General features: G+C 47.3%; 102 protein-coding genes, 1 tRNA gene and 1 other RNA gene (1 of these 104 running past the window's edge). 18 read left to right on the top strand and 86 right to left on the bottom strand.

The genetic code is table 11. From position 1 onward, the window contains the following. Positions 1–13 precede the first annotated feature (13 nt). The 20 genes from T456_RS0108905 to T456_RS0109025 form a co-directional block, all read right to left on the bottom strand. Positions 14–268 carry a hypothetical protein gene (locus T456_RS0108905; RefSeq protein ID WP_024865840.1) on the bottom strand — a complete coding sequence of 85 codons (255 nt, stop codon included), beginning with the start codon at positions 266–268 and terminating at the stop codon, positions 14–16. A 180-nt stretch (positions 269–448) separates the two neighbouring features. Beyond that, on the bottom strand, positions 449–751 hold the full coding sequence (locus T456_RS21260) for a hypothetical protein (protein ID WP_024865841.1): 303 nt from the start codon (positions 749–751) through the stop codon (positions 449–451). After that, positions 720–983 carry a FlgK family flagellar hook-associated protein gene (locus T456_RS21265; RefSeq protein ID WP_024865842.1) on the bottom strand — a complete coding sequence of 88 codons (264 nt, stop codon included), beginning with the start codon at positions 981–983 and terminating at the stop codon, positions 720–722. The genes T456_RS21260 and T456_RS21265 overlap by 32 nt, the downstream gene beginning before the upstream one ends. Before the next feature lie 343 nt (positions 984–1,326). Beyond that, positions 1,327–1,509: a flagellar basal body protein gene (locus T456_RS21270; protein ID WP_024865843.1), complete on the bottom strand. Its 183-nt coding sequence runs from the start codon at positions 1,507–1,509 to the stop codon at positions 1,327–1,329. Positions 1,510–2,287: 778 nt separating this feature from the next. Then, positions 2,288–2,419, bottom strand: coding sequence for a flagellar biosynthesis anti-sigma factor FlgM (locus T456_RS24305; protein ID WP_081749044.1), 132 nt, complete (start codon positions 2,417–2,419; stop codon positions 2,288–2,290). A 3,643-nt stretch (positions 2,420–6,062) separates the two neighbouring features. Next, a complete protein-coding gene (locus T456_RS23060; protein ID WP_242835902.1) occupies positions 6,063–6,665 on the bottom strand; it encodes a PfkB family carbohydrate kinase in 603 nt (200 codons plus the stop codon). A 450-nt stretch (positions 6,666–7,115) separates the two neighbouring features. Next, the gene (locus T456_RS0108975; protein WP_024865845.1) at positions 7,116–7,673 is read right to left on the bottom strand and encodes a DUF6465 family protein; all 558 of its coding nucleotides are present in this window, start codon (positions 7,671–7,673) and stop codon (positions 7,116–7,118) included. 326 nt (positions 7,674–7,999) lie between these two features. Next, entirely contained in the window at positions 8,000–9,148 is a 1,149-nt protein-coding gene (locus T456_RS19655) for an ISLre2 family transposase (RefSeq protein ID WP_051465006.1), read from the bottom strand. Position 9,149: 1 nt separating this feature from the next. Further along, entirely contained in the window at positions 9,150–9,281 is a 132-nt protein-coding gene (locus tag T456_RS23065) for a UPF0236 family protein (protein ID WP_242835904.1), read from the bottom strand. A gap of 40 nt (positions 9,282–9,321) precedes the next feature. Beyond that, positions 9,322–9,474: a hypothetical protein gene (locus tag T456_RS22430; RefSeq protein ID WP_155838058.1), complete on the bottom strand. Its 153-nt coding sequence runs from the start codon at positions 9,472–9,474 to the stop codon at positions 9,322–9,324. An 83-nt stretch (positions 9,475–9,557) separates the two neighbouring features. After that, a complete protein-coding gene (locus tag T456_RS0108985) occupies positions 9,558–10,244 on the bottom strand; it encodes a phosphatase PAP2 family protein (RefSeq protein ID WP_024865846.1) in 687 nt (228 codons plus the stop codon). Between the two features lie 127 nt (positions 10,245–10,371). Then, entirely contained in the window at positions 10,372–11,013 is a 642-nt protein-coding gene (locus T456_RS24310; RefSeq protein ID WP_330369716.1) for an aminotransferase class I/II-fold pyridoxal phosphate-dependent enzyme, read from the bottom strand. After that, positions 10,964–11,563 (bottom strand): aminotransferase class I/II-fold pyridoxal phosphate-dependent enzyme, encoded by a 600-nt coding sequence (locus T456_RS24315; protein ID WP_330369717.1) that lies wholly within the window; start codon positions 11,561–11,563, stop codon positions 10,964–10,966. The genes T456_RS24310 and T456_RS24315 overlap by 50 nt, the downstream gene beginning before the upstream one ends. 245 nt (positions 11,564–11,808) lie before the next feature. After that, complete coding sequence (locus T456_RS22435; RefSeq protein ID WP_155838059.1) at positions 11,809–12,246, bottom strand: hypothetical protein; 438 nt, start codon at positions 12,244–12,246, stop codon at positions 11,809–11,811. Then, positions 12,200–12,604 carry a hypothetical protein gene (locus tag T456_RS0109000; protein ID WP_024865848.1) on the bottom strand — a complete coding sequence of 135 codons (405 nt, stop codon included), beginning with the start codon at positions 12,602–12,604 and terminating at the stop codon, positions 12,200–12,202. The genes T456_RS22435 and T456_RS0109000 overlap by 47 nt, the downstream gene beginning before the upstream one ends. 621 nt (positions 12,605–13,225) lie before the next feature. Then, the gene (gene mfd, locus T456_RS0109005) at positions 13,226–16,870 is read right to left on the bottom strand and encodes a transcription-repair coupling factor (protein WP_024865849.1); all 3,645 of its coding nucleotides are present in this window, start codon (positions 16,868–16,870) and stop codon (positions 13,226–13,228) included. 131 nt (positions 16,871–17,001) lie between these two features. Further along, positions 17,002–17,628 carry an aminoacyl-tRNA hydrolase gene (gene pth / locus T456_RS19665; protein ID WP_278246918.1) on the bottom strand — a complete coding sequence of 209 codons (627 nt, stop codon included), beginning with the start codon at positions 17,626–17,628 and terminating at the stop codon, positions 17,002–17,004. Positions 17,629–17,861: 233 nt separating this feature from the next. After that, the gene (gene spoVG / locus T456_RS0109015) at positions 17,862–18,182 is read right to left on the bottom strand and encodes a septation regulator SpoVG (protein WP_024865850.1); all 321 of its coding nucleotides are present in this window, start codon (positions 18,180–18,182) and stop codon (positions 17,862–17,864) included. Between the two features lie 29 nt (positions 18,183–18,211). Then, complete coding sequence (gene glgD, locus T456_RS0109020) at positions 18,212–19,330, bottom strand: glucose-1-phosphate adenylyltransferase subunit GlgD (RefSeq protein ID WP_024865851.1); 1,119 nt, start codon at positions 19,328–19,330, stop codon at positions 18,212–18,214. A gap of 2 nt (positions 19,331–19,332) precedes the next feature. Continuing rightward, positions 19,333–20,601, bottom strand: coding sequence for a glucose-1-phosphate adenylyltransferase (locus tag T456_RS0109025; protein WP_024865852.1), 1,269 nt, complete (start codon positions 20,599–20,601; stop codon positions 19,333–19,335). A 207-nt stretch (positions 20,602–20,808) separates the two neighbouring features. On the opposite strand from T456_RS0109025, the gene murC reads away from it, so the two are divergent. From murC to T456_RS0109045, 4 genes are all read left to right on the top strand, one after another. After that, the gene (gene murC, locus T456_RS0109030; RefSeq protein WP_024865853.1) at positions 20,809–22,203 is read left to right on the top strand and encodes a UDP-N-acetylmuramate--L-alanine ligase; all 1,395 of its coding nucleotides are present in this window, start codon (positions 20,809–20,811) and stop codon (positions 22,201–22,203) included. 295 nt (positions 22,204–22,498) lie between these two features. Further along, positions 22,499–23,662, top strand: a complete 1,164-nt coding sequence (locus T456_RS0109035) for a DnaD domain protein (RefSeq protein WP_051465008.1) — start codon at positions 22,499–22,501, stop codon at positions 23,660–23,662. Positions 23,663–23,839: 177 nt separating this feature from the next. Next, positions 23,840–24,823, top strand: coding sequence for an ATP-binding protein (locus tag T456_RS0109040; RefSeq protein WP_024865855.1), 984 nt, complete (start codon positions 23,840–23,842; stop codon positions 24,821–24,823). After that, positions 24,823–26,037: a ribose-phosphate pyrophosphokinase gene (locus tag T456_RS0109045; RefSeq protein ID WP_024865856.1), complete on the top strand. Its 1,215-nt coding sequence runs from the start codon at positions 24,823–24,825 to the stop codon at positions 26,035–26,037. Before T456_RS0109040 ends, T456_RS0109045 begins: the two co-directional genes overlap by 1 nt. A gap of 106 nt (positions 26,038–26,143) precedes the next feature. On the opposite strand, the gene T456_RS0109050 is transcribed toward T456_RS0109045, so the two are convergent. From T456_RS0109050 to T456_RS0109070, 5 genes are all read right to left on the bottom strand, one after another. Then, the gene (locus T456_RS0109050; RefSeq protein ID WP_035801730.1) at positions 26,144–26,818 is read right to left on the bottom strand and encodes an HAD family hydrolase; all 675 of its coding nucleotides are present in this window, start codon (positions 26,816–26,818) and stop codon (positions 26,144–26,146) included. A 46-nt stretch (positions 26,819–26,864) separates the two neighbouring features. Beyond that, the gene (locus T456_RS0109055) at positions 26,865–27,494 is read right to left on the bottom strand and encodes a lactate utilization protein (protein ID WP_024865858.1); all 630 of its coding nucleotides are present in this window, start codon (positions 27,492–27,494) and stop codon (positions 26,865–26,867) included. 184 nt (positions 27,495–27,678) lie between these two features. Beyond that, complete coding sequence (locus T456_RS23070; RefSeq protein WP_024865859.1) at positions 27,679–29,691, bottom strand: S1C family serine protease; 2,013 nt, start codon at positions 29,689–29,691, stop codon at positions 27,679–27,681. A 177-nt stretch (positions 29,692–29,868) separates the two neighbouring features. Then, positions 29,869–30,885 (bottom strand): UDP-glucose 4-epimerase GalE, encoded by a 1,017-nt coding sequence (gene galE, locus T456_RS0109065; RefSeq protein ID WP_024865860.1) that lies wholly within the window; start codon positions 30,883–30,885, stop codon positions 29,869–29,871. A gap of 141 nt (positions 30,886–31,026) precedes the next feature. After that, complete coding sequence (locus T456_RS0109070; RefSeq protein ID WP_024865861.1) at positions 31,027–32,256, bottom strand: UTP--glucose-1-phosphate uridylyltransferase; 1,230 nt, start codon at positions 32,254–32,256, stop codon at positions 31,027–31,029. A 151-nt stretch (positions 32,257–32,407) separates the two neighbouring features. On the opposite strand from T456_RS0109070, the gene T456_RS0109075 reads away from it, so the two are divergent. Continuing rightward, positions 32,408–32,496: transfer RNA gene (locus T456_RS0109075), tRNA-Ser, on the top strand. A 115-nt stretch (positions 32,497–32,611) separates the two neighbouring features. Here the strand turns inward: T456_RS0109075 and T456_RS0109080 are convergent. The 8 genes from T456_RS0109080 to T456_RS0109120 all read right to left on the bottom strand — a co-directional run bounded on the left by T456_RS0109080 (position 32,612) and on the right by T456_RS0109120 (position 41,944). Continuing rightward, on the bottom strand, positions 32,612–32,821 hold the full coding sequence (locus T456_RS0109080) for a hypothetical protein (protein ID WP_024865862.1): 210 nt from the start codon (positions 32,819–32,821) through the stop codon (positions 32,612–32,614). Between the two features lie 120 nt (positions 32,822–32,941). Next, positions 32,942–33,712 carry a response regulator gene (locus T456_RS0109085; RefSeq protein WP_024865863.1) on the bottom strand — a complete coding sequence of 257 codons (771 nt, stop codon included), beginning with the start codon at positions 33,710–33,712 and terminating at the stop codon, positions 32,942–32,944. Positions 33,713–33,778: 66 nt separating this feature from the next. Then, complete coding sequence (locus T456_RS0109090; RefSeq protein WP_024865864.1) at positions 33,779–36,832, bottom strand: hybrid sensor histidine kinase/response regulator; 3,054 nt, start codon at positions 36,830–36,832, stop codon at positions 33,779–33,781. A gap of 31 nt (positions 36,833–36,863) precedes the next feature. Beyond that, the gene (locus tag T456_RS0109095) at positions 36,864–37,565 is read right to left on the bottom strand and encodes a LytR/AlgR family response regulator transcription factor (RefSeq protein ID WP_024865865.1); all 702 of its coding nucleotides are present in this window, start codon (positions 37,563–37,565) and stop codon (positions 36,864–36,866) included. 79 nt (positions 37,566–37,644) lie between these two features. Beyond that, positions 37,645–38,421, bottom strand: a complete 777-nt coding sequence (locus T456_RS0109100) for a DUF6033 family protein (protein WP_024865866.1) — start codon at positions 38,419–38,421, stop codon at positions 37,645–37,647. A gap of 289 nt (positions 38,422–38,710) precedes the next feature. Then, the gene (locus T456_RS0109110) at positions 38,711–39,373 is read right to left on the bottom strand and encodes an NUDIX hydrolase (RefSeq protein ID WP_024865867.1); all 663 of its coding nucleotides are present in this window, start codon (positions 39,371–39,373) and stop codon (positions 38,711–38,713) included. 109 nt (positions 39,374–39,482) lie between these two features. Further along, complete coding sequence (locus T456_RS22790; protein ID WP_197026874.1) at positions 39,483–39,650, bottom strand: DUF6472 family protein; 168 nt, start codon at positions 39,648–39,650, stop codon at positions 39,483–39,485. A 509-nt stretch (positions 39,651–40,159) separates the two neighbouring features. Continuing rightward, complete coding sequence (locus tag T456_RS0109120) at positions 40,160–41,944, bottom strand: ASKHA domain-containing protein (RefSeq protein ID WP_024865868.1); 1,785 nt, start codon at positions 41,942–41,944, stop codon at positions 40,160–40,162. Between the two features lie 219 nt (positions 41,945–42,163). On the opposite strand from T456_RS0109120, the gene T456_RS0109125 reads away from it, so the two are divergent. The 5 genes from T456_RS0109125 to T456_RS0109145 are packed head-to-tail and all read left to right on the top strand — an operon-like array spanning position 42,164 to position 48,864. After that, positions 42,164–43,348: an SPFH domain-containing protein gene (locus T456_RS0109125; RefSeq protein ID WP_024865869.1), complete on the top strand. Its 1,185-nt coding sequence runs from the start codon at positions 42,164–42,166 to the stop codon at positions 43,346–43,348. Positions 43,349–43,361: 13 nt separating this feature from the next. Further along, positions 43,362–44,429: a hypothetical protein gene (locus tag T456_RS0109130; RefSeq protein WP_024865870.1), complete on the top strand. Its 1,068-nt coding sequence runs from the start codon at positions 43,362–43,364 to the stop codon at positions 44,427–44,429. Positions 44,430–44,468: 39 nt separating this feature from the next. After that, entirely contained in the window at positions 44,469–45,344 is an 876-nt protein-coding gene (locus tag T456_RS0109135) for a TPM domain-containing protein (RefSeq protein WP_024865871.1), read from the top strand. A 54-nt stretch (positions 45,345–45,398) separates the two neighbouring features. Beyond that, positions 45,399–47,174: a GGDEF domain-containing protein gene (locus T456_RS0109140; RefSeq protein WP_024865872.1), complete on the top strand. Its 1,776-nt coding sequence runs from the start codon at positions 45,399–45,401 to the stop codon at positions 47,172–47,174. Next, the gene (locus T456_RS0109145) at positions 47,161–48,864 is read left to right on the top strand and encodes a GGDEF domain-containing protein (RefSeq protein ID WP_024865873.1); all 1,704 of its coding nucleotides are present in this window, start codon (positions 47,161–47,163) and stop codon (positions 48,862–48,864) included. The genes T456_RS0109140 and T456_RS0109145 overlap by 14 nt, the downstream gene beginning before the upstream one ends. 67 nt (positions 48,865–48,931) lie before the next feature. Here the strand turns inward: T456_RS0109145 and T456_RS0109150 are convergent, their stop codons facing one another. The 9 genes from T456_RS0109150 to T456_RS0109190 all read right to left on the bottom strand — a co-directional run bounded on the left by T456_RS0109150 (position 48,932) and on the right by T456_RS0109190 (position 58,049). Further along, complete coding sequence (locus T456_RS0109150; protein ID WP_330369715.1) at positions 48,932–49,786, bottom strand: IS3 family transposase; 855 nt, start codon at positions 49,784–49,786, stop codon at positions 48,932–48,934. Continuing rightward, positions 49,750–50,319, bottom strand: a complete 570-nt coding sequence (locus T456_RS0109155) for a helix-turn-helix domain-containing protein (RefSeq protein ID WP_024865598.1) — start codon at positions 50,317–50,319, stop codon at positions 49,750–49,752. Before T456_RS0109155 ends, T456_RS0109150 begins: the two co-directional genes overlap by 37 nt. Before the next feature lie 94 nt (positions 50,320–50,413). Next, on the bottom strand, positions 50,414–52,477 hold the full coding sequence (locus T456_RS0109160; protein ID WP_024865874.1) for an oxidoreductase: 2,064 nt from the start codon (positions 52,475–52,477) through the stop codon (positions 50,414–50,416). 2 nt (positions 52,478–52,479) lie between these two features. After that, positions 52,480–53,205 carry a hypothetical protein gene (locus T456_RS0109165; protein WP_024865875.1) on the bottom strand — a complete coding sequence of 242 codons (726 nt, stop codon included), beginning with the start codon at positions 53,203–53,205 and terminating at the stop codon, positions 52,480–52,482. A 16-nt stretch (positions 53,206–53,221) separates the two neighbouring features. After that, positions 53,222–53,389, bottom strand: a complete 168-nt coding sequence (locus tag T456_RS22445; RefSeq protein WP_155838060.1) for a hypothetical protein — start codon at positions 53,387–53,389, stop codon at positions 53,222–53,224. Positions 53,390–53,415: 26 nt separating this feature from the next. Next, positions 53,416–54,210 (bottom strand): acyl-CoA dehydratase activase, encoded by a 795-nt coding sequence (locus tag T456_RS0109175; RefSeq protein WP_024865876.1) that lies wholly within the window; start codon positions 54,208–54,210, stop codon positions 53,416–53,418. A gap of 90 nt (positions 54,211–54,300) precedes the next feature. Then, on the bottom strand, positions 54,301–56,076 hold the full coding sequence (locus tag T456_RS0109180) for a 2-hydroxyacyl-CoA dehydratase family protein (RefSeq protein WP_242835906.1): 1,776 nt from the start codon (positions 56,074–56,076) through the stop codon (positions 54,301–54,303). Beyond that, complete coding sequence (locus T456_RS0109185) at positions 56,073–57,266, bottom strand: 2-hydroxyacyl-CoA dehydratase family protein (protein ID WP_024865878.1); 1,194 nt, start codon at positions 57,264–57,266, stop codon at positions 56,073–56,075. Before T456_RS0109185 ends, T456_RS0109180 begins: the two co-directional genes overlap by 4 nt. Before the next feature lie 21 nt (positions 57,267–57,287). Further along, positions 57,288–58,049 (bottom strand): ATP-binding protein, encoded by a 762-nt coding sequence (locus tag T456_RS0109190; protein ID WP_024865879.1) that lies wholly within the window; start codon positions 58,047–58,049, stop codon positions 57,288–57,290. A 205-nt stretch (positions 58,050–58,254) separates the two neighbouring features. Between T456_RS0109190 and T456_RS0109195 the strand changes: the two genes are divergently transcribed. The 3 genes from T456_RS0109195 to T456_RS0109205 are packed head-to-tail and all read left to right on the top strand — an operon-like array spanning position 58,255 to position 61,372. After that, positions 58,255–59,448 (top strand): 2-hydroxyacyl-CoA dehydratase family protein, encoded by a 1,194-nt coding sequence (locus tag T456_RS0109195; protein ID WP_024865880.1) that lies wholly within the window; start codon positions 58,255–58,257, stop codon positions 59,446–59,448. Then, positions 59,448–61,139 carry a 2-hydroxyacyl-CoA dehydratase family protein gene (locus T456_RS0109200; RefSeq protein WP_024865881.1) on the top strand — a complete coding sequence of 564 codons (1,692 nt, stop codon included), beginning with the start codon at positions 59,448–59,450 and terminating at the stop codon, positions 61,137–61,139. Before T456_RS0109195 ends, T456_RS0109200 begins: the two co-directional genes overlap by 1 nt. 14 nt (positions 61,140–61,153) lie before the next feature. Then, positions 61,154–61,372, top strand: a complete 219-nt coding sequence (locus T456_RS0109205; protein WP_024865882.1) for a hypothetical protein — start codon at positions 61,154–61,156, stop codon at positions 61,370–61,372. 56 nt (positions 61,373–61,428) lie between these two features. On the opposite strand, the gene T456_RS0109210 is transcribed toward T456_RS0109205, so the two are convergent. From T456_RS0109210 to T456_RS19680, 13 genes are all read right to left on the bottom strand, one after another. After that, positions 61,429–61,611, bottom strand: coding sequence for a CooT family nickel-binding protein (locus T456_RS0109210; RefSeq protein WP_024865883.1), 183 nt, complete (start codon positions 61,609–61,611; stop codon positions 61,429–61,431). Between the two features lie 12 nt (positions 61,612–61,623). Continuing rightward, positions 61,624–61,962, bottom strand: a complete 339-nt coding sequence (locus T456_RS0109215) for a hypothetical protein (RefSeq protein ID WP_024865884.1) — start codon at positions 61,960–61,962, stop codon at positions 61,624–61,626. Beyond that, entirely contained in the window at positions 61,962–62,378 is a 417-nt protein-coding gene (locus T456_RS21280) for a hypothetical protein (RefSeq protein ID WP_024865885.1), read from the bottom strand. The genes T456_RS0109215 and T456_RS21280 overlap by 1 nt, the downstream gene beginning before the upstream one ends. 25 nt (positions 62,379–62,403) lie before the next feature. After that, positions 62,404–64,098, bottom strand: coding sequence for a phospho-sugar mutase (locus T456_RS0109225; RefSeq protein WP_024865886.1), 1,695 nt, complete (start codon positions 64,096–64,098; stop codon positions 62,404–62,406). Between the two features lie 125 nt (positions 64,099–64,223). Next, positions 64,224–65,162: a radical SAM protein gene (locus tag T456_RS0109230; RefSeq protein WP_024865887.1), complete on the bottom strand. Its 939-nt coding sequence runs from the start codon at positions 65,160–65,162 to the stop codon at positions 64,224–64,226. Next, a complete protein-coding gene (locus tag T456_RS0109235; RefSeq protein ID WP_081749047.1) occupies positions 65,159–66,517 on the bottom strand; it encodes a GGDEF domain-containing protein in 1,359 nt (452 codons plus the stop codon). The genes T456_RS0109230 and T456_RS0109235 overlap by 4 nt, the downstream gene beginning before the upstream one ends. 74 nt (positions 66,518–66,591) lie before the next feature. Then, on the bottom strand, positions 66,592–68,370 hold the full coding sequence (locus T456_RS0109240; RefSeq protein ID WP_024865889.1) for an MATE family efflux transporter: 1,779 nt from the start codon (positions 68,368–68,370) through the stop codon (positions 66,592–66,594). A 78-nt stretch (positions 68,371–68,448) separates the two neighbouring features. Beyond that, positions 68,449–69,384, bottom strand: a complete 936-nt coding sequence (locus T456_RS0109245; RefSeq protein WP_024865890.1) for a DUF1848 domain-containing protein — start codon at positions 69,382–69,384, stop codon at positions 68,449–68,451. 134 nt (positions 69,385–69,518) lie between these two features. Beyond that, the gene (locus T456_RS0109250; protein WP_024865891.1) at positions 69,519–71,303 is read right to left on the bottom strand and encodes an ABC transporter ATP-binding protein; all 1,785 of its coding nucleotides are present in this window, start codon (positions 71,301–71,303) and stop codon (positions 69,519–69,521) included. Between the two features lie 12 nt (positions 71,304–71,315). After that, positions 71,316–73,049: an ABC transporter ATP-binding protein gene (locus tag T456_RS0109255; protein WP_024865892.1), complete on the bottom strand. Its 1,734-nt coding sequence runs from the start codon at positions 73,047–73,049 to the stop codon at positions 71,316–71,318. 295 nt (positions 73,050–73,344) lie between these two features. Next, positions 73,345–73,977, bottom strand: coding sequence for an HD domain-containing protein (locus T456_RS0109260; RefSeq protein WP_024865893.1), 633 nt, complete (start codon positions 73,975–73,977; stop codon positions 73,345–73,347). A 142-nt stretch (positions 73,978–74,119) separates the two neighbouring features. Further along, a complete protein-coding gene (locus T456_RS0109265) occupies positions 74,120–74,764 on the bottom strand; it encodes a hypothetical protein (RefSeq protein WP_024865894.1) in 645 nt (214 codons plus the stop codon). A 17-nt stretch (positions 74,765–74,781) separates the two neighbouring features. Then, on the bottom strand, positions 74,782–75,648 hold the full coding sequence (locus tag T456_RS19680; protein ID WP_035801735.1) for a BRO family protein: 867 nt from the start codon (positions 75,646–75,648) through the stop codon (positions 74,782–74,784). A gap of 140 nt (positions 75,649–75,788) precedes the next feature. Here T456_RS19680 and T456_RS0109275 point away from each other — a divergent pair, with 140 nt between their 5' ends. Next, positions 75,789–76,136: a helix-turn-helix domain-containing protein gene (locus T456_RS0109275; RefSeq protein ID WP_024865895.1), complete on the top strand. Its 348-nt coding sequence runs from the start codon at positions 75,789–75,791 to the stop codon at positions 76,134–76,136. Between the two features lie 175 nt (positions 76,137–76,311). Here the strand turns inward: T456_RS0109275 and guaA are convergent, their stop codons facing one another. From guaA to tig, 4 genes are all read right to left on the bottom strand, one after another. Next, positions 76,312–77,862: a glutamine-hydrolyzing GMP synthase gene (gene guaA, locus T456_RS0109280; protein ID WP_024865896.1), complete on the bottom strand. Its 1,551-nt coding sequence runs from the start codon at positions 77,860–77,862 to the stop codon at positions 76,312–76,314. A 60-nt stretch (positions 77,863–77,922) separates the two neighbouring features. Beyond that, on the bottom strand, positions 77,923–79,239 hold the full coding sequence (locus T456_RS0109285; protein ID WP_024865897.1) for a C40 family peptidase: 1,317 nt from the start codon (positions 79,237–79,239) through the stop codon (positions 77,923–77,925). A gap of 76 nt (positions 79,240–79,315) precedes the next feature. Next, positions 79,316–80,707 carry an asparagine--tRNA ligase gene (gene asnS, locus T456_RS0109290; RefSeq protein ID WP_024865898.1) on the bottom strand — a complete coding sequence of 464 codons (1,392 nt, stop codon included), beginning with the start codon at positions 80,705–80,707 and terminating at the stop codon, positions 79,316–79,318. 22 nt (positions 80,708–80,729) lie between these two features. Then, on the bottom strand, positions 80,730–81,935 hold the full coding sequence (gene tig, locus T456_RS0109295) for a trigger factor (RefSeq protein WP_024865899.1): 1,206 nt from the start codon (positions 81,933–81,935) through the stop codon (positions 80,730–80,732). Positions 81,936–82,082: 147 nt separating this feature from the next. Here tig and T456_RS0109300 point away from each other — a divergent pair, with 147 nt between their 5' ends. Further along, positions 82,083–82,556 carry a hypothetical protein gene (locus T456_RS0109300; protein ID WP_024865900.1) on the top strand — a complete coding sequence of 158 codons (474 nt, stop codon included), beginning with the start codon at positions 82,083–82,085 and terminating at the stop codon, positions 82,554–82,556. Between the two features lie 28 nt (positions 82,557–82,584). Here T456_RS0109300 and T456_RS0109305 read toward each other — a convergent pair whose 3' ends face one another. Together T456_RS0109305 and ispE are read right to left on the bottom strand one after the other, a co-directional pair. After that, positions 82,585–83,037: a DUF1934 domain-containing protein gene (locus T456_RS0109305; RefSeq protein ID WP_024865901.1), complete on the bottom strand. Its 453-nt coding sequence runs from the start codon at positions 83,035–83,037 to the stop codon at positions 82,585–82,587. 13 nt (positions 83,038–83,050) lie between these two features. Then, entirely contained in the window at positions 83,051–83,962 is a 912-nt protein-coding gene (gene ispE / locus T456_RS0109310) for a 4-(cytidine 5'-diphospho)-2-C-methyl-D-erythritol kinase (RefSeq protein WP_242835908.1), read from the bottom strand. Positions 83,963–84,134: 172 nt separating this feature from the next. Here ispE and T456_RS0109315 point away from each other — a divergent pair, with 172 nt between their 5' ends. After that, positions 84,135–84,755 carry a hypothetical protein gene (locus T456_RS0109315; protein ID WP_024865903.1) on the top strand — a complete coding sequence of 207 codons (621 nt, stop codon included), beginning with the start codon at positions 84,135–84,137 and terminating at the stop codon, positions 84,753–84,755. Positions 84,756–84,850: 95 nt separating this feature from the next. Here the strand turns inward: T456_RS0109315 and T456_RS0109320 are convergent, their stop codons facing one another. The 3 genes from T456_RS0109320 to T456_RS0109330 all read right to left on the bottom strand — a co-directional run bounded on the left by T456_RS0109320 (position 84,851) and on the right by T456_RS0109330 (position 87,919). Continuing rightward, a complete protein-coding gene (locus T456_RS0109320) occupies positions 84,851–85,750 on the bottom strand; it encodes a dihydroorotate dehydrogenase (RefSeq protein WP_024865904.1) in 900 nt (299 codons plus the stop codon). A gap of 27 nt (positions 85,751–85,777) precedes the next feature. Beyond that, a complete protein-coding gene (locus T456_RS0109325; RefSeq protein ID WP_024865905.1) occupies positions 85,778–86,572 on the bottom strand; it encodes a dihydroorotate dehydrogenase electron transfer subunit in 795 nt (264 codons plus the stop codon). Positions 86,573–86,638: 66 nt separating this feature from the next. Next, positions 86,639–87,919, bottom strand: coding sequence for a dihydroorotase (locus T456_RS0109330; protein WP_024865906.1), 1,281 nt, complete (start codon positions 87,917–87,919; stop codon positions 86,639–86,641). 117 nt (positions 87,920–88,036) lie between these two features. On the opposite strand from T456_RS0109330, the gene T456_RS0109335 reads away from it, so the two are divergent. Next, entirely contained in the window at positions 88,037–88,774 is a 738-nt protein-coding gene (locus tag T456_RS0109335; RefSeq protein WP_024865907.1) for a lysophospholipid acyltransferase family protein, read from the top strand. 66 nt (positions 88,775–88,840) lie between these two features. Here the strand turns inward: T456_RS0109335 and T456_RS0109340 are convergent, their stop codons facing one another. The 6 genes from T456_RS0109340 to tadA all read right to left on the bottom strand — a co-directional run bounded on the left by T456_RS0109340 (position 88,841) and on the right by tadA (position 96,201). Next, the gene (locus tag T456_RS0109340; protein ID WP_024865908.1) at positions 88,841–90,046 is read right to left on the bottom strand and encodes a D-alanine--D-alanine ligase family protein; all 1,206 of its coding nucleotides are present in this window, start codon (positions 90,044–90,046) and stop codon (positions 88,841–88,843) included. 21 nt (positions 90,047–90,067) lie between these two features. Then, positions 90,068–91,708 carry a Mur ligase family protein gene (locus tag T456_RS0109345; RefSeq protein ID WP_024865909.1) on the bottom strand — a complete coding sequence of 547 codons (1,641 nt, stop codon included), beginning with the start codon at positions 91,706–91,708 and terminating at the stop codon, positions 90,068–90,070. Positions 91,709–91,719: 11 nt separating this feature from the next. Next, on the bottom strand, positions 91,720–92,514 hold the full coding sequence (locus tag T456_RS0109350; RefSeq protein ID WP_024865910.1) for an alpha/beta fold hydrolase: 795 nt from the start codon (positions 92,512–92,514) through the stop codon (positions 91,720–91,722). 75 nt (positions 92,515–92,589) lie between these two features. Continuing rightward, the gene (locus T456_RS0109355) at positions 92,590–94,125 is read right to left on the bottom strand and encodes a glycoside hydrolase family 9 protein (RefSeq protein WP_197026875.1); all 1,536 of its coding nucleotides are present in this window, start codon (positions 94,123–94,125) and stop codon (positions 92,590–92,592) included. Positions 94,126–94,169: 44 nt separating this feature from the next. Beyond that, a complete protein-coding gene (locus T456_RS0109360; protein WP_024865912.1) occupies positions 94,170–95,720 on the bottom strand; it encodes a DUF3502 domain-containing protein in 1,551 nt (516 codons plus the stop codon). Beyond that, positions 95,713–96,201: a tRNA adenosine(34) deaminase TadA gene (gene tadA, locus T456_RS0109365; protein ID WP_024865913.1), complete on the bottom strand. Its 489-nt coding sequence runs from the start codon at positions 96,199–96,201 to the stop codon at positions 95,713–95,715. The genes T456_RS0109360 and tadA overlap by 8 nt, the downstream gene beginning before the upstream one ends. 138 nt (positions 96,202–96,339) lie before the next feature. On the opposite strand from tadA, the gene ffs reads away from it, so the two are divergent. Continuing rightward, positions 96,340–96,439, top strand: an RNA gene (ffs, locus tag T456_RS22000) — signal recognition particle sRNA small type. 46 nt (positions 96,440–96,485) lie between these two features. On the opposite strand, the gene T456_RS0109370 is transcribed toward ffs, so the two are convergent. The 16 genes from T456_RS0109370 to T456_RS0109445 form a co-directional block, all read right to left on the bottom strand. Then, on the bottom strand, positions 96,486–97,574 hold the full coding sequence (locus T456_RS0109370) for a PucR family transcriptional regulator (protein WP_024865914.1): 1,089 nt from the start codon (positions 97,572–97,574) through the stop codon (positions 96,486–96,488). Between the two features lie 185 nt (positions 97,575–97,759). After that, positions 97,760–98,869, bottom strand: a complete 1,110-nt coding sequence (locus T456_RS0109375; RefSeq protein ID WP_024865915.1) for an ABC transporter ATP-binding protein — start codon at positions 98,867–98,869, stop codon at positions 97,760–97,762. A 211-nt stretch (positions 98,870–99,080) separates the two neighbouring features. After that, positions 99,081–100,481 (bottom strand): diguanylate cyclase domain-containing protein, encoded by a 1,401-nt coding sequence (locus T456_RS0109380; protein ID WP_024865916.1) that lies wholly within the window; start codon positions 100,479–100,481, stop codon positions 99,081–99,083. Positions 100,482–100,521: 40 nt separating this feature from the next. Continuing rightward, positions 100,522–101,295, bottom strand: coding sequence for a YesL family protein (locus T456_RS19685; RefSeq protein ID WP_024865917.1), 774 nt, complete (start codon positions 101,293–101,295; stop codon positions 100,522–100,524). A gap of 21 nt (positions 101,296–101,316) precedes the next feature. After that, positions 101,317–101,742: a GNAT family N-acetyltransferase gene (locus tag T456_RS0109390; protein WP_035801820.1), complete on the bottom strand. Its 426-nt coding sequence runs from the start codon at positions 101,740–101,742 to the stop codon at positions 101,317–101,319. A 52-nt stretch (positions 101,743–101,794) separates the two neighbouring features. After that, positions 101,795–102,745 (bottom strand): alpha/beta fold hydrolase, encoded by a 951-nt coding sequence (locus tag T456_RS0109395; protein WP_024865919.1) that lies wholly within the window; start codon positions 102,743–102,745, stop codon positions 101,795–101,797. Between the two features lie 74 nt (positions 102,746–102,819). Then, positions 102,820–104,862, bottom strand: a complete 2,043-nt coding sequence (metG, locus tag T456_RS0109400) for a methionine--tRNA ligase (RefSeq protein ID WP_024865920.1) — start codon at positions 104,860–104,862, stop codon at positions 102,820–102,822. Positions 104,863–104,894: 32 nt separating this feature from the next. Beyond that, positions 104,895–105,770, bottom strand: a complete 876-nt coding sequence (locus tag T456_RS0109405; protein ID WP_024865921.1) for a methionyl aminopeptidase — start codon at positions 105,768–105,770, stop codon at positions 104,895–104,897. Between the two features lie 103 nt (positions 105,771–105,873). Then, positions 105,874–107,406, bottom strand: coding sequence for a bifunctional metallophosphatase/5'-nucleotidase (locus T456_RS0109410; protein WP_024865922.1), 1,533 nt, complete (start codon positions 107,404–107,406; stop codon positions 105,874–105,876). A 4-nt stretch (positions 107,407–107,410) separates the two neighbouring features. Then, positions 107,411–108,220: a phosphonate ABC transporter, permease protein PhnE gene (gene phnE, locus T456_RS0109415; protein ID WP_024865923.1), complete on the bottom strand. Its 810-nt coding sequence runs from the start codon at positions 108,218–108,220 to the stop codon at positions 107,411–107,413. A gap of 13 nt (positions 108,221–108,233) precedes the next feature. After that, positions 108,234–109,061, bottom strand: coding sequence for a phosphonate ABC transporter, permease protein PhnE (gene phnE, locus T456_RS0109420; protein WP_035801822.1), 828 nt, complete (start codon positions 109,059–109,061; stop codon positions 108,234–108,236). A gap of 5 nt (positions 109,062–109,066) precedes the next feature. Continuing rightward, positions 109,067–109,837: a phosphonate ABC transporter ATP-binding protein gene (gene phnC, locus T456_RS0109425; RefSeq protein ID WP_024865925.1), complete on the bottom strand. Its 771-nt coding sequence runs from the start codon at positions 109,835–109,837 to the stop codon at positions 109,067–109,069. Positions 109,838–110,037: 200 nt separating this feature from the next. Beyond that, positions 110,038–111,141 carry a phosphate/phosphite/phosphonate ABC transporter substrate-binding protein gene (locus T456_RS0109430; protein ID WP_024865926.1) on the bottom strand — a complete coding sequence of 368 codons (1,104 nt, stop codon included), beginning with the start codon at positions 111,139–111,141 and terminating at the stop codon, positions 110,038–110,040. A 169-nt stretch (positions 111,142–111,310) separates the two neighbouring features. Further along, a complete protein-coding gene (locus tag T456_RS0109435) occupies positions 111,311–112,651 on the bottom strand; it encodes a glycoside hydrolase family 30 protein (protein WP_024865927.1) in 1,341 nt (446 codons plus the stop codon). A gap of 1 nt (position 112,652) precedes the next feature. After that, entirely contained in the window at positions 112,653–113,660 is a 1,008-nt protein-coding gene (locus T456_RS0109440) for a LacI family DNA-binding transcriptional regulator (protein WP_035801824.1), read from the bottom strand. A 119-nt stretch (positions 113,661–113,779) separates the two neighbouring features. Beyond that, on the bottom strand, positions 113,780–115,343 hold the 3' portion of the coding sequence (locus T456_RS0109445) for a DUF3502 domain-containing protein (protein ID WP_024865929.1). Its footprint extends 86 nt past the window's final position; only the last 1,564 of its 1,650 coding nucleotides appear in the window; its start codon lies off the right edge, out of view — the gene reads right to left on this strand; its stop codon occupies positions 113,780–113,782.

A 115,343-nucleotide genomic window follows, 5' to 3' on the forward strand; every position in this document is an offset into this window, starting at 1 on the left:
TCACCGGAGTTGGCTACCTGTGGAAACCAGGCTGTTGTAATAGGTAATGAAGCTGTTCTTGGTGGTGGACGTTGGGGTTGAGCACATATGTCTCTTTTGTAAAAGCTTCTTTGATCTTAGTGGTTGTTGCGTTGTCTTCGCTTCCGTCTATTGTTCTGAAGGTGAAGAGAGTAGGCTCCTGGATCATCAGCGGGTTCACCTGGGAGTTCTTGATGGTGAAGCCTGTGGGGATCTCACCTGCCGGATACTTAACATTGCCCGCCCTCATCCTTACCTATGTTGTAGATAAGTCTGTCTGTGGGGTTGGCGCAAACAAAGAGGGTAAAATCGGAAAGCGGCGCCCTTTGTGGGATCCAGTGTTGCGGGATTACTCTCTTGCCATGGTCATGATGTCGTTGATGGCCTGTCATCATGTTGTGTACCATGTTGTCAAACTCGGCCTGAATATTCATGATGACTGACTGGGAAATCCTATCGCTGTAGTGCTGAGGATCCTCCATGATGTCATGGTAGGTTGCCTGGTGATCACCTCTTGCAAGGAGCGCACTGATTTAAGCTTGCCGATGTCGGTGTTGGTAACTGTTGACACAGGCTGTGACAGGTCAAAAAACATGCGCACCCTTGATAGAAAAACAACTTCTTTTGTTCCGTTGGGCTTGATCTCTGTAACTGCTGCGTATTCCCAGTAAGGTGTTGCATAACCGGCAGCTGTTCCGCCGTCATCTTCCGATAAAGTTGTATCTATTGCCATATGGTTGACATGATCGGAAGTTACAAATGATGATCCTTTCAAAAAGAACCAGCACATTTCCGAAAGTGTCTTCCTGATAATCTATTCTTCCGTATTCAGCCAGCTTATCAAGAAGGAGGTTTCTCTCATCTCGAAGGTCGTTGGCCTTTTCCTGTTTGCCGGACTCAATGTCAACAATGTCATGATTGAGCTGCTGTATTCTGTCGCCGTACTTGTTGATGTTATCCACCATATCCTTTTACCGTGGAATCAAGGTTCTCCTGGTAATCGGTAAGTCCGTCGTATACGCTCTTAGCTCTTGTCAAAAACTCGTTTGCTCTTTGTTACGAAGGAACTCTGTGTAACGGCTGAGCACGGATCTTTTGCCAGCTCCTGAACGGAAACCCAGAGGTTATTCATGGACTGGGCGAATTCCGATCCGTTAAGCTCCTGCAGCTGATCCTCAATCTCCTCAATGGCCTTCAGGGAAACATCATAAAAGGCACCTCTTCCGGTCTCTGTCCTGTAGGAGAGATCCAGGAAGGTGCTTCTTACCTGCTTACAATTATTGTAGTTAACGCCCGGTTCCTATCTGCTTAAGGGCGATGGTGTTGTATTTTTCTTTCTATGGTCTGATATGCCCTGGTTCCCTGGGAAACCTGCTGCCTTGTATAACCTGTGGTATCAAGGTTCGCCATGTTGTGGGCCGTGGTGTTCAGGGCGTTCTGGGAAACCGTCAGTCCTGAAGCTCCCACATATAAGTTGGCCATGAGTGACATGTTGATGGTTCCTCCTATATATAAAGTGCGCGATGCGGATTGCTCCGCTGCGCTCCCGCTAAAAATGGGTATAAAAAAAAGACACTACCGCGATTCTACGGTATTCACCCGGGTGGATTATCTACATGCATCCGTACCACTTTGAAAGTGGTACGTTACTGCTTTGCATCAAACCCGCCCGATGTGTAACCTAAACATTCGCCTGTAGTGCCTGCAGCTCTTGAGTAATTCGCCGTCTGTGGAGCCATTTTTAGCCGCCTGGATGATGTTCATTTCGAACTGAACCATCTCTAAGGAACTTTCCAGTAACTGCTGGTTCTGTCCGTTTACACGTCTGACATTGTCCGCAACGCCAACGAGCCTATCGCGTTGGAATGCCAGTTTCTTCTGATCCACAGGTCTTTTGTTCCAATATCTGGATCAGCTCGGTCAGTTTCAATGAATTAACATCCTTGTTAAGTACATTCGCAATATCCTTCATGGCTGTTTCGCGCTGTTTCTCAGCCCCTGGATACCGCCGATTATGCACTGCTCCTCATTCCGTGATTTTCTTGCAAGTGCCTCAAGGATCACCTTTTGATGATAATGGTTGTCTTTGCGGCTCGATAATCCCAGTAATTTCTCGTATTAATGTGCATTCCTGGTCAAGTATTCAACCAGGATTCTCGACTAAACTAGGCCACTGAGATCGATCCTCCTGTATTTAAATTGATGCTGCTTTAGAAAAGCTCGTCGTTTTTGCCAGTAATCTTTATCAGCAAAAGCCTCTCCACTCACATCATAAGCTACCATTTTTAATAGCAGCTTTTAACGATGCAACCTTATCTTCCCTGATGTCGGGTGCATTGTTCACAGCCTGTTTGGCAAACCTGGATATCTTTTCCAATCGAAGAGAACGATACTGTATCATGTTACATCCACCGGTTCTTCTTTGCTGCCTTGTGGTTTGCTTATTTTGCTGTTTGAGTAAATCTGCTGAACCTGACTGTATGCTTCTATTCGCATTATCTTTTTCCTCCTTCCCTGGAAGATTTTTGTTTTTCTACTACATTTATCGGTAGATGTCTTCATTACTTTAGCTTTTTCCGAAAAGTTTTCCCCAAAACCTTCGGGCCTTAAATAATGATCAAAAAAACTTTCAGGGCGTATATTAAAATGTTATCAGTTACGCTTGTTTCCTTACAATTCCGGGCTTTTTCATTCTGCCCATTCGTTCCGTCGTTAAATATATCGACCCTTTCTTGAAAAACTTTAGAGCATTTTTTATTTTTTTTTAAGATTTTGTGGCTTCGCGTTTTCGAGTCTTGGCTCTGAACATCCGGATTAAAATGTCAGAATATTTAGTCTTTTCATTTTGATGTCATGAGGAAAAAGAGCTGTGCCGATATATATTCTGACAGCTAGGGAAAGCATGGATCTTCATGGATGAGAAATCTTCATCATACGTGAAGGTTCATTTTTTTGTGCCATGGACCTTCGCAGAAAGATAAGGAGGTACCATGAAAATTGCACAAAGTAACGTAAATCTGCGGTCTCCAACCGGACCTACTATGAGGAGAAACACCGTGACCATCCAAAGCGAGTGGCTGACCGGGCGGTTCCCTTTATGGACAGTTCTGATAGACCAGGAAAAAAAGCTGGATTCTGTCGATATCACAGAAACCGGCCGGGGTGATCTGCCCCTTAGCAGTTGAAAGCTACCACGTCGCTGAAACCCTCAAAGTCCGATTACCTCTTCCTCCCGTGGAATCGCTTTGGGAGGAACAGATCGCCAATCTTCGGGCAACGCTCCTGGAGCGGATCCTGAGGCGCTTGCAGTTCCTTGACGGAAGGCAGGAGCAAACGAGGCTATCAGGCGGTACCCTGGGAAACCACACCGCTAATATGCTGAGTGCGGCTCCTTTGTCCGTACTACCACCGATAACTGCGGTCCACATTGGAGGAGAGTCCACCACCCTTTTCAGGAAGCGGCACTGCCCTCACTGAAGACGGGCGGGTCATTGACTTCGGGGTCAGTTCTCAATGTCCAGGCGCCTGTGCGAATATGGCCGGCATTAGCATGAGCTCTGCGGTTAACCTCATCGATCCCACTGGTGATCAATGTTGATTCAGGGGTGACCCACATCAGCGACCAGTCCTTCTACTTTGACCTGGACTGCGACGGCGTTGATGAGAAAGTCTCAAACCTTGGCGCCGGCAGCGGATTCCTTGCTTATGACCGAAACGGCGACGGCAGGATCGGGACGGATCGGAGCTCTTTGGAACAAAGAGCGGGCAACGGCTTCGAGGACCTTCGCGGTACGATGGCGACGGTAACGGCTGGATCGATGAAGCGACGAAATCACGATCAGCTCCGTGTCTGGCTCCGGGGCGAAGGACGGCCACCGATACACTGCTTAGCCTCAAGGAAGCCGACGTAGGCGCCATCTATCTTGCAGCGCCGAAAACGCAGTTTAGTCACTTCGGCGGATTGGCGGCGTTAATGCGCCTTGGCGGATTCGACGGAATCAGGTCTTGCGACGCAGGCGCAGGTGGTCTTATCGCGCAGGGGCTGCTGATTTCAGAGTCACCGGCGTGACCCGCTCCTCCGGCATCTTCCTGAAGAGAGCGGTGGCGTTGGCACCGTCCAGCAGGTAGACCTTGCCGCACTGTAAACCGATGTGTCATTATCTTCAACCATATGCTTATTTACACGGATTTCTTAATTAAAAAAACGCCCTATTTACAAAAGTGTTTCTATTGTACAAATGAGAATTGTTTTTTTCTGTGGTTGGAAGTGATTAGGCGCTGTATGCCGAGGATATGTGAATTGAGTCCTCTCCGACGCAAAGCATTCTACAAGCTGATTGAGTCGGTAAAATATCCCAAAAACTTGACGCTATATCGACAAATAGCCTGTTTGAGCACTTGATTATCCGTGATAGCGTTGTGTTTCGTGAATCTTTACATTATTTCGCAAATATCACCGACGCAAAACTCCATAACAGACAAATGCGTCGGAAGTGCCGTTGCCGGAAATCATCGAAATCTTGTAAGTCCTCAGCATATATCCAATTACGCAAATCTGAGAATCAGTCTATACCAGCCATAATTATCATCAACACAAAATGTAAAAGGAATTTAAAAACACTCCCCACCATTCAAGCCTTAATATCATGAGTGGTGGGGAGTGTTATGTCTTTTCCAAATAAAACTAATTATAAATTGCAACTAATATATTCCTGTTACTTCGTTACCGCATTGCTGACAAAAGGGAATTTAATCACCAGGTCCTTATCCATTTCCATCATCATTAAAAACGACTGGCAATTCCCGAAGGCTTATTTGTCCCGGCTCCCAGGCCTCGACAGTTTTGCATGACACGCCAAAGGTAACTGGCAAATATCTTCTGGACATTCCCGTAGTATTTCGTATGCGTTTTACATCATCAGCTGCATATGTCTTAATTGGTTCCACAAACTACTTTATGGCGCTTCAGAATAGGCTTTCGCTTACAGAATCCTCAATTGCTTCATTGAGTCCCGTCATTATACTTGCATAAACACTCTTCTTATTCATCCTCGTTTACCTCCCAGATTTCTCCAATGCTCAATCATCTTTTGATATCACGCCTTTCCTGCATAGAAAGATTATCTTTTTCATTCTTCCCATATACAGTTATCATAAATATAACCGTTTCTGCAATTAGAAAAATCAACATAGCATACTCGCGCACTTTTACTTTTTCCTCTGTTATTCATAGCTATCCGAGCTTTCCTAAGGCTACCGGTGCCTTTAATAACAGGATACTTTTCGGATCCTCATTATTCATTCTCTAAACCAGCGTAGATCCTCATCATCAAACCCAAGCCTGTCCCAATTATTTGAAAACTCATTGGTCTGTATAAATGTTCTTGTCATATTCCTCCTGGTATCATTATTGTAATGCCCCATTCAATAGGGTGGTGTCAATCTTTGGTTGGTGATTCCGCAAGTGGGATTGGCAGCGGTTGCTCCGATCGGAGCAGACTTAAACAGAATAACAGACAAATCTTAAGATTTTACCGTCAATAATTTCTTAAGATTTCTAAAGAATTATTGCACAAAAGCGGCAGCTGCGAGTATAAATCGCAGCTGCCGCTTTTATAGCTATTAACCTACCTGTTTAGTTTCACTAACCGGTCCCGTAGCCTTGTGGTTTCTGATAATACCCGTCGATCTCATTCAGGTCGCTGGCGGAAGATCTCCCGGATCGTGTTCTTCCACACTGGATGTGGCATTGCGTATTCCAGAGCTCTCAACATCATTTGTATTTAAGAAGTCCGTATAAACGCGGAAACATAGGCATCCCCGGAGCCAATCCTGTCGATGACATCGATGTCTTTGTAGGGCTCCTCAGTGAAAAGCTTATCCTGCGCGGCATCGTAGATGGGTTGACGTAAAGTTGTGCTTCCTGGGACTTATGACCTCACGCTGAGTCGTGCAAACCACCTTGATGGGATACTCGGTGGTGTAGCCTCTTCATGATGTCCGCCAGAGTTTCCTCCTTCTGCATCATGCGCCTCGAAGTCTCCTCAGACACAAAGAGAACGTCCACGTACGGCAGAATTTTCTTTATGGCTGCCCTGGCCTCTTCTTCGCTCCAGAGTTCGCCCTGTAGTTGCAGTCAAAGAAACAGTGGCTCCCCCCTCCTTGAACCGTCTTATCATCTCAGTGGTCACTTCGCAGGTGTTCCTGTTAAGGGCCAGGGTTATTCCGCTGGTGTGGAACATCCTCGTGGAAGTGAACATGCTCTGTGGCAGTTCATCCAGGGAGATCCTGGTGATGGATGAGTTTTTTCTGTCATAGACAATTGAAGGCTTTCTTGGTGCCGCACCGTTTTCATAATAGTAGATGCCAAGCCTTGCATCATCGGAATCATCATATATAAGGTAGTCGTCGGATACTCCCTCGAACCTGATCCTGTTCTTGATGAAAGTCCCCAGAGCGTTCCGGGGAATCCTTGAGATCACGCCGGTTCTCAGTCCCAGAAGTGCAACGCCCGAAGCAACATTAAACTCGGAGCCGCCGGCTCTTTTGTCAAAAATATCTCCTCTGGTCATGCGCTCATAATTGGGCGGAGAAAGTCTGAGCATGATCTCTCCAAAGGTCAGCAGATCGAATTTACTCTCACACATGGCAGGTCCCCCTTTATTCCGGTGAAAAAATACTGTGGCTTCCATCGACACATTGTCGAAAGTCTTTTGTACTCTCATCTTATAATATAGGATATTCATGTGTAAGAGCTTACATTTGCTTCATTGTGGAATATCTTGAACACACTCATTCAGTTTACCCAGGGTCTTTCTATCAGGTTTTGCTTTCCTGAAAGTTTCCAGATACTTTTTAATGATCGCTATGAACGGTCTTGGCATCATATTTTCCGGTCTTGTGCAATCGAGTAGGCTGACTCCTACTCGATTCTGCACACAGACATTCCGCACTTCGTGCTCCATGTCCTTACGACCGGCAAATGAATTTGTATGCAAGCATCCATTCGCTTGCCGGTCTTGTGCAACAAAAAACAGGCGCGACCGAGTGGCCACGCCTGTCTGATATACGTTTGAGCAATTATATTATTTGAAAGATCAAAGACCGATTCTGCCCTGTACCTTGTCGTTCACAACATAGTATGCAGCGTCTTCCTCAGGCTTTACATAGATGCTGAGCTTTGTGATCTCATCTACGTTTCCACCCATCTCATACTGGTAGTTGTTCTTAGCGTTCTGAACAAGCTCGTCATAAGAGATGTGCTTGTATGAATACTGAAGCTCGATGTTAGCTGTAACTGCTGCTTCCTTGGGAGCTGCTGCCTTCTTAGCAGGTGCTGCCTTCTTAGCGGGAGCTTTCTTAGCTGCTGTAGCCTTCTTAGCTGCAGGCTTCTTAGCCTCTGCCTTTTTAACTTCTTCCTTTTTAACTTCTTCCTTCTTAGGCTCTGCCTTCTTAGCGGGAGCTGCCTTCTTAGCAGGTGCTGCCTTCTTGGCGGGAGCTTTCTTAGCTGCTGTAGCCTTCTTAGCCTCTGCCTTAACCTCAGCCTTCTTCTCTTCTGCCTTTACTACGGGTGCTGCAGCCTTAGCTTCTGCAGCAACGGGGGTCTTAATAGTTGCAACAGGCTTAGCTACCTCTGTCTTTTTAATCTCAGCCATTTCTTGTTTTCCTCCTCAAAATCACATTGGATTTATGTAACTCGTTAAAACAATAAAGTGATTACGGAATAGAGTTTACACTCATTAACTTCCCTTGTCAACGCATTCTCTGAGCCGAGACGGCGTAAATTTACTGTAGGATTCGAAAGGGTAGATTGCCCCTGTGATCAGTTCAGATGTTCAAACCTTACTCATTATAGCGCCTGGTTGGAGGACAGTTCAAGGCTGTCATTCTAATCCTTGGTCTGTAGTCAAGCAGATCAAGGATAGGTGTGCGCTCTGGCGCACTTTATTCAAAGGCAGAGGCGTCAGCCTCTGGCTTCCTTTTAGAACAGTTTCCAGATGTAGTTATGCATTCCGATGCTCATCCACTTCTTCAGCTCTGAACTAAGCTCTACCTGTATGCTATCGACATACTTTCCCCACGCCGGATGGGAATACTGTTTTTCTCTTACATGCGCTACTACAGTCTCTACTTCTTCTGCCCCAGCAGCCTTAGGCATTACTGTCTTCTGGTAACGCACAAGTTCCAGCATATCCCTTTTGTTCCATGTATAGGCACTGAGTCTTGCCATCTTATCAGCGCCTTTTCGACTCCAGCCCATTGGAGTCATGCTCATTCTTTTTGACAGGACATGACTGACATGACCTTCAGTACTACATCCAGGAATCCTCCTGTATCTAAGCCTTGTCTTGGCTGCAGACCAGTTATCAAGTATATAATCAGCGCCTTCTTGCACACGTTTCATTTCCTTGTCGTTTGAGGCATGATATTCAAGCATATCTACCACAGACAGGAAATCTTCCTTACTTCCATCCTTGATCATTTCACAGAGAAGCTTTCTGGCATCATCAGCACTATCCATCAAATGGTTTGTCATCTTTATCAGGTATTTTTTGAGGTGGAACTCGTCCATCACATATGTGATGCCACTTATCCTTTTTCCCCCAGCCTTAATCCAGGCTCCACCATCTGCTCCTAGGTATATCCTCTTTATGCTGCTTATGTCATAGTTGTTGTCAATATATGTGTAGACTTCATCCCAGAGTTCACTGTTTGCTTTGCCTTCATAAGAACCACAGAAGAAATGGGCATTAACAAGGTGATGTCTTGTACTCTTGGGAGCATCCTTTTCAATGCCCTCATGAACATAGATAAGCTTGTTTATCATTCCATTGAGTTTTCTTCCATACTGGTTGACCTGGAGATCCCCCTTTTCCTTCTGGAACTGAAGCGACACATGATCTTCATCAGCCTCTATATACAGATACTCAACCTTGCGTTTTCTGCCTCTTCTTTTCTGTTCCTTGGGGAACTCGAGAGCATGTATCTTATCCTTTACAGTCTCTTTGCTGACCTCATCAAGGATGCTTGCTGCTTGTCCACCTTTACGATAAGAGGTCTGAACGCTCTCTGATAAGAGCTGTGCTATGGCATCTTCTGACATCCTTTCATGAGGGTCAAATGAAAGCATGTCATCCCAGTAGATATCTGCGTTCTCCAGTCACCTTGTTCTTAAACAGTGTCTTGGAAAACATAACCTTTCCAATTGAGGTGATAAGAGACTTCTCGTCAGTCCTTACCACTTCCCATCTTTCCTTTCTCACAGGACTGTCTTTTAATATCTGGTTGCAGGTTGTAAGGGTTTCAGAAAATGTAATCCAACGCCATCTGAAGCGCTTCATTCCTGACCTTGTATATGAAACCTGCAAAGTCTCTCGGATCCTCTGAAAAATCTTTTGATGCCTTCTGAAGATTTGGTACTCCATTCTCAATAAAATGCTGTATACTATTTAACACAAGGGGACTCCTCCGTTTGGTTATTTTGGCTTGGACACCGTAAATAACTATATCACGAAGGAAATCCCCTTTTTCAATTAATCCTACAAAAACTTTACGCTAGCCTGAGCCGATATCAAAATTAATCCAAGCTCCATGCGGTATAAAAAGGTTATCAGTGTCAGCGAGAACAGTATTCCTGCGAAAATATCGGTCAGCCAATGCACACCGGCAAACAATCTGGCGGCTACGCCGACTACTATCACTGCAAATGCAGCAATCTTCAGCACTTTGAAGACTGTGGGATTCTTGATGAGTCTTTTCCATGCAGGGATTGCACTGCCCAGGACGCTGCAGATTATAAGTGTATGAGTTGAAGGATAGGATGTTTCAAGCTCTGTTTCTCCGGGCTGAAGCACGGGTCTGTAGTTGATGGGAATCTTGCCGAAGACAACATAGATGACTGCCACTACGACATAAAGAATTCCCAGGCCGATGATGACCTTTCCAACCTTGCTAAGGCTCTTTTCCCTGATGAGCTTGTAGATGCCCAGTATTGCAAAAGATGCCACTACTGCAAAAGCAACCACCATTGCCACATCGGAGATGGTGTCGAAAAGGCTGTTGTAGCCGAACCTTCCGGCGAAAGCGCCGTTGAGGCTTGCAAAGCCAACTACTGTATTGTCGGGGCCGATGGCCTGGCGGTCAACGACTGTGGCCAGCACTGAGAAAATTACGGTTATCGCAAGAAGTGCCAATGGCCTGATGTAATTTTTGATTTTTGTTTCCATTTCTTTTCCCTCTATATTTATATGATTTTCTTTGTATATGAATTTAGGATTGCTGGTAGGAGCTTGCAATCCTATGTGTTTGCCCTGCGTATACGGTCTTGGCCTCTGTTTATCTACAGCGAAATTGTTACCTGCCGTATACTTCGCTCACGAATTTGCGGAGCTGAACCATGGCACGCTCCACTTTTTCCGTATCGATGCAGTAAGCCATGCGGAAGAAGCCGGGGGCTCCGAATCCATCGGTGGGCACGAAAATCAGGTCGTAGTCCTTGGCTTTTTTACAGAACTCGATGGAGCTCTCTTCGAGAGCCTTGGGCATGATGTAGAAGGTTCCGCCGGGCCTGACCACAGTGAAACCAAGGTCGATCAGGGTATCGTAAATGATGTTCATGTTGGTCTCGTATACTGACAAGTCTGCGGTCTCATTGCAAACTGCAGCCACTGCCTGCTGAATGATGGACGGCGGGCAGTTGTGGCCGGTGCCTCTGGAAATCTGGCCGCACATGGGAACTATGACATCAGCGCCCTCGCAGGCGGGATTTACAGCGACGTAGCCGATTCTTTCTCCGGGAAGTGACAGGGACTTGGAGAAGGAATAGCAGCTCAAGGTGTTGTCGTAAAACTTGGAAACGTAGGGTGCGTCTGCGCCTTTGAATACAATCTCTCTGTAGGGCTCGTCGGAAAGCAGGAAAATGGCATGTCCGTAATCCTGAGATTTGTCAGTTAGGATCGCTGCCAGCTTTTTTGAGGGTCTCCGTTGAATATGCAACGCCTGACGGGTTGTTTGGAGTATTGATAAGAACCGCCATGACATTGGGATTCAGCATCTCCAGGAACTTGTCGAAGTTGATCTGGAAAGTCTCTGTATCAGCAGGAACCACGGAAAGCTTAAGGCCTGCGCCTGTAATGTACGGGCCGTACTCAGGGAAGTAGGGCGCAAATGTAAGCACCTCATCTCCGGGCTTTGTCACCGCGCGAACTGCGTGGGAGATGGCGCCGGCCGCTCCTGTTGTGGGGAAGATATGCTCCGGTCCGTAGTTCATGTCAAAACGTCTATTCAGAGACTCTGCTATCTTTTCCTTATATAATGGGTTGCCAAGGCTGGGGGTGTATCCATGAAGTGTCATGGTGTCCTCTTCCTGAAGCAGTCTTATCATCTCATCCGTAAAGGACTTTGGCACTTCAACACTGGGATTTCCGAGGCTGAAGTCAAAGACGTTTTCATATCCTATTTCCTTGCCGCGGGCTGTAGCATATTCAGACAGTTCGCGGATCACGGATTTTGCGCCAAGCATGTTCTTATAGGTTTCGTTAATCATTGTGCTCCTCCGGATTATTTATAGTATAGGCTGCGGATCGCAGGTGTGGCAGTAAGTTACCGCCCCGGCAGTTGTCTCCGGGTGGCCGGTGCTGTGTCTTCCTGTGATGCGCAGGCTTAGTCATGTATCTGTATGATTATAGCACAATGTTTAACAGTTTACATCATTAAAGTGGCATGTGAATCGGGGAGTGGTTAGATGAATGGCGACGCGGGATGATTATGAATTGTCTGCTTTGATATATTCTATTTTAATAGGTGCTCTTCTATTGTGTTTTTGTATGATGAGAAATCAAAATGATGGTCTTCGTCTTCGAAGGTCATGATGAGTTTTTTCCCTTGGATGATACCTGCGGACTCATATTGCCTAAGCTTCCAGAAGAAATCCCTGTCCCGGTATTCAGGATCCCCCATCCGGCCGAAGTGCTCATAATAAATGACCTTTCTGCGTTTGACATTCAGGCAGGTGAAATCCGGGTAGATAGTGATGTTGTTGGGAAGCGTGAGTGGTGCTTCGTACTTGTATGGAATACCCAGAATCTTAAGATTGTCTGCGATAATGACCTCTGATTTTGAGCGAACCTTCTCTCCATTGGCTGTGGTCTGATCCTTGTTCTCTGGGTGCTTGAGATTTGGCTCATAAGGAATGGCGAGCCACTTTTGGACGAATTCTTCGTCGCTCATTATGTAAGGCGTTGTCAGCTGCTGCCTGATCTCGTTTTTGAGCTTCGAAGACCGCTTGGGATGAGTTGATTTCATATTCCTTTATCAGCTCGCTGATCATGTCCAGTTTTGGCGCGATCGTCTTTATGAATTTGCCGGCATAGGCCTTCTGCGCCAGGGCTTTGGCTATTGATAGCTTGTCTTTGGGAATGTAGATGCCGGAGCGATCCTGTGTATTTTCTCTATGGCGAAATCTTACTCTTCCATCCGTGTGAGTAATCCTAAGGCTTCCTTGCGGAGCCTGTTCCATGTCCTTCTTCGCGGACATTAGAAGAGACTCTAAGCGAAGTTGCTCCTTACGTAAATCTTCTAATATCATATATAGCTCCTAAAATGTGATAATGCGCTTTGAACGCCTAGAACCGGCGCGCATTTTCTAAGAATATCTTAGACATTTGGTTATTATAATTGACATACTGGTAGAGTGTCAATCATTTATATTGCTTTAAGTATATGATGTGTGCCGAATACTGATTATAGGATGTTTTGTGGCATAGCCGAATTCAACACAGATTTAACTTAATGTGCCCAACTATCTAATTACAGCAAACTTAAGCACAGTTTTCTTGAAATGAGTATGCCTAATTCACCTATTATTCCCATATTTCGGCACAGCTTTTCTTAATAGTATTCCGCATATCGAGAGGTATACATGTGCCTATACCACTTAGGGCTTGAACACTCGGCACACGTTTGCACATACATGGTAGTTTTTCCTGTGCCCATCCCTGCACATTATAAAACATTAGGCACATGATTTATCCAACTCATGTGCCTAAAACAAACAATAATATAGAATTGAGCACAAATATTAGCGCCCAAACCGCCGCATAAGCAGCTACACAAACCGCCGCATAGGCAGCTACACAAGCAGCCAATCAAAACCGCCCGCACAAAACAGCACAAAACGCAAGTACCGCACTCAGCACTCGCCAATCCCTCACGCCCTCAGGCTCGCCAGTTTCTCCACAATGCTCTCGGCGTCCGCAAGGAGCTGCTGCTCGGCCTTGCGTGGATTAGTGTCCTTCTTGTACTTGTAGACAAAGGCAGGTATGCCGGCCTGATGGAAGGCCATGGCGCCCTTATAGGATGCGATCAGGCCGGGAATCTTTCCGGCGTCAATCTTTGCGGAAGGATTGATCTTGATTTCAATCTCCCCGGCGCCGCCGCTGCCAACACCGCCGGCAGACTCGTTTCCGGCACTTCCGACACTGCTGCTAATGCCGCCGCTTACGCTGCCTGCGGTACTTCCGCCATTGATCTCCATAATATACAGATCATGGGCCTTAGTACGTAGCAACGAAATCCTAAGCAGGTTCTCCACGGGCTCCGGCACCTCACCGAACCGGTCAATGAGCTCATCCCGCATGTCGTCGCACTCCTGGGAATTCTCAAGGCTGGCGATCCTCTTATAAATCTCCAGCTTCTGCTCTTCGTTCAAAATATATTCCGCAGGGATATAAGCATCCACATCAAGGTCAATGCTGGTGTTTATTGCATCAAGCACAACATCGCCCTCGTCGCCTTTCCTGATCTTGACCGCTTCGCCCAGCATCTTGCAGTACATATCATATCCAACTGCGGCCATATGTCCGCTCTGCTTTTTGCCCAGAAGGCTACCGGCGCCGCGGATCTCCAGGTCACGCATGGCGATCTTAAAGCCGCTTCCAAGGTCAGTGAATTCCTTGATCGCTGCAAGTCTCTTCTCCGCAACCTCCTTGAGCATCTTATCTCTCTTATACATAAGGAAGGCATAGGCCGTTTTATTGGATCTTCCGACACGTCCCCTGAGCTGATACAGCTGAGAAAGTCCCATCTTATCCGAATCGTGAATTATCATGGTATTAACATTCGGAATATCAAGCCCTGTCTCAATGATAGTCGTGGACACCAGCACATCAATAGTCCCGTCGATAAAGTCGTACATGATGCGCTCAAGCTCAGCTTCCTTCATCTGTCCATGGGCAAAAGCCACATTGGCCTCAGGCACCAGCTTCTGAATAGCCGCCGCCGTATCTGCAATGGTATTGACCCTGTTGTAAACATAGTAAACCTGGCCCCCCCTCGACAACTCACGAACAATCGCCTCGCGCACCAGCTCGTCATTGTACTCCATTACATAGGTCTGGATGGGAAGCCTGTCGTTAGGCGCTTCCTCCAGAACGCTCATATCCCTGATTCCCACAAGGGACATGTGCAAAGTCCTGGGAATAGGTGTCGCCGTCAAAGTAAGAACGTCTATGTTCTCCTTCATGGCCTTTATTTTTTCCTTGTGAGTAACACCAAAGCGCTGCTCCTCGTCCACGATCAAAAGCCCAAGGTCCTTATAGGTCACATCCTTGGACAAAAGACGATGCGTCCCGATGACAATATCCACAAGGCCCTTCTTAAGATCCGCCACCGTCTTCTTCTGCTCGGAGGCAGTCCTGAAGCGGGACATCAGATCCACTCGAACAGGGAAGGCCCTCATTCTCTCGGTAAATGTATTGTAATGCTGCTGCGCCAGAATGGTCGTAGGCACCAAAAGAGCTACCTGCTTACCGTCCTGTACCGCCTTAAAGGCCGCACGTATGGCAACCTCAGTCTTTCCAAATCCCACGTCACCGCAGATTAGTCTGTCCATTATGCCCGAGGACTCCATGTCATGCTTGGTATCCTCAATGGCCTGAAGCTGGTCCTCAGTCTCCTGATAAGGGAAAGCATCCTCAAACTCCTGCTGCCACACTGTATCCTTACCAAACGGGAAACCTTGAGCCTGCTGCCTCTTTGCATAGAGCTCCACCAGATCCTGGGCCACTTCCTCTACCGCAGCCTTGACCTTACTCTTGGTATGGTGCCACTCTGCTGTGCCAAGTTTATTGAGCTTTGGCTTATGCCCGTTCTCATCATCGCCGCCTGAGGCGTACTTCTGAATGACCGACAGCCCCGTAGCCAGCACGTAAAGGTTTCCGCCTCCGCCATACTCAACCTTGATGTAATCCTTCACCACGTGATCAGTCTCAATCTTCTCAATACCGCGGTAGATCCCAAGTCCGTGATCCTCATGCACCACGTAGTCTCCAACCTTTAGGTCCGCGAAATCAGAGATCTTCTCACCCTGGTACTTGCTCTTTTTCTTCTTTTTCTTGCGGGCATGCTCGGTAAAGATGTCGCTCTCTGCGATCACCGCAAACTTCACATCCGGGTACTCAAAGCCCTTGAGTATCCGTCCATAATATGTCATTATCTCGCCGGCGGAAAGCACCCTTCCGGGGTCCTCGCTGTAAAACGCCGTTACCAGATTGTCCCTAAGGTCCTCGACAATTCTTTTTGCCCTGGTCCTGGAACCGGAAAGAATCAGCACCCTGTAGCCCTTGGCTTTGTAATCCTTAAGGTCCTTCACCAGCGTATCGAAGCTGTTATTATAGGGCGCGATGCTTCTTGCCTTAATGTCCCAGCTCTTTTTCGGGGAAAAGAGATTTTGGCTCTTTGGCATGGCCAGTGCAGAAACCAGCACTCGTCTGCCGTTACTCATTCTGGCAATACAGTTATCTATCGAATAGAGAAGATCCATCTGTCCGGGCAGAACGTATCCCTTCTCCGCCCTGTGGGTCATGCTCTCCCTGAATTCCGTCTCCACCGCTATGGCATGTTCCTGCACGCGCTGCGGCTCGTCGATAAAAATGCAGGTCCGCCCCTTGGGAAACATCTCCTGAATTGTTACCGTATCTTCATAGAAATATCTAATGTAACTCTCCAGATTCACCGCCATGTTCAGCTCTATAAGCTGTTCTTTAAGTTCTGCGGTCTGAGTCTTGAGCTGATGAGCTTCCTTAGTCTTGAACTCGGCGCGAAGCGCATTTACGCAGCGCTCCGAATCCTCCTCGATCTTCTCCATTCCCTTCTCGAGACGGTCCCTTTCCAGGATTATCTCCGATGCAGGATAAATGTCGATGGATTCCAGCTTTTCCAGGGATCTCTGAGAAAGAATATCGAAGCTTCTGATGGATTGTATCTCATCTCCCCACAGCTCAATCCTGAAGGGGTTCTCCTCAGTAAGGTCAAAAACATCTACGATGTCGCCACGGACGGAGAACTCGCCCGGAGCCTCGACCTGATAATTCTTGGTATAGCCCATGGTAATCAGCTTTTTGCTGATCTCAATCTCGTCGATGGGCTTGTGCTTATCAATAGTAAGGATGTGCTCCTTAATAACCTCAGGTTTGATCTGAGGTGCCATCAGTGCTGAAAAAGTGGTAACAACCGTGACAGGCCTGCCCTCGATGAGACGCCTCATACAGCGGATACGCTGACGGACTATCTCATTGCTGTGGACATCTGCCTGGTAAAAGATAAGGTCTTTTGCCGGATAGACTGTGACATTCCGGTCATAAAACTTGTAATCCTCATAGATCTCTTTTGCCCGAAGATCCGAGTAGGTAACGATAATTCTGTATTTGAAATCAGCCCCCAGGCTGCTGATAAAGTGCAGCTTCTGGGAGTCCACGCACCCGGTGACCTCCGCGCAGGCAAAGGGTTTCTCCAGGTATTTATTTATCTCTTGAAATTCCTGTAATTCAGATAGGGGGGTCGTAATCGCTCTCATCAGTTCCCGTCCGTTTAATACAAGCAAACCGCTCCGAGCGGCTTATACAATCATGTCATTTCCCGCTGCCAAATCTGCCGGCAACAGATCACATCTCTTTCTGATGCCAAGCCTGCTAGTGGCAGATCACGTTATTTCTTTCCGTTAAACTTGTTCATGGCAGAATCCACGCCGTTTTCCATGATCTCAACAACTGCATCCGCAGCGTTCTGTTCCGCCTCATCGACGGCTTTCCGGTCCTCGCCCTCAAAGTGTCCGAGAACCCAGTCCACCATATCCCATTCCTTGGGCTTCTTGCCGACGCCTACACGAATCCTTGAAAACTCGCTGTGTCCAAGCTGCGCGATGATGTTCTTAAGTCCGTTGTGTCCGCCGGCGCTTCCCTTGGGACGAACCCGAATGAGCCCCGGATCAAGATCCACATCATCTGAGATTACGATAAGATTGGTCTTGGAATCCACCTTAAAATAATTGCATAAAGGTGCCACCGCCTCACCGCTAAGGTTCATATAGGTAAGGGGCTTGACCAGAATGACTCTTTCATTTCCGATCCTTCCCTTGCCGTAGGCCGCCTTGAACTTAGTCTCTGTAAGGCCGATATTGTATTTATCCGAAAGCACATCAATGGTCTCAAAGCCCACATTGTGCCTGGTCTTAAAGTATTTCTTCTCGGGATTTCCCAGTCCCACTATTACAAACATGTTTCCGTCTTCCTCTTCCTTCTTATATGAAAAGAGCTTTCTCAAAAACTCAAACATTCCCCACCCCAACTATTCCGGATAATTAAATGTGCTCACAAATAATAGCAGAAACACAGATAAAGTCAACTATTTCTCCTATCAATCATAGCATGTTATAAGGCAAAAACGGGAGGCCCCTAAAAGCCTCCCGTCATATTCTTTAGATCCAACTATATAGCAGCTTCGCAGCTCCGCCTCCGCAGCCTGTCCAACTATAGGAAAAGCCACAGCTTCGTCCCTGCACCGGCCCCTTAAGCAAACGGCGGATTTTCTGCCGGCGCCTCCGGCGCCGCATCGCCACCGCCCTCTTCATCGGGTGGTGCTGCCTTGTCAAAGGCCTCGAGGATGGCGTCCTGCAAGATCTTGCGGGTGTCGGAGTTGATGGGATGTGCGATATCCCTGTACTCGCCGTCAGCCGACTTCTTGCTGGGCATGGCAATGAACAAGCCACGCTCTCCCTCGATAACCTTTATGTCGTGAACAACAAACTCGTTATCAAAAGTAACTGATACTACTGCACGCATCTTTCCCTGTTTGGCAACTTTTCTAACACGGATGTCTGTTATCTTCATATTGTTGTCCCCCTCTTATGGAAACTATGTCAGATCACGTATCTCTCATTGTTTTCGACTACAATCTTTATGCCATTTTCTTCTTTATAATAAGAGTTTGCCTGGATGGTTCCATGGCTCTCAACAATGCAGTTCTCAATGTGTGAGTTGTCTCCGATGTACACATCATTAAGAATGATTGAATTCTTGATATAGCAGTTGTTTCCGATGAATGCACCCTTGAAGATCACTGAATCCTCGATGGTTCCGTTTACGATACATCCGCTGGAAACCAGGCTGTTCCTGACGCTTACGCCTACATTATATTTAGCTGGCGGAAGGTCAACCACCTTTGTGTAGATTCCGGGATGCTCGCGGAAGAAGTAATGACGAATCTCGGGCTTGAGGAAATCCATGTTGGTTCTGAAATAATCCTCAACAGAAGCGATGTTGCTCCAGTAGTCCTTGATCTTGTAGCCATAGATGCGCTTCATGTCCTTATATCTTACAAGGATATCTCTTACGAAATCGTAGCGCTCCTCTTCCTCTGCTCTCTCAATAAGCTCGATGAGCTGTCTTCTTCTGATAACGTAGATACCGCAGGAGATGGTGTTGGACTTGGAAACCACAGGCTTCTCCTCGAACTCCTCGATCCTGCTCTCTTCGTTCATACGGATGGTTCCGAATCTCTCGGTATCGATGGTTGCAGGCATATCCTTGCAAACAACGGTGATGTCGGCCTGCTTCTGAATGTGGTACTCAAGAAGTTTGCCGTAATCCATCTTGTATACACAGTCTCCGGAGGTAATGATCACGTAGGGTTCGTGACAGCTCCGAAGGAACTCGAGATTCTGTGCAATGGCATCGGCTGTGCCTCTGTACCAGAGATTGCCTGACGCCTTAACCGCAGGGGTGAAAACATATAATCCTCCCTGCTTACGTCCGAAGTCCCACCACTTGGAGGAACTTAAATGTGAATTAAGACTTCCCGCATTGTACTGGGTAAATACGGCAACTGTCTGGATATGAGAGTTTGTCATATTACTCAGTGCGAAGTCGATACTTCTGTAAAAACCTGCAACAGGCATTGCGCACACAGCCCTCTTCTTGGAGAGGTCCTGCATTCTGCTGCTGCTTCCGCCTGCCAAAATAATACCAATCGCCCTCATTCTCAATCACCTGCCTTATCTAATGTTCGTCCGCTGTCGAGGACACCGTCTTTGTAGTCTTCCGCTGTTGTTTTGCCGCAGACCATAGTGTTCTTGCCGATAGTAACATTGTTCGGAATAACGGATCTCTCTCCGATGGTGACTAGACCTTCACAATAAATTCCGGGCTTGGTCTCATTCTCTTTTTCCTCGAAGGCACCGAGCTTAACGCCCGAGCCGATCTTGGCCTTCTCGGCGATGATAGCCTTCTCAATATTACAGCCCTCGCCAATCTCCGTCTCGTTCATGATGATGGAGTGGCTGACAACCGTATCCTTGCCGATCTTGACGCCGGGTCCGATAACAGAGTTGTAAACCTTACCGTAAATCTCGCATCCCTCGCCCACGATACTGCGTTCGATGGCGCTGTCGCTTCCAAGGTACTGAGGCGGCTGCACGTCGCTGGCGGTGTAGATCTTCCAGTACTCCTCGTAGAGGTTGAACTCGGGAACGATATCGATGAGCTCCATGTTGGCTTCCCAATAGGAAGTCAGAGTTCCAACATCCTTCCAGTATCCGTCAAACTCATATGCAAACAGAGACTGACCCTGCTCCTTGCAATAAGGGATTATATGTTTACCGAAATCAAGTCCGGCCTGATCTTTATTCTTGATGAGGGCATCCTTAAGAGCCTGCCATGTGAAGATATAAATACCCATGGAAGCCAGGTTGCTGCGCGGATGCTCAGGTTTCTCCTCAAAGTCCACAATGCGCTTGTCATCATCTGTGATCATGATACCGAATCTGCTGGCCTCCTCCATGGGAACCGGCATAACGGCGATGGTAACATCTGCGTTGCTGGATTTGTGGAAATCAAGCATGGTCTCATAATCCATCTTATAAATATGGTCACCCGAAAGGATCAGCACATATTCAGGATTATAGTTCTCCATGTACTCGAGATTCTGATAGATAGCATTGGCGGTACCTGTGTACCATTCGCTGTTGGCGCTCTTCTCGTAGGGCGGAAGAACCGTTACTCCTCCGAAGTTACGGTCGAGATCCCACGGAATACCAATGCCGATGTGAGAATTAAGTCTGAGCGGGCGATACTGTGTCAAAACACCTACTGTATCAACACCCGAATTGATGCAGTTGCTGAGCGGGAAATCGATGATTCTGTATTTTCCCCCAAAAGAAACTGCAGGCTTTGCCATTTTAGAGGTCAGCACTCCCAATCTGCTGCCCTGGCCACCTGCTAAAAGCATGGCGATCATTTCTTTTTTTATCATGTTCCACCTCGCTGCGCATAAAAGAATTCGCTTTTAACTTATTATAAGTATATCACTCAAACATGCGAAAAAAAACCATTTACTCGGTTCTCTTTATATTTATTTTAAACAAATTTCGCCCGGTGTTTTTTGACTTTGAGAAAATAAGTGTTAGAATATTATTTCGTAAATCATCATATTAAATGTGTGAAGAATCGAGGCAAATTAATGTTCAAAATCGACTTCAAAAATCCCATTCACGTATATTTCATGGGCATCGGCGGTATCTCCATGAGCGGTCTTGCACAGATCCTCATCGAGGAAGGCTTTAAGATCTCCGGATCCGACAACAAGAAGTCCGCCATTACAGAAGCCCTTGAGAAAAAAGGCGTCGAAATATTTTACGGACAGAAGGCCGAGAATATCTCCCGGTCAAAAGATATAGATGTTGTAGTCTACACAGCGGCTGTGCATCCTGACAATCCTGAATTCGTTGCAGCCAAAGAGGCTAACCTTCCGATGCTCACAAGAGCCGAGCTCCTTGGACAGATCATGAAAGAGTACGAGCTTCCCGTAGCCATCGCAGGAACCCACGGCAAGACCACCACAACCTCAATGCTCTCCAAGATCCTTCTTGAGGCAGACACGGATCCCACCCTCTCCATCGGCGGAATCTTCAAGGACATCGGCGGCAACATCAGAGTCGGCAAGTCAGAGTACTTCGTTACTGAGGCCTGCGAGTACACCAACTCCTTCCTCAGCTTTTTTCCCAAGATCAGCGTAATCTCCAACATTGACGCAGACCATCTGGACTTCTTCAAGGACCTTGACGACATCAGGCACTCCTTCAGAAAGTTCGCCCAGCTCCTTCCGGCTGACGGAACCCTGGTCATCAGCGGCGACATCGAGAATCTCACTGAGATCACAGACGGCCTTGAATGCAAGGTTCTTACCTACGGTTCAAAGGACAGCTACGACTTCTATCCCACAGACATCGTCTATGACGACCTCGGCAATCCATCCTTTACGGCACACCTTCCCGGGGAAAAGAGCCTTCAGGTAAAACTGGCAGTTCCCGGAATCCACAACGTATATAACGCTCTTGCCGCCATAGCTGTGGCAACTCTTCTTAATATAGAAGATGAGCACATTCTTTCCGCCCTGTCACTGTTCGGCGGAACCAGCAGGCGCTTCGAGCACAAGGGAGAGATTGGCGGAGTCACCATCATTGACGACTACGCTCATCATCCCACAGAGATAAAGGCCACTCTTACAGCAGCCCAGAACTATCCTCACAACAAAATCTGGTGCGTATTCCAGCCACACACCTACACCAGGACGAAGGCTCTTTTGAATGAATTTGCAGAGGCTCTTTCCCTGGCAGATCATGTGATCCTGGCAGATATCTACGCCGCCAGAGAGAAGGATAACTTAGGCATCAGCTCCAGAACTCTTCGCGATAAGATCGTTGAGATGGGGCACGAGTGTAATTATTTCCCGACAATTGAAAACTTTAATGAAATCGAAAAATTCCTTCTGCAAAATTGCACTAAGGGTGATTTGTTGATAACCATGGGAGCCGGAGATGTTGTTAAAATCGGCGATGAGCTCCTTGGCAGATGATACTTATCCACATTTCCACCCACGGAAAACAGATTTTTAAAACGAGTTTTGGTGGAAAAGTCCGGCTGTATTAAACCCACAGCCGGACTTGTTTATACTATTTTTATAAAAAATAATCCACGTTATCCACATTGTCCACAAAATTAATAAAACTTCTAAACCTCCCGTGTTTACTGGATTTCTTCGTCACTTTTACCCATATCATTTTAAAAATCCCCATGCTATAATCTGAATTGTTCCGACAGGAAACACAATTTTCTTCTCGGATTTTTAGTAAAGCAGGTGATGAAAGTTTATGATGGGGAGAGTATCTATTAGTTCAGGCTATGGGGAGGACTCAACAAATGTTTCCAACATATTTATTGATGAATACATGTCAGAAGCGAATGATGCGCAGATTAAGATCTACCTCTTTCTTCTGCGTATGATGAGTGCGAATTTACCCACCAGCGTTCCGGCTCTGGCGGATAAATTCAATCATACTGAAAAGGACGTTCTGCGGGCTCTCAAGTACTGGGAGAACAAGGGACTTATAAGCCTTGAATACGACGGTGCACAGCACCTGACCGGAATCCATATGGAGGATATAACTTCCGCCAACGCAAGGAAGTACGGCAGGCGCAGGGGCGATACAGTGATCACTCCGGTGACCGCTTCCGCTCCGCAGGTTGTGCAGCAGTCTATGCCTGGGACTCCGGCCTCTGTTACCGCCATTCCTACGCGAAATGTAGCAGAGGTTGCTTCCAGGCCAAGCTACACTGCAGCCCAGCTTCGGGCATTCAAGCAGGCTGAAGGCGCAAGTCTCCTTGCTATTGCAGAGCAGTATTTCGGAAGACCTCTTAGTTCCAACGAGATGTCGATCATATATTACATCCGGGACGAGCTGAAGTTTTCCGACGAACTTTTGGACTATCTGATGCAGTATTGCGTCGATAATCATAAGACTGATTTCCGTTACATGGAAAAGGTTGCCATTAACTGGAGTCAGAACAGCATCGTAACGCTGGAACAGGCACGCACGGAAACCTATAAACATGACAGTGACATCCTCACTGTTATGAAGGCCCTGGGTATGGAAAATAACCCTACCGATAAGGAGACTTCCTTTATAAACCGGTGGCGTAACGAGTTGGGGTTTTCGATGGAGATCATTTTGGAAGCCTGCGATCGCACTGTTTTAGCGGTGCAGAAGAACCGCCTCAAGTACTGCGACGGTATTCTGCAGAACTGGCATAAGAACAAAGTTGTTACAAGGGAGGATATTGCCGGTTTAGATGCATCGCATTCCGCGGACCTGGCCAAGAAGACCAAGTCTCGGGCTTCCGTATCTTCCATCGACACCAAGCTTCGCTCCGGCGAATCATCTATTCGTCTGGGCGACAACCGGAACCGCTTCAATCAGTTTGAACATAACAACGTTGATATGGACGAGCTTGAGAAGCTGCTTCTGGACAATTAAACCTTGCATGATTGGGGAATCGGGCAAGGCAAGATTCATAAGCTCGGCCCTGTGCTTTTGGTTCGGCGGCGGCATCAGCCTTCCCCGAAACACGTACAGGGCCATAGTTTATGGAATCCTCTTCTAAAAAACCGCGGCAAATGCGTGTTTATCGAACATACAGAAAGGTTCTTCTATATGTCACTTACCAATTCACAATACGATGCGATAATGCATGAATATGAAGAGAGGCGTTCACTTCACAGACAGGAGCTGGAGGAACGCCTTCAGAGCGTGTATGAAAATGTACCGGGCTACAAGGAGCTGGAGGATAAGACCTCTTCTGTCAGTGTGGAATTCGGCAAAAGGCTTCTTCGGGGCGAGGTTCTTCCCAAAGAAGATCTGGCAAAAGAGCTGGCGCAGATAGCTGCCCAGAAACAAATGCTCCTGGTGCAGGCCGGTTACTCAAGGGACTTTCTCGATATGGGCTACACCTGTCCCGACTGCAAGGACACAGGCTATATCGGCAACGAAAAGTGTCACTGCTTCAAGCAGAAGATCGTGGACACCCTCTACAACAAATCCAATCTCCGCACCCTGACAAGGCAGAACAACTTCAGGATCATGTCCAGGGACTACTACAAGGGCGATGATCTAAGCAGATTCAACGGCGCAGTAAAGGCTGCTGAAGATTTTATAAATAATTTTGACACCGACTACCAAAATTTATTCATTTATGGTACAGTAGGGACTGGTAAATCCTTCCTATCAATATGCATCGCAGACGAACTGCTGAAAAAAGGCCATTCCGTCATATATTTCAGCTCCACGGGTCTGTTTGAACTGCTTGGTGAAGTTACCTTCAACAGAGACAACAGACAGGATCTCCAAAATGTTTTCGGAGAGCTTCTGGAATGCGAGCTTTTGATAATCGATGACATGGGCACAGAGATGGTCAACAATTTTGTACTGTCCAAGCTCTTCTCTCTCCTCAACGAGAGGGATCTGCGCAAGAAGTCCACAGTCATCACCACTAATTTTGCACTGGACCAGTTGCAAAACACTTACTCGGACCGTATTTTCTCAAGGGTTACAGGCAATTACAAACTCCTTAAGATATCGGGCCCCGACATTCGAAGATTAAAGAAACTGGCCAAAAAAGAAAGCGAGGATCTTAAATAATGCCAAGAAGAGAAGAGAAACGTAATCTGGAGACTATTCCTGTAGGCTCCTTAGGTATGATTCCTCTTAAAGGTATTAAACCACTTGCAGAAAAAGTTGACTATTATCTTGTAAAGTGGAGAGCTGAAAGAGAAAATGAGCACAAGGGCAGCCTTGCCTTTACCGGCTATGAGCGTCCCTCATACATTCTGGATGCGGAGGTTCCAAGATTCGGAACCGGTGAAGCCAAGGGAGTTATCAAGACCTCTGTAAGAGGTGACGATCTTTATCTTTTGGTGGATGTTTGTAACTACTCTCAGACCTATTCGCTTTTTGGTCAGGAAAATCATATGTCTCCCGACGATCACTATCAGGATCTTAAGAGACTCATTGCTGCTGTAGGCGGAAAGGCCCGCAGGATCACAGTTATCATGCCTTTCCTCTATGAATCAAGACAGCACAAGAGAAGTTCAAGAGAATCTCTTGACTGTGCTATCGCTCTTCAGGAGCTGGTAAGCATGGGCGTTGACAATATCATTACCTTTGATGCCCACGATGCCAGAGTTCAGAATGCTATTCCTTTAAACGGATTTGAAACAGTCCGCACAACTTATCAGTTTATAAAGGCTCTCCTTCGAAACGTTGATGACCTCAAGATCGATTCAGAGCACATGATGGTAATAAGCCCGGATGAGGGCGGAATGAGCCGTGCAATCTATCTTGCCAGCGTACTTGGCCTTGATGTTGGTATGTTCTACAAGCGCCGCGACTATACACAGGTTATCGACGGCAGAAATCCCATCATCTCCCACGAGTTCCTGGGAAGCAGCGTTGAAGGCAAGTCCGTTATCATCGTAGATGACATGATCTCCTCAGGCGAGAGCATGATCGATGTAGCAAGAGCCCTCAAGGAGAGAAAGGCCGCAAGAATTTATGCCTTTTCAACCTTCGGTCTTTTCACAAACGGTCTTGATGAGTTCGATCAGGCTTACAAGGACGGCGTCATCGACAGAGTACTGACAACAAACCTGGTATATCAGAGCCCCGAGCTCCTTTCAAGAGAGTGGTATATCAGCTGCGATATGAGTAAGTACATCGCTTACCTTATCGATACACTTAACCACGATGCTTCCATCAGCGATCTGCTAAACCCCGTTGAGCGTATCAACAGCATCATTGAGCGCTACAACAGCGGAGAGCTCAAGGCATCCATGGAAGCCGAGAAGAAAGCATAAGAGATATAAATAACGATCCTGCCTTATGGTCTATTTTGACAAGACCATAAGGCAGGATTTTTAATTTGCATATTGTCAGGCTGTTTTTAAAGAAGAATTCAAAAAGCTATGCCTCTAAAAGCTTTACTATGTCCATCAGGCAATCTACCCTTGCATACAACTTTTTTGAAAGTTCCTCATCCGGCTCCGTTAAATCCGGAACCATGATGACATTGCAGCCGGCGCCGTAAGCACTGGTCACACCGTTTGGCGAGTCTTCAACAGCAAAGGTTTCCGAAGGGTCAAGCCCCAGCTCTTTGCAGGCAAAGGCATAGATATCCGGAGCAGGCTTTCCAAGGGCCACCATGTTAGCGCAGATGATCTTGTCGAAGCTGTCAAAAAGACCTATCTCCTTGAGCAGGCGCTCCGCACGGCCATAGTTGTTGGCGGTGGCAAGAGCTGTCAGGTATCCGTTTTCCCGAAGCCAGGTCAGTATCTCTTTTGCCCCGGGCTTAAGGGGAATTCCGCTCTCTCCCATCATCTCCTTAACAATGCCTTTTCGATACTCTCTTACCGTCTGATAATCAAAATCTTCCCCGAACCATTCCTTAAACTGCCGAGGCGCAAAGGGGCGGCCAAGAGACCGCAACTGAAGCGGCATCCAGGGTTCAACCTTGTAGCCAAAGTGCTCAAGAGCCTTTGGCCAGGCTATCTGGTAGTATTTCTCAGTATCTGTCAGGGTGCCGTCAAGGTCGAAAATCACCGCTTTGATATTGATGCTGTTATTATCGCGATTGCTCATATAAATCCAAAAACCTCTTTATTCCCTCAATTCATTAATGACGATATCAGAATCCAAGATTATCGTTTACAAGAACTACATGGATCCTGTCTTTGTGGCGGGAATACCTTGTGATAAGGAACTGACAGCAGATGGTGTCGGGAGATTTGCAGTCCATGCAGGCTCCGGTCTTGGCGCAGGGAGTGTTAAGGCCGAACCTCTGAGCATTGATGGGAGCCGCAACATTTCTTGCTCTCTTCATGGCGCCGTCAATATCCTTGCAAACCTTGTTCATGCCAACAATAAATACCACCTTCTTAGGTCCCTGGGCAATGGCTGAAACTCTGTTGGAATTGCCGTCAATGTTCACTAGAACGCCATCTTCCGTCATGGCATTAACGCTTGCAAGAAATACATCGGCGTCGTAAGCAGCCAGCATAGCTGCTCTCTTATCCTCTGCCTTATCCCTGTCTATAAAGTTATAATTTCCGTTCTTAACAGCTTCCACCAGGCCGATCTCATGGGCACTCATGGCACCGCCCATGGTCACACTGCTGCCCTCGGGAATAAGACTCAGGGCAATCTTTAAAGCTTCATCTGCATCCTTGGCATAGTATCCGGACATATTCCTGGACTCCAGACCCTTTATAACAGTCTGTGCCAGCAGTTCATTTCTCTTTACGATATTCTCATTCATAGCCAAAACCTCCTACAATACATGATCCGTCAAAACAACTGCTTACATTTTAGCATAGAAAAGCCCCCGTATGTCTTTTCAGAAAACATTCGGGGGCTTAATCTTTGCCGAGTATGTATTTAATGGTGATAAGCACAAAGAACTCCGATTGTCAGGAAGTCCTTGGACCATTTATGCTTCAGTATCAGTGTCCGCCTGCGCCTTCTGATCCTTGGCCTGACTTGCCGGATCCGCTTCCGGGCATTCCGGGTGTAACCTGACCGTCATATCCGCCTGCTCCGCCTTCTTCGCCGGCGTTGGAATCAGAGCCCTTTGATGAGCCTGATGCTGCTCCGAGAGTCACGTCATAGGTGTTCTCAACGTACTCTATGCCGTTCTGTCTCATAACCTTGATCTGTACAGTGGTTCCGGCTGCATAGTACTGAAGTCTTGTCTGAAGGTCATCCATTGAAGTGATCTCCATGCCGTCGAACTCTGTGATAACATCGCCCTTGGCAATTCCTGCTGCCTCAGCGCCGCCGCCTCTTGAAACTTCAGCAACGTATACGCCCTGAGGAATGCCGTAGCCTGCTGACACATCTGCAGTTACGCTTACACCGGAGATTCCGATGTAGCCTCTGTCCTCTGCGGATACCTTAAGCTTGGTCTGTTCATTCATGAGCTTGTCGATGATAGGCTGAGCAACTGAGATAGGGATAGCATATCCCATTCCTTCTACAGTCTCGCCACCGATCTTATTGGAGTTGATACCGATAACCTCACCCTGGATGTTAAGAAGCGCACCGCCTGAGTTACCGGGGTTGATAGCTGCATCTGTCTGGATAAAGGTCTGTGTCTTGCCTTCTGAGATCTCTACTTCTCTGTTGAGGGCTGAGATAACGCCTGTGGTAACTGACTGGCCGTAGCCAAGAGCATTACCGATGGCAATTGCAGGCTCACCAAGAGTCAGTGCATTACTGTCTCCAAGAGTTGCAATCTTGATGGTCTCTCTGGTCTCTGAGGAAATATCATCAAGCATTACTGCGATAACAGCAAGGTCCATCTCTGAGTCTGTACCCTTTACAACTGCCTCAATTGCAGAATCATCTGAGAATATAACTTCCAGTGTATCTGCTCCTTCTATTACGTGGTAGTTGGTTGCGATAAGAAGCTCTGTGTCATTCTCGCCAACGATGATGCCGCTGCCGGATGCTGTTGCTTCTTCCTGAGTTACGTATCCAAAGTAGCTTGCAGATGCTGTGTAGTTGTTGTGGATCATTACCATTGCAGGCATAACCTCTGAAACAACACCTGTAACGTCTGTAACTACAGCAAGGGACTCGCCTGAAACCGTGGTTGTCTTGATGGGAGTCTCATCCTCCTGCCTCTGAGTGTTGTCAGTCACTGTGGAATCGGTCTGATCCTGACTCTCCTGTGTGGTCTGAGTATCGTTCTTGGCAATAAATGCCTTGTTTACTGCATTGTAGCCAAGTCCTACACCGCCCACAACAAGTGAAAGTGCAACGATGGCTGCGATCACCTTAAGTGCTGTGTGTTTCTTTTTGGGCTTTACAGGAGGAACATTGCCGCCGTTTCCGTTATCGGTGCTGTACTGATATGTTCCGTAGGAAGGCTGGCTGCTCTGGCCGTAAGAATATCCTGAACTGTAGCTTCCGCCATAGCTGCTTCCTGCCTGGCTCTGGCCATAGCCTGTAGCTGAAGAACTCTGGCCATATGAACCTGCGCTTGTTCCCTGGCCGTAGCCATAGCCTGTGCCGCCCTGGCCGTAGGAACTTCCTGCCTGGCCCTGGCCGTAACTGCTTCCCGATGCGGAAGGACTTCTGAACTGTCCCTGCGAGTAGCTGCTCTGACCGTAACCGGTACCATGTCCATATGAGCTTCCGGTTGAACTCTGGCCATATGCGCTGCTTGCCTGGCCCTGGCCGTAGGAGCTTCCGGTGCTTCCCTGTCCATAGGAACTGCCGTAGCCTGTGCTGCTCTGTCCATAGGGAGTACTGCTGTAGGTGCGCTGGCTGCTCTGTCCGTAGGAACTTCCCGCACCGGCTGCAGGCGCTGACTCCTGACCGTAGTTGGTATATGAATTCTCCGAAGCATGCTCCGGTTTGTTCTCTTTTGCCTCCTGCCCCAGGTCTGTAGTGGGTGTTGAGCCCGAATTGTTCTCGTTAGTTGTCATCTGATCATTTTTGTCGTCAAACATGTCGTGAACCTTCCTTTCGTTTTCATGGCTCTAGTATAGTTTTAGTCTGTGATAAAATTGTGTTTTAAATATTATAAAATAATTAATAATGGCCGTCACCACTGTTTATGCGGTTCCGGCCATTTTTTAACAGAAGATTATTAAATTTATGAACTGCTCACTGATCTATATCTTGTATCAGTCCTCGTATCCGTTAGGATTCTGGCTCTGCCATCTCCAGGAGTCCTCGCACATCTCGCGGATGCCGTTAACTGCCTTCCAGCCCAGCTCCTTCTCAGCCTTGTCAGCCTTGGAGTAGCAGGTAGCGATATCGCCGGCACGTCTCTCCTTGATCTCGTAAGGGATCTTAACGCCTGTTGCTTCCTCGAAGTTCTTAACGATATCAAGAACGCTGTATCCAACACCTGTACCGAGGTTATAGATGTTCAGGCCGCTTCCGGGAGCCAGCTTTGCAAGTGCCTTAACGTGTCCAACCGCCAGATCCACAACATGGATATAATCTCTGACACCGGTTCCGTCGGGAGTATCATAGTCATTACCGAAGACATTGAGCTTGGGAAGCTTGCCAACAGCAACCTGTGTTATGTAAGGCATAAGGTTGTTGGGAATACCATTGGGGTTCTCACCGATGGTTCCGCTCTTGTGAGCACCGATAGGATTGAAGTAACGAAGCAGCACTACATTCCACTCGGGATCAGCCTTCTGGATATCAGACAGGATCTGCTCCAGCATTGACTTGGTCCAGCCGTAGGGGTTTGTGCACTGTCCCTTGGGGCACTCCTCAGTAATGGGAATAAATGCGGGGTTGCCGTAAACTGTTGCTGAAGATGAGAAGATGATGTTCTTGCAGCCATGCTTTCTCATGACATCCACAAGAGTAAGTGTTCCTGTGATGTTGTTGTCATAATATTCCCAGGGTTTCTGAACAGACTCTCCCACTGCCTTAAGTCCCGCAAAGTGGATAACGCTGTCGATCTTCTCATTTGTAAAGATCTTCTCAAGAGCCTCTCTGTCTCTGATGTCAGCCTCATAAAAAGGAACTTTCTTACCGGTCAGGGCTTCAACCCTCTTAAGGGACTTCTCACTGGAATTGGCAAGATTGTCCATTACCACAACATCATGTCCTGCATTCTGAAGCTCTACAACTGTGTGTGAGCCGATATATCCGGCTCCGCCTGTTACAAGAATTGCCATATCTACCTCTTTTCTAAAAAGCGAAATTTGTATTTATGTTCTTTTGTAACTGTATTGTAGTAAAAAGAGCCATCACAGACAATCATCTTTTGTTATCACTGCCTGTCAAAATGTTAAATCTTATGCTGTCTCTTTTCCCGGTCACAGCTCAATGCCATTAAGCTTGCAGAGCTCTCTGGCTGACTCAACGGAGTCTATTCCTTCTTTATTCTTAATAGGTGCAAACTCATGCTCTCTTACTACCTCATAAGGAAGGCAGGTATCCAGCATGTGGATCATATCAAGAACCAGCTGCTCAAACTTGCAGCCATTGGGCTTCTCGGGCTTGATGAGGTTTGCGTTGTCATCGATGTAGGGGATCTTCTTCTCTACAACGTGGAGAGGAAGGCTCTTCTTGGCAATCTCAAACAGGTCTTTTTCGCGGAAAAGATAATTCAAGATCACACCGTAGTTGTAGGCGGGATCTCCGTTCTCATCCCTGGCATCCATCATCTCCTGTGACAGCTCGTAGTACTCAACGATAGAGGGCTTGCCGTCCTCAAGGCACATAACACCTACCTTCTCATCGGGAGCATTCTTTCTTACAACCTTGGCACCGCAGGAAACATCTGCAGTGAGAGTAGCGCCAACAAAGCAGGGGTCGCAGATCCTCTGAAGTACGTTGTCAACGGCAAAGATGTCAATCCACTCGATGCCCTCCTCAAGGATAAGGTCGCGAAGTCCGGCCTTAAGCATAGAAGTGTACCAGCCGGCGTTGCCGTTGGGGGATGTAGAGATGCGGGACTTGCTCTCCATGTAAACTCTGCCCTCGTAGTCAGAAGCGGGAGCCATGTCCTGCTTGAAGAAGGTGACCTTCTCTTCGGGATATCCAAAGTAGTTGTGCTCCTTAAGGAATGCCACAGTGGCATCGTTGTTCTTCTCACTGGTCATGATAAAGAGCCTTATGTAATTGCCGCCTGCTGCCTTAACCGTGTCCAGAAGGTTCTCGATTATCCTCTGGAAAATGTAAACGTGCTTTGTAAGTCCGATGTCGTACATGCCCTTGGGATTGTCGCTGCCAAGCCTTGTGCCCATGCCGCCTGCAAGAAGACATGCCGCAACCTTGCCGGAAATAAGGGCCTCAACGCCCTTTGCCCAGAACTCATCCTTGCGCTCTAATATCTCGGGAACCTGCATGGCTGCCAGGGGTGCGAACTCACCTCTTGCCTCGCCCTTTCCCAGGTTCTTGCAGTTTGCAAGAACAGAGAAATCGGTCTCATCTATCTGTGTAAGGAGCTCCTGCCTCTGTGACTCATCAAGGTCCTCATAGTACTTGAGAACATGCTGCTGTCCGAACTGCTCCAGTTTCTTTCTGGCTTCTTCTAAAGTCATTGAATGTACCTCCTTGATATAAATATCAGTTTCCTTTTATAGCACCTACTATATTACCACATATGTTGACGATAAGTTCCTAAAAAAGTATAATTATAAAGGCTTTGCGGCAATGTCACAAAGCCTCTTTATCTGTTATTAATATGTTTTTGGAGTTGTACCCAAGTGGTTGAAGGGTCCGGATTCGAAATCCGGTAGGTCGGTTTTGCCGGCGCAGGGGTTCAAATCCCCTCAACTCCGCTCTTGCTCTGTCTTTAAGACAGAGCTTATTTTTTTAACAGAATCTTAATACCAATGAAAAAGAACTTCGGCAGCGTATACTGTCGAAGTTCTCTTCATAATCATAAGAATGGTCTTACAGCGTAGGTGTGGTCCCGCAGATTGAGCACACCATACGGCCACCTGAATAAACATTATGCTGAGTATCCTTCTTGCACTTTATGCAGTAACGGATCTGTGTTGGAGCGGCTTTGCTGTTCTTGCCTCCTGAATTTGCTGACATGCCTCCGTTGATATTTTCCAGGTCGTCATCATTCAGACTCTTATTCAGAATAATATCTCCCATCTCTACCATCTCCTTTACTTATATTATTTCTCAGGTTCGCGACACTTCATGACCTTGTATATGTTTATACGAACCACTTCATCCTGTGGCAAAAGAACTTTCGAAAAGCCAGTCACGGTTTCATCTCATCAGCTTTTTGCCCTTCTGCTTTTCAAAAAACTCATCTATGTTGGCGATAAGTTCTGCCGGAGGCATGGTCTTTAAAAGATATTTCTCTGGCTTTAATGCCACCACGTTAAGGACGCTCTCCTTATCCCCTTTATTGGTAAGGAACATTACGGGAATGTCGCTGGTGGAGGATTCGCTCCTTAGCATTTCAAGAACCTTGGGGCCTGTGGTCACCGGCATCTCATAGTCCAGAAGAATGAGGTCAACTTCGTTCTTGGCAAGGAAAGTAATTGCCGCCATTCCGGAGTTCACCATGAACACCTGATACTTATCGGAGAGCCAGCTCTTTATGGTGCGAAGCATGGTTCCATCATCGTCCACCACAAGGATACGCTTTTTCTGGAGGCGAATACCCTCTTTTTCCACCACATCAATCATCTTCCGGCCCAGTTCTTTTACATTGACGGGTCGCTCAAAAACCGCAGCAATCCTGTCGGAGGATACGCGGGAAGTGATCTTTGCCACCTCGTCAGGGGATCCGATAATGCTGATGGAGAGATCATCCTCCACCTCCCTGTCTCTTAAGTACACAAAGAACTCCATCATTTCGTCCAGATCATCGATGTACACAAGATAGACAGTGGGCTTATTCTCTATTCTCTCCACCTCAGTAACATTGGGATTTGCCTGGATCACCTCAAAGCCCTCTTCCTTAAGTTCCTTGGCGATGGATGTCACCATGAAGCTCTTTCCGCCGCCCACAAGAAGTACTCTCTTGTCCATTTGAAATTCCTCATTTTCTTAAGGCTTCCGCCATAGCCGCATCAGCAGTTTCCGCCCGGTCAAAGGCTACAGTATCTGTAAAAGGCCATCCCTGTCCACTGCTGCCATCAGCTCTTTTACCTTATCGTACTTGTCCTTGCAGCTTTCAGGGATACGGTAATCCGATAACATATTCATTATACCATCTGCAGTATCAAAATCGTAGGCATCTATAAGTTCCTTCATATCTCTAAAGGCGCCCATAAGCTCGTCCTCAGGGATTTCCGGCTTATTCTCATCATCCTCAGGTTCTTCCGCCGCAGAGAGCTTGTCCTTGTAGCTTCTGTAAAGGGAAAGAAGCTCCGGGGTCTTTGCCCTGATCTCTTCAAGGTTTTCCTCGTTCCCCGCCGCCTCAAGATGTGCCGCAATTCCGGAAAGCTCCATTGCGCCTATGAGCCTTGCGGAACTCTTAAGGGCGTGGACAGCAACGGTGTAATTTCTTATATCCTCTTTAGATGCGAAGTTTTCGATGTTATCAGCCTTACCGTCGATGGATACCAGGAACTCCTTCACCACTTCCCTGAGAAGTTCCTTACTTCCGCAATTCTTCTCGGCTTCCTCAAGGTCCACTCCGGAAAGCTTTGTCAGGAAGTCTGCATCTTCAGCGCCGCCATTTTCCGCACCACCTTCATCAGCGGCTTTCCAGTCTTCCTGCCCGTTTCCGGCATCTGCTTCTGACGCCGCAAGTATCTTCTCCTTTGGCAGATAGTCCTCCAGCATCTTCTCCAGCTCTTTTCCGTTGACGGGCTTAGCCAGGTAATCGTCAAACCCGGCCGCCAGATACTCATCCCTGGCTCCGGAGCCCGCGTTGGCGGTAAGTGCAATGCAGGGAACGCCCTCGTTAAGATTTCCTTCCAGCACCTTCATGGCAGCGAGAGTTTCCAGGCCGTCCATTTCCGGCATTCTGTGATCTATGAAAATAGCATCATACTTTTTCTTCTTTACCTTTTCCAGGGTCTCTAGGCCGCTCTCGGCGGTGTCTACCTTTATCTGCGTACTCTTAAGAAGCCCCTTCACTACGGTGAGATTTATGGCAGTGTCATCAACCACCAGGATTTCCGCATCCGGTGCGCGGAAGGCCTCATGATACTTCTCAAGGCTGGCCAGATACTCCCTGTACTTGGCCTTAAAGTCGCCGATGGGTTCACGGTCTACCACCTTCTGAACCACCTCGAAGGAAAAATCCGAACCCTCGCCGTAGACGCTCTTCACTTCAAGCTTCGTGTCCATCATGGCCAGCAGCTTTTTTACAATACTCATGCCAAGACCGGTCCCCTCAATGGTCCGGTTTCTGATCTCCTCAATCCTCTCAAAGGGGGAAAAGAGCTTGCTAAGATCCTCTTCCTTTATTCCGATGCCTGTGTCCACCACCCGGAATCTCAGTCCGATGTTGTCCTCATCAATATTCCTGAAGGACACGCTCATGGTGACACCGCCCTTTTCCGTATACTTAACGGCATTCGAAAGCACGTTGGTCACGCACTGTTTGATCCTCACTTCATCTCCGCAGAGGATGTTCGGGATGTCTTTTTCCACATTCACGTCAAAAGAAAGTCCCTTGTCCTCAGCCTTGGCGGAAATCATATTGATAAGATCGTTTATTGTGGAGCTTAAGTGATACTCCACCGGAAGAATGTCCATCTTCCCCGCCTCGATCTTGGAAAAATCAAGGATGTCATTGATTATGCTAAGGAGAGAGTTTCCTGCGCTCTTGACATTCTGGGCGTATTCCAGAGTCTGAGGTTCCCTGCTCTCTCTTAAGATCATCTCATTCATGCCGAGAACTGCATTTATCGGAGTTCTGATCTCATGGGACATATTTGACAGGAAGCTTGATTTCGCTTCACTGGCCTTCTGGGCCACCTCCAGCTCTTTTTCCAGCTCCTGCTCTTCCTGGAGCCTGCCGATATATTCCTCCACGGATTTAACCGTGGCCTTAATGGAATCATTGACCACCCTGATCTCGTCGTGGGACCTTACCCTCAGCCTGTCAGCTTTTTTGCCCACTTCAAGCTTCATGTCATCCGGTGCGCCGGCGTATTCATTCATGAAATCCGACATCATGCCAAGAGGCATTCCTATGGTAATCTTGGCGTAGTAATGAGCTAAAGCCGCCAGCGGCACACCTATGCAGAGCATCATCAGTACCATCTTCACATCGTAGCCAAAGGCCTTCACGTTAAAAGAAAACTCCATGCTCTGAATGTGATCAACAAACGCCTCCCGGTCTGCTTCAGACAGAAACATGTCGTCGTCAAAATCAAATTGCTGCGTTGTGGTGGTTTCCTCACTTACCACCGATTCCGGATCGATATTGGAGATCATCATTTCTTTCAGATCAGGGAAAAGAACTATCATAAACACTCCGACCGAGATGGAAAGGATCAGTTCCACGCTTATGATGATCAGGGAAATCTTCATACCTACTCTGGTTTTACGAAGATCTCTCCGCAGTTCCCGGTTATCCCTGAACACCCTTGTATAGCCGATTGCCAGTGGGAACATCATCTTACAGATGTCCGGGACTTTCGTAAAATAGATATGCAAAAGAAAGCCGCAGCCAAAGATAGCCACCGCATCCCTTGTAAAATAAGTCCCAAGCTTCATTCCGTATGCCACGATTTCCTCAACCGAATATGCCCCGTCGGGCACAATGGTCAGGCATGCCATCTCTATGAAACCTGTAAGCGCCAGAGTTATCACTCCGGCCAGAACTGTCTTTTTTACCTTATCAAACCATAAATACTGGGAAAACAAAGAGAAACAGATGGCCGGAACAAGGAAAATGGCCATCTTATAGGCATTGCTCATGTCAAGAACAAGGCAGAAGATAAAAGATATCATGAAACTCGCCATGGATATCACATATCCATAGAGTCCTCCCAAAAGAAGGAATGGGGTGACAGCAAAAGCCATGAGCACAATGCGTCCCGAAGATACTGTCATGAGATCGGCCCGCAACGAAGATGCTACGCTTGCTGCGGTAAGTGCAGCAAATACAATGATGCCGATAATCTGAAAAGCGATCCTCACTGCCGTTTTAAATCCGGTCTCAGTATACTTTCTGCTGAATACTCCCATGGATACCTCTCTTATGCATTTGAAAAGCCGGTCAGAAAGTGAACTTCAAAACCAGCTCACTTAAGGTTCTGTAGGTCCCCCGGGGCACCGAAAACTTTTTTCCATCCTCCATTAAGACCGTGTCCTTTGTGATCTTTAAGACCTTCTTGAGATTGATGACGCTCTTGACCCCGAGAGGATAAAAATAGGGATAGTCCAGCTCATCAGCCAGCATCTGCATTGTGCTGCGGATGAGGAAGTTGTCATTGTCAGTCACTATGCGCTTGTAGTGGTCTTCGGACTCGATGTAGAGAATGCTGTCCACAAGAACCTTGTGGATCTGCCCGCTGTCTCTGAAGGTCAGGTAATGCAGCTCCTCACGCTCCGTGCACACCCTGTCGAAGGCATCAAAAAACTCCTCCTCAAGAATGGGCTTTTCAAGATAGTGGACCGCGTGGATCCTGAAAGCTTCCTTGTAAAAGGCATTTGAAGAGGTCATAAAAATAATCCGGGCATCATCATTGTTCTTCAGGATAATATCAGCGAGCTCAATCCCGTTGATCTTATCGATGTAGATGTCCAGAAGGAAAATGTCGTAGACTTTTTTCTCAAGCCCCTCAAGCATGTCCAGGGAGGAATAGAAAATGTCCACCTCAAATTCCTGCTCCGGATGGAGCTTCTTATATTTTTCCAAAAGCTCTGCCGCCTCAGCAGCAGAGCTCTTTTCATCGTCGCATATGGCAAGCTTGTACATGTTGCCCCCCAACCGTGATATTGGCTAATGTCTTCCGGCTTTTGGCTCGCGGCTAAGGCCCTTCCTAAGCCGGTGGGCCTTAGCCCTTAAAGTCTATGCTCTGTCCGATGGTCTTCTCGTATGGGGTCTGTACTGAGTTGGCCCGCATACTGAAATTGTAGTCGTCTATTTTCTTAAGGAGTTCCTCAACGGAGTTTGCCATGAGGATCTCGTAATCCTCCTCGTCCTCGTTGGCGACGGCCTCCCCGGCCTTACCGGCTTTTTCGGCAATCTTCTCCTTTAGTTCTTCAGCCTGTTCCTTCTTGGCCGCCTTCTTCTCCGCAGCCTTCTCAGCGGCTTTCTTTGCAGCTCTCTTCTCCTGGAGCTTTGCGCTCATCTCCTGAGAGGACTTGCTCATTACCGCAAAGAAGCTGGCTGTTCCGTTGTCATTAACCTGCATTCCGATGGTCTTAACCCCGGGCTTGCTTGTCATGGCAGCCTTGAGCTGAGGCATCTTTGTTGCAGCCTGGGCGATAAGTCCCTCATACTTGGCCCTGTACTCTGGGTCCGTGGCCATGCGCTCAATCTTTTCCTCGTCAATGAGCACAACCATTCTGTTGGCGTTCCCAAAGGAGCTGGCGCTCTGCTTGGCTGTTTCCTTCATGTCCTTGCTCACAAGAACGAAGTCCATTCCGGAATACTTTTTCTTAAGCTCATCGTAATACTTGGCAGCCTCCTCGCTGAGCTTCGGCTTGCCAAAGGTTTTGCCGTAATTGGCAGGTGCTGCCGTCTTAGCTGCATCTTTAGCTCCGGCGGCCTTGGTTGCCTCATAAGCCGCGCTGCTGTTATTGGCAGTGATCTCAGAAATGTTACTCATGGTTCCCTCCTTTCAGCGAACGAACCGCATCCTGTACGTAGGTCGTGCGCTCTTCGGCATCCTTGCCGATATAATTTCCAGTCACATTTATGCTCATGGTTATAGCTTTCTTATATCGTATATCGGAAGAATGTCGGGATTTCTTTATAGTAACGACGTAGTTTTTTCAGGCTTTCCGAAATATGTCGGAGACTGCAAAACCAGCTCGCAGCTTGGGTTTTACTCCTCCCACATGCCGCTGGCATCATAGTTTCCTATTATCCCCACATGCCGACGGCATCTTAGCAGCTTACTCTCTCCACATGCCGCTGACAAAATACATAAGTGCCATCCAGGTATATACCGAGTAGAAGATTCCGTGATCGTCTACGCCCTTCTTCAAAAGCTCTTTTGCCTTATCTTCGCTCACCAGCTCGAAACCGTCAAAGCACTCCTGGCCCTCTGCCCCCATCTGGGTGAGACTGTTAAGATCCGGAAGTCTTAATACCACGCACACAAGGCCGTTGCTCTCGTCAGTCATTCCGGGGCTGCTGAAAACCAGCGGATTGATAAGGTGGATGTGGTCTCTGTTCGGATCAAAGACTATTCCGGTTTCCTCATGGATCTCTCTTATGGCAGTGGCAAACAAAGGCTCTTTTTCCTGTGCATCCTCCGGATCCAGAAGACCCGCAGGCACTCCCAGAAGGAATCTTCCTGTTGGATATCTGTATTCATAGGACAAAAGAAGCTTCGGCTCCTCGCCCGGCAGTTCAATAATAACCGCGCAGCTTACGGCGTCCGGAAGCATCTTCTTAAATTCCTCATCAGTCTTCACCGCAGCCAGATTCTCTTTTGCCCGGCGCGTAGCGTCGAAATAGTGACGTCCCTCCTGATAGTGCAGGTCAAAAACCCGCAAAAATTGCTTATCCACCACTGTCTCAACACAGTCCGGTGTGATCTTATATCCTTCCATGGCTTTCCTCCTGATTACATTTTATTGCGGCGAGCTTGCGCCTTCGCCGGCGCCATAGTTTTCAGCATGCCGGTCCGCGCCTTCGCCGGTGTCATAGCCCCGGGCCGCGTCACATCTGGTGGCGCACCACTTTATACTCGTCCCCGTCCTGATAGTACGGGCAGTCTTTGCCGCTGTTCATCATGCGGCCGTAGTCGTCCTCGTCCATGTTAACCATGCAGACGTAGCACTCCCAGTCGTCATCGTATGCGTAATTTGCGCAGGTATCGCAGATCATGTGTATTCTCCTGTCTTCTTGATATTTCTGTTTTTCCACTAATTATACTACCAAATGCGCTAAGGATAGGGTAGCTTTACACCATGCACTAATGCTATGTGTGCCGCAATCCTTAATTATCCGCATTGTAGGCATATGCTTTATGGGCATATCAGTCTCTTTATGAGCCAAGTATTCTTATATTCTAAATTTTCGGCACATGAAAAACGTTAATCTTTATCGCTTCGTATGCCTAAAGTCGAGGAAAGCACCTATTGCGGCTCATGGATTTCCCAGAAAAAACATTTTCATGTGCCGAAAATCAGTACCTCTTACGCATTTGGCACATCTTTACAGGTATTTGAGGTGTTTTCGTGTGCCACAAATCATCGTTTCTTACGCATTCGGCACATACTCATAAGTATTTATGCCTTTTTCATGTGCCGAAAAATGTCATTATAATCTTTTGTGGCATATAAAAGATCTACCGGAACTCAAAAGAATCTTTTCCGTGTGCCGCAATCCACCATTTAAAAGTTCATGCTTTCTATGTAGTCCTCATCAAAGCTGTCTGTTGCTGCAAGCTCGATCACTTCAGCACAGCGGGCAATGCGCTCGAGGTCATTCCTGGGATCACCGGGATTCTCCTCCGAGTCCTCCCCGGAAAGCTGCTTCTCAATGTACCTTATGGCCCCCTTCAGGGAAGCGTTACCTACAGCCACTGTCCTTCCCTCAAACTCCGGCGGCAGCATTTTAAGGTAATGTATTTTCTCTGTATCTATATGGCTTCCAAAGCCCCCGGCGATGTAGACCACTTCCGGAGGATCCGGCGACTTTCTAAGAAGCGTCCTTATCCCCGAAGCAATCGCTGCCTTTCCCATCTGAACATTTCTGATGTCATTCTGGGTAAGCCACACCTTTCCATCTTCAGTCACAGGAAATCCCCGGTCAAAAAACTCTTCTGCCAAAAGCCCGGTTTCATCCACAATTCCGCATCTTACAAGTTCCGACACAAGCTCCATCACTCCGGTTCCGCAAAGGCCGATGGGAGGCTGATTTTCTATCGTCGATACCCTCACCCGGAATGTCCCCGGGGATGATTTAATATCATAATAGTAGGTAGAGCGTGATTCTGATTTCTCACCATTTTTTACAATATCCACATGTGCTATGGCTCCCGGCACAGAGGCCACTCCGCAGGAAATCCCGCCGGCTTCGAACACAGGTCCCGCCGCAGTTGAAGTAGCTTTAATCCTGCCTCGATCCAAAAGGGCCATCTCACCGTTGGTTCCAAGGTCGATGAAAAGAGATGTCTGTGATGAATTTCCATCTATATAATACAATCCCGAGACGATGTCTGCACCTACAAAGGCAGAGATTCCGGGAAGCAGAGTCACCTCTGCGTTCTGCAAAAGATTTCTTCCAAAAGGAAACGCTTTCCCTTCTCCGGCATCATCAGATGGCTCTTTCCCCCATCTAATGCTTTCCTGCTCCAGAGACACAGGTGTATAGGGATACACGCCAAGCCCCGACACGTCCTTGCCTGTCAGAAGATGGAGCATAGTGGTGTTTCCGGCGATAACTATTCCCAAATCTGCAGCCGTACGGTTTCCGGTAATGTTATGCACATTATGAGTCAGCTTCATCATCAGATTCTCTATGTCGTTGCGGACCAGGTTCCTAAGGTCGCTCCCGGTTTCTTTGGATCCGGTGGCCGCAGCTATTCTTGATATCACATCCGCGCCGTACTTTCGCTGAGAGTTTACGCAGGACGCGGAGGCGGCTATGCGGGATTTGTTTCCGCAGACTTCTACCAGTGCAGCTGCGATTGTGGTGGTTCCAAGGTCAATGGCGATACCGTAGTGGCAACCGGAAGAATCGGCAGTCGCATCATCACCGGATACGTCTGCAGTTTCCGCCGCCATCTCTCTTTCATCAGCGCCATATCCTATCTCCACAGCGCAGTCCTGTGTGGGGCGGCACCTGCAAAAGAGCCTTACGCCTGCATCAATCTCATGGGGAGTCAGCTGTTTCTTTTCCCCGGGAGTAGGTATTGGGGCACCGAAGGCAAAGCGGACCTTGCACTTGCCGCAGATTCCCAGCCCGCCGCAGGGCATGCTGACGCGAAGACTCGATTCCAAGTGATGCTCCTTGGGACCAACGCCATCTGACATTTCAGTCTTTGAGCAGTCAGCCTCAGAATCTTTCGTATCAGATATCCCGGGAAGGCTGTCCCTTAGGCTTTCCCCGGCTGTCATTGTAAACGCAGTGGTTCTGCCATCTTTAATTACTTCGACGCGAATTATTTTTTCCATATAAAAAGTTTATCCTGCCGATTTTTCAAAGTCAAACCCGGAGCAAGCCCCGTAAGCCAGTCGCATAATCAATTATCAATAGCATTTTCACTTTAAATGTGCGACAATATAAGGTACAGAGCCCGATGAGACAGACTATTCTCTCGTGGTTTTCTCTGCATAAATCACAACCCAAAATCAAAAAAATACAAAACACAAGATGTATGAAAGGAGAACGTTATGGGGCTTATTTCAGCAGCACTTTCAGCAGGCGGCAGTGTTCTTTCCGATCAGTGGAGGGACTATTTCTACTGCGATTCTCTTACATCGGAGGTGCTTCTCACAAAGGCAAAAAAGAAACAGGGCAAGGGAAATGACAACATCATTTCCAACGGATCCATCGTTGCGGTTAACGAAGGTCAGTGCATGATCCTGGTGGATCAGGGACAGATCACTGAAATCTGCGCAGAGGCAGGCGAGTTCGTATATGATACATCAACAGAGCCTTCACTCTTCTACGGAGATCTTGGAGAGAATATCGTTAACAGCTTCAAGGAATTCTACAAGAGACTTTCTTTCGGCGGCGGCACAGCCAAGGATCAGAGAGTTTACTATATCAACACCAAGGATATCCTCGGCAACAAGTACGGAACAGTTAATCCCGTTCCTTTCCGTGTTGTTGACACAAATGTAGGTCTGGACATGGATGTATCTCTTAAGTGCCACGGCGAGTACAGCTACAAGATTGTAGATCCCGTCCTTTTCTACAAGAACATCTGCGGCAATGTTCCCGGAGAGTTCACAAGAGACAAGATTGAGTCTCAGCTTAAAACTGAGCTTCTTACAGCTCTTCAGCCCGCATTTGCAAAGATCTCCGATATGGGAATCAGATACAGCTCACTTCCCGGACACACCACCGAGATAGCTGACGCCCTCAACGAGGTTCTTTCCAAGAAGTGGACCGAAGTTTACGGAATCAAGATCAGCTCCTTCGGCGTAAGCTCAGTTACTGCTTCCGAAGAAGACGAGAAGATCATCAAGGAGCTCCAGAGAGCCGGCGCTCTTAAGAACCCCAACATGGCAGCTGCCACACTGGCAAGCGCACAGGCTCAGGCAATGCAGGATGCAGCCAAGAATACTGCAGCAGGCCCTATGATGGCATTTGCAGGCATGAACATGGCTCAGCAGGCAGGCGGCATGAATGCCCAGTCTCTGTTCCAGATGGGTGCACAGCAACAGCAGCAGGCAGCTCCTCAGATGGCAGCTCCTTCCGCAGACACCTGGACATGCTCCTGCGGTGCAACAGCTACAGGCAACTTCTGCTCCAACTGCGGCTCCAAGAGACCTGCAGCAACCTGGACATGCTCCTGCGGAACTGTTAATAACGGTAACTTCTGTACAAACTGCGGCTCTAAGAGGCCCTGATAGAGAGTAGACTATGGGTTTACACGAATACGAATGCCCCGCCTGTGGCGGGGCAATGGAATTTAATCCCAAGACCCAGAAGATAAAATGCCCCTTCTGTGATTCGGAATTCGACGTCAAGGATTATGTGGCAAACCACAATTCAAACAGCGAAGGTGTTTCCGCAGAAGATGCCGGCACCCAGAACCAGACCACGGATGAAAACAACCAGCCGCTGTACGTCTACAGCTGCGGTTCCTGCGGTGGCGAGATCCTTGCCACCGAGTCCCTTGGTTCCCTGAAATGCCCCTTCTGCAGCAACAACATCGTTGTGAAAGAGAAGTTTGACGGACAGTTCAAGCCTGATTTCATCATCCCCTTCAAGCATACCAGGGAAGATGCCATGAATGCCTACAAGGGATATGTGAAATCCAAAAAGCTTCTTCCCAAGGTTTTCTTTGATGAGAATCACATCGACGAACTGAAGGGTGTATATGTTCCTTTCTGGCTCTACAACGCCACCGAGAATTACCGGGGATCCTTTGACGCCACCAAGGTCAGGACCTGGACTGACTCCGACTATCGCTACACCGAGACCAGCTACTACGCTGTAGACAGAGCAGGCTCCGAGCAGTTTGAGTGGGTTCCCGTAGATGGCTCCAAAGAAATGCCCGATGATCTTATGGAATCCCTTGAGCCCTTCGACAGATCGGCCATGGTTCCCTTCAACATGGGTTATCTTGCGGGATTCTTTGCCAATAAATATAACGTTTCCGCGGAGGAGGACAGAGGCCGCGCCATAGACAGAATGCGCACCTCTACCACCAACGACTTCAGACGCACCATCAGCGGATACAGTACTCTGACACCGCGCTCGGAGAATATCAGCTCCTCTGAGGAGTCTGTTAAGTATGCCCTCTACCCGGTTTATCTTCTGAACACCAGCTGGGAAGGAAACAATTATCTTTTCGCAATGAACGGCCAGACCGGTAAGTTTGTGGGAAATCTGCCTTTCTCCATGAAGCAGGCCCTAAAGTACTACTTCCCTATCGCCGGCATTGTAACCGTTATAGCATTTATTTTATTCTCAATTTTCGCTTAAGGATTAAGAATTGGTAATCATATGACGAAATATAATAATATGCAGAAAAAGTTTGCCGGCATAATGCTGGTAATGATCATTCTCGCACTGCTTCTGCCTTTTTCATCCCTGGCTGCGGGGCAACAGCTCTGGGACAGCTATGAGGTTCCAAACACCCGCCAGAAGCCAAGGCTTGTGGATCAGGCGGATCTTCTTTCCGATACTGAGGAAAAAAATCTGCTATCCACCCTGGACAGTCTCAGTGCGAAATGGAAGTGCAATATCGTTGTTCTCACTGTCGACTCCCACACCGGTCCCATCGAGGCCTATGCCGACGACTACTTTGACTACAATGGCTTTGGTGCGGATTACAGCGAGAGCGGCATCCTCTTCATGCTCAGCATGGAGGACAGAGAATGGGCCATCAGTACTGCGGGCGACGCCATCAGAGTCTTCACCGATTACGGTCAGGACTACATGTTTAACCAGATGCGCGGCGACCTGTCTGATGGTGACTACTACGGAGCCTTCAACACTTATGCCACAGTATGCGACAAGCTCCTGGATCAGGCAGCAAGCGGCACTCCCTATGATGTTAACCAGCCGCAGCTCAGGGTCAGGACAGCTTCGGACTATCTTGCTTACCTTGGCTACAGTGTGATCATCGGCCTGGTGGTAGCTCTTTTCCCTATTCTGAAGATGAAGAGCGATTTAAAGACCGTCCATATGAATGCCTCTGCTTCCGGTTATCAATCCCAACAGGGCATGCGGATGAGCGTCAATTCTGACAGGCTCGTCAACAAGACTCTGTCAAAGACTCCTCTTCCCAAGGATAACGACAGCAGTTCATCAAGAGGCGGCGGATGGTCAGGAGGAAGCTCCACCCACACTTCCAGTTCAGGTCATTCCCATGGCGGAAGCCACGGACATTTTTAACGGTGTGATCTTAAAAATCTGCAAATCCTGGACACTAAATGAGGAGGATGAACAGTGACAAAAGCTGTAAAAGTCCGACTCCAGACAGGTTTACTTTCACTCCTTGTACTTTTCATAGTGATCGTATTCCTGCAATTACTTGGGAATTCCAAATTTAATACTCCCAGCCAATTTGACCTGGTCCAGCTGGATTCCGGCTGGACTATTAGTCGTGGCATTGAATCCTGGGATCTTGAAAATATTGCTTTAGCCAGTACCGGCATTGTAAACTCAGGCGACGTCATTGTCCTGACAAGAAAACTACCGGATATTTCGCTGGATCCTGCCACCATTTGCTTCAGGACTGTTTTGTCTACTGTGGATGTTTTTGTAGATAATGTGCCAATTTACAGTTATGGCGAGTATTATCTGGAACGTGGCTATATGATGCCAAAGATGCTGAATTTTGTTCAGCTCCCGAAGGATTATCAGGGAAAAGAGCTGAAGATAGTCATTACAGCCCGTGAAAACAACGCCTTTTCCGGCCTTGCCCCGGTATACTTTGGCAACTACAACGACATCTTTAACTATCTCATGCAGTTGCACAGAATGCCCATGGTCATCGGTGTTTATCTGATCGTGTTTGCGTTCCTGCTTCTTGTAATGTCACCGTTTCTTTTCTTCGCCAAGAGCCATGATTACAGTATTCTGTTCGGAGCGCTGGTCTCCTGGGCGATGGGCTCTTACATCATGTGCTATAACGATGTTTTCTGGATGTTTACCGACAGTCCGGGACTGTTTACTTTTATCGAGTATTTCTCTCTTTTCGCGATTCCGGCATGCGTCATGGGCTTTGTCATTGCTGCCCATCAGACACAATATAAAAAGATTGCACGTAGTTTGTTTTTACTTAACAGTGCTTTCCTTATAATCACCACGACCCTTCATAACACTTCTGTGATCCACATTAGTCACTTTGTAACCGTGCTCCATATTTTAGGGCTTATCGAAGGCATCTTCGTCATTATGTCTATCGTTGTGGCAACCATAAGAACTTTACGTGAAGACAATCCGCAAATTACCGCTTCCACCAACATGCTTGTGATCGGCCTTATTTCGTTCCTGTTCTGCGCACTGATAGATATCATAAAGTTCAATATTATGAAGTTTACTCCCAGGGGCGAGGTTAATTCCCACATCAATTTCCTGACTGTGGGTGCGCTTCTGTTTACCATGAGTCTGCTTTTGAATTATTTCTTCCATTGCATCGAATACATAAGTAAATCTTCGGAAAAAGAGCATTTGGAGGGCCTTGCCTACAACGACCCCCTGACGGGATTGCAGAACAGAGCCCGCTGCGAGCAGGTTCTTGCCGAGCTTTCCGGAGCATACACCATCATCAGTCTGGACCTGGATTACCTGAAATACACCAACGACAATTTCGGCCACAGCTATGGAGACATGCTCCTTAGCGGCTTTGCGGATATTTTAAAAAACACTTTCACCGACGCACTGCTTGTAGGAAGAATGGGCGGCGATGAATTTATCGTTGCGCTTCCTTACGTGGATGAAGAGCGGCTTGACAGAACCTTTAATAACCTCACAGACCAGCTGAACTACCGCAACAGCCGTGAGACCAAGCTCCGTTTCTCAGCTTCCTGGGGATATGCCACAAGCAAGGACAAGGAAGTACGTTCAAATCTGTCTGCTCAGAGAGTATATCTGCTGGCAGATCAAAGAATGTATGTAATGAAAAACAAGCACCACAAGCAGACTTTAGGCCGGCTATACGACGACCTTCTTAATAAAATTCTTGAGAAGGGAGGCGATGGCGATAATGAAAATCTTTAAAAACACTCGTTTTAGATCCATTATCATGTCCACGATCATAGCCTGGGCTATTATCATACTGTGCTTCATCTGTCTCACCTTCAAGGAAAACTACCCCATCTATATTCTGGATGATGGCTGGACTGCCCATATAAACGGTATAAAAACCGAGAATGTTACTCTTTCGAAGTTCTATAAAGTAAAAGACGGCAGACTCCTTCGCGGAGACACGATCACATTAACAAAAGAGCTTCCTCAAACCGAGGATTTTGATTTCCCTGTTATCCTCTTTAGAAGCAGATACACAACCCTGGATGTTTACCTGGATGATGACCTGATCTTCACCTTCGGTGATAACCTGTATGATAAAGAACTGTTCATAGGCAAGATGTATCATTTTATATCATTGCCGGAAGATTACGCAGGAAAAACTCTTACCTTTAACATGCGGGTTGGGGAGAACAACGCCTTCCAGAATCTGGCTCCTCCCCGTCTCGGAGGCCAGCCTGATATAGAAGGAGAGTTCCTCCATAAAAACATGACTATTATCTTCACCGGAATGTTCATGATAGTATTTGGCGTGGCATTCCTGTGCATCACCATTTTTTATTTCACCTCAGTGCCGGAGATAAGAACCTTTATGTTCAGTTCCATGTTCTGCATCAACATCGGCGCCTGGCTTCTGACCTATTACAACGTTCTGAGCCCCTTTATCTACACTGAGCACGAGACCTTTGTAGAGTACTTTACCCTTTATCTTATTGTGCCCTACTGTTATCTCATCTGTTACTGCATACAGAATGTTGAACGCAAAAAGCTCTTCTTTACAGCTGCGGCATTGAGCTGTGCCGTAACTCTGATCCAGTACTTACTGCACTTTGCATTCAACATTCATTTAAGAGCCACTCTGCCCATGTATCACGCCTGCTGCGTTGGCGGATTTATTCTGCTTGCTTACTATACCGTTAAAGATCTCCGCTCCCGGGATATCGGCCCCTCAAATTCAACCCAGATGCTGGGACTGATTACCTTTTCAGTTTCGGAGATCTTTCATCTGGCATTTTACATGTTAGAAAACATCCATCTGAAGTACCCTGAAATGCTCAGCATTCTGATCATCACCTTCGGCTGTCTGATGTTTGCTTTCTGCCAGCTGGCCAACTACCTGATGTACATCACCCAGTCCTACGCCCAGAAGCAGGAATACGCATCTCTGTCGAGACTGGCCTACGAAGACGGCCTTACGGACCTTCCCAACAGAGCCCGTTCCGACAAAGAGCTTTTAGACCTCGACAAGACAGACACCGACTACTGTATCATAAGCATTGACCTAAACGGCCTTAAGTATGTTAACGATAAGTTCGGACATCCCTCCGGCGACAAGTACATCAAGGACTTCTCCAAGGTTCTCACCAGCACCTTTGAAGATCAGGGCTTCTGCGCCAGAATCGGCGGCGACGAGTTCCTGGTGATCATCAATGACTCCGAGGGAAAAGACATATCGGCTCTCATCGGACGGATGGAAAGTGCCCTTAATGTCATGAACGCCCTCTACCCCGAGTACCACCGCAGCGTTGCCACCGGCTATGCATTCCGTCATGAGGGAAAAGAGGATACGACCTCCCACGAGATCTACCTTATGGCCGACGAGCGCATGTATGCGAAAAAAAGACGGATGCACGAGGAACTGGGCATCCGGCAGAGACTGTAAAATTAGTAATGATAAAAAGCAGGTTTTTTCTGATATGTACCCAGAATCCTGGACACATATTTATGAACTAGGCTGAACACATGGATGCTATCCTGTATTGTACAGGTGGCATCCATTTTGTTTTTGCCTGAATTCTTTTGTTATTGTAGTAATCTATATATTCTTCAACAGCGTTTGAGAATTCTTCGAAAGAAGCATACTCTTTCTCATAGCCATAATACATCTCATTTTTTAATCTTCCAAAGAATGTTTCCATAATACAATTATCATAGCAGTTACCTTTTCGTGACATAGATTGGATAATGCCATGTTCTTGTAAAGCATTTCTATAATAAGCATGTTGATACTGCCAGCCTTGATCAGAATGTAATATAAGGCCTTCAATTGAAGGAAATTTACCAAAAGCTTTATTTAACATTCTCTCTATCTGCTCAAGATTAGGACTCATAGATAAATCATATGAAATGATTTCATTTGTATTCATATCTAGAACTGGCGATATATAACACTTTCCCCATGAAAAGTTAAATTGGGATACATCTGTCGTCCATTTTTGTAAAGGCGCAGTTGTACTAAAATCTCTATTTATTATGTTATCAGCAATCTTACCCACCTCACCCTTATAAGAGTGATATTTCTCTTTCGGTCGCTTACCAGCCAATCCAGATTCATGCATGAGACGCTGAACACGTTTATGATTTACTTGGTATCCACGATTTATCAATTCCTGATGGATTCGCCTGACACCATATCTGCGTTTATTCGATTCAAAAATACTTTTTATTTCTTTCAGTATATCTTGATTGCGTTCAGCCACAAGGTCTTCCTTACCAATCTCAAAATAGTAAGTCGATCTAGCTATATGCATAGCTTTAAGTAGATGCTTTAGTTTGTATCCGTTTTCCCTGAGCTCTTTGATGATTGCTGCTTTTTCGCCTTGAGTCGCGCAGCTTCCTTTTCTTCTCTCAAGGCGATCTCTTTTTTTATTACTTCGATTTCAGCTTTCATGTATTCGTTTTCAGCTCTTAACCGAATTAGCTCTTCGTACTCAGATTCATTGGGTTTTGGAGGTTTTCGCGTTCCTACTTTTTTCATATATGGGTTCTTTGATTTACGACCTTTCTGTTTTGGTATAAGACCATTATAACCATATATCTTATACTTGCGGACCCATTGATAAAGCTGTCCATCAGAAATACCAGCTGAAAAAGCAACACTTTTGTTAGACTCACCAGCCAAAACACGTGCAACTAAGGCATAACGTTCCTCTGGAGTCCATTCCTTATTATGATTTTTATGTCTTAAAGCATCTGAACCACACGCTTCTTCAATTCTAACCCATTCTCGTATCTTATCATGAAATCTTGCAGTCCCTATTCCATCTGGGGTGTCAGGATATTCACCACGATAATACATTTCCACACATTTTCTTTTGAATTCGTAACTATAGCGCATAAAAATACCCTCCTTACTGTTTTGTCCAGTAAAGAGGGTACATATCATTCATTCAAGAAAAAACCTGCTTTTTTATACCCTTATTATCAGATTATCAGATCTTCATGGCAATATCCCATGCGCCCCAGATTGCGGAACGAACATTTCCTACCTTTGCACAGTCGCCAAGGAGGTGTACATTCTTGGCTGCCTGGATAAGAGGAATGGGATGATATCCTACAGACATGATCACGCTGTCAGCGGGAAGAGTAACTGTTCTTCCGTCGCCTGTACCAATCTCAACTGACTTCTCGGTAATAGCATTAACTCTTGCCTTGAGGTATACAGGAACTTCGTTGGTCTTGAAGCAGTCACGAAGGTAGCTGGTGTTGGCCAGACACATATTCTTAACTGCGATAAGGTCATCCTTCATCTCAACGATCTGAGGGTTCTTGCCCTTTCTGAAAAGATCAAGAGCGATCTCACAACCTGTAAGACCTCCGCCGATGATGACTACATCCTTGCCGACTTCTTTTTTGCCAAGGAGATAATCTGTGGCGTCCATTGCGTAGTCTGCTGCGCCGGGGATCGGGATCCTGTTGGCCTCAGCACCTGTAGCAATGATATACTCGTCAGCCTGAGGAAGGCTGTCGGGCTTAACTTCGTAGTTGAAGTGGATCTTAACGCCAAGCTTCTGAAGCTGATGCTTCTGCCATGCGATAAGCTGTTTATCCTTCTCTTTGAACTCGGGAGCTGCTGCAGCTATGAATACGCCGCCGAGCTCTGAAGTCTTCTCATAGATCTCGGGATCATGTCCACGGAGAGCAAGGATTCTTGCTGCTTCCATACCACCGATACCACCGCCGATGATGGCAACCTTCTTGGGATTCTCGGTGGGAACAACCTTATATTTCTTGGACTGCATGCTGCGAGGGTTAACTGCGCACTTGCACATTCCGGCTGACTCGGAAAGATCCTGATCGTTGGCTGTTCCGTTGTGCTTGGTTAAGTTAAAGCATGCTGCGTGACAGCAGATGCAAGGACGAATCTCGTCCTCCATGCCTCTCTCAAGCTTGGCAACCCACTTGGGATCTGCCAGGAACTGACGGCCTACAGCCATAGCGTCTATGCCGCCCTTCTTGATGGAAGCTGCACCAACAGCGGGCTCCATCTTACCGGCGCAGACAACGGGAATGTCAACAAACTTCTTGATGTGCTCAACATCCTCGAGGTTACAGTTCTGAGGCATGTACTGCGGGGGATGAGCCCAATACCAGGCATCATAGGTTCCGTTATCGCAGTTAAGCATATCGTAACCGGCATCCTGAAGGAACTTTGCAGCCTTCTCGGACTCTTCCATATCTCTTCCGATCTCCTCAAAGTCCTCTCCGGGCATAGCGCCGTACTGGAAGGCCTTTGTCATGGATCTTACAGAATAACGAAGAGAAACAGGGAAGTCGTCGCCGCACTTGTCCTTGATTTCTTTAACGATCTCAGCAGCGAAACGGTAACGGTTCTCAAAGGATCCGCCGTACTCGTCTGTTCTGTGATTGGTGTACTTAAGTGTGAACTGGTCAAGGAGGTATCCCTCGTGAACAGCGTGAACTTCAACGCCGTCAACTCCGGCTTCCTTGCAGAGCCTTGCGGTCTCGCCGAAAGCATAGATGATATCCTTGATCTCTTTTTCTGTTATTGCACGGGTTGTTACATCATCAGCCCATCTGTTGGGAAGAACTGAAGGTGCAGCTGTAAGGTACTCAGCATCAATATAGGGCTTAGCCAGTGTGTTGAGAGCCTTATTCTTTGCAAGCATTGCAAGAGGTGCTGTCAGGGCAAAAGACCTTCCGAATCCGGCAGTCATCTGCACAAACATCTTAGCTCCTGTTGCATGAAGCTCATCCATGAACTCAGCAAGTTCTTTGAACTTGCGCTTGTTCTGATAGAGCCACTTTCCGCCCAGCATATCCTTAACGGGAGCAATGCCGGGGATGATAAGTCCGCAATCATGCTTGGCTATCTTAAGAAGGAGTTTTGCGGCTTCCTTGTCGAAGTGGCTTCCGCCGGGCTCCATCCAGCCAAAGATGCAGGTTCCGCCCATAGGGGCAAGGACAATACGGTTCTTTATTTCCAGATTCCCGATTTTCCACGGGGTAAAGAGTGATTCATACTCCTGCTTCATGGTTATTCCTTTCCTGGTTTCTTTTTTCCAAGATGTAATTCCTTCATGCCCTCTACTTCGTCACATACGGCTTTCATGCTGCAGTGTCCGCAGTCTGTGGGCATTCCGTCCAAAATATGGGTGAGAGTTCTTGTGATCTTGTCGACCTTGTCGGCATTTTCCCGAAGACTCTCAACGATCTTTTTGTCAGTGATAAAGATGACGCGCACCTTCTCCACCTGGCTTACTTCCTTGTACTTGGAGATATAAGTGGCACCGACTTTTGCAAAGTCGATCTTCTTCCTGAGGGCTTCAGAGCTTATACGAACCTGCTCCTGATTGCTCTGGGAAGAAACCCTTACCATATATCCTTCAGGAAAAACATGGTATCTTACGAACTCAAGATTTCGGATGGCCTGGAAAGCCTTCTCCTGATCCTGGTCCTCTCCAAGGTCAGAGGTCTTAAGCATCACAATTCTGGCAAAAGCAGTACTTCCTGTTATAGCCGGTATATCTTTTCCCACGATAAGGACTTCGTCCTCGGTGATGCGGTCTGAAGTGGTGACCATAGTGTAGTTAACAGAGGGCTCTCCCGCTCCGCCCAGCTCAAGGCCTGCGTCTCTTTGCATGATAAATTCACTCTCTGCAAGACACTTCCATGCGCTGCCGGGGGCATAAGGCACCTTATTAACAGGTGCCTCCTTAAGAGCCTCCATAGTGGCGTCAATTATGTTGTCGTATAATTTCATTTCAAATACCTCTTGATCAGAACCTGATATCTGCTTTCTTGCGATCAAATATCTTATTTACCTGAGTGTAAAGCCAGGCCATAAGCTTCTGGTCAAGATTCCAGAAATAAATCACGAACAGTATCCCTGTAACGATAATAAGGATCTTACAAATTTTGAAAATGATCTTAAATGTTTTGCTCATCTCAAATAGGTCCTTTCATGCACTGATTATTTTGCAAGGCCTTTCTGTCTTGCGTACTCAGCTGCACCCAGAGCTCCCATAAGCTGAGGATCTGTGCTGAGGTCTACAACCTTGAGCTTAAGTACCTGCTCGATAGCAGCCTTAAGTCCAGCATTCTTAGCACATCCACCTGTAAGTGTGATGGAATCTGTAGCGCCTGCCTTCTTGGACATTACGAAACATCTCTTAGCAACAGCCATCTCGATACCTGCTGCGATCTCGTCCATGGGCTTTCCTTCACCAACAAGAGTTATAACCTCAGACTCAGCAAATACTGTACACTGAGCTGTGATAGGAATAACGTTCTTAGCTGAAAGTGAAAGGTTTGAGAACTGCTCAAGGCTCATCTCGAATGATCTTGCCATAGCCTCGAAGAAACGTCCTGTTCCGGCTGCGCACTTGTCGTTCATGGCGAAGTTCTTAACTGTTCCGTCTGTGTCGATGGAGATACCCTTAACGTCCTGTCCACCGATATCGATGATAGCCTTAACTGAAGGGTTTGTTACATGTACGCCCATAGCGTGGCAGGAAATCTCAGAGATATTCTCGTCAGCAAAAGGAACCTTGTTACGTCCGTAACCTGTACCGATAAGGTACTCCAGATCCTTGGCTGAAGAAAGGTCTGAAACCTGTCCTACAACCTCGTTCATAGCCATCTTGGCTGACTCTTCAGCAATAATCTTGCTCTTAACAGTGGTATTAGCTACCATCTTTCCGGTTTCGTCTATGATCACAGCCTTTGTATAGGTTGATCCCACATCACATCCGCCAAAGTACTTCATTTTGTAAATCCTCCTAAAAAACATTTTAAAATAATTAGTTATCTATGTTACACGGATTGCTCCGCTTCGCTCTCGCGTTTCATCCCTGTATCACCATGTGGTGTCGTCTTCGAAATCCACCAGTGAAGGGTCTACAGGCTCAGCCTTCATAACGGTTCTCATGAACTCGTTAACCTCGGCTCTCATATCTTTTCTTGAAACAGTTCTGGGATCCATCAGATCGTGGCTGCACCAAAGAAGCTTGATGCCTCTTTCTCTTGCCTGATCCTCGAAAAGACCCTGAACGGTAGCCATGTTCTTGCAGGATACGTGCTGATACATAAGAACGAAATCAACGTTCCATGCTTCGCACTGTCTCCAGAGCTCGGTTACTACGTGATCGTATCCACCGTTGGTGTGACGTCTCATAACCATACGCTCGTAGAGTCTTGCAAGGTCCTTAAGGGCCTCGTCCTTGTTCTCTGTCTCAAGAGGCTTTGTGAAGTTCAGTGACTCCATCTCAACCAGTATATCTACTCCCCAGCAGTTAGCCATCCAGTTGGAGAAGTTAGCATAATAGTGTGCCGGGATTGACCATACGATGGCTCTGTACTTCATCTTGCCGCGCCATGCCTCATCCCTGTTCTCATAGGCCTTGAGCATAAGCTTGTCAACCTTCTGGAATGTAGAGATGATTCTGGGATCAAGTCCGCCGTCCATCTCGTAGTTCCACTTACGGAACAGCTCGTAGCAAGGTCCGATGAGCTGCGGGTAAGGAGTCTGGTTGATCTCCCATTTCTGAAGCTCGTACTTGGTCTCGGTGTTGAAACGCTTCATTGCTGCGAAGTAAGCGTCCCAGTTCCACTTGGCACCTGTATTTTCCTCGATGAACCTGATACATCCTCTTATGTCTTTTACCGCTGCATCCATGATGGACTCGTCTTCGTAACGAACCGGGAATGCCAGGTGGTAAGTAGGCAGATCCTTGAATCTGCGGCTTGTGTAGGATGATGCCATAACAGATCCGTCACAGGGCATTGAGCTTGAAATGAAGCATGCTCCCATGTGAGGAAGAGCATCCACAACTACCGCACCGCACTCTGATGAAGGAACAGGGCAGGTATCGGAAGGAAGTCCGTAGGACTCAATTGCGTCGATGTATGGCATACAGGCCAGCTGATCGATCTCGGACAAAAGAAATACCGGCATAAGCTGATAAGGTATTCCGATGAGGTCAGGGAAACCTGCCATGATCTGTGACATTGTCATCTCATCAAAGAGAACGATTTTCTTGGAAAGTTCCTTACTGTTACCGACTTTCTCATCTGCCTTCATAAGAAGAACCAGGTTCTCCGCAACATATCTGAAGATCGCATAGATGAGCTCGTGGTGCATCTGAAGGGCTCTGCCTCTAAGACCGAGAGTGTTCTTGTCCATGAAGGAGTGACAGCAGAAGTATGAAACCATCCATCTGTAATGAACTGCACCCATCATAGCGGGAACAAGGTCCTTGGAGAAAGTACCAAGAAGCATTCCCCACATTCTGGCCCACTCGTAGAAGTCGTAGCCGGTGTCCTTGACACCTCTCCACTCACGTCTTACGGTGGCCATCTTGCCGTTGGCATAGAGCTTACCAAGCTGCTTCTCTCCGTTGATCATGAAGTCCTTGAATTCCTCGGGGCTCATGTTCTTAAGAAGATTTGCCTCATGTTTGAGACGCTTGGTAAATCCCTTTGCGTCCTGGCCCATTGACTTGGCAACATCCTTCCAGTCTGTTTCCTTGATAAGGTCGCCTACGATACCGGCGATCTCTTTCATGTTATCTGCCTGGGCCTTCCAGTTTATCTGATCCTTGAGCCTGAAGTTCTTGGGATCTATATACTTCATACAGAGGCCTCCTTCCTGATCCGCTTGATCTCAAGGGCCTCAACAAAGGCCTGGAAGCGGGTCCTCAACTGTCCTGAATTATATACATTGTATGAGCGGTCGATTGAAAGTGTAGGCCAGCCATACTCCTCTGTAAGGATGTGGCTTGCCAGAGGTCTCTCAAATGCCCAGAAGTCACAGTACTTCATCTGTTCAAAGATGATACCGTCGGCATTGAACTCTTTTGCCAGACGATCTGCTGTGTCACGCCTCTGCTGGATCTTCTCCTCTGCCATGTATCTGGGGCACTCGGAGGTCATCATGTAGTGACGGGCGATCTGCTTGACGATATCCTCGTCGTCGTTAAGTACGATCTCTTCTCTTCCGGGGAAAGAACCGTAGCAGTACCTGTCGGCTACTACCATGGCGCCTGACTCCTCAAGAAGTCTTGTGAAGTTCAGATCGTCTATCTCCGAACCCACAACGGCAACCCTTGCTCTGAACCAGGGCTTGGAATCAACCTTTCTCTTTTTGATCTCTGCAAGAGTCTCCTCAAGAAGAGGAAGAATCTTGGATGTAGGGCATGTATAGCTTACAAGGCAGATCACATGGAACTCATATCCGGTGATGGGGGGATTGTCCATCTTCCTTAAGTTTCCGATCTCTGTGATAACGCGGCAGAGCTTGTTGTGCTCCTCCACTGCCTTGCGGATGGATTCATCCGAAACGTCGGTTCCGAGTTTCTCATGCATCACATCCAGAAGTCTGAGCCTCATCTGAGTGGCTACCTGATCTACGTTATAACTTTCTACTTTGTAAGGCACATCTGTGTGGGTTACAAAGAAGTGAGGCTTGTTGTTGCAGTTGAGCACCTCGAGGTGCTCATAGCAGCGGTTCATGGCTGAGCATGCATCCACGCCGGCAACTCCGTCCAGGTAACCGTATCCTCCCTCAATTCCTCTCTCCAGAAGTGCTCTGGCAAATTCACAGGTGTAATTGGACATGTAATAGGTCGCAATGTCTATTGAACCTGTTCGCGGTGCGCGCATGCGGGTTGAAAAACAGTTGTCTACATTAAGCAGTACTTCCGGCATATGGTAGCATGTATATCCGATGGCATACTTGCCTTCCGCCTGTGCCTCTTTGACCAGGTCGTTAGCGGCTTCATCCAAAAGCTTTTCAAAGGTGATTAAATGTTTTAAATCCTGCACGGCTACCTCCTTTCCATAGCTTTATAGTATTTTTAAATTTTCAAGGGCTGTCGTCGCGCCCTTTAAGATTCCCGAATCTGCAGGAAGCTCAAATACGTTCTTCCCTTCGATGTCGTTCTCGGTCATGGTGTCATCCTGCGGAATAACGGAAACCACGGGAACTCCGCCGATCTCCTTCTGGGTTATACGCTCGGGGAGCGGTGCCCTGTTAACCACCAGGCCTGCCTCTTCATACATCACCAGCTCGTCAGCAACCTGACGGATGGTCTCTATGATACGAAGACCCTTCTGACTCTGATCGGAAACGCATACAAGATGTGTGACCTTCTCGAGAACTCTTCTATTAATTTGTTCTATGCCGGCCTCTCCGTCGATAACAACGTAATCGAAGTCGTCAACCAGCATCTCGATAACCTGCTTCAGATAAGTGTTGATGGCGCAATAACATCCCGCCGCCTCCGGGCGTCCTATGGCCAGAAAAGCAAATCCGCGCTTCTCCTCCATAGCTTCATAGAGCCTGAATTTAGCCTCCGCAAGAATGTCCTGGGTATCCTTAAGTTTGCCGGTAACGTCTTCGGCAACTCTCTTCCTTATCTGATCTAAAGTTTCTCCTACTTCTACCCCTAACGCAACAGAAAGACCTACCGCCGGATCCGCATCTATGGCAAGGATCTTGGCGTCAGGCCTCTTTTCCGTAAGGAGTCGTACAAAGGCAGCAGAAAGAGAAGTCTTACCAACTCCGCCCTTTCCGGCCAAAGCAATGACTACAGTATTCTCTGACATATCACTCCTCATAAAGAAAATCTAACTTAAATCCCCTATATTCTAATATATTAAATTTGTTACACTTTCACAAGTGAAATTATAAAAAATTTATAAACATTTTGGGGTTTATATGATATGATATGGATGTATTCTTATGAGAACAAATAGTTGTGTCAAATTAAATTTTAAGAGTACAACACAATAATTAGGGGGATAACTCTAGATGAAAGATCTCGTGCACATTTTTGAGCTCGAAGACCTTTTGCAGGAAGCAAACAACCCGTTGGTCCGTCAGGCGAAAGCCGACGGTAAGCGCGCTCTCGGCTATACATGTAACTTCATGCCTGAAGTGCTGCTTGACCTCCCGGGCTGTTTTTCTGTGCGTCTTCGTGCACCTCGTAGTGGATCGCCTGACATGGCTACCTACTATATGACCAACCGTACCTGCATGTACGGACGTTGCCTTTTTGAGAGGGCTCTCGAGGGAGGCTTCAACTTCCTTGATGCTCAGATGGCAACAGAAACCTGTACCGTTACCTGCAGATTCCAGGAACATTTACAGCTTATGGATGTCATCAAGAATCCTGATTTCTTCTGCGAATTCACCGATGTACCATTCAAAAAGAATGAAAACTCCATTGAACATTATGAAGAGCAGCTTCGCTTCCACGTTCTCGACAAACTCAAGGAGCACTTCGGAATTGACACCAGTGACGAAGCACTTTTGAAGGCTATTGAAGAGCACAACGAAGTATGCCGTCTCATTCAGGAGATTGGAAGTTATCGTAAGCTTGACGAGCCCACCATCACAGGATGGGAGTTCTCTGTTATTCAGCTGTGTACTCTGGTTTGTCCCAAGTACCTTATCATTGACAAGCTCAAGGACATCGCCAAGCAGCTCAAGACCAGAAAGCCCGATGCAACCAAGACCTACAAAGTTAAGGTTGTTCTTACCGGCTCCGAGGAAGACGATCCTGATTTCATCAAACTGATCGAGGAGTGCGGCGCCCTTGTTGTGGCAGACCGTTACTGCTACGGTTCCCTTCCCGGAAGAGATGAGATCGTGGTAAAAGAGGGTGAGACACCCCTGCGCGCCATCGCACGCCACTACCTTGAAAACAGCCAGTGCCCTCGTTTCATGGATCAGCACATCATGCGTGAGCGCAAACAGTACCTGGCAAACGTAGCCAAGGAGTACAAAGCTGACGGAATCATCATTTCACAGATGAAGTTCTGCGAGTACTGGAGCTATGAGCGTACAATCGATACCCTGATTCTCCCCAGAGACTTTGGCTATCCCGTATGCTCTATCGAGAAGGAATATGTCAACAACGCTGTAGGTCAGCTCAGAACCAGATTCCAGGCGTTCGTTGAGAGCATTGAGCTCAAAAATATACAGAAGGAGGGCCAGGCATAATGAAGATCAACTTAGGTGATATTAAAGCCAAATACCGCGAACTCTTCGTCGTAGAAAAGAGCCCTGAAGAAGCAAACAAACCCAAAGATTTCAAGAAGATGGCCAGTGATTTCTGGAACGGCAAGCCCCACGAAGAGAGGCGTCTTGGAGATCTCTACGTTGGAAACACAGGTCTTTACAAGCACCGTGAGTGGCGTGGAGTCAAGGACACCATGTACTACTTCAACATGATCTGGCTTTACAACTACGCTCACATGGTTTCCGATATCATGAAGTATGGCCATGGCCCCAAGGGCGTTGTTACCTTCGCCAAGGGAACCATGAGATACCGCTGGATGGGTCAGACCTACCTCACTGTTATGCACTGGTTCGACAGAGGACTCGAAGGTACAAGAGGCGAAGCCATGAAGGCTTCAGCCTGGCACTACCGTGGTATGGTAAGTGAGACCATCAGACAGTTCATGAGAATGTTCGAAGCCGACAAGAAGATCAACGGCGGCAAAGAGAACGAGACCTGGAAAAAGACAATTGCCCACAACGAGACACTCAGCGGCAATATCTTTTACGGATGGAGAGATCAGCTTGATGACGTAGCTCTTGAGATGATCCCCTACTTCGTTTCCGTACACGTAAACAACCACACAGTTCTTAACTATATTGATGCAGCTCAGTCAATCGGCCTTCCCGCAGATCCATGCCCTATGTGCCAGGCTGAGTACGGACTGTTCGTTCAGGACGATTACCCTGATTACAGCCCTGTAATGCTTACAACCAATGAGGCCTGCGACGGATCTGTTGCTACTTCCGTTCTTCAGGACTGGTTCCTTAACCGTCCTCTTTATGCAATGCCTCAGCCCATGAGATACGATGATCCTCTCGTTCAGAAGCACTGCCAGAAGGAGATTGAGGGTGCATGGAAGTTCGTGGAAGAGAACTTCGGCATCAAAATGGATTGGGATCAGTATGTTAAACATGCTCAGAGCTTCAACAAGCTCACCGAGTTTGAGTGGGAGAAATGGGATGTTGCAGCCAACACTCCTTACTATCCTATCAACGGTGTTGCTCAGGCTCTTTACAGAATCTACTACTCACAGGATGGTGACAGACCCATCTGGCATGAGATGGATGAGCATGTAAGACGCATCATGAACAAGACAGTCAAGAACAAGATTGAGACCTTCCCCAAGACCAGACACCGTGCCATCGCATGGAGCTGCGCACCTCTTTACTATTCCAACTGGTGCACATGGGCTTACAACTGCTGGGGTATCAACTGCGTCATCAACATGGATTCACTTATGTTTGACCAGTATCTTAGAACAGATACTTACGAGCATGCTCTTGAGGATCTTTCCTGGTTCAACGAGAAGGCCCCCATGCGTGCAATGGCAGTAGGCGGTCACGAGCATATTCTTTCACTGTTCGATTACATGGAGAGATTCAACTGCGACATGGTCATCATGTACGATCAGCTTCAGTGTAAGGGAATGCAGGGTATCCACGGCGTATTCGAGGATGAATTCCGTAAGCGTAACATCCACGCCATCTGGGTTCCTCATGCTCTTCCCGATAAGAGAACCGTATCCAGAGCGGAGATCCGCGATATCATAAATGATTACATGTTCACCGTAATGCGTGAGGAGCCACTTGATCCTTCACTTCTTGATTTCGATGACTCTATGAGCTGGTAATACGGAGGTATATTATGAAAACTATCGGCAAAATACTTTTTAAAATCTTAGGAATCGCAGCACTGATCTACGGTATCCTCTTCGCAGTATTCTACTGGGATCTGGACGGAAAGTTCCTGTACTACATCTGGGAACCCATGATGATCAAGCGTTTCGACAACATGGAGAGAAAAGATGCAACTGCAATGCCTTACTCCATGAAGGAAAACGTAGAAGCAAATTTCGAGGCTTAAGAAAAAACGAGGACCGTCACACTTCGGTGTGGCGGTCCTTTTTGGTGGGCGGGACGTCAGCAGTCAATCCTTATCACAGCTCCTGTAAGGTCTGCAAATTTGAGGCTTCCCTTAAAGGTCTTGCGCTCTCCCATAAGGTTGGTGAGAGTGATCTCTTCGCCGTCGATATTGATGGCACTGACATATTCCATTAATACTTCATCGGGATTTGACTCCCTGTAAGCTGTTGAAAGACACATAATTTTTACTCCTTAATATGCATGTACTGTTCCGTTAAGGGACAGCTCCGGATAACCCAGTTTAATTCCCATTGCAATAACGTCATTGGGATTGTCATCAGTGTGGAAGGTGGCAACTCCGTAGGAAAACTCCACCAGTGTTATTCCATACTGCTTGGCGATAGCCTCAGCCTCTTCCTGTGTATCTACAAGGCAAAGCAGCTCTTTGCCCTCAACGTAGTCGCTCTCCACATTAGCTCCCGGTTTTTTTCCCGCAGAATTTCCTGAGGCATTCTGACATCCCACCAGCAGTGAAACAGCGACAGTCACTAGTATAAATCCCTTTAGCAGTCTTGCAATAGTTCTTTTCATCACTTAAGTCCTTCCAACGCCTCTTTAAGAGCAGCGTTTCCTTTTGCAAACAGCTCTTTTGCCTCAGAAACCTTCTGTGCCTGAGCTTCAAAGCCCTGCTCGCCAAGCTTGTCCGCAAGCTTTGACAGTTCATCCTCGTGACTGGAATTATGCTTGAACATGTAATCCAGAAGGGCGATCATCTGGTCCTTGGTCTCAGGTGTGGGATGATCGTGGTGGTGATGATGTTCATGGTCATGTTGATGCTCATGATCGTGAGTGTGCTCATGATGCTCATGATCGTGCTCATCGTGAGAATGCTCGTGTTCATGAGTATAGGTATGTGTATGCTCGTGAGCATGCTCCTGTCCGTCATGATCATGGTCATGGGTGTGGGTGTAAGTATGTGTGTGTTCGTGGTTGTGCGTTTCGCTCATTACCTGGTCTCCTCCTGCCCGCAGATTATTCCACTGAATTGATAAGATCCAGTGTGGCCTTCTTGATGTCTGCATTGACCTTCAGGGCCTCCTCGCGGGACTGCTGGTTTGAATAGAAATAGAATTTGATCTTGGGCTCGGTACCGCTGGGCCTGATGGCGAACCAGGAACCGTTGTCCAGGAACATTCTGATGGCATTCTGAGGCGGAATGTCCTCGTAGCCGTTTATGTAGTCGATGACCTTTTCTACCTTGGCACCGGCAACTTCTGTGGGGAGGTTCTCCCTGTAGAACTTCATCATGCGCTGGATGCGCTGTGCTCCTGGAATGCCCTCGAGAACGATGTTGGGCTCATCCTCTGCAAAAGAGCCGTATTTAGCATAGATCTCATTGAGAACATCCCAAAGGGTCTTGCCCTGTTTGCGATAGTAAGCTGCTGCCTCTGCAACCAGCATACCTGCTGAGATACCGTCCTTGTCTCTGATGTCTTCGCAGACAGCGTAGCCAACGGACTCCTCATAACCAAACAGATACTGATATCCGTTCTCATGAAGGTAAGGGATCTTGCCGCAGATGTTCTTGAAGCCTGTCAGAGTCTCGAACATCTCAACGCCGTAAGCCTTGGCGATAATGGTTGAAAGTGTTGATGTAACAATGGACTTTACCATCGCTCCCTTAGCGGGAAGTGTGCCTGCGGTCTTGTGTCCCTCAAGCACGTAGTTAACAAGAAGATATCCTGTCTGATTGCCGTTAAGAGGAATGTAATTTCCGTTATCATCCCTGATCTCGATGGCAAATCTGTCGGAATCGGGATCTGTAGCCATCAAAAGCTCGGCACCGAACTCTCTTCCGTATTTCTCTGAAAGAGCAAATGCCTTGGGATCCTCGGGATTGGGATATCCCACAGTTGTGAAATCAGGATCGGGATTCTCCTGCTCGGGAACGATCTTCCAGTTTGTGAAGCCTCTGTCTGTAAGCATCTGTCTGAAAGGAATGGAACCGCATCCGTTAAGAGGTGTGTAAACCAGCGGGATGGAAAGATCCAGATCATCGCCCTCATGAATGGCAAGGCTCTCGATCTTGTCCAGATACTCTCTGTCGTACTCCTCGCCGAGAACGGTGATCTTGCCGGACTTAACGCCCTCCTCATAGTCGGACTTCTTAATTCCTGTCCAGATATCAACAGCATTGATGCACTCTGTCATGCCATCGGCAACCTCTGCTGAAACCTGGCAGCCGTCATCCCAGTATGCCTTATAGCCGTTGTAATCCTTGGGATTGTGGGAAGCTGTGATGTTGATGCCGGACACAGTGTGAAGGCGTCTTATCATAAACGCCAGCTCAGGTGTGGGGCGAAGGCTGGGGAAGGTGTAAACCTTAATTCCATTTGCCGCAAAAATGCCTGCTGCCAGCTCTGAAAACTCCCTTGAAAAATGTCTGGGATCATGGGCAATGACAACGCCTGCGTCCATTGCTGCCTGTCCCTTTGAAACGATGTAATCGGCAACACCCTGGGAAGCCTTTCCCACAGTAAGGAAATTCATGCGGTTTGTTCCGGCGCCTACCTTGCCGCGAAGTCCCGCAGTACCAAAGGACAGATCCTGATAGAATCTCTCCTCTTTATCTTTCTCATCATCTGCAATCGCAATAAGCTCTGCCTTAAGGGGATCACCCTCAGGAAGCTTTTCAAGCCACTCATCATATCTTGACTGATAATCCATTTATAACCCTCCTTATTTCCTTGTGAAAAGATACAGCTAAAACCCGTATCTACATCTTATATTTTCTTATATTGAGAGCGTATTTTCAAGCCCTGAAGCCCGTAAAAACAGCTACGTATAACCGCTTATACGCCCCTTAGATCAAACTCGGGAATGAAGCTTTCGCTTGCCGCTTCACCCTCCTGAATGAAGCCCTTTGTAACCCCGATATTCTGCGCATAGGTAATAAGGCTCTCATACTCACTGCCGGTAACTCTCCTGTTGATCTCCGGATAGTCCGAAAGCTCGCTGTTCGGTGTAAACTGGCTCATAAGGCTAAGGTAGATGTCATCTCCGTAGCGCTCGTGCAGATACTTCACAATTAGCTTACCCTGGATCAGCATTCCCGGCATCAGAAGGTGGCGCACTACAACACCCTTTGTGATAAGGTTCTGCCCCTCTTCGTACACAGCGTCATCCCGTCTTCCATGGCTCTTTTCCCGGGTAAATTCGCAGCGTGGCTGCTGCCGCACCATCTCCTGTATTGCAGCCTTGGCAGCCTCCACATAGCCCGGAGCATTGCTGTATCTTACGGCATCCTCTTCACGGATATACTTAAAGTCCGGAAGATAGATGTCAATTAGTCCCTCCAGCATCTTCACACTGTCTGCATTAAGGTAAGAGGAGGTATTAAAAAGAAACGGTATCTTCAGCCCCTGCGCTCTGGCTCTGTCCACTGCCTTTACTATTGTGGGAATGAACATATCGCCTGTCACCAGATTGATGTTGTTGGCGCCCTGCTCCTCAAGTTCAAAGAATATCTCGGTAAGTCTCTCCCAGGTGATGATCTTTCCAATCTCACCACGGCTGATCTTCCTGTTCTGGCAAAAGACACATCCCATATTGCAGCCGGAAAAGAAAACCGTCCCGGAGCCGCGGCTTCCCGAGATGCAGGGCTCTTCCCACATATGTAAAGAAGCCCTCGCCACATGGAGAGAGCTCTTTTCCCTGCAATAACCTGTTGTGTTGTTCCTGTCTATGCCGCAGTTTCTGGGGCACAGACTGCATGAAGAATATTCCTTCATCTTCTTTTCTTTCTTCTGTCTTCGTGAGTCTCATAAAACAAGCGCTTGTCCGCATACATGGCTGCATCGGCCTTGTTGAACACGTCTGTGTAAACCTTGTCAGTCTCAGGATCATAGGAGGCGCCTCCTATGGAAACACCGATTTCAACAGAAGGATCGTGCAGTACCGGAGACTCCAGATTTTTGATATCTATCAATCCCTTAAGTTTCTGAATTCTGGCGGAAGGATCAGATTCACTTAAGATGCACACAAACTCGTCTCCGCCGATTCTGTAAATCCTGTGGCCATCGAAGATCTTACGGATAACCTCGGAGATATCCACGATAAGTTTATCTCCCATCTCATGGCCATAGTTGTCATTTATGATCTTCAGCTGGTTTATATCAAATACAACAACTGAAAATGTCAGGTCCGTTTTATCCCTGATCTTCTTATCAAGAATCTGAATATATTCCCCGTAAGAAGTCCTGTTGTTCAGGCCCGTAAGCCCGTCAACATATGCACTGGAGCGGATAACATCAATATATCCTGCGAGTCTCTCCTGCATGACATTTATCTTCTCTCCCATAAGCTCGACTTCGTCTCTGATGCCCTTCCTGCTTTCAACGGAAGCCAGGGATGTATAGTTGTCAGTCTCGGCTTCGGGCATTACCTCATGGACCAGAGTCTCAATCCCAAGGGACAGCTCATTCATCTTGCCAAAGAGATTCATGAAGTTCTTTCTGAAGTGGCTGGCAATGATCACCGTAAGAACAATACTGACCAGAATAGCAAGCACGCTGAATCTACCGGTTATTCTGGCAAGATGTTTTATCTGCTCCTGATACCATTCCGCATCAAAATCAGCAGCCACTATTCCGGCAACGTTTCCCTCGGAATCAAACACAGGAGAATAGGAACTGTAGAATTCGCCCCATCCGTCCTCATACGGGATCTGATCAACTCCCGCCTTACCCTTACTGGCGTTATAAAGGGCATCTGTATATACGATGGGGGATCCGAACTCTCCCGGATCTTCAATGGTGGGATCCACTCCGAAGACAAATTCCTTTTCATCCACCTGCATTATGCAGTAAATGTAGGCCAGCTGCATGTTATTCTGGAAATAGGAAAGAGTGGTGAAAACCCTTTGATACTCCGGCGAGCCCAGATCATCAACAGTGATCTTTGCAAGATCATCGCCATCCAGCATAGAAGCCGCAGTGTTTGAGATATCAAGCATGCGGGCATTGATCTGCTCTCTCATGGCTTCAGCCGATGCTCTTGTCATCATAAAACCAAAAGCCAGGTTAAACAAAACCAGGGCAGCGCAGATAAATATCATATATTTAGTTGTGCGGCTGAGTCTCTTCATGCACAATTACCTATATGGAGGCTATCGGTTTTCCGTATCGCACATTCTATTATAACACTAATGTCATAATTTATTTATATCTTTATGGTAAGGACATTCATTCCCAGGAGGTTTTGATAATTCACCTCATCCGCTATCTTGTAGACCATCTTTATGCCAATGTTCTTTCCGTCTTCGTCGTCGTTGTTAGCCTTGGCTCTCTCGGTGGGGTTAAACTCCTGGCAATTGTCTCTGATACGGAGTATTACATCCTCATCGCTGTGTACCACTCGAATGTCAATGGAATGAGACTTTTTGTCATTAAAGCCGTGGGCAACCACGTTTCCTGCCATTTCCTCCATGCACAACCCTGCAAAATAAGCTCTTCTCTTGTCGACTCCTCTTTTCTTGCAGAAATCCACAATCTGCTGGGAAATGCTTGTAACCTCATCCATCTGCCTTACGGTGATATCAAGCCTCTCATCGGGCTTTGCACCGAAGTCCTCGGGAATAAGCATCAGATCCTCAAGGTTCTTGGGGATGCGCTTAAGTCCTCCCCAGGCCGAGAAGAATATAACAGCGCAGCAGATAACGCCGTTAAGAATATTTGAGATATAAAGGCCGTTCATCTTCATCAGCGGGATCAGCACGAAACTGCAGGCAACAACACCCACCATTCCGTCGATGATGGGAAGTATAATAGACAGCTTTTTTCTCTCGATGGTCTGTGCATAGCAGCAGAAATTAAGGCTCACCATGGCCGGGAACATGCAAAGGGGAAGAAGTCTGAATCCCATTACCGTCATATCAAAAACGGGATCCATAGGATCATGGTAGAACAGCATTGTAAGGGGCTTTGCACAGAGCACCAGGAAAGCCACTATAACGCACATCAGAAGATTTCCCTTTGTAAGGCACACTCTCAGAGCGTCCACCAGTGACCTGCGGTCCTTCTCTCCTACACTTATGGAAAAGAGCATTCGGCAAACCGCCACCATTCCGAAAGGGAATGCCCAGAATACTGCCAGCACGTTGTTGGAGGCCGCAAAGGCCGAAAGGCCCACGGTGCCCACATAGGTAATGATAAGGTAGTTTACAATAAAGCAACGGAACATCTCGAGGAACCTTGAGATTGCTCCCGATAATCCCAGGCGGAACATATCGGGAATATCACTCCACTTAGCTGCTTTAATAGAGAATCTCCACTCTGACTTGCCTGCAAAGTAATACTGAGCCTGGATCAAAAGGAATATCCAGGTGGCAATTGATGAGCTAAGGCCCAGTCCGAAGGTTCCCCAGGGAATTATCACCACGAAAAGATGGTTCAGGATAACGTTGACCACAAAACAGGATATACTGGCCACCATTGTGCGCTTTGTCTGATTTTCCAGAGACAGGAAGGAAAAGAGCTGTTGGCCCAGTACCAGGGCGGGAATGCCAATGGCCTGTCCCAGCAGATAATGATTGAACATGGTAAGGTCGGGCTCAACATTCACCATGAGCCTGGTTGCGCCGGTCACCGCACCGATTGTCATAAGAAGTGATGTAGTAACTGCAATGATGGTTGATACCACCAGGTCCAGGGTAAAGATACTGTGTACAGCTTCTCTGTTTCTGGCGACATACCTGCCGTACAGAATCTGGGAGCCGCCCACCAGGAGCATGCTGGCTGCATACAGGAAGTGATTGAAGGGAGCATACAGTCCCAGAGCGCTCATTGCAACTTTGCCTATGGCATTACTGGCGTAAAGGCCGTCAACAATTCCGTTCACCGCATTGATCACTATCAGCAGGACCTGATAGGGCAAGAGCCTGAAAAACAGCCCTGTCAGCAGCTTGCTGTCTGATAAGTCCTTCTCTGTATCTTTTCCCATTTCTTCCCTCCTGTGGAATTACATAGTTCATTTACACGAATAACAGTGTGTATTTATTCTATTTTACACCATAATTTATCAGAACGAATCAAAAAGACTTATCTGGCAATCTATCCAGGACTTCTGATCAACGTCATTTATCTCGTCATCAGGTGTGTAATTGCCTATAAGGAACGGCGAATTTGGATCATGGGCTTGCATATTGCGCTTTACAGCTTCTATGTCGTTGTTGGCATAGCAGTACCTGCAAAGATGGCCGCAGCTGTCATAGGCACCTATATCCCCGGAGAGGTAGCAGGCGCACTCTTTTCTTGCTGGTTTCTTATTGGGGACGATGAGTCTTTTCCCAAGGGCTTTCTCGTAGTCTTTTACCGTCATGCAGCCGGAACAGTCCGCGCCGTACCGTGAAAGAAAATCGCCTTCGCCGCAGGGTTTGACGGTCATTCCATGAGCCCCGGCCATGGCCACTATCTCTTTTCCCAGGAAATGCTTGTCCTCGCGGGTGACAGCTGTTATCTCCGGAAAGTTTCTCTTCACCTTCTCGTACAGATCGATAAAGCTGATGACCACAATATTTGTATAGCCCTCAAGCTCTGCCGCCATCTGCTCAAAAGCCCGAAGGTGGTACTCTTTCGTATATCTGTCTGTAACAAGGATGGGGTCGTACCTCCAGCCGATGCGCTCTTTGCCCACCATCTCTGAAAGAGTCTTAAAGTCCTCAAGTATCTTGTGCTTATCGGGAACAGCAGGCTCGATATCCTTGCCGTAGGGAGTTATGGTGACGTACCAGAACTGCCCATAGCCCTCAAGAAGTTTCATGTATGGGAAAAAAGGTGATGGATTCTTGGAGCAAAATCCAATGATATCCACCACCTTGGGATTTAATCTGTATCTGCTGACCTGAACAGGGTTAAAGGGGTTTCGCACGCACACAAATCCCTCCTTAAGCCTGTTCGCCAGCCATGTTGGATAAAACGCCGGAATATCCGTACGCTGTCCGGTATTTAATATCATGAAAGTATTTCCTTACGCTTTGTAATAATCAGTATGCTCAATTTCTATAGGCCAATGCTGGTAAAACTTCATACAGTAAATATTATAACACTTTTAAGATTCGTCTCCCGACCGGTTCTCTTGAGACAGGTTTTCTACGATGCGCTGACGAACTGCGCAGAGTAGAGCTCGTAGTACGCTCCCCTTCTTGCCATAAGGCTCTCATGGTCGCCCCACTCAAGGATTCCGCCGTCATCAATGACGAATATCTTGTCCGCATTTTTGATAGTAGACAGCCTGTGTGCAACAACGAATGACGTTCTCTTTTTAAGAAGCTCCTCTATACCCTGCTGAACCAGTATCTCCGTTCTTGTGTCGATACTGGCTGTAGCCTCATCCAGTATGAGGATCTTGGGATCTGTCAAAAGAGTTCTCGCAAAAGCAATAAGCTGTCTCTGTCCGTTTGACAATCCGCCTCCACGCTCGGTTATCACAGTGTCATACCCCTTCTCCATCTGTGAGATGAAATCGTGAGCATGTACAGCCTTTGACACCTCCAACATCTCTTCATCCGAGGCATCCGGTCTTCCATACTTGATGTTATCCCTGATGGTTCCGGAAAAGAGATAGTTGTCCTGGGTCATGATTCCAAGCTGATTTCTAAGCGACTGTATTGTAACCTTGCTGATATCATATCCGTCCACCAGTATTCTTCCGCTTTTGGTGTTGTAGAATCTGCTGATAAGACTCACGATGGTAGTCTTACCTGCACCTGTAGGTCCAACCAGAGCTATGGTCTCTCCCTTTTTAGCCTTAAAGCTTACATTGTGGAGAATGTCCACATCAGGCTCATCGGGATAAGCGAAGGTCACATGGTCAAACTCGACATTTCCCTCAATCCCGGGAAGATCAATCGCCTTCTCACCATCCTTAACAAGCGGATCCATGTCCATGATCTCATATACTCTTTCAGCTGATGACAGGTTGGTTATCAGCTTATTGTAGTAACTGGCAAGATCCCTTATAGGACTAAAGAACATGCCAAGATAGAGAACAAATGCAGAAAGCGTACCTATGGACTCCGGCCTGACATTAAGCTTTGTCACTGCAAGATAATACAATGTAGCAGTTCCAAGTCCTCCTGCAATCTCAATCGTAGGACTGTAGGTATCTGTGATCACAACTGCACTTCTGAAAGCTTTTATAACCTCATTAACAAGTCCGTCGAATTCCTTCGAAGATTCCTCCTGAGCATTGAAGCTCTGGATAACGGATACCCCCTCAATGCCCTCGTGGATGTACGCTGTCATGTTGGAATCTTTCTTTTTCAAGATCTGCCATCTCTTGTGAGCCAGGATCTCGCAGAAATAAAGTCCAAGCATGATTATCGGAACCGCAACCGCTGCGGACAGCGAGAGAACAGGACTCTTTACGATCATAATAGCAAGTATCACCACAAGGCTTATGGCCTCAGGCGCCAGGGTTGTAACAGTACTTGAGAGCACATCTTTCAGCGCATTGATATCTCCCGTGATCCTTGCCAGAATCTTACCGGATGGTCTCTGGTCAAAAAAGTCTACCCCAAGCTCCTGGATATGAACATAGAGCCTTCTTCTGATGTTCATGATCATGTCGTTGGAAATGACTGCCATGATGCGCCTCCAGATCCTGGTGGCGGCGTAGTTTACAAAGGCAAGCACTATCATAAAGCCAGCCATCATAAACAGTCCCTTTGTATTCTTATTTATGATCTCATCATCAATTACTTTCTCAATCAGCAGAGGATAAGTGGTCTGAATGGCAACAGTGACCAGGATCAGCCCCGTTACCAGTACAATTTTCCCTTTATATTCCAGGAGATTCTTAAGGAGTCTTTTTAAGACGTCAAGCTTAAGACTCTCCTTTAAATCTTCATCCTCTCTGGTGCTGTTAATAGCCATATATGCACCTCCTTACTCATTTACTGCAAGAGCGTTTCGATAGTCTCCGTACTGGGCTTCGTAGGTGCTGTAGTACAGTCCCCTCTTTCCAATAAGCTCAGCGTGAGTTCCTCTCTCTTTTACTCTTCCGTTTTCCAAAACTATGATCTCATCTGCATCCTTAACCGAAGATATACGGTGACCGATGATGATCTTACTCATGTCTTTTTTCTTTAAAAGTTCCTGTTGTATTGCAGCTTCCGTCTCCATATCCAGCGCAGATGTAGAGTCATCAAGCACCAGAAGATCTGCCTTCTTGGCAAGGGCTCTCGCAATTGAAAGTCTCTGCTTCTGCCCACCGGAAAGCCCGATTCCCCTCTCTCCGATAACTGCCTCGTAACTGTCGGTTATTTTCTCAACGAAGTCCTTGGCGTGTGCGCTCTTTATGGCATTTCTAACTGTCATTTCATCCATTGTATCCTTGAATCCAAGCCTGACATTCTCTGTTATGGTGTCGGAGAAAAGAAATACATCCTGGGTTACCACTGATGAAAAGGCCCTTACAGCAGACAAAGGCATCTCCTTAATGTCTTTTCCCTCGATGCGTATGCAACCCTCCGTAACGTCATAGAATCTCTCAAGAAGATTGACTATGGTACTCTTTCCCGCACCCGTTGCTCCCATGATACCCAGTGTCTTTCCCTTTTCTATGGTAAAAGACACATCCTCTAAGATGGGCTTATCCTCGATTGCAAAGCTTACATTCTCAAAGCTTATCTGTCCCGGAGCACTGACTGCATCCGACAGCTCTTTTCCCGAAGGATCGGTTATATCAGGCATTGTGTCAAGGACCTTGGAAATCTTCTTGTATCCTGCAAGGCCCTGGGAAACCAGGGACAGCATCCATCCAAGATTCTCAATAGGCCATACGATGTTGATTGAATATGACACGAATGCCACAAGTGTTCCGTAGGTTATGCTCCCTTTTATAGCCGCGTATCCGCCAATTGCGACCACAGCCACCTGCATTACCTTTGGGATAAGACCGATGAGCGGATCGCTGTCAGCAAGATCTTTGGCGAATTTCTTGTTAGCCTCGGCATAGTCACGGTTCTTTTCATCGAACTTCTTCATCTCGGTGCCTTCTGCCGAAAAAGCCTTAACTGTCCTTACACCTGAGATGTTCTCTTCGACGACCTTGGTAAGAGCTGCGTTTCTCTCGCTTATATCGTCGTAGTCCTTGCCAAGGGTCTTTTCAAGATGAAGTGCCACATATGCAAGAAGCGGCATAAATACCAGAGGCACAATACTGAGCTTCCAGTTAAGCCTTACCATGCAGACAACAACACCGATGAAGTAAACTGTTGCCTCTGTCAGCAGCATTCCGACAAATCCTGTCAGATCCCAGACTGCTCCGGCGTCGTCCTTGACTCTTGCCATGAGTTCTCCGGTGTTGGTCTTATCAAAATACCCCTTGTGAAGCGAAAAGATATGCTTCATCATATCTTTTCTGAGTCCCGATGCCACGCGGCATCCTGACATGTCACAAAGGAACTCTTTTACGAACTGGAAGAAAGCTCTTCCCAGGCCTGCTGCCACAAACAGAAGAATATCTCTTCTGAATATGTCCATGTTTCTCCCCACGATAACATCGTCCACCATGGAAAGGGTTACGAAGGGAAGCAGTACGTCGATTGCTGTGCTGCATATAAGCGATATTCCGCCGATGGTGTATCTCCACCAGTTTCTGATCAAATACTTTTTCATAATTATCACATCCTTAATAAAAAACAGCGGTAGAGCCCGAAGACCCTACCGCTGAAAATAGCCATAAAAATAGCGTGGTCTCCATGCGGATACCACGCCTGATTGCTTCAAGATAAATCCGGTTATTGAGCAAACTCCTGCGAGGTAACCACAATTTCCTTATTCACTGCCTTATGATTTCTAGTCTTTAACATTGTTCTTACCTCCTTTCTTAGTTTGCTTTATCACAAGTTATTATTACATTATGCTAATTGACATGCTTTGTCAACACAATTATTTAAATTAACTGTCTTTTTTACCTGACTGGTGGTTTCCAGGGCTTTGGGGTTAAAAGAGTGGTTTTTCCGATATCCGGAAGGACATCGTAGATAGAGCATCCCATACGCTCTTCAAAGTCCTCCTTTATCTTGAAGGCGATTTCCCACCCTTTAATGTATCCTTCCATAATTCCGTATCGCCTGGTAACATCAACAAATCTTTTTTCCAAAATCACAAAACCATAATCAGTAGCAAGAGAATCGCAGAGCTGGATCAGCCTGTCATAGTCATCCGGCTCTCCACAATTCATTATGTAATCCTTTATGGCCTTCTCATGCTCTGTTTCAGGATTGTAATCGAACTCATCCTGCATGCGAAGATAGGAATGTGTCATACAAATCCTGGCAGCCTCATCCCATCCTTTTTCCATGCAGTACTTATATCCTTCATAGACATGTGTTGGAATATCAACAAACCCAAATTTGCACCTTCTTCCAATATCATGTAAAAGGCCGACTATATATGCTTTTGTCGGATCCATGTCGGGTATTTTTTCTGCAATATTCCTGGCAGCAAGTCCAACGTTCATAGAATGCTTGACCCATGGACCCGGGTTCAGTTTCTCCGCAATTTCCAGTTCTTTAATAGCCTCATCTATACTTGGTAACATATTTCTATGCCTTCTTTCTTGCTATCGCAGTAAACTCTCCGGGGAGTTTCTCGTTCTCCCATGAAGGATGTTCATCAAAACGCTCCAAAGTAAATCCGCTCCCGATGATAGAAACAACCTGCTTCAGTTTTTCGTCTAGAGCTCAGTCGTATTCCGCAACTGCTATTCCATTAACGCGTCCAGCCATATATTTCCCTACTATAAGACTAACAAGGAGTTTTCCATCCATGTCACCTTCATAATCGAGTTCAATATCAAAGTTATTATTCTCAAAATCCCCTTGCCTCGAATCTTCTTCAGAATCAAAATCAGAACTGTATTGACGTCCGACCAGTTCTACCGCTTTATCAATCAATTTATCATCGATAATGGTAAATGTATCTGTTAATAACTCATTTGTAACTGAACCATATATATCCGCAGATATGCATTTGTATGGGAGACAGTATACCCCCTCATCAACATGTTCCCGCTTGAGTTTTTCATCTTCCTCGCTCGTATAAGTTACAGTTATTCCGTTCTCAAAACGATAAATATATTCTCTTCCATTATAGCTTATGGAATGATTTTTAAACTCTTCTTCCCCAATCTGATACTTTTTCCACAAATACCGCTTTAGGTCCTCATCAGACGTATATACCGAACGAATCCTTAAGGTTTTGAAATAATTCTCTGCTTTAGGGACTTCACTATATATTTGTTTAAGCCGATCATCCTCGATATATATTTCATTACTGCTATAGCCGTCCATAGGTAACAGTATTAAAACACTTAAAGATTTACTCATTCTTGCTTCTCACCCTATCAATCGTCTTTTTCACTAACATCTGATTCAATTAATCCTATAACCAAATCCTGTAATTGAGCAGCATTCTTGCTTGTGATCACAGACTTTCCTGTACGCTTCTCCACTGCTACTCTCGCTTCTCCTGCCGCTTCCCCGCCTTCAATTGCAACCATTCGATTTTCCTCGAAAGTCTCCGGCTTCTTTTGCTTTGAAATCTCTGTAGTAGTAGCCTCAGCCAACATATTAAGCACCAGTTCCAACGTGGACATATTATCCCTGAGGTTTTCCTTTTTCAAACCTTTATGATTCTTATACTGTCGCGTCGTCATCCCGGACCAAGCTTTCGATATTTCATCTGTAAGAATGGCAAACTCTACACCTTTTTTCACTCCGCGTTTTTCCCATTCATCTGTAAGTTCTTTTCGCACCTGAATAGCCTGCAGTCGCTGATTAATCCATTCTCTGGAATAACCTTTCTTAGCGTAGGTTTCAAGAGCCCTCTCGATAGTCAACTCTGGATCTATTACTTCTTCAATGCGCTCCCTGCCAACCTGTGCCAGCCACATCTTAAATGGTTCGGCTTTTTTTGACGGGATTGACTGAATAATACGAAGCAGTTGCTCTGTGTTGGCGACATCAGTTAAACGCATTTTCCCATCCTGCGCTGTCATTTTCAACTGGTGACAATTTGTCACCAGTTGACTTCCCTCTTCTTTTAGTCTCTGTTTCAGTTTGTTCCAATACTTTCTAGCTTTTTCGTAATTAATTTGCTCCGTAAGAGCTCCAACAACATCGACAACCGAAAAATACCATTCTTCCTCTTTCTCAACCCACGCAGTTCTGATCGGCTGATCCTCAAATAATTGTACTTTATCACTTTCCATGATTACTACCTCACAGATACATATTTTATGCCATTGGCATATTGATATTATCATATTCCAATGGTATAATCAATGCATATTTCGAGTATTATGCCAATGTATAGACATAGCTATCTATTTAATACAAGGAGTTAAGTCATATGAATATATCACTTAATACAAGCCGATTAATAGAATGCAGAGAAAAAATGGGAATCACCAAAATGGAAGCAGCCAAAAGGATGCAGCTCTCGCAACCGGCATATTTACGGTATGAAGCAGGCTCTAGAATACCTTCTCTCCAAACACTTTCCATCATAGCGAATGTTTTAAATACTTCCGTTGAGTACCTGACAGGACAGTCTGATGATCCGCATCCAATTTCGTATACTATATCTAAATCTACCGACCCAGAGTTGTTTGAATTGATCAATATATGTAAAGCCGCTGATAATAGCGCATTTAAAAGGCTGTTTGCTTATGCAAGCAAATTGTCTGAACACAAATAGACAAACAAAACAAATATCTTCAGGCGCACCATAAAAAGCAGGCAATCTGCCACTTAATTTCCTGTTATCAAATTGTTATCTCCTGGCGCAAAAAAAGGCTTCCGAAATCGCTGATTTACGCTATCGAAAGCCTTTATTTACTGCTATTGAATTCCTACCCGCAAGCCACCCGGTATTATTCTAATTCTACCGTTCCCGGAGGCTTACTCGTGAGGTCGTACATTACGCGGTTGACGCCCTTGACCTCGTTGATGATGCGGCTCATGACTTTCTGCAGAACTTCGAAGGGAATCTCGGAGGCCTCGGCTGTCATGAAGTCCACTGTCTCAACGGCGCGGAGCACCACTGCGTAGTCGTAGGTTCTCTCGTCGCCCATAACGCCAACAGAGCGCATGTTGGACAGTGCTGCAAAGTACTGGTCCGGAAGCTTCTCAAGACCGGCTGCTGCCAGCTCTGTACGATAGATGTAGTCTGCATCCTGGACGATGCGTACCTTCTCCTCGGTCACTTCTCCGATGATACGGATTCCAAGACCGGGACCGGGGAAGGGCTGACGGAAAACAAGATACTCGGGAAGCCCAAGCTCAAGTCCGGCCTTTCTTACCTCATCCTTGAAAAGGAGCCTTAACGGCTCAATAATCTCTTTAAAATCAACATAGTCGGGAAGTCCGCCAACGTTGTGGTGTGACTTGATAACAACGGACTCACCGCCAAGGCCGGATTCAACAACATCGGGATAGATGGTGCCCTGGGCAAGGAAGTCTACCTTGCCGATCTTCTTGGCCTCTTCCTCAAATACACGAATGAATTCTTCGCCGATGATCTTACGCTTGCGCTCGGGCTCTTCCACCCCTTTGAGCTTGGCGTAGTATCTCTGAGCCGCATTTACGCGGATGAAGTTTACATCGAACTTTCCACCTTCTCCGAATACGCTCTCAACTTCATCCCCTTCGTTCTTTCTAAGAAGGCCGTGGTCTACAAATACGCATGTGAGCTGCTTGCCGATGGCTTTTGCAAGAAGGGCTGCCAGAACTGAAGAGTCCACTCCGCCGGAAAGGGCCAGAAGAACCTTGCCGTCTCCAACCTTCTGTCTTATATCGGCAACGGTATTCTCAACAAAGGAATCCATTCTCCAGGTACCTGCTGTTTCGCAGATGCCGCGAACGAAGTTATGTAATATCTCTTTTCCCTTAACTGTATGAAGAACCTCAGGATGGAACTGGATCGCATAGAGCTTCTTCTCTTCCCAGGCTGCCGCTGCAACAGGGCAGTCATCGGTGTGAGCTACGATTTCAAATCCGGGAGCGGCCTTGCTGATGTAGTCAAAATGGCTCATCCAGACAATAGTCTCATCCTCAATGCCTGCAAACAGTTTATCCCTTGAACCATCAATATAGGTTCTGGTCTTACCGTACTCACGAACGGGAGCCTTCTCAACCTTGCCGCCCATAAGAAGCATCATAAGCTGAGCGCCGTAGCAAAGTCCAAGCACCGGGATTCCCAGCTCAAAAAGCTCCTTTGTATAAGACGGTGCGCCCTCCTCGTAACATGAATTGGGTCCGCCTGTAAGTATGATGCCCTTGGGAGCCATTTCCTTGATCTGCTCAATGGGCGTGCGATAGGAATAGATCTCACAGTAAACGTTACATTCCCTGACTCTTCGGGCAACCAGCTGGTTGTACTGCCCTCCGAAGTCAATAACTATGACCTTTTCTTCTGAAGCCATGCTTCCTCCTGATCAAATAAAAATCTTTTCTGATACCTTAGCACAAATTCAGCATAATTCCTACAAAAATCTCCTGACGGAAATAATTGATCTGTAGGTGGCCGGACTGTACTTGATTCCGGTCTTCTGGGTGCTGGCGTGAACGATACGTCCGCCGCCTATATAGATTCCCACGTGGCCGCCGTAGTAGATAACATCTCCCGGCTGAGCATCAGCGTAGGATACCTCTCTTCCGTAGGAACCCTGAGCCCAGGAAGTTCTGGGAACAGAGATTCCGAATGCCTTGTAGACTGACATAACAAATCCCGAGCAATCGGCGCCGTTGGTAAGGCTGGTGCCTCCGGGTACATAGGGATTACCCACAAACTGACAGGCATAGCTTGCAATGTTGCTGCCGGTGGCAATACCTGCCGGTGTGTAGCTCTTAGTCGAGCCTCCACCCGAGCTTCCGGAGCTGCCTGAAGATCCGCCGGAATAGGAACCGCCGCCATCTCCGCCTTCAGAAGCGGAAGCCGCCTCTCTTTCGGCCTGTTCGGCTGCATCGGCAGCTTTCTTGGTGGCATCAATCTCTTTTTGCTTGGATTCTATCTGCTTCTGGAGGGTGGCAATGCTGGCCTGCTGACTCTTGACCTGGGCTGTATAAACCGCAGCATCCTGCTTGGCCTTGGCAAGCTTCACCTCGTAGTCCTCGTACTCTGCCTTGTACTGAGCAAGGAGCTGCTCCATGTAAGCCTGCTCCTCTTCAAGTTCATACTCTGAAGCCTCAAGCTCAGCCTTCTCTTCTTCAAGCTGTTGCCCCAGGGCCTCCGCCGCTTCCTTGGCTGCCACAAACTCGGCCAGCTTGATGCGATCGTATTCGTAGAGCTCCTCAACGTACTGGGCTTTGTTAAGAGCCTCGGCGTAGCTGGTTGCGGTCAAAAGAAGCTGCACATAAGTAAGGTTTCCCTTCTCGTACATAAACTTGATTCTCGAAACCATAGCGCCGTAAAGAGTCTCTTCCTGGGCTTTGGCCTCCTCATACTCAGCGTTGGTCTCTTCTATCTTAACTGCCTTATCGGCGATGTCCTCTTTGATAAGCTCAATATCAGTCATCAGTCCCACAATCTCGGCACTGGTGGAATCGATGGCCCCCTGGGTCTCATCCAGTCCCTCGGCGGCATCTCCGATCCTGCCCTGAGCTTCATTTAACCTGTTCTGACTGTCTTTCTTCTGGTTCTCAGCATCCTTCTTCTGCTTCTCAAGCTCTTTTTCCTCCTGCTCCAGCTTCTTCTGGTTCTCTTTGAGTTCCTCGCTGGTGGTGGCATAAGCAGAAAACGGAGTGAGCGCAAAAAAAGCAAGGGAAAGTATCACGGCTACGACAGAATAAAATCTTCTCATACCAATACCCCCTTGCTTTTAATCAGACAATAGTTAGTATCTATAGTTCAATTGAACTACTATATTTAGTATAACATTACAGCTCGCAGTTTCCAACAGTTCTGGGGAATGACTCAACATCTCTGATGTTGCTCATACCTGTGAGATACATTACGCATCTCTCAAAGCCAAGGCCGAATCCTGAGTGGCGAACGCTTCCGTACTTACGAAGGTCAAGATAGAACTTGTAATCCTCCTTCTTAAGTCCAAGCTCGTCCATACGCTTCTCAAGCTTCTCAAGATCATCCTCTCTCTGGCTTCCGCCTACGATCTCACCGATTCCGGGAACCAGACAGTCAGCTGCTGCCACCGTCTTGCCATCCTCGTTGAGCTTCATGTAGAAGGCCTTGATCTCCTTGGGATAATCTGTTACGAATACAGGTCTCTTGAACACTTCCTCTGTAAGGTATCTCTCGTGCTCGGTCTGAAGATCTGCACCCCAACTTACCTTGTAATCGAACTTGTCATTGTGCTTCTCAAGGATCTCAACCGCCTCTGTATAAGAGATGCGGCCAAACTCACTGTTGGCAACATTCTCAAGTCTCTCGATAAGTCCCTTGTCAACGAACTGGTTGAAGAACTCCATCTCCTCGGGGCAGTGCTCCAGAACATACTTGATCACATATTTGAGCATAGCCTCGGCTGTGTCGCAGTCATCCTTAAGATCCGCAAAGCACATCTCAGGCTCGATCATCCAGAACTCAGCCGCATGTCTTGTGGTGTTGGAGTTCTCTGCTCTGAAGGTAGGTCCGAAGGTGTAAACGTTCTTGAAAGCAAAAGCATAGGTCTCAACGTTGAGCTGTCCGCTTACTGTAAGGTTAACGGGCTTTCCGAAGAAGTCCTTGGAGTAATCAACAGCACCATCCTCAGTCTTGGGAACATTGTTGAGGTCCATGGTGGTTACCTGGAACATCTCGCCTGCGCCCTCACAGTCACTGCCTGTGATAAGAGGTGTGTGTACATATACGAAGCCTCTCTCCTGGAAGAAAGAGTGAATGGCAAATGCCGCAACGCTTCTTACTCTGAATACAGCCTCAAAGGTGTTTGTCCTTGCACGAAGATGAGGAAGTGTCCTCAAAAACTCAAGGCTGTGTCTCTTGGGCTGAAGGGGATAATCCTCTGTTGAAGGTCCCTCGATCTCGATCTTGTCAGCCTGCATCTCGAAGGGCTGCTTGGCCTCGGGAGTTGCAACGATCTTACCTGTGGCAATGATAGCTGCTCCGACATTCAATTTGCTGATGGCTGTGAAGTTGTCCAGCGCATCCGTATATACAACCTGCAGAGGCTTAAAGAAAGTACCGTCATTGAGCACAATGAAACCGATGGTCTTTGAATCTCTGATGTTTCTGATCCAGCCTCCCACTGCTACTGTCTGTCCCGCGAATTCTTCCGGTTTTGTAAAAAGAGCTTTGATATCTGTAAGTTCCATGAAACACCCCTCCTGTTATGTATTAGTTGGTCTCAACTACATTTGCGTTTTCTGTAAGGAAATCCACAACCTTCTGGCTCATAAGACCCTCTCTGTAGATCTCGAGCTCAAGGGAATCCTTGTACTCTTCAAAAGAGCTGTAGGCTGTAGTCGCTGCATTGTCATAGGCGTTATGCAGATACTCATCTATATCCGCATCGGTAACCTCAATGCCTTCCTTGTCTGCGATAGCCTGAAGCATCATGAACTGCTTGGTGGTCTGATCAACCATGTTCTTGATGTACTCCTCAGCCGTTCCGGCAATTCCATTGTTCTGCATTGTCAGATTTACGAACTCATCTGCAGTAAGCTGTGTGCCTGTAGATGCTGCATAGAGCTGTGTGTAATAATTGATGGCTTCGTATTGCTGCTTGTAATATCTGTTATAGAGCTTCTCGGGAACCTCATTAAATGTGGTGTTATTCATAACGGTCTCGAGAACTGTATTCTGAACAGTGTCATCTCTGTCTGAAAGTGCTTCCTGTGTAAGCTGCTCCTTAAGATGTACCTTAAATCCCTCAAGGTCTGTAACATCGTCAAGGTTCTGGGAAGCAACCCACTCATCGGAAGGCTCTGCCTCTGCGGTCTGAATTCCGTTAACGGTTACGGTAAAGATAACATCCTTGCCTGCAAGATCGGCTGCGCCGTAATTCTCGGGGAAAGTAAGATTAAGATCAACTGTGTCTCCGATATTGACTCCGATAAGTCCATCCTCAAATCCGTCGATGTAGCTGTGTGAACCGATGGTAAGCAGAGCGCCCTGCGCTGTTCCTCCCTGGAAAGCCTCCAGAGTGTCAGCGTACTTGCCTACATAATCGATATTGACTGTATCTCCGCTTTCAACTGCTCTGTCTGTAACATCAACCATCATGGGGTCCTGAGCATATAAGTCCGCAAGCCTTTTCTCAACATCCTCATCGGTGATCTCTACTGCGGCAACTTCTGCGGTAACGCCCTTGTACTCGCCAAGAGCAAGGCAGGTCTCAAGATCTGTGTCCAAAAGAGTCTGTGTCTCAAGGTTAGACAGATCAACACCTGTTTCAGCCTGGGTATCGGCTTCTGTATCTGCTGCCTCTGTTACTGCGGCTGTAGCCTCCTCAGTGCTGTTATCACTTGCCTTATCTCCGCACGCTGTAAGAAGAGCTGCTGCCGAAACCAAGGCAATAAATAGCGCAAAATTCTTTTTCATAATAATACTCCTTCTAAACAATATTTTTTATACTACCACACTCTTCCTTCTTATTAAAGTATTTTATTGCCTAACCAGGTAAACAATGCTAAAATAGGTTGTTACCACTTAAGTGGTACAAGAGATTTTTTGGAGGTATTTTTTTCTATGAACCCGGTACTTATTACTTTGATCGTGGTAGCCGTAGTTCTGGCAGCCGCCGCTGTCGCTCTTTATTTCCTTGGAAAGAGAGCTCAGAAGAAGCAGGCGGAGCAGCAGGAACAGTTGGATGCAATGAAGCAGACCGTTACCATGCTGATCATTGACAAGAAGCGCATGAAGCTCAAGGAAGCAGGTCTTCCTCAGGCGGTGATCGATCAGACGCCCAAGCTCCTTCGTGGTTCCAAACTCCCTATTCTCAAGGTAAGAGTTGGAAACAGAGTTATGAGCCTTATCTGCGACGAGAAGATCTTCGATTCCGTTCCGGTCAAGAAAGAAGTCAAGGCTTCTGTAAGCGGCATCTATGTAACAGAGGTTAAGGGACTTCGCGGCAAAGCTCCTGTTCAGGAAAAGAAAAAGGGCTTCTTCAAGAACCTTGTTGAGAAGGCCCAGGAAAAAGCCGGTGCTAAATCGATCAAATAACTTAATAATGAAAAGAAACGGAGACAGGTTATCCTGCCTCCGTATTTTTTATGTCCAAAACCACCATGGAACTTGAGATGACCTGGCCGTCGATCTCCAGATCGTACTCCGCCACCACTTTCATCTCTTCTTCATTTATACCCACATTAAAATCGAAGCTGTTGGTGCGGACCTTCATCTTCATGGATCCGTAGGGCGTCACATAGTCCGTATCGTACTCCATATTATCACCAAAGGCCAGCCTGGAACTGGTGGCGCCTCTTCTTATTATCTCCATGGCATCGCCACCGGGGGCTATGAGAACCTTGTTGTGGACCTTCATGCTCTCGTGTCCGGTGTCCATATCGGACTCATATTCCACAACGCGGCTTCCGTCCTCAAGAAGTTCAAAGCTCCCAAGATGGGTTGACTCAACCTTCTCCGTAGGTTCACCTTCCCTGGCATGTATTCCGGTTACATAAACCTCTACGTTTCTGTTCATTGGCCACCTTCTCTCACAAGTTGGGATTTACCGGTCTTGTTAAAAAGAGCTCCGGCGCAAGTCCACTCTTTCTAACAGCTTCCATTCCCTCTCCAGCCTTTTTCACATCCTCGTAAATACCAAATACCGTGGGACCGCTTCCTGTCATGAATGCCCCTGTGGCCCCATTATCCAGAAGAATCTTTTCTATATCCTTTATGACTGTGTGCTCTTTGGCGGTAACAGGCTCAAGCACATTGTCAATAAGAGCGCACATGCCTTTTATATCCCCGGCCTCAATAGTCTTTTTTATACCGTCGATGTCAGGATGAACAACATCAGTGCTGTTGTCCAGCTCTCTGTACACCCAGGCCGTAGATACATCTAATCCCGGCTTTGCGATGACTATGGCACAATCCGCCAGATCTTTTAACGGAGTAAGTATTTCTCCTATGCCCTCCGAGAGCGCTGTGCCTCCCACGATGCAGTAGGGGATGTCTGCCCCAAGTTTAACTGCCAGTCTGCACATATCATCCCGGCTCATGCCAAGATCCCACAGCTCATTCAAGGCATAATAGGCTGCTGCCCCGTCGGTGCTTCCGCCGGCCATTCCCGCAGCCGCAGGGATGACCTTTTCCAGCGTCATATCAACTCCGGCGGTAACGCCATACTCCTCTTTGAGCTGCTTTGCCACCTTGCAGATAAGGTTGCGGCCGTCGGTGGGAATGCCCTCCCTTGAGCAGCTAAGGGTTATATCACCGGTTTCGTTTCTCTTAAAGGTCAGGGTATCGTATATATCTATGTTCTGCATTATCATCCGAACAAGATGATAGCCGTCATCACGCTTTCCGGTCACATCAAGTCCCAGATTTATCTTGGCGTAAGCCTTTCTGGTCACTTCCATCTCTAAAAACCGCTCCACTTCCGTCTTTTTTCCAATTAACATCTTCTCACCCATACGTAATCATTACAAGAAAAAAAGTCCTAAAAAATTGAAAAATATTTATATTTACCTCTAAAGTTTTTTGAAAATCAGCCGACAAACAGAATAGGTACACTATAGTTTCGTTTCAAGCGCGGTCCAACTTTAGTTAACCTGTGCGGAAAAGGAGTTCTATATGGGCGTAAACGGAGTTACCGAGGTTACTAACAACATCGCAACCACCTATGCTTCAGCGATCAATGCCCCTGTCGAAGACAAGAAGAAAGATTCTGAGGTAAAGGTAAAAGCGGAAGCCGCTGCTGTGTACGAAAAATCCGAGGAGACCTCTGACAAGTCGTCGAAGGTTTCCACCAGGGAAGAAGACCGGAAGAAGATCATCCAACAGCTCAAAGCCGATGATGCAATGCGCCAGCAACAGCTTGTTGACATCGTTCACAAGATGATGGGCAAGCAGGTTAAAGCATTTGGTATAGCTAACGATGATGACGATTCCATGTGGAAGTTCCTGGCAAAAGGTGATTTTACAGTAGACGCAGCGACCAAGGCGCAGGCTCAGGAAGATATATCCGAGAACGGATACTGGGGCGTTAAGCAGACCTCAGAGAGAATCCTGGACTTTGCAAAAGCTCTGGCAGGGGACGATCCCGCTAAGCTGGAGAAGATGCGCGCCGCTTTCGAAAAAGGCTATGCGCAGGCTGAGAAGACATGGGGCGGAGAGCTGCCCGAGATCTCAAAGCAGACCTACGGCGCCGTCATGAAAGGATTTGACGAGCTGACCGGCAAAACTGAGGCCTAAGACCGCAACCGTTGCTAGTAACGAAGAAGAGGATGTACCCTAAAAAGTACATCCTCTTTTCATATATCTTCTTATATTCTCTTAGGATCTTTTCCTTACACGATTCCCCGAAGCTCATTGATATCCTGAACTCCATACTGTTTCATGTAGGCCTCGATCCCCTCGATGACGTTTATCGTTGTGTATGGATCGTGGAAATTCATAGCGCCGACAGCCACCGCCGTTGCTCCCGCCATGATGAATTCGATGGCATCCTCAGCGTTTGCAATACCTCCCATTCCAATGACCGGAATATTCACCGCATGGGAAGCTTCGTAGACCATACGCACCGCAACAGGCTTAATTGCAGGGCCTGAGAGGCCACCGGTCTTATTGGCAAGAGCAAACTTCCTCTTATGGATATCTATCTTCATTCCGGTGATGGTATTTATAAGGGATATGGCATCCGCTCCTGCTGCCTCCGCAGCCTTGGCCATCTCCGCGATGCTGGTGACATTGGGGCTGAGCTTCATGATTACCGGCTGTTTTGCGATCCTCTTGATCTCACTGGTTATGTCAAAAAGAGCTGACACCTTCTGCCCGAAGGCAATGGCACCCTCTTTTACATTGGGGCAGGAGACATTGATCTCCAGCATGTCCACCGCCTCATCCGAGAGCCTCTCCACCACATCAAGGTAGTCGCTTACGCTCTTTCCGCAGACATTGACTATGACCTTGGTGTCATATTTTTTCAGAAACTCCAGGTCTCTCTCCACGAAAACGTCTATTCCCGGGTTCTGAAGGCCGATGGCATTGAGCATTCCCCCATAAACTTCCGCAACTCTCGGGGTGGGGTTTCCTTCCCAAGGCACATTGGCAACACCCTTGGTCACCACGGCTCCCAGCCTGTTTAAGTCCACAAAATCCGAATATTCCATTCCGGATCCGAAGGTTCCGGAGGCTGTCATAACCGGGTTCTTAAATTTTACTCCTGCTATCTCAACTGCTGTATTCAAGGCATTTCCTCCACTATCTGTTTATGATCAAAGGTCAAGGTCGTCCGCATCAAATACCGGTCCCTCGGTGCATATCCTGGCATTCTTCACATGGGAATGCTCATCCACCTTTGTGGTCTTGCAAACACACCCAAGGCAGGCGCCGACTCCGCAGGCCATCCTCTCCTCCAGGGAAAGGTATGCCTTTATTCCATTGGCCACGGCAAAAGACTTTATGGCCTTCAGCATAGGCATCGGCCCGCAGGCAAAGATCACATCCGCCTCAATAGCCTCTTCTCTCATGGCATCAAGGACATTGCCCTTTGTTCCTACGCTTCCATCCTCCGTGGCGATATGAAGCTTAGAAACCTTTTCGAATTCTCCGGACAAAAAAGTCTGCGCATCCCGGTAGCCCATGACTGCGGCAACGGACTTTGGCTTCTCGCCTCCCTCAAGGTTTGAGAGCCTCTTTGCTGTCTCAAGAAGGGGCGGTACTCCGATTCCTCCGCCCATGACAACAGCTCTTTTCCCGGCTGCTGCCTCAAGAGGAAAGCCGTTTCCCAAAACTCCCAGGATAGTCATGTTATCCCCGGGCTGATACAAGGTGAACTCCGCGGTTCCGCTTCCCACAACCCTGTACACCAGTCTTATGGCCGATTTGGCAGCATCCACCTCGCAGATGCTGATGGGTCTTGGCAAAAGAGTCGCTTTCCCCACCGGATACACTCCCACAAACTGCCCCGGCTTTGCATCCCTTGCAAGTTCCGTCTCAAGCCACAGATCATAGATCCCCTCGGCAAGGATCCTCTGGCTTATAACTAACGCTTCTGTCTTTTTCTTCATCCGATACTCTCCCTTTTATCTGTATCATACAGCCCGCCTTGGGGCCGTTATATGCTCTGCAAAAACTCAGCTCTTTGAGCTGTACACTATCTCGCCGCCGCAGATGGTGTAATGGATCTTTCCGGGGAGCTTCTGCCCCAGGAAAGGCGTGTTGGAGGCTTTGGAAACGCTGCTTCCAAAGACCCACTCCTCCTTTGGATTAAAGATCACAAGATCCGCTCTGTCCCCTTCCCACAGATGTCCCGCATCAAGGCCGTAGACATCGGCAGGGCCGCAGGTCATCCTCTCAAGAAGAGTCATAAGGCTGATATGTCCGGGATTTACCAGTTCCCGGATCCCCAGGGCCAGGGATGTTTCAAGGCCTGTTATTCCACTGGGAGCCTTTGTTATCTCCCTCTCCTTCTCCTCTTTTGAATGAGGAGCATGGTCCGTTGCTATCATCTCTATGGTTCCGTCCCTGATGCCCTCTATTATGGCCTGCCTGTCGGATTCAAGCCTAAGAGGCGGGTTCATCTTGGCAAGACTTCCATGCTCAAGAACAGCTTCCTCAGTCAAAGTAAAGTGATGGGGCGTGGCCTCTGCAAAGACCCTTATCCAGTTCTTTCTGGCCTGTCTTATCAGCTCCACGGACTCTGCAGCACTTATATGCTGCACCACTATGGCTCCTCCGGTCTCTTCCGCAAGAGCGATGTCTCTTTTTACCATGGAAATCTCGGCATCCCTTGGAGAACCCTTGATCCCGAGCTTGTCCGCAACAGCGCCGGCGTTAATTCCGTTATTGGAAATATACTTGGGGTCCTCCTCGTGGAGACTTATTACCATTCCACGCTTCCTTGCCATGTTGAGGGCCTCTTTCATCAGCTCCTCGTCCATAACAGGAACTCCGTCGTCGGTAAACAGCACCGCTCCGGCATTAATAAGGGCATCCATATCCACTATCTCTTTTCCCAGCATGCCCTTAGTGACATTGCCGCAGCAAAGAACGTTGATGCCGGTATCCATGCCCTTCTTTACAGCCTCTCTTATGATTTCGGGATTGTCCATGTGGGGATTGGTGTTGCCCATCATGACAACCGTGGTAAAGCCGCCTCTCTTGGCAGCCATTGCACCGGTGTAGATGTCTTCCTTATAGGTAAAACCCGGGTCCCTGAAATGCACGTGGCAGTCCACAAGGCCGGGAGCCACCACCATTCCGGACGCATCAATGACCCTGTCGGCCTTCGTTGTCATTGTATCCTTTCCGGGGGTCAGTATGGCTTCAACTCTGCCATCCCGGATCACGATGTCTCTTTTGCCCTCTGTTCCCGATGCCGGGTCCATCAGATATCCACCTCTTATAAGCAGCATAGACTCCTCCCATAATTATTCTGCTAACTATTATAACCTATTGGCTATTCCATTTTTGCCCCACTCGTGAGAAAATATAGAAGAAATTTTCCAAAATCGAAAAGAGGCAAGGATTTAATGATACGTACAATACTGATCTTTATATTTCTGGTGATATTTCTTATTGTGAGTCTTCCCATGCAGCTTGTGCTCTTCATCATGCACAAGTTCAACGATCCCGGCGCCAGGAAGGCTTCACTGGCCATTGTGAGCTGGGCCTTCAACGTAATCCTGTTCATCGGCGGCATCAAGCGCGTTGTCATCGGTGAAGACAATGTTCCCAAGGACGAGGCGGTTCTTTATGTGAGCAACCACCGAAGCATCTTCGACATTGTTGTGACTTACCCAAGAGTTCCCGGACGAACAGGCTATATCGCCAAGCAGGAATCCATGAAGCTTCCGGTCATCAGCTTCTGGATGGTTTATCTGGACTGTCTTTTCCTTGACAGATCCGATATCCGAAAGGGTCTTGAGATGGTTCTTACCGCCATCGACAAGGTGAAAAGCGGCATCTCCATCTTCATCTATCCCGAAGGAACCAGGAACAAGACCGACAAGCCCCTTGGTGAGTTCCACAAGGGAAGCTTCAAGATCGCCCAGAAGGCGGACTGCCCCATCGTTCCCGTGGTTGTAAACCACACCAGGGACTGCTTTGAAAATCACATGCCCTGGGTAAAAAAGACAACGGTGGTGATCGAGTACTGCGAGCCCATCAGGATCAAAGAGCTGGATAAGGACGACCAGAAGAACATCGACCAGTACGTCAAGAATATCATCGAAGAGACCTACGTAAGAAACGAGAATCTTGAGATCTGACCTGTCATGACACAAACAAAACCTCTTCCCATTGGCGCATCGCCTTTGGAAAGAGGTTTTTTATTATCACATCTTGCTGCCCTTTGAGCCGCCGCCAAGGTGAACTCCCTCAAGTACGTTGGTATCAAAGGAGTATACAACCTTGTGGTTCTCTCTGTCTGCCTTAAGAGCCAGCTGTATCATATTGTCTAAAAGGTGCTCATATTTCATTCCCAGGGGCTCCCACAGATAGAAGGAAAGGGAACCGGGGATAGTATTGATCTCGTTGAGATATACTTCATTGGTAGCCATATCGATCATGAAGTCGATACGGGAAACGCCGCTGCAGCCAAGGCAGATGAAGGCGTCTACAGCCATCTTTCTGATCCTGTCTCTCATCTCGGAAGAGATATCAGCGGGGATCTTCCTCTTGAGGGAAGCCATACCCTTGCTGCCGCCGGTCTTTGCGCCCTTTGCGCCGCCCTTGGCTCCGCCGATGTACTTATCCTCAAAGCTTAATATATCGTCTGAGTTAACAGGCTCCTCGCACTCGGAAGCCTCTGCGCTCTCATAGTCACCAAGAACCGAGCAGTTGATCTCCTTGAGCTGTGAGATGGCACGCTCAACCAGGATCTTTCTGGAAAATTCAAAACCAAGATCAAGAGCCTCCAAAAGTTCCTCTTTGTTTGAGGCCTTCTTGATACCGATACTGGAGCCCAGGTTAAGGGGCTTTACGATAACGGGATATGTGAATGCAGCCTCGATCTTAGCAACCAGGCCGTCCACGTCCTCATAATCCTTCCAGGTATAGCACTTGCAGTCAAGGACAGGAATATTGTTGTCCTTGAGAACAGTCTTCATAACATATTTGTTCATTCCAACGGCAGATGAGAGGACATCGCATCCAACAACGGGAAGTCCCAGTGTTGTAAGGAAGCCCTGCAGTGTTCCGTCCTCAACGTTGGTTCCGTGAACAATGGGGAAAGCCACATCCACTGTAGTGATCACGTTGTTTCCGAACTTCTTCATGGGGTATCTTACAAGAGAAACCTTGTCCCCGTCCTTGACCCAGATAACTCTGGTGCTCTTCTTCAAAAGCTCCGGAATATGGGTGTATTCCTCGATCTTACCCACATCCTCTCCAACGTAATAGTCATAGTTCTTACTGATATATACGGGAATAACCTCGTACTTATCTGTGTTGATATATCCAATAGCCTGGATGGCAGAGATAATGGAGATCTCATGCTCCGTACTCTTGCCGCCAAATAAAACCGCAACCTTCAGCTTCATATTCTTCCTTCTTTCATAAAATCACTTATAGTTATCAGGCAGATCATTCTCCAAAAGTATAACCTTTTCTCTGCCTGCGTCAAGCTCATACATAAGAGCGGATGCCTCGTTAAAGGTACTCTTCACAAAAATCCTCTCGGTGTCAAAGCCTGCGCCAAGGGCTCCCATCTTGATGGAAGTGCTGTTCTTCTCTCCCACAAGAATGATGTAATCGCACACAGCTGCCGCCTGAGCACCAAACTCCCGGTTATACTCATCCTCTTTTGCCCCAAGCTCCACCATACCCGGTGTCACCAGGATCTTCACGCTGTCGGTAAAAAGAGCCAGCGTCTCAAGGGCCACTTTGGCTCCGTTGGGATTTGAATTGTAAGCATCGTCAAGGATCGCAACATTGCCGTGCTTTGTAAGCTCAAGTCTGTGAGGAACGCTCTGAAGGCGTCTGACCGCCATCTTAAGCTTGGTCATGGGAATTCCGAGGCTGTTGGCCGCTGCAATGGCTCCCACGATATTCTCTACGTTGTGCCTTCCCACCAGCTTTGTGGTGTACTCGGCGCTCTCTCCGGCAGGGGATGTGACCGTGAATGTCGTACCAGCCCCTGTCACCGTAATATCCGTAGCCCTGTAGTCGTTGCCCTCGTCAAGTCCGTAGGTTATGGCATCGGGATACTTCATATTTTCCCGGATGATCTCGTTGTCGCCGTTTACAAACTTAAGGTGTTTACCGGGAACCTTGCCTCCTTCAGACTTCTCTTTTTCATCGACCGCATCCAGAAGCTCGTACTTGGTACTGATGATATTCTCAAGAGAGTGGAAGGTCTCAAGGTGCTGATATCCGATGGATGTAAGGATTCCGTCATCGGGATGAACAATGTCCGTGATCTCCTTGATGTCATGGAGGTGACGGGCGCCCATCTCGCAGATGAAGATCTCGTGGGTGGGCTGCATGTGCTCTCTTATGGTCCTTACGATTCCCATGGGAGTGTTGTAGCTCTCGGGGGTCATAAGAACTCTGAAGCCCTCGGACAAAAGAGTGTTCAGATAATACTTAACGCTGGTCTTGCCAAAGCTTCCTGTGATTCCGATGATGCGAAGTCCCTCGTGTTCATTGAGGATCCTGACTGCATCGTCTATATAGTATTTGTTGATCCTGTTCTCAATGGGCTTGTTGATGAGATTTGCAAGGGCCGTAAGCAGCGGAAGGAAAGCCACATATACCGCACAGGCCACCATCTCGGCAACTACCACCGAAGTGTTGTCACCCCTTGTAACTGCCGATGTGATGATCATTGTAAGTCCGAATACAAGAAGCGTGATGACCGCGTAGGTTACGATCAGTCTCTTTACCCTGTCCGTTACCACAAATTTCTTCTTGGCGGGCCTTGGAAGATACGCGATGATAAGCGCGATATAAATGCCCAGAACCAGAAGAAGTATAAACAGTCCGGGGCCTGCGCCTATTACGTTCCGCCCGAAAGCCACCGACAGCGAAAGCAGAAGGATCGCTCCGTGGGCACAAAGCCTTAAGGGAATGCTTCTAAGGAACCTGAAATACCCCTGGAACTGGTAGCTTGAAAGCTGCAGCATGTGGGTGTAGTACCGAAGCGCCAGAAAGGCAAAGCACAGCACGGGAATTATCATTATTAGTGTGGAAGCAAAAAACATGTTTATCTACCTCAGATGCTGATCCCCAGGAAGCTTCCCAGGATCTTGTTGTAAAGATATACGTTATCAAGGAATGAATAGTGGCCTGCGCCGTTTATAACCGCAAGACCTGCCTCAGGCATCAGCTCCTCCATCTTCTGTCCGTCAGACAGCGGAGTGGCCGTGTCCTGATCTCCCCATATCAAAAGAGCCGGCATTGTCACGGAAGGCATATAGGGCGTAAGGTCCTCGTTTACCACCTTCACAAGACTTGCTCTCATAACCGGTGAAGCCGCAGCATAGTCCGCGCTTCCAAACTTCTTCTGAAGAGCGTCCAGCACTCCGGGAAAGGCCTTGGAAATTCCGGTCTTAGTGATGAGGTTCTTATAGAACTTGTATCTCTTTGTGCGCTTACTCTGGGCAGCGGTCCTTACCGGAGGAACTCCCGCAGCATCCGTGAGGATAACCTTGGGCACTGTAAATCCTGCCTTAATCCTGCCGTCATGTATCCCGGAGGTAAGCTTGATGATGACCCTGCCTCCCATGGAGTGTCCAAGGAAAATGATCTCCTTCTCATCAGGGTAAAGCTGCTTTATAAAGTCCAGAACGAAGTTTACGTAGTCGTCCACATTCATGGGCTCCTTTGGCTCATCGCTCTTGCCAAAGCCCGGCATGTCCATGGCTACAACGTGATACTTCTTTTTCGTAAAGTTCACCAGTCCGGAAAAGAGTTCTATATTTGAGCCCCAGCCGTGAAGCAGCACCAGCATTGTACCGGCGCCTTCATCTATGTAATTGATATTTAATCCGTTTATATTCGCTTTCATGACCCATCCATATTAACACCGGATACTATCCGTTGCAAATTCTTAAAGATGACTACAATCTGGAGAAAAATGCTCTCACTTCTCCAGCACACTCAGCATAAAGATAAGGAGCGCGTCCTCCTCTGGATCGTTCATGATGCCCCCAAGTGAAGCATCCTTGTAGCTTCTCTCGGTATCATCCGTAACAAAATTCACCGCCTTTGGATTCATCCCCATAAAGTAATGGGCATGGTTCTCTATAATGGTGGTGTATTCATGGTTGTAGATGATATGGTCCGTTATGGTAAGGCACCTCATATCCTGCAGCATTTTGCCAAAGCCATCTTTTGCCGCGGCATCCGTAACAAGATAAGTAGACCTTGACGCAGCCTGGGCTATGGCCTCTGACTTTTTCATCAGATACTTCATGAGAACTCCGCAGGTCTGAACATCTACCTGCTGACTGATGGAAAGATAAGTCACTGAGCCCAGGAAGATATTCTCATCCGTATCGAAAAGTTCCTTAAAGTCGCTCCTTGCAAAGAAGTCGGTAAGAACATTGTGATAGGAAGATGACCCTGTCGCCCTGTACAGCTGAGCTGCCGCCTTAAAGGAAGCGGTGTTGTCGGTTATCTTCTGATTATTCAAAAAGCAGCTCCACGCCCTGTCCGCTGCCTTAAGGCAGGTGGTGGCAAACTCGCCGTCATACTGCTGATAAAAGTAACTGAATCTTGCCAGCATCGACGCAAAACTTATGGTGGCATCCATTGATACAGGAGTCACAAAAACAGGCGCTGCAAAGAGGTCTGCCCCTTCCGCTGCATTGGTAACAGCCGCCCCGTACACCCCTCCGGTCCTGGGGTCCTGCATTTTAAGAAGCCATTCCACTTCGTACCTGACTTCATCGAGAATGTCCGGAATATCGTTGCCACTCTCGGGAATCCCGCTGTCATCACTAAAAGCGGATTCATTCATCTCATAGGCCATGATCAGGTCTTCGGCAATCCGGCATCCAAGGGCCGAGTCCTTACCCGCCTGCTCATCCATATGCCATCCTCCGGTCACATCAAGTTCCACGGAAGGGTCCTCCTGGAGGTGAGCCGCTGTGGTATGACATGCGCTATGGGCGTTATCTCCTGCGTAGTTCTCCGACAAAGCCAGTCCGCACCGGTTTATGTAGTATTTTTTGCAGGCCTCATCAAAGAGCCCCCCGTATACATCCTCTCCAATATAGAAAGAGTAGGACTGTCCAAGCTCGTCCGAAAAGATGAAATACCTTCCTTCATCCTCCAGATCGTTGAAATACCCTATACTGTCATACTCCCCAAGTTCCTCATTGTATACGGACTTAAGTATCTGCCCGGTGTACACCTGATCCCCCGATTCGACATCATATATGGCGAAGGAATCTGTAAGGTTTTCTCCTCTGAATACCACTGCCTTCTCCGAAGCAGCTTCATATCCCACCTGATCCACCAGGGTATTTGGTATTTGAACAGGCTCTTCGTAATCGACCTGCACCGGAACCACAAACGAAGTGATATCGGCAACATCTGTGGGCAATTCAGCAGAAGAAGCGCCGCAGCCAGCGACGCTTCCCAACAACGGCAATATGCATGCCAGACTTATCATTTTGTTCTTTTTAAGTAGCCTTGAAAAAAAATTCATATCAATTATCAGTAGTTATCGAGAATTCTCTGAAGGTGTCCCGTTATCCTCTCAAATCCCGCTTTCTTAAGCTCCTCTCTGAACTGCTGTACCTTCTCCTCCGCGGTTCCCTCGTACTGTCCTGAGGAAATCTGAGGAATGTATGTATCAAAAATACTCTTTATGCTTTCAACCTCTTCGTTGACGGCGGGAGTGGAAAACGGCACTCCTTCAAAGGGATACTGGATTGCCAGGTGCTCATAGTCATCTATAAGCTCGTAGTATGCATCCCAGTCATATGCCGCATCGGGAATCTCCATCTCATCCCGTCTCCCCCACCAGAAGTTGGTGGTAATACTGTCTTGTTCTTCATTGTAGCCGCTGGGTCTTTCAAGCATTCCGTTTTCCAAGATCTGGTACTGCTCACCTTCCACTCCATAGCGCATAAGCCTGTAGCAGGTAGTATCATTGCGGATCATGTCATATACAAGAAGGGCCATTTCAGGATTCTTTGATCTGGAAGAAACTGCCATCGCACCGTGGATATTGCTCAGACGAACAATGTTCCCGCTCTCTCTTCCAAACCAGAAGAAGTCCAGATTAACTCCAGGCTGACGAACAGTCATTGTGGGCTGCACCGAGGTGTAGTACTTCTGGGTATGATGCTGAATGACAGAAGATTCTCCTCTGTAGAACTCTTCCTCGTTCTCTCCGGCATCATTCACATCTCTTCTCCACACTCCCATGCTGTTCCACTTCTTCATGAGTTTAGCAAAGTCAACAAAATCCGTCCCTTCATAATATGGAGAGATTATCTTTCCGGGGTTCGTCATATCCTGTCCCCAGATACCATATCCGGTAAGTTCATAAATGGGAACATATCTTGAAGCTGACATGAGATACCCTTCCGTCAATGCGGATCCGTCCCGGTCTCTGTCCCAGGGTATCATCTCCGGATGCTTTTGAATCACTGTCTCAAAATATGTATCCATATCTTCAAAAGAAGCTATCTCTTTAAGTCCCGCTTCATTAGCTATATCTTTTCTGTAGATAAAACCGTGATTTGTCCACTGACTGTACTCGTTCTCCGGTATCAGGTAGATATCACCCTCATATTTACAGTTCTCCCACTGCCTTGGAGTAACATTGGCATAGGTGATGCTGCAATAGTCTCTCAGCATATCCTCGGAAAGAGGAAGAAAGTTGCCCTTAATAACATTGGACCAGGCATCAAGCCAGTCTGAACTGGTTCCCACAAGGTCTATATCTGAATCCTCAGAAGAAAGTATTAAGTTATAATTGCGGAGATAATCATTCCACCCCACATAGTAAATATCAAGATGTGCGTTCAGACGCCTTTCAAGAATCCGGTTAAGCTCTTCAATAGCCTTCTCAGTCTGACCGTTGTGGGGTTTGTCGCCGATGGTAAGATAAGTGATAACTGTAGGCGCCTTTGTTCGGTCAATCACATCATTGGCATGAGGATTGACAGCATTTAAATAGGGGCGCTCTTTTCCGCAGGAAGCGGTGGCAAGAAGCATGGTAAGGGAAAGAATCACTGCAATTATTCTCTTATTCAATGCTTCCTCCTTTCTGCTCCTTCTCTGCCTTATTTCTGATCCTGAGCTCCACGAAAAAGTTCTTCAGCATCTGACTGCATTCATCCTGAAGAATACCCTTTTTCACCAAAACCTGATGATTGAAATCCGGGTTATTAAGTATGTCCATAACAGACCCGGCGCACCCGGCCTTAGGATTCTCCGCAGCCATGATCACTTCCGGAATCCTGGCCTGGACAATGGCTCCGGCACACATCTGGCAGGGTTCCAGTGTAACATACAATTTGCAGCCCTCAAGTCTCCAGTCCTTCATGAATTTGCCGGCCTTCTTAATGGCCGTTATCTCCGCATGCGCAAGGGGAGTTTTGTCGGTATTGCGCCTGTTGTAGCCACGGCCGATGATCTTGTCCTCGTAGACAATAACACATCCGATGGGAACCTCACCCAGTTTGTAGGCCTTCCTGGCCTGAGCCAGGGCAGCTCTCATATACTTTATGTCCATCTCCTCCTCAGGGGAAAGAGACTTCTTTGATCCTGTACCTGTCGCAGGTATTATTTTTTTACTTTCTTTTTTCATGTGTATCTGCTATATTTATATAGCGGCTCTGTGATGGGTGCATGTAGCAGTCCTTTTGTGTGAGAGTGGGTCTTATGCAATGGAAATCTGCGAACCGTGTCAGGTCGGGAACGAAGCAGCACTAAGTAGAACCTTCCATGTGTTGTAAGGTTGCCTGTTCTTTTCCGAAAGCAAACGTACATGCATCTTTCACAGGGTCGTCTTTTTATTTATTTTTTGCCCTCAAGGTATTTCATGTAATTGATGACCATCAGCGCGATCTTGAAGGTAAGGGCATCGTCAAATTTTCTGACATCAAGTCCGGAACTCTTTTCCAGCTTCTCAATCCTGTAAACCAGCGTATTTCTGTGAACAAAGAGCTGTCTTGAAGTCTCCGATACATTCAGATTATTCTCAAAGAATTTATTAATTGTGTTGAGGGTCTCCTCATCCAGATTGTCAGGCACTTCTTTGCCGCCGAAGATCTCATCTATAAAGATCCTGCAAAGACTCTCGGGAAGCTGATAGATAAGTCGTCCTATGCCAAGGGTATTGTAGGCATTTACAAGTTTCTCCGCATAGAAGATCTTGCCCACCTCCAGTGCCATCTTGGCCTCCTTGTATGATTTACTGAGATCCTTAAGGTCTTCTGCCACCATTCCGTAGGCAACGCGAACATTCAGCATGGCCTCTGTGTTCATCATGTCCACGATAGTCTCTGCAATATGCCCCACTTCCTCATATGACTGGCCCTTTGATAAGCTCTTTATAAGAATTACGCTGTTCTCATCGACAGCGGTCACAAAGTCACCGGAGTGATTTCCATACATGCTTGAAAGCAGTTCCTGAGCCGAATTATCAACGGCATTTCTGGTCTCAACAAGAATTATCACCCTTGGTGCATTGACCTCGATCTTCAGCTTCTTGGCTCTGTTGTACACATCGATAAGAAGCATGTTATCAAGCAGAAGATTCTGGAAGAAGTTATTCCTGTCAAATCTCTCCTTATATGCCACTATAAGATTCTGAAGCTGGCTGACTCCGATCTTACCAACCATATATGCATGCTCGCTGTCGCCCTTGGCTAAAAGCACATACATAGGCTCTCCGTCATCCATTACCTTAAACAGATGTACATCGCCTATAACCTGCGAATCCACCGGCGAATTGGCAAAGCTGGTAATTATCGAGATGTCGAGAAAATCCTTCTCGCTGTTCCCGGCGATCACCTCTCCACTAAGATCCATAACGCAAAGTTCAACCTTCGTAATAGTGCTCAACTCTTCAATGCTGCTTTTGATCGTCTGCGCGGATATCATACCATGCCCCTTTCCTGGAAATCATGACATACTTCAACACTTATATCATAACACAAAAAAGAGAGCTGCGCGATTATGCGCAGCTCCCTGAAAATTCTTGCTTAATGAAGTTCTGCTCTCGGCTAAAGCCTCGCCAGAACAAAGTAGTACACTAAGCTCGAAAAAACCTCGCTAAGTGATTACTTTTAGTTTGTGATTGTCTGCTCTGTCTCTTTGTCGAATACGTGGATCTTCTCAACATCGAATGCAAACTTAACCTTGTCGCCGGGTCTTGCTGTTGTACGAGAATCAACTCTTGCTGTGATAGGGAACTCAGCGAGATCGAAGTACAGATAAACTTCTGCACCAAGAAGCTCGTATACGTTGATTGTTGACTCGAATACAGCCTTGGATGTGTTAACAACCATCTCGGAATCATCAACATCCTCAGGACGGATACCGAATGTAACAACCTTTCCAGCGTAGCCGCCATCGATAAGCTTCTTAGCCTTTGCAGGAGGAAGCTCGATGAGCTGATCAGCGATCTTAAGGGAAGCCTTGTCACCGTTAACAACAACTTCAGCATCAAGGAAGTTCATCTGAGGTGATCCCATGAATCCTGCAACGAAGAGGTTGCCGGGCTTGTCATAGAGGTTCTGAGGTGTATCAACCTGCTGAACAACACCGTCCTTCATAACTACGATTCTGGTACCAAGAGTCATAGCCTCTGTCTGGTCATGTGTAACGTAGATGATGGTTGTGCCCAGTCTCTGGTGAAGCTTAGCGATCTCTGTTCTCATCTGAACACGGAGCTTAGCATCAAGGTTTGAAAGAGGCTCGTCCATAAGGAATACCTTAGGGTTACGAACGATAGCACGTCCCATAGCTACACGCTGTCTCTGTCCACCTGAAAGAGCCTTAGGCTTACGATCAAGGAGCTTCTCAAGGTCAAGGATCTTAGCTGCGTTTCTAACCATTGTATCGATCTCGTTCTTAGGAACTTTTCTAAGCTTAAGTCCGAAAGCCATGTTATCATAAACTGTCATGTGGGGATACAGAGCGTAGTTCTGGAATACCATCGCGATATCTCTGTCCTTAGGCTCTACATCGTTAACAACTCTGTCACCGATCTTAAGTGTACCTGAAGAGATATCCTCAAGTCCTGCGATCATACGAAGTGTTGTTGACTTTCCACATCCTGAAGGTCCTACGAAAATAATGAATTCTTTATCCTGGATCTCAAGGTTGAAATCCTTAACAGCCTCGAAGCCGTTGGGATAAACTTTTGTTACATGCTCAAGTGATAAACTTGCCATACCAATCATTCCTCCTAAAATAAGTGAATAAATCTTACACGCTAGATTAAAGTATAGACATTTGCCTGTTTATTGACTATTCACTATTTTCACAAAGATTTAATTTTTCATTAGCCAATCTGACAAGAAAACCTGTGACTAATGTGGGTAATCTCAATGTTGACGAATAATCCAAAATATCACTGTGCAATTTGCCCATTGCAAAAATCCGTCAAAATGATAGTCGCCCGGCTCCCTGCTGACGCGCTCTTGTAAGTGCGCGCCTTCCGGACTCTATCAAATCTCTGGCATTCCGGCCTCCGTTAGGGAAAAGAACCGCTCCCGCATTGACTTCCAGATCACTTACTTCGCTTCCTGATGTGGCGTCATGAAGGAAGAGCTGCATCTCATCAGTCTGCTTTCTGACATCCTTCTCGTCACCGACTCCCTTCAGGAATACTGTAAACTCACTGTCTCCCGTCCTGCCAATTACATCCGTTGATCTGAATCCGGATTTTAATCCTCTTGCAAATTCACGGAGCTGATCGTTGAATTGTGCCGATCCTTTTTCATTGATTCTGTCTCTTGTAATATTAGTGCCGATAACAAACAGCATTCCCTTATTATCCGCTCCCTCAGCCGTGTAGCTGTCGATTTCCTTAAGAGTCTCTTCGCCTGTCAGCAGTCCTGTTATTATATCCGTCTCATGCTCGGCGGCCGCTTTTCTGCCTGCAGACTTTTGGATGGCGTCCGCAACCAGATTTGCAAGAAGCACCAGAAGAACAAACGCCACTGAGATCAGTACCATGGCAGCACAAAATCTGTAGCCCGGTTCCATGCTCCTTCCAACCATGGTATTCATCTGCCCTTTGCTGATGAGCACAATGCAGCCGCCGTTAGCCGATTGCAGTGGCACAACTATGGTATAGCCGTAATTCGGAACTTCTGTCATTAATACATTCTTTTGGGAAATGGCGAGTTTGACTGTATCTTTGGAAAGTGACGGCGGGACTTTGTCCCAGATGGAGCTTGATCTTGCAGGAACCCTTTCAAAGCCTCTGGAACATATGATATCGCCGCTAAGACCTATGATCGCCTGACCGTCTGCCAGGTATTTCTCCCGGAACAGCTGCTCACTGATGGTTTTCACCGGAAGATATGCAACAAGAAAGCCTCTTGTCTGACCGGAAAACTTGGCGCTGTACACAATCATGATCTCGGCAATGGAGCTCTGAACATCTCTGGGAAGCACCATTCCGGATCCGCCATTGGCATAGTCCGAAGACAGCTCGGCAAAGTAACTCTCATTACTGACATCAACGTCCCTGTTGTTCATATCAAAGCCTTTGCCGTTCTGATCGCAGATGATGGCATAATTGACTGAGCTCTCCTCAAGAATGTTCTCCAGCATGTACACCAGCTGGCTTCTGTTATCGTCCATTCTGAGTTTGCTCATGATATTGCCTGTGGCATAGACAACAGATGTGGAATTGCTGATATCCACATCTATCTTTCTGAGTTCATCCTCAACTTCGAGGGCTATCTGCGTCTCTTTTGCATAAACAAGCTCATCCCGTATTGCATTCAGATAGGTCACGATAGCAACAGCCACCGCGATCATGCAGATAATCATTGGAAAAAACCACCTTAGATGTGATCTCTTCATGTGCACCTCACTGATCTTCTTCGTCGATCTTCTTTATGGCATTGTCGAGCTCTTCCTCTTCAGAGAGCTCAGCCTCCTTAGGTTCAAATTTTTTGAATGTCTCACTGTATAAAAACGCGCACAGATATCCCGGTCCGGCAAAGCCAAAAAGGAACAGGATAGGTACGACTTTGTAATCCATAAGATAATACAAAACAAAGGGAAGAAGTGTCACGATTGCCATGGCAATGGTCTTGGGAAGTGCCAGTATAGCCATGAGGAACGCATTCTTGATGGTCCCGGGAATCGTGTTAACAAACTTTGCCAGCAGCGGGAAAATGTACAGGGATGCCAAGTACAGAATAAGTGACACAGCAAAAAGGATGTACTTGTAAACCACTGCGTTCCCTTTCATGATCAGGTAATCCATCAGCAGGATTCCGCCTGCCGCAAACATGATAACCATGAGGATCATTCCCTGCACAAAGTTCTCCTTGAAGGACTTGAAGAAAGTTTTTGTAACATAGCTCTCCTCATCTCTTACAATCTTAAGGAGCACGAAGTGCATGCCTGTGAGAGCAGGTCCCAGGGGAATCGATGCGATGATACCAAAGAGCCAGGCATATAAAACGTAGTTAAAAGCAAACTCCTGCTCCCCCATCAATATCGGTCCCAGCATAAAAAACTGCTCTACTAAAAGCGGAAGTGCAAAGACCAGCGTAAGCACGTTGATCCACATCACATCTGCCATTTTGGTAAGCCCCCTCATAAGCGGACTGTCCAGATCAAAAATTCTTCCCATAATTCAACAAAACTCCTTGTATTACTGTCTGTTTAATTTCAGCTCCATGGGATAATACCGTATTCCGTCGGTTGTAGTCTCCGGAGCCGTATCACAAAATCCCCTTTTGTGATAAAAGCCTGTGGCATAAGGCGCAGCATTTACTGTCAGCGAATCCACGCCCTCTTCTGCCAGAGCGTACTCGCTCACATACCGTAAAAGAGCCGTGGCTACCCCGCAGCGATGGTAATTCCGGTCCACAAACAAAAGAGAGATATGCTTCTTCTCACGCAAAGAAAGCATACCCACATATTTGTCTTCCTCCACTGCCACAAACAGCTGATAGTGCCCGGCCACAAACATCTTCCGCAGCATATCGTCGGTGATAAACTTGCGGAAATTATCTATTCCCTCCTGAGAATAGTCAGGGGCGTTAAATCTTACGAAGGTTTCCCACGCAAGCTTCATCGCCCCGTCCCAGTCAGAATGGTAAGCGCATCTTACCATTATTTTTGAAGTGTCAATTTTTGGCTCCACTCTCAATCACTTTCTTGATCCACTCATACTGGTCAGCATAAACCTGCTCCCTGCCAATCTCCTGCTGAAGCTCGTGACGAAGTCCGTCATAAAGTTTAAGCTCAACGTCCTTGATCTGCAGATCATTCTTGTAGATGTTGTAGAGCTTTTCAGGTCCCTCACCGTAGTTGCCTACAGGGTCTTCCTTACCTGCTGTGATCAGGATGTGGAGATCCTTGGGGATATCCTCCATCTTGTCTGTATCCTGAACTCTCTTAAGAAGCTCAGCCATTGTCTTGAATCCGTTTAAGGTGAAGACAAAGTTGCAGGCAGGATCAGCAATGTATTTGTCAATGCTGGCTTCGTTGTGTGAAAGCCAGTCAAAGGGAGTCCTGGGATTGTCAATCCTCTTGGTATAGTTCTTAAAGGCCATGTTGTTAACCATGGTTGAACGATACTTCTCTCCCATAAGAACGGAAAGGAAGTTTACAAGTCCTCCAAGGCTCTTAACAGTGCCGTTTGGCATAAAGGCTGTTCCCTGAATGATGGCGCCTTTGATACCTGTGCCGTATCTTGTTATATATTCTCTTGCCACAAAAGAGCCGAAACTGTGTCCCAGAATCAGACACGGAATTCCGGGATACTCTTCCTGTGTCATCTTTTTAAGCCTGTGAGCATCTCTTACAAGAACTGTAGCAGGATCGTTTTTGCAGAAATATCCATAGGTACCCTTCTCGCCGACAGATCCGCCGTGTCCAAGATGGTCGTTGCCGATTACGATAATGCCTTTCTCAGCCAGGTAATTTGCAAATTCATCGAAGCGATCGATGTACTCCTGCATTCCGTGGATGATCTGCACGATTGCAATAGGCTCACCTTCAGGAATCCACCTAATAGCATGAAGCATTGTCTGTCTGTCTCTTGATTTGTAAGTCAGTTCCTCTTTGCGTACCATTTGGAAATCCCTCCCATAAGAATTATGTATATATATATAATACTACAGATTTATCCGCTTTGGTCCACTTATTATCAGCAGATCTCAGCTCCGGCAGGCATATCTTTTTCGGGAACCATAAGAGAAAGGTTACCCTCGGCATCCTCTGCGCAAAGCAGCATACCCTCGGACAATACTCCGGCAAGCTTTGCAGGCTTTAAGTTCACAAGAACCATCACCTTCTTGCCCACCATCTCCTCAGGTGAGTAGTACTTTCTGATGCCTGATACGATCTGCTTGACCTGGCTTCCGATCTTGACCTGTGAGCACAGAAGCTTCTTGGATTTCTCAACAGCTTCGCACTTAATGATCTCGCCAACCTGGAACTGCATTGTTCCAAAGTCGTCAAAAGAGATCTCGTCCTTGGCCGGAATATCTATCTCAGCCTTCTTGTCCTCATCATCGGCCTTGGCTTCAGGTGCGGGAGCAGGGGCAAGACCTGCCTTTGCAAGATTGATGGCTGCAACTCTCTGAGACTCCTCAAATTCTGCCTTCTGCTTTTTTGTGATCTCTGCTGCCTTCTCAAGAACATCCTTGAGATCCTTCCTTGCAAAGAGCATCTCGGGATTCTCGGTAACCTTTGTTCCGTTCTTTACAAGACCAAACTCGCCAAGCTGATCGAAATCTCTGTCGGGAGCGGAAAGCTGCTCTTTGATCTTCTCTGCAGTCTCGGGCATAAAGGGATCAAGGAGAGCCGCACCGATGGAAATAGCCTCCACCAGATTGTAAAGGACTGTTGAAAGCCTGTCCTTCTTGCTCTCATCCTTACCAAGGATCCAGGGCTCGGTTTCATCAATATATTTGTTGCATCTCTTAAAGAGTGTGAATATCTCGGTCAAAGCATCAGCTACTCTGAGCTCGTTCATCTTGGCTTCTACCTTGTCGTAGCATGCGCAGGCCACAGCCTTAAGGTCGTCATCCACCGGCTCTTTTACCCCGGTATCTGCAACCACGCCACCAAGATACTTGTTGCTCATGGCGATGGTCCTGTTTACAAGGTTACCCAGAGTATTGGCAAGATCTGAGTTAAAGCGCTCCACAAGAAGCTCCCAGGTGATCACACCGTCGTTGTCAAAGGGCATCTCGTGAAGAACGAAGTATCTTACGGGATCAACGCCGAAGAGGCTTACAAGGTCGTCGGCATAGATAACGTTACCCTTGCTCTTACTCATCTTCTCACCGCCCTGCAGAAGCCAGGGATGTCCGAATACCTGCTTGGGAAGAGGCTCCCCAAGGGCCATCAGGAAGATGGGCCAGTAAATTGTATGGAAGCGGATAATATCCTTACCGATAAGGTGAAGGTCCGCAGGCCACCACTTCTTGTATTCTTCGCTGCTGTTGCCGTCCGCATCATATCCGATACCGGTAATATAGTTTGTAAGGGCATCAAGCCATACATATACAACGTGCCTGTCATCAAAGTCTACAGGAATTCCCCATTTAAAAGAGGTCCTGGAAACGCACAGATCCTGAAGTCCGGGAAGAAGGAAGTTGTTCATCATCTCGTTCTTGCGGGATACGGGCTGGATAAAGTCAGGGTGAGTGTTGATGTGCTCTATAAGTCTGTCTGCGTATTTGCTCATCTTGAAGAAGTAAGCCTCTTCCTCAGCGGGATGAACAGGGCCGCCGCACTCAGGGCACTTCCCGTCAACAAGCTGAGACTCCGTGTAGAAAGCCTCACACTCTGTACAGTACATTCCCTTATAAGAGCCCTTGTAGATATCGCCCTGATCGTAAAACTTCTTGAATATCTTCTGAACCTGCTTAACGTGATCCTCGTCAGTGGTTCTGATAAATCTGTCATAGGATGTGTCCATGAGATTCCAAAGACCCTTAATGGTGTCGGAAACCTGGTCTACAAACTCCTTGGGGCTTGCACATCCTGCCTCAATGGCTCTGGTCTCAATCTTCTGTCCATGCTCATCTGAGCCTGTCTGAAAGTGAACATCAAAGCCGTCTCTTCTCTTATATCTTGCGATAGCATCAGCCAGCACGATCTCATAGCTGTTTCCGATATGAGGCTTGCCTGAGGTGTATGCTATAGCGGTTGTAATATAGTACTTGCCTTTATTCTGCATTGCCGTAACATCCTTCCTGATATATGTGCCATTTAGTGACACAAGATTTCGCATCCGGTCTCTGTAACCAGAACCTCAACCTCCCACTGGGCGGAGGGCTTGAGATCTGCGGTGTACACAGTCCAGTCATTTTCTTCATCAATAAATATCTCGTCGGTTCCCATATTTACCATGGGCTCGATGGTGAATACCATACCGGGCACCATCAGCATTCCTGTTCCGGGCTTGCTGACATGGCTTACATAGGGTTCCTCATGGAATTCATTGCCGCAGCCGTGGCCACCAATCTCCTTGACAACGGTATAGCCGTTATCCAGCGCATGCTGATGAACGGCGTGTCCCATGTCTCCGATCTGTGTCCAGGGAATAACAGCCTTGATTCCTGCTTCCATACACTCCCGGGTTACATCGACAAGGCGTTTCTTTTCGGGAGAGACCTCGCCGATGCAAAACATTCGTGATGAATCCGAAAAATAACCGTCCAGAATGGTGGAACAGTCAACATTTATGATATCTCCCTCCTTGAGGATAATATCCTCTGAAGGAATTCCGTGGCATACCTCTTCGTTAATGGAGGTGCACACGCTCTTGGGAAATCCCTGATATCCCAGGTCTGCGGGAATTCCGCCCATCTTGGAGGTGACATCGTTTACAATATCGTCGATCTCCTGGGTGGACATGCCTGCCCTGATCTTGTCTCCCACTTCATCAAGCACCGCCATGTTGATAACGGCACTCTTCTTGATCCCCTCAATATCCTTCTCGGTCTTAAGGAGTTTTCTGCTGGGCACCAGAATTCCCTGATGCTCAAAACCTATTATCTTGTCGTCAAACGCTGCGTGGCAGCTCTTGTATTTCTTGCCGCTTCCGCACCAGCAAATATCGTTTCTGTCTAATCTTTTATACATAAAAACCCTCTTTTTCCGATAAATACTCAATATATAGTATGCTATCCCTAACCGTAAAAGTCAAATGACAGCACTGTTTTCGGGCTCTCCTTAAGTGCTTTTTTCAATAATGAACAGCCATTTTTGAGTTATGAGGCTCGGGAACAGGGCTGTTTTGCCTGATGTAATCAATGAGAATATCAGGCATTTCCTCGGAATAAGTCCTGATGGTGGGGCTGTTTCCTATGCACTCGTATCCACCGGTACCGGTAGCTCTGTAGTTGCTGGCAACCAGAGTGTACTCTTTGTCTTCCTCAAGTTCTGTTCCGTCCAGCTTCTTAAGTACAACTACTCTCTCACCGACAGGTTTTGTCAGGTCGAACTCGTACCAGAGGTTGGCAAAAAAGTCATAGTTGTAATGTTCAACCTTTGGCTGCAGGAACACATTGGAGATGGCCACTTTTCCGGTTTCGGGGTCATAATCAAAATACTCCGCGCATCTCTCCAGAGCCTGCTTCAAAACTGCCTTTGTGACGCTCTTAACCTCCATGGTGTTGGAGAACTTGTAGATTCCAAGTACGTCTCTTATGGTTGTGCCCTTGTGAAGTCCCAATGGATCGTTGGAAAGTGATGTGCAGGAAAAGTCTGTACCGGCAAACTTAAGCTGCGCTTCATTAAACAGGTCCGCAACCTTGCTGCCGTTCATGGCTATATCCAGCTTCTGCTCAACGGGAATCTCTTCCCAGATCTGTCCGATGGGCTCATCCAGCCACTTTTCAAGGTCTTCTGTCATCTGATCCATGAAGCTGTGGGCAGCCATTATTTCTTTTGCCCTCTCGCTCACTCCCTTTACGGGAACAAGCTTTGAAGTGATGTTCCAGGCACCCTTGCTGCCTTCTGCCACAACCTCGGCATAAATACCGGCTTTATCCGGAGGCTGTACTCCGTGGGTTCCGGCGATGTCAACGCTCTCTATGGCAATATGCTGATGACCTGTAAGGATTATGTCAAAATCCAGCTCCCTGCAGATCTGGCAGGCCTGATTCTCCAAAGTACCGGACAGTCTTTTGCCGGTCTTAAGGTCCTCTTCAAATCCGCCGTGATAGATGCAGACCTTAAGGTCACATTTGTCCCGAAGGTTATCAAGCTCTTTCCTCAATGCCTCCACCGGGTCTGTCACAACCAGCTCAGTGAGGTTCTCTTTCTTTTCCCAGACATTTACAAATCCGGTCACGGCAGCGGTGATGCCCACCCTTGTGCCGTCCTTCATGGTGTGTATCACGCTCTTTTTGATGCCAAGGGCGCCCCTCTTATCCTCAACATTGCAGCTGATGAGAGTGGCCTTCATCCGAGACACATAGTCCAGTATGGCATCGTAGCCGAAGTTGAAATCGTGGTTTCCCAAAGTGTAGTAATCAAGGCCCATGGCGTTGAAGCCTTCGGCCATGGGATTGAAATCATACATATCCCTGTGGCTCAGATAGTAGGAGATAAGCGGCGTTCCCTGAAGGGTGTCTCCGCCATCAAGAATAAGTGTGTCATCGTCCTTTTCAATCTGTCCGGCAACACAAAATAGCCCCGTGTTCTCGGGGCCATTCAGTGCATAGTCAATGGGATATAAATGTCCGTGTGTATCTGTGGTAAAAATAATACGCATTTAATTATCCTCTTGTAAGTTTAACTCTGATCCTTGTGGAGATGTACTCGATGATGAGGATCAGTACGATAAGTCCTGCCAGCAGCGCTCCTGCCTCATTCCATCTGTAGGAATTCATGGCAAAGATAAGGGGCGCACCGAAGCCGCCGGCACCTACCATACCGAGAATTGTTGCATCTCTCAAATTGATATCAAATCTATAAATTGCTGTGGATGCGAAGTTGGGCATCAGCTGGGGAAGAATTCCGTATCTTATCTTCTGCCAGGTGTTGCATCCTGCGGCATCCAGTGACTCAACCACCTTGGTGTCCAGATCCTCGATGGCCTCAATATACATCTTGCTGATCATACCGATGGAGCATACGCCCATGGTCAAAAGACCTGCGAAAGCGCCGGGGCCTGTTACACGGATGAACATAAGACCGTAAACGAAAGCCGGAATGGTACGGGCCATCATGATAATGATCCTGCCTGCAAAGGCAATGGGCTTGGGTGTTAAGTTTGATGCGGAGATAAACGCCAGGGGAACTGAGATGATGGCTCCCACAATGGTTCCAAGAAACGCGATACAAATGGTCTCCAGCATCAGGTAAGGAACACCCTTGGTGGAAAAGTCGAAGAGGAACTCAAGATCCGGATGGAAGATTCCCGAAAGGACGTTAAGGGCGATCTGTCCGCCGTCCTGGGTGGAGCCGCTGGTCTCAACGGCGCTTCCGCTCCATACAAGGAGTCCTACCACAACAAGTGCTGTTATTAAATTATAAACCCAGTCTTTGGGTCTTTTCTCGTATGCTGCTTGAATTCTCTGATTCATATACTACCTCCCGTCAGACAAGCTTCTTACGAAGTGTGCGGCTGACAGTCTCGATGATAAATACCGTAACGAAAAGGGCAATGAGGATCATTCCCACGCTGGGATACTCTCTCCAGCTGATCTTCTCATTCAGTATAAGACCGATACCGCCGGCACCTACGTAACCAAGAACTGCTGCATATCTAACGTTGCCTTCGAAGTTGAAAAGGCAGTTTGAAAGGTAGAAAGGCAGTACCTGAGGTATTATCGCGGAAACAAAAGCCTGTGATCTTGTGGCGCCCATGGCCTGCATGGCCTCGAAGGCTCCCATGTCAACAGTCTCAATCTCTTCATAGGTAAGTTTGCCGATATAGCCAAAAGAGAAAACGGCTATAGCCACGGTTCCTGCAAGAGTTCCAAGTCCGAAGACCAGTGTTGCCACCAGCGCGATTACGATGGTAGGAAGTGTCCTGATCAGGGAGAACATTACTCTTACAATGGAAACAACCACCTTGCTGGGGCACACATTGGTGCTGGCAAGCATTGCAAAAGGCACTGACAAAAGCGCACCCACTACGGATCCCAAAAGTGACATCTTGATGGTGTCAAAAAGAGGTGTCCATACAACGGGCATTACGCTTGTCTTGGGCGGGAACATCTCACCCAGAATAACGAAAAACTGTCCTATACGGGAAACCAGGATCTTCATGTCAAATCCGGTTATCTTAACGGAAAGAGCACTCATGGCAAGGATCAGAATCAGATAGATCGGTGCCCTGGAGGCTTTTTTGTAAGCTTTTTTGCCGTTGGGAAGGACATATTCTCTTGGTTTGAATATCTTATCGTATAAACCTAACTTCACCTGATTCACCCCTCTTCCTGGATATTGCCGTCGCGGTCAACCTTTCCGTTGTAGATCCTGTCAAGGACTTCCTGGGTTGCTCCTGAAGCAGGGCCGTCAAATACGATCTCACCCTCTCTGATACCAACAACTCTTGTGGCGTACTTAAGAGCCAGATCGATGTGGTGAATATTGATAAGGATAGAGATGTTCATGTCCTCATTGATCCTCTTGAAATCGCCCATAACCTGATTGGCGGTTACAGGGTCGAGAGCTGCTACAGGCTCATCCGCAAGAATGATCTGTGGGCTCTGAGCAAGGGTTCTTGCAAGAGCAACTCTCTGCTGCTGGCCACCGGAAAGCTGGTCGGCACGAACAAAGGCCTTATCAAGAATGCCTACTTTATCAAGGCACTCAAGGGCTTTGATCTTCTCCTCCTTGGTATAAATTCCGAAAGCAGATCTGTACCAGGGCATGTCCGGTACGAAAGCAGTCAGAACATTTTTGATTACTGTAGTTCTTGTGATCAGGTTGAATGACTGAAAGATCATTCCTATCTTCCTTCTGAACCTACGAAGCTGTTTGCCCGACAGGCTCATAACATCAACATCATCCACGGTGAGTTTACCGCTGGTGACATCGTGCATCCTGTTGATGGTACGAATAAGTGTAGACTTACCGGCTCCGGACAGACCGATGATAGCAACAAATTCTCCCTGCTCAATTGTGAGGTCCACATGCTTTAAGCCCTCAAAACCGTTGGGATATACTTTTCCGACATTTTCAAACTTGATCATGAGTTTTCTCCTAAAATCTAAATCGGGGGCTGCAAAAATCTTTCGTCTACTTGGCACGCTTGCGCTCGAAGATTTTTGGTAGCGGTACCAGGTTCGAAATAACCTCACCAGGTACCGACCAAAATCTACGGCCTGCGTAAGACGAAATGATTTCTGTACCCCCTCACTAATTTTTTATTCGCTCTATAAGCGCTCTCTAATTACTGCATTGACTTGATGAGTTCCTGAGCAGCTCTCTCTGAATCGTAGTCCTCTGACTTAGCCTCAACGTATCCGTTGTGGTTGTAGATAGAGATAACTTCCTTACCAGCATCTGTGTTTCCGATGTTGATGAATGCCTGTGTGATGGCAGCCTTGAAAGCATCATCCATAACGTCAGATGTCTTGCTTACGCTGATTGTATCGTTGTAGATACCGTCTGTAACACCGATAACGTTTGTCTCATCCCAGATAGAATCTGTTCTGCCGAACTCGGTTGTCCACTTCTCCTCGTTGTCACGTCTTGCATCTGCATAGCAGCAAAGAACGTCGATCTGGCCTGAAGCAAGTCTTGCAAAAGCATTACCGTAAGAATCAGCCTGTACAGCATGTGTAAGGTCTGTGATGTGCTTCTCATAGTTAGCCTGGAGCCAGAGTGAAGGATAGATATATCCTGCTGAAGATGAAGAGTTCATAACACTCCAGTTAAGACCATCGAGGTCCTCCCATGTGATCTCCTCGCCGTTGTTAACCTTAGCTGCGATAGCCTGGCCTGCCTCTGAAGGTCCTGCGATGATAAGTCCGCGATAGAAAGTAACCTGATCCTCTGTGGGCTCAGTGGGCTTGTTGTCGTTCCATGTCTTAGCATCAGGGCTCTCGATTGAAAGACCGTCTCTTGTAGCTGTAAGGATAACATCGCATCCGTCATCGTAAAGTACATATGTACCACCGGGGATAAGACCTACATCGATAGTTCCTGCTGAAAGTCCCTCACCTACTGCCTCGTAGCTGGTACCAACAGTGATGTCAACCTCGCCAACCTCGTATCCGAGACCTGCAAGCTCTGTTGTAAGAAGCTCCTTAAGGGGCTCTGTAGCTGTAACAATCTCATCGGGGTCACGTGAAGGTACGAAACCGATTGTAAGCTTGTCAATCTGTACAGGGCCTGCGGGCTCTGCTACAGCTTCTGCTGTCTCTTCTGCCGCCTGCTCAACAACAGCCTCTGCTGTCTCTGTAGCAGTCTCAGTTGATGCTGAATTGCCGCATCCTGCAAGCATTGCAACACATGAAACGCTTGCGAGCATAGTTGCTAAAATCCTCTTCATAATAATAATCCTCCTGCCTTACATATATAAGGTCTTAAAAAAATGATTTTTCCGCAAAAAAATACCCACGTGTATTACACATGGGTACTCCTTGCTAATTACACGACAAAAGTGTAAGTGATAAGCCCCTGTTTGTCAATGAAATCCTCGCTTTGGCGAGTTAAAGCGCTCAAGCAGAGTAGGTCACTGTCAATATGGAATGTGCCGAAACAAGAAGCTTTGCAGAGGACTCCCCCTCGCCCAAAACGACAGGCATGTCCTCGTCTGCTCTGTTAAGCAGCACAACCACCCTCTCCCCATCGGGATTAAGGAAGGCTACACTTTCAACCTTATCGGAATATCCGGATGATACGATGAGCTTAGCTCCCTCTTTAACGTATCTGGAAAAATGTCCAATATAGTAATAGGAAAGCTTCTTCTCGTAATCATCTCCGGCTTCGTTGGCTTTAATGGGCGCATCACAGTAGTTGCCCACATGGTTGGGGCCGCCCTGATAGTCAACGATCAGATTCCAGTCAAATATTGCGGTAATACCGCCCTTTAGATTACCAAGCATCTGGTGGGCATACATCTCGGCATTGTGAAGATCACCTTCCCCGGAAAACCTTGAATATTCAACACACCCCTCAGTAAAAAAGATCTCTTTTGAAGGGAAATGTTTCTTAATAAGACCAAGGTTTTCAAAGTGATCTCCCGTATACCAGTGCACGGCACATCCGAAAATATACTTGTCTGCACCTTCCCTGCCCATTATCTGTCTGAATCTGTCATAGGCGATCTCCTTGTTGTGATCCCACACAAGGATTCGAACATCTCCAAGCATTCCTGCCTTTTCCAGAGCAGGTCCCAGATATTCCACAGCAAACTCAGCTTCCTGATCAGCGTTGTATCTGCAGGAATCCCAGGTCTGCGTGGCGTTGGGTTCATTCTGGATGGAGGTAAAAGAAATATCGATACCCCTCTTCTTGTATTCATGAATAAACTTAACGTAATAATCCGCCCAGAGCTTTCTGTACTCGCTCTTAAGCTCTCCGCCATGGTTCATCTCCCCGTTGGTCTTCATAAACGATGGAGGTGACCAGGGAGCCATAATAAGAACCGGCTGTCTGCCCAGCTCTTTCCTAGCTGCTTCGATCATGGGAATGATCTCTTTTTCATCGTGGGCAATATCGAAGGTACTAAGACTCTCGTCCCCCTCTTCTATATAGGTATAGTTGCCCAATGCAAAATCGCAGCTGTTCATGTGGATGCGGCCGATATTGTAGCGAAGGCCCTCATCTCCAAAAAGATCTGTGATAAGCTCTTTTCTCTTGTCCTCACCGAGGGTGCAATATGTGTGGGCTGCGGCCTCCGTAAATGCACCTCCGAAGCCTCTGATGGTTGTCTCCTGTTCTTCAGGATAAACCGCCACAAGCTTCATCTCGCCTGCAGGGCCTGCATCCGAAGCACTGCTCTCACTCCAGAACTGGCCTTTGGCAGGATTGGTCTGCGTTACTTTTATATTTTTCATATCAATCCTTTGCTGTTGTTGAATCGCGCGGGATTATCCTTCCATTCAATGTTATAAGCTCTCCGGGATCACCCTTGATCATACGGATAAGCTGTTCTACTGCTATGATGCCCTGTTTTTCAAAAAAGGTTCTGATGGTGGTACAGGAGGGACTCACAAGCCTTGTGGTCTCTATGTCGTCACATCCCATAACGCTAACCTGATCGGGAACTTTGACGCCTCCGTCCCTGAAAGCCTCAAGCACACCTATGGCACTTAAGTCGTTCGCCGCAAAAACGGCGTCAGGCAATGGTTTTCCCGATTCCAGGAAATCTCTTACAGCGTTGTAGGCATTCACCCTCTCAAATTCACCTTTTAAAATGTAGTCTTTATCCACGGTTATACCGGCGCGTTTCAAGACCTCAAAGAAGCCTTTCTTACGCTCGATACTGTCGTAGTTGTCAGATACTCCTTCAATATACATAAACTTCTTGTGCCCCAGTTCCAGCAGGAACTTGGCAGCTTGTTCTCCCCCGCTGTGGGAATCAAACACCACACTGGAGGACCGCTCCCCAACCAGAATACGGTCGATGTAAACTGTGGGAATTCCCTGGTTCTTAAGTATCTGTTCCTGCTCCGGTCCGATCGCGGAGTTAAGGATGATGGCACCGTCCACTCTGTGCCCCATGATATTGGCAAGGATATGGGAGGGATCGGAACTCAAGAATATCTCCAGCTCATATCCGCCTTCCTGACAGGCACGGTTCACCGCATCGGAAAGTTCACCGTAGTAGGGACCTCTTATCGCCCCAAGAAACAGTCCGAGAACTCCCGTGGCCTGAGCCTTCAGGTTCCTTCCGTTAAGGTTCGGGGTATAGTTGAGTCTTCTCGCCACCTCCAGTACTCTTTCCTTGGTGTCGGGATGAAGAACATTCACGTTATTGAGGGCATTAGATACAGTAGAAATTGAAACTCCCGCTTCTTTTGCCACATCTTTTATAGTTATTTTTTTGTTTGTTTCCTTAGACAAGACTGATACCCCTTTTCCCATATCATCTGCATAATCTTTATTACAGGCAGAGGGCAAAATCGTTTTTACCCTCTGCCATTATATCACACTAAAATGAGATCAAGAGGAGTGCTGAAAGATTACTTGTAGTCATACTCCTCGCAGTATGCGATCCACTGCTTGGTGTACTCTTCACGGCACTTGTCAATTCCTGCCTCTTTCATCTTATCTCTGAACTCTTCTACTGCTGCATCAACGTCATCAACAAGACCTGCCTCAAGAGGAGCAAGGTACTGTCTCATTACGTTGCTGACTGCTGATCTCTCAGCGCTGTAGGAATCATAGTTCTCTGAGAATCCGTCATAGATGTTAACGTTAGGGAACTTGGTCTTTGCGCCAAGATCTGCGTACTTGTCGAACATCTCCTGAAGCTTAACATCTGTCTTCTGAGGAAGCTTTGTCTCGCCGTTACGAAGGTTCCATGTGTTGAATCCCTCATAAGGGAATGTAGGTGTCTCGCCTGCTTCTTCCTGAAGGTTCTTGTAGATGCCGTCTGCTACATCATAGTGTGTTCCCTTGATACCGTACTGAACGATTGCGTTGATCTCGTCATCGCAGAGCATAGCCTGAAGTACAAGAAGTGCTCTCTCGGGATCCTTGCAGCCTCTTACGATAGCTGTTCCGTTCTGTGTTGCGTGTCCGGGATAGATAACGCCGTTTGTCTCGCCGTATGCTACATAAGCTGACTCCCAGCCCTGTCCTGCATTCTCAAAATCAGCAATAGCTGTGATCTGCTTGTTGGGGTTCTGGCCTGCAACTTCTGCTACGCAAAGGCCGTTCTTATATGCATCTGAATTGTTTGTATCTGAAAGTGCGCTCTTTGACCAGAATCCTTCGTCAGCCCATCTCTTCATTGTCTTCATGTCATCTACGAAGTCATCTGAATACCAGTAATCATAAACATCTGAAGGTGTGTCATAGTTTGCTGCAAGGCCGTAATCAAGACCGTTGTTTGCAACCCAGTTGTACTTGAAGTTAAGTGCCCATGCTGCATCGAAACCTGTCTTAAGTCCCTGGCTCTCTTCTGTTGTTACAGTAAGAAGTCCCTGGCTGGGATCGTTTTCCTTGATTCCAAGAAGATATGCCTCAAGGTTCTCAAGTGAATCGGGAACAGGAAGATCGTACTTAGCACGAAGGTCTTCTCTGTACTTTACACCGTTACATACATACTCAGCCCATGTGTTGGGTACTGCGTAGATCTTGCCGCCAACCTTGCACATATTGAGGTTTGCATCACCTACAAGTGCCTTAAGATCAGGAGCTACAGTATCAAGCATCTCATCAAGCTCTTCGAAAGCTCCGCTGCTTGCAAGCTGGCCGTAGTTAAGCCAGTTAGCGATGTAGATAAGGTCTGCGCTCTGAGCTGTGATCTCGTTAGCATACTTCTGCTGAAAATCTGTCCATGTTGAGAACTGCATATCAACAGTTGCATTGCACTTCTCAAGGAGCTTCTCGTTAAGGGCTGCCTCAACAAGTTCTTCGTCCTGGGGAGCATCACCCATTACGTAGAATACCAGGTCAACCTGCTGGGAAAGATCCAGCTCTTTTGCCTCTGCTGCAGGAGCCTCTGCCTCAGTGGTCTCTTCCTGAGTCTCAGCTACAGGAATCTCCTCAACGCCCTCAGCCTCCAGCTGATCAGCTGCT

Source organism: Butyrivibrio sp. FCS014 (assembly GCF_000526935.1).
In the GTDB taxonomy this organism is placed as follows: domain Bacteria; phylum Bacillota; class Clostridia; order Lachnospirales; family Lachnospiraceae; genus Butyrivibrio.

What these genes read in the sequence shown, in the direction of transcription:
- T456_RS0108905 (WP_024865840.1), bottom strand. Translation starts at nt 268, where the DNA reads ATGAGGGCGGGCAATGTTAAGTATCCGGCAGGTGAGATCCCCACAGGC.
- T456_RS21260 (WP_024865841.1), bottom strand. Translation starts at nt 751, where the DNA reads ATGGCAATAGATACAACTTTATCGGAAGATGACGGCGGAACAGCTGCC.
- T456_RS21265 (WP_024865842.1), bottom strand. Translation starts at nt 983, where the DNA reads ATGGTGGATAACATCAACAAGTACGGCGACAGAATACAGCAGCTCAAT.
- T456_RS21270 (WP_024865843.1), bottom strand. Translation starts at nt 1,509, where the DNA reads ATGTCACTCATGGCCAACTTATATGTGGGAGCTTCAGGACTGACGGTT.
- T456_RS24305 (WP_081749044.1), bottom strand. Translation starts at nt 2,419, where the DNA reads ATGATACAGTATCGTTCTCTTCGATTGGAAAAGATATCCAGGTTTGCC.
- T456_RS23060 (WP_242835902.1), bottom strand. Translation starts at nt 6,665, where the DNA reads ATGTGTGAGAGTAAATTCGATCTGCTGACCTTTGGAGAGATCATGCTC.
- T456_RS0108975 (WP_024865845.1), bottom strand. Translation starts at nt 7,673, where the DNA reads ATGGCTGAGATTAAAAAGACAGAGGTAGCTAAGCCTGTTGCAACTATT.
- T456_RS19655 (WP_051465006.1), bottom strand. Translation starts at nt 9,148, where the DNA reads ATGCTTTCATTTGACCCTCATGAAAGGATGTCAGAAGATGCCATAGCA.
- T456_RS0108985 (WP_024865846.1), bottom strand. Translation starts at nt 10,244, where the DNA reads ATGGAAACAAAAATCAAAAATTACATCAGGCCATTGGCACTTCTTGCG.
- T456_RS24315 (WP_330369717.1), bottom strand. Translation starts at nt 11,563, where the DNA reads ATGATTAACGAAACCTATAAGAACATGCTTGGCGCAAAATCCGTGATC.
- T456_RS22435 (WP_155838059.1), bottom strand. Translation starts at nt 12,246, where the DNA reads ATGAGCGACGAAGAATTCGTCCAAAAGTGGCTCGCCATTCCTTATGAG.
- T456_RS0109000 (WP_024865848.1), bottom strand. Translation starts at nt 12,604, where the DNA reads ATGATATTAGAAGATTTACGTAAGGAGCAACTTCGCTTAGAGTCTCTT.
- mfd (WP_024865849.1), bottom strand. Translation starts at nt 16,870, where the DNA reads ATGAGAGCGATTACGACCCCCCTATCTGAATTACAGGAATTTCAAGAG.
- pth (WP_278246918.1), bottom strand. Translation starts at nt 17,628, where the DNA reads ATGTTTGAGTTTTTGAGAAAGCTCTTTTCATATAAGAAGGAAGAGGAA.
- spoVG (WP_024865850.1), bottom strand. Translation starts at nt 18,182, where the DNA reads ATGAAGATAACAGACATCCGTGTTAGAAAAGTTGCCAAACAGGGAAAG.
- glgD (WP_024865851.1), bottom strand. Translation starts at nt 19,330, where the DNA reads ATGAGGGCGATTGGTATTATTTTGGCAGGCGGAAGCAGCAGCAGAATG.
- T456_RS0109025 (WP_024865852.1), bottom strand. Translation starts at nt 20,601, where the DNA reads ATGATAAAAAAAGAAATGATCGCCATGCTTTTAGCAGGTGGCCAGGGC.
- murC (WP_024865853.1), top strand. Translation starts at nt 20,809, where the DNA reads ATGTTCAAAATCGACTTCAAAAATCCCATTCACGTATATTTCATGGGC.
- T456_RS0109035 (WP_051465008.1), top strand. Translation starts at nt 22,499, where the DNA reads ATGATGGGGAGAGTATCTATTAGTTCAGGCTATGGGGAGGACTCAACA.
- T456_RS0109040 (WP_024865855.1), top strand. Translation starts at nt 23,840, where the DNA reads ATGTCACTTACCAATTCACAATACGATGCGATAATGCATGAATATGAA.
- T456_RS0109045 (WP_024865856.1), top strand. Translation starts at nt 24,823, where the DNA reads ATGCCAAGAAGAGAAGAGAAACGTAATCTGGAGACTATTCCTGTAGGC.
- T456_RS0109050 (WP_035801730.1), bottom strand. Translation starts at nt 26,818, where the DNA reads ATGAGCAATCGCGATAATAACAGCATCAATATCAAAGCGGTGATTTTC.
- T456_RS0109055 (WP_024865858.1), bottom strand. Translation starts at nt 27,494, where the DNA reads ATGAATGAGAATATCGTAAAGAGAAATGAACTGCTGGCACAGACTGTT.
- T456_RS23070 (WP_024865859.1), bottom strand. Translation starts at nt 29,691, where the DNA reads ATGTTTGACGACAAAAATGATCAGATGACAACTAACGAGAACAATTCG.
- galE (WP_024865860.1), bottom strand. Translation starts at nt 30,885, where the DNA reads ATGGCAATTCTTGTAACAGGCGGAGCCGGATATATCGGCTCACACACA.
- T456_RS0109070 (WP_024865861.1), bottom strand. Translation starts at nt 32,256, where the DNA reads ATGACTTTAGAAGAAGCCAGAAAGAAACTGGAGCAGTTCGGACAGCAG.
- T456_RS0109080 (WP_024865862.1), bottom strand. Translation starts at nt 32,821, where the DNA reads ATGGGAGATATTATTCTGAATAAGAGTCTGAATGATGACGACCTGGAA.
- T456_RS0109085 (WP_024865863.1), bottom strand. Translation starts at nt 33,712, where the DNA reads ATGGACAAGAGAGTACTTCTTGTGGGCGGCGGAAAGAGCTTCATGGTG.
- T456_RS0109090 (WP_024865864.1), bottom strand. Translation starts at nt 36,832, where the DNA reads ATGGGAGTATTCAGCAGAAAGTATACTGAGACCGGATTTAAAACGGCA.
- T456_RS0109095 (WP_024865865.1), bottom strand. Translation starts at nt 37,565, where the DNA reads ATGTACAAGCTTGCCATATGCGACGATGAAAAGAGCTCTGCTGCTGAG.
- T456_RS0109100 (WP_024865866.1), bottom strand. Translation starts at nt 38,421, where the DNA reads ATGAGTAACATTTCTGAGATCACTGCCAATAACAGCAGCGCGGCTTAT.
- T456_RS0109110 (WP_024865867.1), bottom strand. Translation starts at nt 39,373, where the DNA reads ATGGAAGGATATAAGATCACACCGGACTGTGTTGAGACAGTGGTGGAT.
- T456_RS22790 (WP_197026874.1), bottom strand. Translation starts at nt 39,650, where the DNA reads ATGATCTGCGATACCTGCGCAAATTACGCATACGATGACGACTGGGAG.
- T456_RS0109120 (WP_024865868.1), bottom strand. Translation starts at nt 41,944, where the DNA reads ATGGAAAAAATAATTCGCGTCGAAGTAATTAAAGATGGCAGAACCACT.
- T456_RS0109125 (WP_024865869.1), top strand. Translation starts at nt 42,164, where the DNA reads ATGGGGCTTATTTCAGCAGCACTTTCAGCAGGCGGCAGTGTTCTTTCC.
- T456_RS0109130 (WP_024865870.1), top strand. Translation starts at nt 43,362, where the DNA reads ATGGGTTTACACGAATACGAATGCCCCGCCTGTGGCGGGGCAATGGAA.
- T456_RS0109135 (WP_024865871.1), top strand. Translation starts at nt 44,469, where the DNA reads ATGCAGAAAAAGTTTGCCGGCATAATGCTGGTAATGATCATTCTCGCA.
- T456_RS0109145 (WP_024865873.1), top strand. Translation starts at nt 47,161, where the DNA reads ATGAAAATCTTTAAAAACACTCGTTTTAGATCCATTATCATGTCCACG.
- T456_RS0109155 (WP_024865598.1), bottom strand. Translation starts at nt 50,319, where the DNA reads ATGCGCTATAGTTACGAATTCAAAAGAAAATGTGTGGAAATGTATTAT.
- T456_RS0109160 (WP_024865874.1), bottom strand. Translation starts at nt 52,477, where the DNA reads ATGAAGCAGGAGTATGAATCACTCTTTACCCCGTGGAAAATCGGGAAT.
- T456_RS0109165 (WP_024865875.1), bottom strand. Translation starts at nt 53,205, where the DNA reads ATGAAATTATACGACAACATAATTGACGCCACTATGGAGGCTCTTAAG.
- T456_RS22445 (WP_155838060.1), bottom strand. Translation starts at nt 53,389, where the DNA reads ATGAGCAAAACATTTAAGATCATTTTCAAAATTTGTAAGATCCTTATT.
- T456_RS0109175 (WP_024865876.1), bottom strand. Translation starts at nt 54,210, where the DNA reads ATGAAGTACTTTGGCGGATGTGATGTGGGATCAACCTATACAAAGGCT.
- T456_RS0109180 (WP_242835906.1), bottom strand. Translation starts at nt 56,076, where the DNA reads ATGAAGTATATAGATCCCAAGAACTTCAGGCTCAAGGATCAGATAAAC.
- T456_RS0109190 (WP_024865879.1), bottom strand. Translation starts at nt 58,049, where the DNA reads ATGTCAGAGAATACTGTAGTCATTGCTTTGGCCGGAAAGGGCGGAGTT.
- T456_RS0109195 (WP_024865880.1), top strand. Translation starts at nt 58,255, where the DNA reads ATGAAAGATCTCGTGCACATTTTTGAGCTCGAAGACCTTTTGCAGGAA.
- T456_RS0109200 (WP_024865881.1), top strand. Translation starts at nt 59,448, where the DNA reads ATGAAGATCAACTTAGGTGATATTAAAGCCAAATACCGCGAACTCTTC.
- T456_RS0109205 (WP_024865882.1), top strand. Translation starts at nt 61,154, where the DNA reads ATGAAAACTATCGGCAAAATACTTTTTAAAATCTTAGGAATCGCAGCA.
- T456_RS0109210 (WP_024865883.1), bottom strand. Translation starts at nt 61,611, where the DNA reads ATGTGTCTTTCAACAGCTTACAGGGAGTCAAATCCCGATGAAGTATTA.
- T456_RS0109215 (WP_024865884.1), bottom strand. Translation starts at nt 61,962, where the DNA reads ATGAAAAGAACTATTGCAAGACTGCTAAAGGGATTTATACTAGTGACT.
- T456_RS21280 (WP_024865885.1), bottom strand. Translation starts at nt 62,378, where the DNA reads ATGAGCGAAACGCACAACCACGAACACACACATACTTACACCCACACC.
- T456_RS0109225 (WP_024865886.1), bottom strand. Translation starts at nt 64,098, where the DNA reads ATGGATTATCAGTCAAGATATGATGAGTGGCTTGAAAAGCTTCCTGAG.
- T456_RS0109230 (WP_024865887.1), bottom strand. Translation starts at nt 65,162, where the DNA reads ATGAAGGAATATTCTTCATGCAGTCTGTGCCCCAGAAACTGCGGCATA.
- T456_RS0109235 (WP_081749047.1), bottom strand. Translation starts at nt 66,517, where the DNA reads ATGAAGAGACTCAGCCGCACAACTAAATATATGATATTTATCTGCGCT.
- T456_RS0109240 (WP_024865889.1), bottom strand. Translation starts at nt 68,370, where the DNA reads ATGGGAAAAGATACAGAGAAGGACTTATCAGACAGCAAGCTGCTGACA.
- T456_RS0109245 (WP_024865890.1), bottom strand. Translation starts at nt 69,384, where the DNA reads ATGATATTAAATACCGGACAGCGTACGGATATTCCGGCGTTTTATCCA.
- T456_RS0109250 (WP_024865891.1), bottom strand. Translation starts at nt 71,303, where the DNA reads ATGGCTATTAACAGCACCAGAGAGGATGAAGATTTAAAGGAGAGTCTT.
- T456_RS0109255 (WP_024865892.1), bottom strand. Translation starts at nt 73,049, where the DNA reads ATGAAAAAGTATTTGATCAGAAACTGGTGGAGATACACCATCGGCGGA.
- T456_RS0109260 (WP_024865893.1), bottom strand. Translation starts at nt 73,977, where the DNA reads ATGTTACCAAGTATAGATGAGGCTATTAAAGAACTGGAAATTGCGGAG.
- T456_RS0109265 (WP_024865894.1), bottom strand. Translation starts at nt 74,764, where the DNA reads ATGAGTAAATCTTTAAGTGTTTTAATACTGTTACCTATGGACGGCTAT.
- T456_RS19680 (WP_035801735.1), bottom strand. Translation starts at nt 75,648, where the DNA reads ATGGAAAGTGATAAAGTACAATTATTTGAGGATCAGCCGATCAGAACT.
- T456_RS0109275 (WP_024865895.1), top strand. Translation starts at nt 75,789, where the DNA reads ATGAATATATCACTTAATACAAGCCGATTAATAGAATGCAGAGAAAAA.
- guaA (WP_024865896.1), bottom strand. Translation starts at nt 77,862, where the DNA reads ATGGCTTCAGAAGAAAAGGTCATAGTTATTGACTTCGGAGGGCAGTAC.
- T456_RS0109285 (WP_024865897.1), bottom strand. Translation starts at nt 79,239, where the DNA reads ATGAGAAGATTTTATTCTGTCGTAGCCGTGATACTTTCCCTTGCTTTT.
- asnS (WP_024865898.1), bottom strand. Translation starts at nt 80,707, where the DNA reads ATGGAACTTACAGATATCAAAGCTCTTTTTACAAAACCGGAAGAATTC.
- tig (WP_024865899.1), bottom strand. Translation starts at nt 81,935, where the DNA reads ATGAAAAAGAATTTTGCGCTATTTATTGCCTTGGTTTCGGCAGCAGCT.
- T456_RS0109300 (WP_024865900.1), top strand. Translation starts at nt 82,083, where the DNA reads ATGAACCCGGTACTTATTACTTTGATCGTGGTAGCCGTAGTTCTGGCA.
- T456_RS0109305 (WP_024865901.1), bottom strand. Translation starts at nt 83,037, where the DNA reads ATGAACAGAAACGTAGAGGTTTATGTAACCGGAATACATGCCAGGGAA.
- ispE (WP_242835908.1), bottom strand. Translation starts at nt 83,962, where the DNA reads ATGTTAATTGGAAAAAAGACGGAAGTGGAGCGGTTTTTAGAGATGGAA.
- T456_RS0109315 (WP_024865903.1), top strand. Translation starts at nt 84,135, where the DNA reads ATGGGCGTAAACGGAGTTACCGAGGTTACTAACAACATCGCAACCACC.
- T456_RS0109325 (WP_024865905.1), bottom strand. Translation starts at nt 86,572, where the DNA reads ATGAAGAAAAAGACAGAAGCGTTAGTTATAAGCCAGAGGATCCTTGCC.
- T456_RS0109330 (WP_024865906.1), bottom strand. Translation starts at nt 87,919, where the DNA reads ATGCTGCTTATAAGAGGTGGATATCTGATGGACCCGGCATCGGGAACA.
- T456_RS0109335 (WP_024865907.1), top strand. Translation starts at nt 88,037, where the DNA reads ATGATACGTACAATACTGATCTTTATATTTCTGGTGATATTTCTTATT.
- T456_RS0109340 (WP_024865908.1), bottom strand. Translation starts at nt 90,046, where the DNA reads ATGAAGCTGAAGGTTGCGGTTTTATTTGGCGGCAAGAGTACGGAGCAT.
- T456_RS0109345 (WP_024865909.1), bottom strand. Translation starts at nt 91,708, where the DNA reads ATGTTTTTTGCTTCCACACTAATAATGATAATTCCCGTGCTGTGCTTT.
- T456_RS0109350 (WP_024865910.1), bottom strand. Translation starts at nt 92,514, where the DNA reads ATGAAAGCGAATATAAACGGATTAAATATCAATTACATAGATGAAGGC.
- T456_RS0109355 (WP_197026875.1), bottom strand. Translation starts at nt 94,125, where the DNA reads ATGATAAGTCTGGCATGCATATTGCCGTTGTTGGGAAGCGTCGCTGGC.
- tadA (WP_024865913.1), bottom strand. Translation starts at nt 96,201, where the DNA reads ATGGACATAAAGTATATGAGAGCTGCCCTGGCTCAGGCCAGGAAGGCC.
- T456_RS0109370 (WP_024865914.1), bottom strand. Translation starts at nt 97,574, where the DNA reads ATGATATCCGCGCAGACGATCAAAAGCAGCATTGAAGAGTTGAGCACT.
- T456_RS0109375 (WP_024865915.1), bottom strand. Translation starts at nt 98,869, where the DNA reads ATGGCAAGTTTATCACTTGAGCATGTAACAAAAGTTTATCCCAACGGC.
- T456_RS0109380 (WP_024865916.1), bottom strand. Translation starts at nt 100,481, where the DNA reads ATGATTATCTGCATGATCGCGGTGGCTGTTGCTATCGTGACCTATCTG.
- T456_RS19685 (WP_024865917.1), bottom strand. Translation starts at nt 101,295, where the DNA reads ATGGGAAGAATTTTTGATCTGGACAGTCCGCTTATGAGGGGGCTTACC.
- T456_RS0109390 (WP_035801820.1), bottom strand. Translation starts at nt 101,742, where the DNA reads ATGAAGCTTGCGTGGGAAACCTTCGTAAGATTTAACGCCCCTGACTAT.
- T456_RS0109395 (WP_024865919.1), bottom strand. Translation starts at nt 102,745, where the DNA reads ATGGTACGCAAAGAGGAACTGACTTACAAATCAAGAGACAGACAGACA.
- metG (WP_024865920.1), bottom strand. Translation starts at nt 104,862, where the DNA reads ATGCAGAATAAAGGCAAGTACTATATTACAACCGCTATAGCATACACC.
- T456_RS0109405 (WP_024865921.1), bottom strand. Translation starts at nt 105,770, where the DNA reads ATGTATAAAAGATTAGACAGAAACGATATTTGCTGGTGCGGAAGCGGC.
- T456_RS0109410 (WP_024865922.1), bottom strand. Translation starts at nt 107,406, where the DNA reads ATGCGTATTATTTTTACCACAGATACACACGGACATTTATATCCCATT.
- phnE (WP_024865923.1), bottom strand. Translation starts at nt 108,220, where the DNA reads ATGAATCAGAGAATTCAAGCAGCATACGAGAAAAGACCCAAAGACTGG.
- phnC (WP_024865925.1), bottom strand. Translation starts at nt 109,837, where the DNA reads ATGATCAAGTTTGAAAATGTCGGAAAAGTATATCCCAACGGTTTTGAG.
- T456_RS0109430 (WP_024865926.1), bottom strand. Translation starts at nt 111,141, where the DNA reads ATGAAGAGGATTTTAGCAACTATGCTCGCAAGCGTTTCATGTGTTGCA.
- T456_RS0109435 (WP_024865927.1), bottom strand. Translation starts at nt 112,651, where the DNA reads ATGAAAAATATAAAAGTAACGCAGACCAATCCTGCCAAAGGCCAGTTC.